Source organism: Flavobacterium magnum (assembly GCF_003055625.1).
Taxonomy (GTDB): Bacteria; Bacteroidota; Bacteroidia; order Flavobacteriales; family Flavobacteriaceae; genus Flavobacterium; species Flavobacterium magnum.
Genome location: NZ_CP028811.1, coordinates 1,038,086 through 1,153,428, shown reverse-complemented (window position 1 = coordinate 1,153,428; position 115,343 = coordinate 1,038,086). Strand labels below are relative to the sequence as shown.

86 protein-coding genes and 1 tRNA gene (2 of these 87 running past the window's edge) are annotated in these 115,343 nt (G+C 47.1%); 39 read left to right on the top strand and 48 right to left on the bottom strand.

From position 1 onward, the window contains the following. From HYN48_RS04720 to serS, 3 genes are all read right to left on the bottom strand, one after another. On the bottom strand, nucleotides 1-129 hold the 5' end (the start) of the coding sequence (locus tag HYN48_RS04720; RefSeq protein ID WP_108370028.1) for a DUF4286 family protein. 195 nt of this gene lie to the left of the window's left edge; the window shows 129 of its 324 coding nt (coding positions 1-129); it begins with the start codon at nucleotides 127-129; the stop codon falls past the left edge of the window. Nucleotides 130-147: 18 nt separating this feature from the next. Continuing rightward, nucleotides 148-1,926 (bottom strand): tetratricopeptide repeat protein, encoded by a 1,779-nt coding sequence (locus tag HYN48_RS04715; protein WP_108370027.1) that lies wholly within the window; start codon nucleotides 1,924-1,926, stop codon nucleotides 148-150. Nucleotides 1,927-2,004: 78 nt separating this feature from the next. Continuing rightward, nucleotides 2,005-3,276 carry a serine--tRNA ligase gene (serS, locus tag HYN48_RS04710; RefSeq protein ID WP_108370026.1) on the bottom strand — a complete coding sequence of 424 codons (1,272 nt, stop codon included), beginning with the start codon at nucleotides 3,274-3,276 and terminating at the stop codon, nucleotides 2,005-2,007. 163 nt (nucleotides 3,277-3,439) lie between these two features. Between serS and HYN48_RS04700 the strand changes: the two genes are divergently transcribed. Beyond that, the gene (locus HYN48_RS04700; protein WP_108370024.1) at nucleotides 3,440-5,353 is read left to right on the top strand and encodes a M1 family metallopeptidase; all 1,914 of its coding nucleotides are present in this window, start codon (nucleotides 3,440-3,442) and stop codon (nucleotides 5,351-5,353) included. A 22-nt stretch (nucleotides 5,354-5,375) separates the two neighbouring features. Here HYN48_RS04700 and HYN48_RS04695 read toward each other — a convergent pair whose 3' ends face one another. Beyond that, nucleotides 5,376-6,422, bottom strand: a complete 1,047-nt coding sequence (locus HYN48_RS04695) for a Gfo/Idh/MocA family oxidoreductase (protein WP_108373374.1) — start codon at nucleotides 6,420-6,422, stop codon at nucleotides 5,376-5,378. A 159-nt stretch (nucleotides 6,423-6,581) separates the two neighbouring features. On the opposite strand from HYN48_RS04695, the gene rseP reads away from it, so the two are divergent. The 7 genes from rseP (at nucleotide 6,582) to HYN48_RS04655 (ending at nucleotide 12,066) form a co-directional block, all read left to right on the top strand. Then, nucleotides 6,582-7,925: an RIP metalloprotease RseP gene (gene rseP, locus HYN48_RS04690; RefSeq protein ID WP_108370023.1), complete on the top strand. Its 1,344-nt coding sequence runs from the start codon at nucleotides 6,582-6,584 to the stop codon at nucleotides 7,923-7,925. A gap of 85 nt (nucleotides 7,926-8,010) precedes the next feature. After that, nucleotides 8,011-8,084: transfer RNA gene (locus HYN48_RS04685), tRNA-Asn, on the top strand. A gap of 687 nt (nucleotides 8,085-8,771) precedes the next feature. Then, nucleotides 8,772-9,191 carry a hypothetical protein gene (locus tag HYN48_RS04680; protein ID WP_219909601.1) on the top strand — a complete coding sequence of 140 codons (420 nt, stop codon included), beginning with the start codon at nucleotides 8,772-8,774 and terminating at the stop codon, nucleotides 9,189-9,191. Between the two features lie 546 nt (nucleotides 9,192-9,737). Continuing rightward, nucleotides 9,738-10,244 (top strand): hypothetical protein, encoded by a 507-nt coding sequence (locus HYN48_RS04670; RefSeq protein ID WP_108370020.1) that lies wholly within the window; start codon nucleotides 9,738-9,740, stop codon nucleotides 10,242-10,244. A 92-nt stretch (nucleotides 10,245-10,336) separates the two neighbouring features. Continuing rightward, nucleotides 10,337-10,768, top strand: a complete 432-nt coding sequence (locus HYN48_RS04665; RefSeq protein WP_108370019.1) for a hypothetical protein — start codon at nucleotides 10,337-10,339, stop codon at nucleotides 10,766-10,768. A 182-nt stretch (nucleotides 10,769-10,950) separates the two neighbouring features. After that, nucleotides 10,951-11,436: a hypothetical protein gene (locus HYN48_RS04660; protein WP_146171721.1), complete on the top strand. Its 486-nt coding sequence runs from the start codon at nucleotides 10,951-10,953 to the stop codon at nucleotides 11,434-11,436. 228 nt (nucleotides 11,437-11,664) lie between these two features. Beyond that, complete coding sequence (locus HYN48_RS04655) at nucleotides 11,665-12,066, top strand: hypothetical protein (RefSeq protein WP_108370017.1); 402 nt, start codon at nucleotides 11,665-11,667, stop codon at nucleotides 12,064-12,066. Nucleotides 12,067-13,251: 1,185 nt separating this feature from the next. Here the strand turns inward: HYN48_RS04655 and HYN48_RS04645 are convergent. The 3 genes from HYN48_RS04645 to HYN48_RS15270 all read right to left on the bottom strand — a co-directional run bounded on the left by HYN48_RS04645 (nucleotide 13,252) and on the right by HYN48_RS15270 (nucleotide 18,248). Then, nucleotides 13,252-16,344, bottom strand: coding sequence for a T9SS sorting signal type C domain-containing protein (locus HYN48_RS04645; RefSeq protein ID WP_146171720.1), 3,093 nt, complete (start codon nucleotides 16,342-16,344; stop codon nucleotides 13,252-13,254). Nucleotides 16,345-16,497: 153 nt separating this feature from the next. After that, complete coding sequence (locus HYN48_RS04640; RefSeq protein ID WP_108370014.1) at nucleotides 16,498-17,118, bottom strand: response regulator; 621 nt, start codon at nucleotides 17,116-17,118, stop codon at nucleotides 16,498-16,500. After that, nucleotides 17,115-18,248 carry a tetratricopeptide repeat-containing sensor histidine kinase gene (locus HYN48_RS15270; RefSeq protein WP_181248529.1) on the bottom strand — a complete coding sequence of 378 codons (1,134 nt, stop codon included), beginning with the start codon at nucleotides 18,246-18,248 and terminating at the stop codon, nucleotides 17,115-17,117. Before HYN48_RS15270 ends, HYN48_RS04640 begins: the two co-directional genes overlap by 4 nt. Nucleotides 18,249-19,607: 1,359 nt before the next feature. On the opposite strand from HYN48_RS15270, the gene HYN48_RS04625 reads away from it, so the two are divergent. The 8 genes from HYN48_RS04625 to HYN48_RS04565 all read left to right on the top strand — a co-directional run bounded on the left by HYN48_RS04625 (nucleotide 19,608) and on the right by HYN48_RS04565 (nucleotide 37,835). Next, nucleotides 19,608-20,609: an EamA family transporter gene (locus HYN48_RS04625; protein ID WP_108370012.1), complete on the top strand. Its 1,002-nt coding sequence runs from the start codon at nucleotides 19,608-19,610 to the stop codon at nucleotides 20,607-20,609. A gap of 2 nt (nucleotides 20,610-20,611) precedes the next feature. Then, nucleotides 20,612-22,057 (top strand): APC family permease, encoded by a 1,446-nt coding sequence (locus HYN48_RS04620; protein WP_108370011.1) that lies wholly within the window; start codon nucleotides 20,612-20,614, stop codon nucleotides 22,055-22,057. A 306-nt stretch (nucleotides 22,058-22,363) separates the two neighbouring features. Next, nucleotides 22,364-23,455 carry an FAD-binding domain-containing protein gene (locus HYN48_RS04615; protein ID WP_108370010.1) on the top strand — a complete coding sequence of 364 codons (1,092 nt, stop codon included), beginning with the start codon at nucleotides 22,364-22,366 and terminating at the stop codon, nucleotides 23,453-23,455. After that, nucleotides 23,448-24,146 (top strand): SDR family NAD(P)-dependent oxidoreductase, encoded by a 699-nt coding sequence (locus HYN48_RS04610; RefSeq protein WP_108370009.1) that lies wholly within the window; start codon nucleotides 23,448-23,450, stop codon nucleotides 24,144-24,146. Before HYN48_RS04615 ends, HYN48_RS04610 begins: the two co-directional genes overlap by 8 nt. Nucleotides 24,147-24,148: 2 nt before the next feature. Beyond that, the gene (locus HYN48_RS04605; RefSeq protein WP_108370008.1) at nucleotides 24,149-25,576 is read left to right on the top strand and encodes an SDR family oxidoreductase; all 1,428 of its coding nucleotides are present in this window, start codon (nucleotides 24,149-24,151) and stop codon (nucleotides 25,574-25,576) included. Between the two features lie 153 nt (nucleotides 25,577-25,729). Continuing rightward, on the top strand, nucleotides 25,730-27,382 hold the full coding sequence (locus HYN48_RS04600) for a helix-turn-helix domain-containing protein (protein WP_108370007.1): 1,653 nt from the start codon (nucleotides 25,730-25,732) through the stop codon (nucleotides 27,380-27,382). Nucleotides 27,383-27,518: 136 nt separating this feature from the next. Further along, nucleotides 27,519-36,947, top strand: a complete 9,429-nt coding sequence (locus HYN48_RS15155) for an Ig-like domain-containing protein (protein WP_146171719.1) — start codon at nucleotides 27,519-27,521, stop codon at nucleotides 36,945-36,947. A 138-nt stretch (nucleotides 36,948-37,085) separates the two neighbouring features. Then, on the top strand, nucleotides 37,086-37,835 hold the full coding sequence (locus tag HYN48_RS04565) for a phosphatase PAP2 family protein (protein WP_108370000.1): 750 nt from the start codon (nucleotides 37,086-37,088) through the stop codon (nucleotides 37,833-37,835). Between the two features lie 50 nt (nucleotides 37,836-37,885). On the opposite strand, the gene HYN48_RS04560 is transcribed toward HYN48_RS04565, so the two are convergent. The 13 genes from HYN48_RS04560 to HYN48_RS04500 all read right to left on the bottom strand — a co-directional run bounded on the left by HYN48_RS04560 (nucleotide 37,886) and on the right by HYN48_RS04500 (nucleotide 52,713). Further along, a complete protein-coding gene (locus tag HYN48_RS04560) occupies nucleotides 37,886-39,067 on the bottom strand; it encodes a DUF3570 domain-containing protein (RefSeq protein WP_108369999.1) in 1,182 nt (393 codons plus the stop codon). 13 nt (nucleotides 39,068-39,080) lie between these two features. Continuing rightward, entirely contained in the window at nucleotides 39,081-39,302 is a 222-nt protein-coding gene (locus HYN48_RS04555; RefSeq protein WP_108369998.1) for a DUF4266 domain-containing protein, read from the bottom strand. Continuing rightward, nucleotides 39,299-40,222, bottom strand: a complete 924-nt coding sequence (locus HYN48_RS04550; RefSeq protein WP_108369997.1) for an FAD:protein FMN transferase — start codon at nucleotides 40,220-40,222, stop codon at nucleotides 39,299-39,301. The genes HYN48_RS04555 and HYN48_RS04550 overlap by 4 nt, the downstream gene beginning before the upstream one ends. Nucleotides 40,223-40,229: 7 nt before the next feature. Beyond that, the gene (locus HYN48_RS04545) at nucleotides 40,230-40,664 is read right to left on the bottom strand and encodes a thioredoxin family protein (protein ID WP_108369996.1); all 435 of its coding nucleotides are present in this window, start codon (nucleotides 40,662-40,664) and stop codon (nucleotides 40,230-40,232) included. A 145-nt stretch (nucleotides 40,665-40,809) separates the two neighbouring features. Next, complete coding sequence (locus tag HYN48_RS04540; protein ID WP_108369995.1) at nucleotides 40,810-41,967, bottom strand: methionine aminotransferase; 1,158 nt, start codon at nucleotides 41,965-41,967, stop codon at nucleotides 40,810-40,812. A 40-nt stretch (nucleotides 41,968-42,007) separates the two neighbouring features. Next, a complete protein-coding gene (locus HYN48_RS04535; protein WP_108369994.1) occupies nucleotides 42,008-43,249 on the bottom strand; it encodes a Zn-dependent hydrolase in 1,242 nt (413 codons plus the stop codon). A gap of 118 nt (nucleotides 43,250-43,367) precedes the next feature. After that, nucleotides 43,368-44,636, bottom strand: a complete 1,269-nt coding sequence (gene preA, locus HYN48_RS04530) for an NAD-dependent dihydropyrimidine dehydrogenase subunit PreA (RefSeq protein WP_108369993.1) — start codon at nucleotides 44,634-44,636, stop codon at nucleotides 43,368-43,370. A gap of 4 nt (nucleotides 44,637-44,640) precedes the next feature. Then, nucleotides 44,641-46,026 (bottom strand): NAD(P)-dependent oxidoreductase, encoded by a 1,386-nt coding sequence (locus tag HYN48_RS04525; RefSeq protein ID WP_108369992.1) that lies wholly within the window; start codon nucleotides 46,024-46,026, stop codon nucleotides 44,641-44,643. A gap of 71 nt (nucleotides 46,027-46,097) precedes the next feature. Beyond that, nucleotides 46,098-46,964 (bottom strand): nitrilase-related carbon-nitrogen hydrolase, encoded by an 867-nt coding sequence (locus HYN48_RS04520; RefSeq protein ID WP_108369991.1) that lies wholly within the window; start codon nucleotides 46,962-46,964, stop codon nucleotides 46,098-46,100. A 25-nt stretch (nucleotides 46,965-46,989) separates the two neighbouring features. Next, nucleotides 46,990-48,372, bottom strand: a complete 1,383-nt coding sequence (hydA, locus tag HYN48_RS04515) for a dihydropyrimidinase (protein ID WP_108369990.1) — start codon at nucleotides 48,370-48,372, stop codon at nucleotides 46,990-46,992. Nucleotides 48,373-48,374: 2 nt separating this feature from the next. Beyond that, on the bottom strand, nucleotides 48,375-49,829 hold the full coding sequence (locus HYN48_RS04510) for an NCS1 family nucleobase:cation symporter-1 (protein ID WP_219909600.1): 1,455 nt from the start codon (nucleotides 49,827-49,829) through the stop codon (nucleotides 48,375-48,377). A 12-nt stretch (nucleotides 49,830-49,841) separates the two neighbouring features. Continuing rightward, complete coding sequence (locus HYN48_RS04505) at nucleotides 49,842-51,194, bottom strand: aminotransferase class III-fold pyridoxal phosphate-dependent enzyme (protein WP_245945985.1); 1,353 nt, start codon at nucleotides 51,192-51,194, stop codon at nucleotides 49,842-49,844. A 61-nt stretch (nucleotides 51,195-51,255) separates the two neighbouring features. After that, nucleotides 51,256-52,713, bottom strand: a complete 1,458-nt coding sequence (locus HYN48_RS04500) for a CoA-acylating methylmalonate-semialdehyde dehydrogenase (RefSeq protein WP_108369987.1) — start codon at nucleotides 52,711-52,713, stop codon at nucleotides 51,256-51,258. Nucleotides 52,714-52,921: 208 nt separating this feature from the next. Between HYN48_RS04500 and HYN48_RS04495 the strand changes: the two genes are divergently transcribed. The 4 genes from HYN48_RS04495 (at nucleotide 52,922) to HYN48_RS04480 (ending at nucleotide 57,422) form a co-directional block, all read left to right on the top strand. After that, on the top strand, nucleotides 52,922-54,049 hold the full coding sequence (locus tag HYN48_RS04495) for a DinB family protein (protein ID WP_108369986.1): 1,128 nt from the start codon (nucleotides 52,922-52,924) through the stop codon (nucleotides 54,047-54,049). Nucleotides 54,050-54,312: 263 nt separating this feature from the next. After that, nucleotides 54,313-54,855, top strand: coding sequence for a peptide-methionine (R)-S-oxide reductase MsrB (gene msrB, locus HYN48_RS04490; protein ID WP_108369985.1), 543 nt, complete (start codon nucleotides 54,313-54,315; stop codon nucleotides 54,853-54,855). Nucleotides 54,856-54,938: 83 nt separating this feature from the next. Then, the gene (locus tag HYN48_RS04485; protein ID WP_108369984.1) at nucleotides 54,939-55,241 is read left to right on the top strand and encodes a hypothetical protein; all 303 of its coding nucleotides are present in this window, start codon (nucleotides 54,939-54,941) and stop codon (nucleotides 55,239-55,241) included. Between the two features lie 147 nt (nucleotides 55,242-55,388). Next, nucleotides 55,389-57,422 (top strand): M13 family metallopeptidase, encoded by a 2,034-nt coding sequence (locus HYN48_RS04480; RefSeq protein WP_108369983.1) that lies wholly within the window; start codon nucleotides 55,389-55,391, stop codon nucleotides 57,420-57,422. 185 nt (nucleotides 57,423-57,607) lie between these two features. Here HYN48_RS04480 and mfd read toward each other — a convergent pair whose 3' ends face one another. Together mfd and HYN48_RS04470 are read right to left on the bottom strand one after the other, a co-directional pair. Next, nucleotides 57,608-60,910, bottom strand: a complete 3,303-nt coding sequence (mfd, locus tag HYN48_RS04475) for a transcription-repair coupling factor (RefSeq protein WP_425433129.1) — start codon at nucleotides 60,908-60,910, stop codon at nucleotides 57,608-57,610. A 59-nt stretch (nucleotides 60,911-60,969) separates the two neighbouring features. Then, the gene (locus HYN48_RS04470; protein WP_108369981.1) at nucleotides 60,970-61,557 is read right to left on the bottom strand and encodes a hypothetical protein; all 588 of its coding nucleotides are present in this window, start codon (nucleotides 61,555-61,557) and stop codon (nucleotides 60,970-60,972) included. Between the two features lie 135 nt (nucleotides 61,558-61,692). On the opposite strand from HYN48_RS04470, the gene HYN48_RS04465 reads away from it, so the two are divergent. Continuing rightward, nucleotides 61,693-62,640, top strand: coding sequence for an L-threonine 3-dehydrogenase (locus HYN48_RS04465; protein ID WP_108369980.1), 948 nt, complete (start codon nucleotides 61,693-61,695; stop codon nucleotides 62,638-62,640). A gap of 51 nt (nucleotides 62,641-62,691) precedes the next feature. On the opposite strand, the gene HYN48_RS04460 is transcribed toward HYN48_RS04465, so the two are convergent. From HYN48_RS04460 to HYN48_RS04430, 7 genes are all read right to left on the bottom strand, one after another. Further along, nucleotides 62,692-63,276, bottom strand: a complete 585-nt coding sequence (locus HYN48_RS04460; protein ID WP_108369979.1) for a globin family protein — start codon at nucleotides 63,274-63,276, stop codon at nucleotides 62,692-62,694. A 17-nt stretch (nucleotides 63,277-63,293) separates the two neighbouring features. After that, the gene (locus HYN48_RS04455; RefSeq protein WP_108373372.1) at nucleotides 63,294-63,731 is read right to left on the bottom strand and encodes a hypothetical protein; all 438 of its coding nucleotides are present in this window, start codon (nucleotides 63,729-63,731) and stop codon (nucleotides 63,294-63,296) included. 173 nt (nucleotides 63,732-63,904) lie between these two features. Beyond that, nucleotides 63,905-64,420, bottom strand: coding sequence for a nuclear transport factor 2 family protein (locus tag HYN48_RS04450; RefSeq protein WP_108369978.1), 516 nt, complete (start codon nucleotides 64,418-64,420; stop codon nucleotides 63,905-63,907). Between the two features lie 72 nt (nucleotides 64,421-64,492). Next, nucleotides 64,493-64,789: a hypothetical protein gene (locus tag HYN48_RS04445; protein WP_146171718.1), complete on the bottom strand. Its 297-nt coding sequence runs from the start codon at nucleotides 64,787-64,789 to the stop codon at nucleotides 64,493-64,495. A 176-nt stretch (nucleotides 64,790-64,965) separates the two neighbouring features. After that, entirely contained in the window at nucleotides 64,966-65,280 is a 315-nt protein-coding gene (locus HYN48_RS04440; RefSeq protein ID WP_108369976.1) for a hypothetical protein, read from the bottom strand. Between the two features lie 69 nt (nucleotides 65,281-65,349). Then, nucleotides 65,350-66,192, bottom strand: coding sequence for a hypothetical protein (locus HYN48_RS04435; protein WP_108369975.1), 843 nt, complete (start codon nucleotides 66,190-66,192; stop codon nucleotides 65,350-65,352). 827 nt (nucleotides 66,193-67,019) lie between these two features. After that, complete coding sequence (locus tag HYN48_RS04430) at nucleotides 67,020-67,454, bottom strand: very short patch repair endonuclease (protein ID WP_108369974.1); 435 nt, start codon at nucleotides 67,452-67,454, stop codon at nucleotides 67,020-67,022. Nucleotides 67,455-67,693: 239 nt separating this feature from the next. On the opposite strand from HYN48_RS04430, the gene HYN48_RS15265 reads away from it, so the two are divergent. Next, entirely contained in the window at nucleotides 67,694-67,978 is a 285-nt protein-coding gene (locus HYN48_RS15265) for a DUF6471 domain-containing protein (protein ID WP_181248528.1), read from the top strand. Continuing rightward, a complete protein-coding gene (gene dcm, locus HYN48_RS04420; RefSeq protein ID WP_219909599.1) occupies nucleotides 67,968-69,335 on the top strand; it encodes a DNA (cytosine-5-)-methyltransferase in 1,368 nt (455 codons plus the stop codon). The genes HYN48_RS15265 and dcm overlap by 11 nt, the downstream gene beginning before the upstream one ends. Here the strand turns inward: dcm and HYN48_RS04415 are convergent. Further along, complete coding sequence (locus HYN48_RS04415; RefSeq protein WP_181248527.1) at nucleotides 69,332-70,225, bottom strand: DpnII family type II restriction endonuclease; 894 nt, start codon at nucleotides 70,223-70,225, stop codon at nucleotides 69,332-69,334. The genes dcm and HYN48_RS04415 overlap by 4 nt on opposite strands. A gap of 187 nt (nucleotides 70,226-70,412) precedes the next feature. Here HYN48_RS04415 and HYN48_RS04410 point away from each other — a divergent pair, with 187 nt between their 5' ends. The 3 genes from HYN48_RS04410 to HYN48_RS04400 all read left to right on the top strand — a co-directional run bounded on the left by HYN48_RS04410 (nucleotide 70,413) and on the right by HYN48_RS04400 (nucleotide 75,105). Continuing rightward, nucleotides 70,413-72,767 carry a DUF5686 and carboxypeptidase-like regulatory domain-containing protein gene (locus HYN48_RS04410; protein WP_108369971.1) on the top strand — a complete coding sequence of 785 codons (2,355 nt, stop codon included), beginning with the start codon at nucleotides 70,413-70,415 and terminating at the stop codon, nucleotides 72,765-72,767. A 161-nt stretch (nucleotides 72,768-72,928) separates the two neighbouring features. After that, on the top strand, nucleotides 72,929-73,948 hold the full coding sequence (locus HYN48_RS04405) for a hypothetical protein (RefSeq protein WP_108369970.1): 1,020 nt from the start codon (nucleotides 72,929-72,931) through the stop codon (nucleotides 73,946-73,948). Nucleotides 73,949-74,100: 152 nt separating this feature from the next. Beyond that, nucleotides 74,101-75,105 carry a lipocalin family protein gene (locus HYN48_RS04400; RefSeq protein ID WP_181248526.1) on the top strand — a complete coding sequence of 335 codons (1,005 nt, stop codon included), beginning with the start codon at nucleotides 74,101-74,103 and terminating at the stop codon, nucleotides 75,103-75,105. Between the two features lie 361 nt (nucleotides 75,106-75,466). Here the strand turns inward: HYN48_RS04400 and HYN48_RS04395 are convergent, their stop codons facing one another. The 4 genes from HYN48_RS04395 to HYN48_RS04380 form a co-directional block, all read right to left on the bottom strand. Continuing rightward, on the bottom strand, nucleotides 75,467-77,299 hold the full coding sequence (locus tag HYN48_RS04395) for a T9SS type A sorting domain-containing protein (RefSeq protein ID WP_108369968.1): 1,833 nt from the start codon (nucleotides 77,297-77,299) through the stop codon (nucleotides 75,467-75,469). A gap of 58 nt (nucleotides 77,300-77,357) precedes the next feature. Then, a complete protein-coding gene (locus HYN48_RS04390; RefSeq protein WP_108369967.1) occupies nucleotides 77,358-78,017 on the bottom strand; it encodes an aspartate kinase in 660 nt (219 codons plus the stop codon). Nucleotides 78,018-78,087: 70 nt separating this feature from the next. Beyond that, nucleotides 78,088-78,447: a YraN family protein gene (locus HYN48_RS04385; RefSeq protein ID WP_108369966.1), complete on the bottom strand. Its 360-nt coding sequence runs from the start codon at nucleotides 78,445-78,447 to the stop codon at nucleotides 78,088-78,090. 26 nt (nucleotides 78,448-78,473) lie between these two features. Beyond that, on the bottom strand, nucleotides 78,474-79,370 hold the full coding sequence (locus HYN48_RS04380) for a S66 peptidase family protein (protein ID WP_108373370.1): 897 nt from the start codon (nucleotides 79,368-79,370) through the stop codon (nucleotides 78,474-78,476). A gap of 291 nt (nucleotides 79,371-79,661) precedes the next feature. On the opposite strand from HYN48_RS04380, the gene metG reads away from it, so the two are divergent. From metG to HYN48_RS04360, 4 genes are read left to right on the top strand one after another with little or no spacing between them, the layout of a single operon-like run. Next, complete coding sequence (gene metG / locus HYN48_RS04375; protein WP_245945984.1) at nucleotides 79,662-81,764, top strand: methionine--tRNA ligase; 2,103 nt, start codon at nucleotides 79,662-79,664, stop codon at nucleotides 81,762-81,764. 2 nt (nucleotides 81,765-81,766) lie between these two features. After that, on the top strand, nucleotides 81,767-82,462 hold the full coding sequence (locus HYN48_RS04370) for an HAD family hydrolase (protein ID WP_425433109.1): 696 nt from the start codon (nucleotides 81,767-81,769) through the stop codon (nucleotides 82,460-82,462). Then, the gene (locus tag HYN48_RS04365; RefSeq protein ID WP_108369964.1) at nucleotides 82,459-83,088 is read left to right on the top strand and encodes a chloramphenicol acetyltransferase; all 630 of its coding nucleotides are present in this window, start codon (nucleotides 82,459-82,461) and stop codon (nucleotides 83,086-83,088) included. Before HYN48_RS04370 ends, HYN48_RS04365 begins: the two co-directional genes overlap by 4 nt. Before the next feature lie 43 nt (nucleotides 83,089-83,131). Next, complete coding sequence (locus HYN48_RS04360; RefSeq protein WP_108369963.1) at nucleotides 83,132-84,550, top strand: hypothetical protein; 1,419 nt, start codon at nucleotides 83,132-83,134, stop codon at nucleotides 84,548-84,550. A gap of 1 nt (nucleotide 84,551) precedes the next feature. Here HYN48_RS04360 and HYN48_RS04355 read toward each other — a convergent pair whose 3' ends face one another. Beyond that, on the bottom strand, nucleotides 84,552-84,884 hold the full coding sequence (locus tag HYN48_RS04355; RefSeq protein WP_108369962.1) for a single-stranded DNA-binding protein: 333 nt from the start codon (nucleotides 84,882-84,884) through the stop codon (nucleotides 84,552-84,554). 333 nt (nucleotides 84,885-85,217) lie between these two features. Between HYN48_RS04355 and HYN48_RS04350 the strand changes: the two genes are divergently transcribed. From HYN48_RS04350 to HYN48_RS04340, 3 genes are read left to right on the top strand one after another with little or no spacing between them, the layout of a single operon-like run. Next, nucleotides 85,218-85,577, top strand: a complete 360-nt coding sequence (locus HYN48_RS04350) for a hypothetical protein (RefSeq protein WP_108373366.1) — start codon at nucleotides 85,218-85,220, stop codon at nucleotides 85,575-85,577. After that, the gene (locus HYN48_RS04345) at nucleotides 85,574-87,934 is read left to right on the top strand and encodes a M28 family peptidase (protein WP_245945983.1); all 2,361 of its coding nucleotides are present in this window, start codon (nucleotides 85,574-85,576) and stop codon (nucleotides 87,932-87,934) included. The genes HYN48_RS04350 and HYN48_RS04345 overlap by 4 nt, the downstream gene beginning before the upstream one ends. Next, nucleotides 87,921-88,727, top strand: a complete 807-nt coding sequence (locus tag HYN48_RS04340) for a Rossmann-fold NAD(P)-binding domain-containing protein (protein ID WP_108369961.1) — start codon at nucleotides 87,921-87,923, stop codon at nucleotides 88,725-88,727. Before HYN48_RS04345 ends, HYN48_RS04340 begins: the two co-directional genes overlap by 14 nt. 48 nt (nucleotides 88,728-88,775) lie before the next feature. On the opposite strand, the gene HYN48_RS04335 is transcribed toward HYN48_RS04340, so the two are convergent. The 3 genes from HYN48_RS04335 to HYN48_RS04325 form a co-directional block, all read right to left on the bottom strand. Further along, complete coding sequence (locus HYN48_RS04335; RefSeq protein WP_108369960.1) at nucleotides 88,776-90,659, bottom strand: OmpA family protein; 1,884 nt, start codon at nucleotides 90,657-90,659, stop codon at nucleotides 88,776-88,778. Nucleotides 90,660-90,678: 19 nt separating this feature from the next. Further along, nucleotides 90,679-91,599 (bottom strand): PorP/SprF family type IX secretion system membrane protein, encoded by a 921-nt coding sequence (locus HYN48_RS04330; RefSeq protein ID WP_108369922.1) that lies wholly within the window; start codon nucleotides 91,597-91,599, stop codon nucleotides 90,679-90,681. Between the two features lie 74 nt (nucleotides 91,600-91,673). After that, nucleotides 91,674-99,746 carry a T9SS type B sorting domain-containing protein gene (locus HYN48_RS04325; protein ID WP_108369959.1) on the bottom strand — a complete coding sequence of 2,691 codons (8,073 nt, stop codon included), beginning with the start codon at nucleotides 99,744-99,746 and terminating at the stop codon, nucleotides 91,674-91,676. A 196-nt stretch (nucleotides 99,747-99,942) separates the two neighbouring features. Between HYN48_RS04325 and hflX the strand changes: the two genes are divergently transcribed. Then, on the top strand, nucleotides 99,943-101,166 hold the full coding sequence (gene hflX, locus HYN48_RS04320; protein WP_108369958.1) for a GTPase HflX: 1,224 nt from the start codon (nucleotides 99,943-99,945) through the stop codon (nucleotides 101,164-101,166). A 168-nt stretch (nucleotides 101,167-101,334) separates the two neighbouring features. Here hflX and HYN48_RS04315 read toward each other — a convergent pair whose 3' ends face one another. The 6 genes from HYN48_RS04315 to HYN48_RS04290 all read right to left on the bottom strand — a co-directional run bounded on the left by HYN48_RS04315 (nucleotide 101,335) and on the right by HYN48_RS04290 (nucleotide 105,236). After that, complete coding sequence (locus HYN48_RS04315; protein ID WP_108369957.1) at nucleotides 101,335-102,216, bottom strand: DUF3078 domain-containing protein; 882 nt, start codon at nucleotides 102,214-102,216, stop codon at nucleotides 101,335-101,337. 66 nt (nucleotides 102,217-102,282) lie between these two features. Beyond that, complete coding sequence (locus HYN48_RS04310) at nucleotides 102,283-102,789, bottom strand: DUF2480 family protein (protein WP_108369956.1); 507 nt, start codon at nucleotides 102,787-102,789, stop codon at nucleotides 102,283-102,285. 31 nt (nucleotides 102,790-102,820) lie between these two features. Beyond that, nucleotides 102,821-103,144 (bottom strand): SUF system Fe-S cluster assembly protein, encoded by a 324-nt coding sequence (locus tag HYN48_RS04305; RefSeq protein WP_108369955.1) that lies wholly within the window; start codon nucleotides 103,142-103,144, stop codon nucleotides 102,821-102,823. 6 nt (nucleotides 103,145-103,150) lie between these two features. Then, nucleotides 103,151-103,576 carry a SufE family protein gene (locus HYN48_RS04300; protein WP_108369954.1) on the bottom strand — a complete coding sequence of 142 codons (426 nt, stop codon included), beginning with the start codon at nucleotides 103,574-103,576 and terminating at the stop codon, nucleotides 103,151-103,153. Between the two features lie 4 nt (nucleotides 103,577-103,580). Then, nucleotides 103,581-104,006 (bottom strand): hypothetical protein, encoded by a 426-nt coding sequence (locus HYN48_RS04295; protein WP_245945982.1) that lies wholly within the window; start codon nucleotides 104,004-104,006, stop codon nucleotides 103,581-103,583. Between the two features lie 9 nt (nucleotides 104,007-104,015). After that, nucleotides 104,016-105,236 carry an aminotransferase class V-fold PLP-dependent enzyme gene (locus HYN48_RS04290; RefSeq protein ID WP_108369953.1) on the bottom strand — a complete coding sequence of 407 codons (1,221 nt, stop codon included), beginning with the start codon at nucleotides 105,234-105,236 and terminating at the stop codon, nucleotides 104,016-104,018. Between the two features lie 110 nt (nucleotides 105,237-105,346). Between HYN48_RS04290 and HYN48_RS04285 the strand changes: the two genes are divergently transcribed. After that, the gene (locus tag HYN48_RS04285; protein ID WP_108369952.1) at nucleotides 105,347-106,699 is read left to right on the top strand and encodes a serine hydrolase domain-containing protein; all 1,353 of its coding nucleotides are present in this window, start codon (nucleotides 105,347-105,349) and stop codon (nucleotides 106,697-106,699) included. Nucleotides 106,700-106,780: 81 nt separating this feature from the next. On the opposite strand, the gene sufD is transcribed toward HYN48_RS04285, so the two are convergent. The 4 genes from sufD to HYN48_RS04265 all read right to left on the bottom strand — a co-directional run bounded on the left by sufD (nucleotide 106,781) and on the right by HYN48_RS04265 (nucleotide 110,743). Continuing rightward, a complete protein-coding gene (gene sufD, locus HYN48_RS04280; protein ID WP_108369951.1) occupies nucleotides 106,781-108,097 on the bottom strand; it encodes a Fe-S cluster assembly protein SufD in 1,317 nt (438 codons plus the stop codon). After that, nucleotides 108,097-108,849, bottom strand: a complete 753-nt coding sequence (sufC, locus tag HYN48_RS04275) for a Fe-S cluster assembly ATPase SufC (protein ID WP_108369950.1) — start codon at nucleotides 108,847-108,849, stop codon at nucleotides 108,097-108,099. The genes sufD and sufC overlap by 1 nt, the downstream gene beginning before the upstream one ends. A gap of 35 nt (nucleotides 108,850-108,884) precedes the next feature. Beyond that, the gene (sufB, locus tag HYN48_RS04270; RefSeq protein WP_108369949.1) at nucleotides 108,885-110,333 is read right to left on the bottom strand and encodes a Fe-S cluster assembly protein SufB; all 1,449 of its coding nucleotides are present in this window, start codon (nucleotides 110,331-110,333) and stop codon (nucleotides 108,885-108,887) included. An 80-nt stretch (nucleotides 110,334-110,413) separates the two neighbouring features. Then, the gene (locus HYN48_RS04265) at nucleotides 110,414-110,743 is read right to left on the bottom strand and encodes a HesB/IscA family protein (protein ID WP_108369948.1); all 330 of its coding nucleotides are present in this window, start codon (nucleotides 110,741-110,743) and stop codon (nucleotides 110,414-110,416) included. A 149-nt stretch (nucleotides 110,744-110,892) separates the two neighbouring features. Here HYN48_RS04265 and HYN48_RS04260 point away from each other — a divergent pair, with 149 nt between their 5' ends. The 4 genes from HYN48_RS04260 to HYN48_RS04245 form a co-directional block, all read left to right on the top strand. After that, the gene (locus tag HYN48_RS04260; RefSeq protein WP_108369947.1) at nucleotides 110,893-111,750 is read left to right on the top strand and encodes an MBL fold metallo-hydrolase; all 858 of its coding nucleotides are present in this window, start codon (nucleotides 110,893-110,895) and stop codon (nucleotides 111,748-111,750) included. Between the two features lie 123 nt (nucleotides 111,751-111,873). Continuing rightward, on the top strand, nucleotides 111,874-112,302 hold the full coding sequence (locus tag HYN48_RS04255) for a MarR family winged helix-turn-helix transcriptional regulator (RefSeq protein ID WP_108369946.1): 429 nt from the start codon (nucleotides 111,874-111,876) through the stop codon (nucleotides 112,300-112,302). 217 nt (nucleotides 112,303-112,519) lie between these two features. Then, entirely contained in the window at nucleotides 112,520-114,112 is a 1,593-nt protein-coding gene (locus HYN48_RS04250) for a S8 family peptidase (protein ID WP_108369945.1), read from the top strand. A gap of 77 nt (nucleotides 114,113-114,189) precedes the next feature. After that, nucleotides 114,190-115,343 carry the 5' portion of a M1 family metallopeptidase gene (locus HYN48_RS04245; protein ID WP_108369944.1) on the top strand. 721 nt of this gene lie beyond the right edge of the window, so 1,154 of the gene's 1,875 nt are visible here — the first part of the coding sequence; the start codon lies at nucleotides 114,190-114,192; its stop codon lies beyond the right edge, outside the window.

The following is a 115,343-nucleotide window of genomic DNA, read 5'->3' as shown; positions in this document are numbered from 1 at the left end:
GCGGATCAGGCGAGCCGAGGTGAACTTGCCTGTCGCCAGGACTTCGGTAATGTGCTTGCCCTGCATCCAGCTCAGCCACTGTTCGTGGATGGACTCATCAAGGTTTAAGGTTACATTGTAAATAATCATGTCAGCGTTTTTTGGGTATCACAAATTGGTATCGCCGCGCAGCTGCCGGAATTTCGCGCGGGCATCAATGAAATAAATACTGTCCTGATGACTGAAGAGTATCTTCTCATACAATGGTTTGGCTTTTTCGGGATCCTTCAGTTGCCTGTTGTAAATTTCAGCTGAAAAGTAAAGCGCCTCATCGATGTAAATACCTTCGGCGAACTTGTCTATGATCACCTGGTATTGCTGCAGGGCGGCGGCGTAATCCCCGTTTTTTTCATAAATCCTGCCAATCCTTAAAAGGGTCACATCCTCTATCTCCTGCGTTTTGTGCTCCTTCAGGATTTCCTGGAATAAGGCCAGGGATTCGGCGGTTTTATGTTGGTACAGCAGGTAATCCGCACGGGCAAACTTCTTCAGGTCAGTTTGTGTGGAGTCCGAAACGGTATTGTCGTTAATAAGCAGGAAATACTCCAGCGCATCGTTGGCAATCAATTGCGAGGACGCCGACTTCAGTTCCTTGAACTGCTTTTGGGCCCATTCGAAATCGGACTTGAAGTAACTCGTTTTGGCGGCTTTCAGGCTCGCTTCGTGACCCACTTCGTCATTTTTCAGATCATCCTCGATTTGTGAGTAGTAAATCAGCGCCTGATTGTATTTTTCCTCATAAAGCAGGATATCTCCCAACTCCATCTTCACATCGGCCTGCTGGTATTTGTTGAGTTGGAGTGCCAGGGCATTTTGCAATATCTTTTTGCCCTGCTCGGGGTTGTTCTGGCTGAAAGTCAGGAAATGCGCCTGCAGCAGTTGCAAAGGCAGCGAGAACGGGATGATGCCGTATTGTTGTAAAAGCGCATCAAATTCGGCGTTTATCGCAGGGTGATCCTTCGACTGACTCCGCTCGGTTTTCATGGTCATCAGGAAGGTATGCGCCTGGATCTGCAATTCGATATCCTGGGTGTTTTCAAGAACGAAAGCGAAAATTTCCGCTGCAGTATCATCTTCATTGTCGTCCATGGCCATCTGGGCGAGATTTACAATGCTTGAAAATGTTTCCGGATTCCTTTTATAAATTGCCTTTTCCTGTACGAATGCCTTGGCATAGTCTTTCTGTTGGAGGTAAAACCAGCTCAGATATTGGTTCCAGAAGACATCCTGACTTTTCTGGGCGCGGAGCAACAGTGCTTTCTTGAGGTCGGCATTGAAAGATTCCTCGGCATCCTCGGTCATGAAACGCGCCAGTTGGTTTTGTATGCCGATATTGTTCTGCGGATTTTTGTACGCTTCTTCCAAAAACCTTTCAATCATCATATCGGTATTGCCCAATTGTCCGTAAATCAAAGCCGTCTGGTAATTGAAAACCAGTTTCGGATCCAGCGATGTAGCGAGTTCGTACGCTTTGAGCGCATAATCGAGCACCACCTTGCGCTCAAACGCCGACGCGATCATGTAGACGTTCGACGGATTTTCCTTTATCTTCTCAAGCGCCTGCTCATAATACTTTCTGGCTTCCGGCTCTTTCTTCTGTAATTGGTAATTGTACCCTTTTTCGACGAGCAGGTTGTACTGCTTGAATTTTTCATAACGTGCTGCCAGCGCCTTATCCGCCTTGTCGTATTGGGCAAGCTGTTGATAGGAATCAATGACTTTCTGGAAATACAGCCCGTTTGAAGGTTGGTTTTTCAGCAATTCCTCGTAGCTGATGGCTGCTTTCTCGAAATCGCCCTTGTCGAAATAATTCTGCGCCAATTGCTCGTTCTGCCCAAAAACGCAGCAGGTTGCAAAGAGTATAAGGAACAGATACAGCTTTTTCATAAAATGTAATGTCGAATGGAACGACTAATATAACAATAACTTTCGCCCGAAAGTATATTTCCGCGGCATAAAGTAATGTTAATCGATGATGTCAAATCCGGTATACGGACGAAGTACTTCCGGTATAACAATGCCTTCGGGCGTCTGGTAATTTTCAAGGATTCCGGCCAGCACGCGCGGCAACGCCAGCGAACTTCCGTTCAAGGTATGTGCCAGATGGTTTTTGCCGTCCTTATCGCGGTAACGCAATTTCAGTCTGTTGGACTGGAACGTTTCAAAATTGGACACTGAACTGATCTCGAGCCAGCGGTCCTGTGCCGTTGAAAACACCTCAAAGTCGTAAGTCATTGCCGACGCAAAACCCATGTCGCCGCCGCAGAGGCGCAGGATACGGTAAGGTAGTTTCAGTTCCTGCAACAGCGTCTTGACATGTTCGACCATGCCTTCCAAAGCTTCGTATGATTTTTCGGGGTGCTCGACACGGACGATTTCCACCTTGTCGAACTGGTGCAGGCGGTTTAGTCCGCGCACGTGCGCACCGTATGACCCGGCTTCCCGTCGGAAACACGGTGTGTAGGCTGTGGCCAAAACCGGCAGCTCGTTTTCGGTTAAGATCACATCACGGAAAAGGTTTGTTACCGGAACTTCCGCTGTTGGGATGAGATACAAATCATCGGTCTTGTCATGGTACATCTGCCCTTCCTTGTCGGGCAACTGGCCTGTACCGTACCCTGACGCTTCGTTTACCAAATGGGGAACCTGGTACTCCTGGTAGCCCGCCGCGGTATTTTTGTCAAGGAAATAAGTAATCAGCGCGCGTTGGAGCCTGGCACCTTTGCCTTTGTAGACGGGAAAACCGGCACCGGTAATTTTATTGCCGAGTTCGAAATCGATGATGTCGTATTTTTTGACGAGCTCCCAGTGCGGCTGTGCGCCTTCGTGCAATACCGGAATATCGCCTTCCTGAAATACATTCAGATTGTCATCAGGGGTTTTCCCTTCAGGAACCAGATCAGCAGGAAGGTTTGGGATCGTATATAATTTTTCGGTGAGCTCCGCAGCGAACGCGTCAAGCTGCTCTGAAAGTTCTTTGCTGCTTTCCTTTAATGACAGGGTTTTTTCCTTCAGGATTGCTGCTTTTGCCTTCTCTCCGCCTTTCATCAGCTCGCCGATATCACGGGATAACTTGTTGGATTCAGCCAAAGTATTGTCGAGCGCGGCCTGTGTGGCGCGGCGCTTTTCGTCCAATGCGATCACATCGGCTACGACCGATGCCATATCAATGTTTCGTTTCGCCAATGCTTTTACGACCTTCTCCTGATTTTCCCTGATAAATGCGATCTGTAACATACCTTTATTTTTATGTGCGCGCAAATTTAATGAAATGTTTTAAATACGCTTCCTTCGTATCGGTAAAAACGGTTTTGCCCGTCAGCCCGTATATGCTTAAAATCACCGCTATGCAAAATCAAATCAGGAATTTGTTTTTATCTTTGGCAGAAAATGGCTTGAAATGAAATATTATTACCCACTCTTCCTATTGTTTGCGATGCAAATTCTGAGCGCACAGAAAGTTGGCGACGGATTAAACGGCATTGCAGAAGCCGAAATGAAGTCGGCGGCCCAAGTGATGAACTTCGTGGTCAACCCCAATACCACCAATTACGACATTACCTACCAGAAGCTCGAATTCACGGTGGATCCGGCAGTTTATTTTATAACCGGGAAAGTGACGACAACCTTCACGGCGCTGTCACCGATGACCACCGTGGTTTTCGACCTGACGAACCAACTTACGGTGAGTTCGGTAAAACGCAACAATATCGCATTGTCATTTACGCAAAACAACAACAATGAGGTGGTGATCACTTTGCCGGGCGGACTCGCAGCGGGAGCTTCAACGACGGTGGAAATCTCTTATTCGGGCGCCCCGGCGCAGGATAATGATGCGTTCACTACAGAAACGCATGACGGCACCCCGGTGCTTTTTACACTGTCCGAGCCTTACGGGGCACAGGACTGGTGGCCCTGCAAGCAGGACCTGAATGACAAGATCAACAACATCGATGTATACATCACCGCGCCTTCGCAGTATGTGAGTGTGTCGAATGGCGTGCAGGTCGGGACCACGACTGCAGGAACCAGCAAAACGACGCATTTTCATCACGGTCATCCCATTCCGGCCTATCTCGTAGCCATTGCAGTGACCAATTACAGTGTGTACACGCAAACGGCGGGCACGGCACCGAATACCTTTCCGATTGTGAATTACGTTTACCCTGAGGACCTTGCTTCAAACATAGATAACCTCGCACAGACCGTGCCGATTATGGATTTGTATGAACAGCTTTTCGAGACCTACCCTTTCGCCGATGAGAAATACGGCCATGCGCAATTTGGATGGGGTGGCGGCATGGAGCATACGACAGTATCCTTTATGGTCAATTTCGGAAGGGGATTGATCGCGCACGAATTGGGCCACCAGTGGTTTGGAGACAAGGTGACCTGCGGCTCATGGAAGGACATTTGGCTTAACGAAGGTTTTGCTACTTATCTGGCCGCTTTGGTGATCAGGGATTTTGACGGCGAGGCGGCCTTTACGATGGAAAAATCAAATATGATCAACAACATCACCTCGCAGCCTGGTGGCGCGGTATACCTGAGCGACACCGACTTATTCAGTGTAAACCGGATTTTCAGCGGCCGGCTGAGTTACAACAAAGGCGCCATGGTCATCAATATGCTTCGTCTTAAAATGGGCGACACGGCTTTCTTTCAGGGCTTAAAAAATTATCTGGCGGACCCAAACCTGGCCTACGCGTACGCCACTACAGCTGATTTACAGGCACACCTTGAAGCCACTTACGGGCAAAGCCTGACTGAATTTTTCAATGATTGGGTGTACAATCAGGGTTATCCTTCTTATTCGATTACGGCACACAACCAAAGTCTTGGTGTGGTTAAATTTACAGTCAGCCAGACGCAGTCGCATGCCTCTGTCGCTTTTTTTGAAATGCCACTTCCTGTGAGGGTGTATGGCGCAGCGGGGCAATACATGGATCTCGTGCTGAATAATACGGCAAACAACCAGGTCTTCCTTGAGAATGTACCGTTTGCAGTGACCGATGTGGCGTTCGACGTCAATAAAGACATTATTTCGGCCGGGAACAATGTCGCATTAGGAATGAAAGATTTTGGCACGGCAGCAGTGCAACTGTATCCAAATCCGGCAGAAAGCCAGCTTAGGCTTGAGATTCCCGAAGGCATGGAGGTGAAGCAAACCATTTTCTATAACGCGGTAGGTCAAACGGTGCAGTCCACCACTTCGCAAACGATTTGGGATGTGTCTTCGTTTGCTGCCGGGGTTTATTTTATTGCGGTAACGACCGATTCAGGAACCAGAACGATCCGGTTTGTAAAACGATAAGCGCCTCTTTGTCAGGCTGAACTTAATTCTCTACAGCCACAACCTTTCGGGATTGACTGCTTTTGATTGCCGCTTCGATGACGGCCATCACATTAATCCCTTCCTGTGCTGTCACCGGCTCCGGTTTGTCTTCAGTCAGCGACCCGTATAAGGCATCAAAAAAATAAAAGTAATTCCCATGCAGTGTGGGCAGGAATTCGCGGATGATTTTCCCGTCGAATTCGGTGTGTAGCAACCCTTCGCGGCTTCGCGGTTCAGTACCCCAGTCCTTTGCGGTGACTTTTTTTCCGAGTTTTAAATCTTCTTCCTGCACGTCGCCGCGGGGTTTCAGGAACGAGCCGTTTTTACCATGTACCACAAATGAGGGCACCATTTCCCTAACAAAAAAACCAGCTTTGAGTCGGACGCGCAGTCGCGGGTAGTACAACGACAGGTCGAACCAGTCGTCAACGACGGATTGTGCACGGGTCACCCTGATGTCAGCAAAAACCGCTTCGGGCATCCCAAAAAGAAACAGCGCCTGGTCGATCAGGTGAGAACCCAGGTCTTTCAGTACGCCGGATCCGGAATTTACAGTTTCCTTGTGCATTTTCGGGCTTAAGGTAGGATTGTATCGGTCGAAATGGAATTCAGCTTCAACGATGTCTCCCAGCATATCCTTGGCAATGACATCTTTCACCGTCATGAAATCGCTATCCCAGCGGCGGTTATGAAACACCGCAAGTTTAAGGCCTTTGTCCCGGGCAATTTTTTGAAGTTCTTTGGCTTCGGCAACCGTTGCGGTAAACGATTTTTCAACCAACACGTGCTTTCCGGCCTGCAGCATCCTTTTTGCATATTCATAATGCGTCGCTACGGGCGTATTGACAACCACGAGGTCGGGATTGTCATCGAGTAGCGCTTCCGGGGAGGCATAGCTTTTTGTTTCGGGATAATCTGAATGGATGTTCCGATGCGACCGTTCCCAGCTGCCAAGAAGTTCAAAACCGGGATGGACACTGAGGAAAGGTGCGTGGAATACCTTGCCCGACATACCGTAGGAAAGCAACGCTGTTCTGATCTTTTGCATGGTTGATTTTTTAAGCATCGTAAATTTAGCCCACAATTGCGGATTATGGGATTGGGTCAGCTATAATTAACAAACATTTAAATGGGCGTTTGGGATTAACATGCGATTGATACGCAGAAAACGTTACTTTTGTGCGGTATTAAAAACGATCACAAAAACATGGAAATACTCATCAAGCTTTCGCAGTTCCTATTAAGCTTATCACTATTGATCATACTTCACGAACTCGGGCATTTCATCCCGGCCAAATTATTTAAGACCCGCGTTGAAAAATTTTACCTGTTTTTCGATATCAAGTTTTCGCTGTTCAAAAAACAAATAGGTGAAACCGTATACGGAATCGGATGGCTGCCATTGGGCGGTTACGTGAAAATTTCGGGCATGATTGACGAAAGCATGGATACCGAACAGATGGCTTTACCACCGCAACCTTGGGAATTCCGCTCAAAGCCGGCCTGGCAAAGGCTGATCATCATGCTGGGCGGCGTGACGGTAAATTTCATCCTGGCGTTCCTGATTTACATCGGGATCACTTTCGCATACGGCGACATGTACATCAGCAATTCAGAAGCCAAAGACGGCGTGTGGGTTACGAATCCCGCATTGGTAAAAGCAGGCCTGCGCACCGGAGACAAGATTATTGCCGTTGACGGCAGGAAAATTGAGCATTTTCACGATTTGAGTGAGGCGCTGATCATGGGTAAAAATGTGGCTGTGGAAAGAAACGGCAACATGCAGACGGTCAGCCTTCCCGATAATTTCATTTCCAGCATCCTCGACCAGGATAAAAAGTCGACGGTGGAACTGCGGATCCCATTTGTGATTTCGGACGTTGCGGCCACGTCGCCCAACAAAGACATGCTGAAAACAAAAGATATCGTTACCTCGTTGGACAACCAGCCGTTGCGTTACGCTGATGAAATGGAAGCACGCCTCAATGCGCTTAAGGGAAAAACAGTGCCTGCGATGGTGAAACGCGACGGCAAGGAAATCGCCATTAGCCTGAAAGTGTCGGACAGCGGCAAACTGGGCATACAGTACCCGAACAGGCTACCTGTAGATAATCTTGAAAAATTAGGCATTTATAAAATCAGCCGCGAAGAATACGGTTTCTTTGAATCGATTCCGGTGGGGCTTGAAAGGGGCGTTGATGAACTGGCGAAATACGGACGCCAGCTTAAGGCAATTTTTACGCCTAAAACCGGCGCGTACAAAGGTGTCGGTGGCTTCAAGGCAATTTTCGATATCTTCCCGGAGTCGTGGAGCTGGGAATTGTTCTGGAATATCACGGCGCTGTTGTCCATCATGCTTGGCGTAATGAACCTGCTGCCGATTCCTGCGCTTGACGGCGGCCATGTGATGTTTCTGCTGTATGAAATGATCAGTGGCCGTAAACCGAGCGACAAATTCCTCGAGCGTGCGCAGATGGTAGGGATTTTCCTTTTGCTGGCGTTACTTTTATTCGCCAACGGGAATGACATCTACAAATGGATTACGAAGTAGATAATTTTTTAAAATTTTCTGCAAAAAGATTTGCGGGAAAAGAATTTCATAGTATATTTGCACCGCTTTAAAAGGCAATACGCCTTCCTCCTTAGCTCAGTTGGTTAGAGCATCTGACTGTTAATCAGAGGGTCCTTGGTTCGAGCCCAAGAGGGGGAGCAGCAAAAGAAAAGACTTCACAGCAATGTGAGGTCTTTTAATTTTATCTGGGTACAACAATTTTCCTTATGCCTAAATTTCTTAGTATTTGTTATTTTTGTTAAATGACAAGTAGCAAGCGAAATCCTCTAGCATATTTTGAGGCTTTGATAGTGTTTCAAGGTTACAAACAACGGCTCGCTCTTTTAACCATCAGCAAAATCAGCAAAAACTAAGTTCATTTTTACAAACGGCCATCGTCTCTATATTTGTTTTTGGAACGTCGTTGATCGGCCTTTCGAAAATTCGAATCCGGCAGACCCTGGTGGGTACACGTTCGATGTCCAAAAAGGGTTGGTTTTCAGGCTAATTTACAAAAAATCAAAGCGTTACCGCCCGAGACTCGGTCAAGAGGGGGAGCTTTGTTAATTTTTCAAAATCGCTGGACATCCATCCGAACGATCCTGAGATCTTATTTTACAGGGGTGAGTCCTACGAATTTATAGGACTGTACGATAAAGCATGTGACGATTACAAAAAAAGCAATGCACTGGTCGTCAATAAATCCTCGACAGAGAGAATCAATAGATTAAAATGCGCACAATAAAAAAAATAGCTGTTTTTTCTGTATTTTCCTGCCTGATGGCTTTTTGGCAGCAAACCGCCGCGCAGCAAAAAAATTTTAAAAACGCCGTCAATTATGAGGTTATGGGACATGCCAGATGCCTATTTTCACTGAATTATGAAAGGCATATCTATGCTTTTAACGATATTTTATCGATGAAATTTCGGACAGGTTTCGGAATCCAGAAGGGTTATATTGCATCAGATGATAATAAATACGGCCAGCGTACCTATTTGCCCACGGTGCTCAATCTTCTTATAGGAAAGCACTCCCATTTTGCCCAGGCCGGAATCGGTTACACCTGCCTGTTTACAAGCGGATTGAAGGATAATACCGAAATACCCGCAAAGGAATATCCGCGATTTAGCGGCGCTTATGCTGCAAGTATAGGTTACAGGTTTGTTGATGACAGGATTATTTTGCAGGCATACCCGACTTTTATCTGGGAACCCGGCAAAGGGATGGAAACAAGTTTCGGGCTCAGCATCGGATATCAATTTTAAATCGGCAGCGCAGGAGATAATCTTTTTTGAGCCTCAAAAAAAATCGAGTTTGTTGCAATATGTCATTTGATTTTAACCGGAAAAACAACCATGCACCCGATTCTATAGCCCGGACTAAAGCCATGAAAATCAATTTTTTTCGTTGTATAAAGTATCTGTTTATCAAATACATTGCCTTTTTCTTTGTATTGGCATTTATAGGCAACAGATTCAGGGATGCTGTAATCAATAACGCAAACTCTTCAATGGAGTTGGTGAAACTTACAATCGGATATGTTTTATATATCCTATTTTACATCCCTTTTCTGATTATTATTTTCTGTATCCCGATTTATTTAATTTTTAAGATAAAAAATAAATTTTTGTACATATTCTGCCTGATCGTGTTTTTTGGTGCCGAATACGAGATTTATACTTATTTATTTTCACCTTCAGATGGTTCGCCCGGAATATATAACCTTGTGATAGGGATAGTCATATATTTCATCTTTTTTTATAAACCGATACCCAATTTTCTAACTAAAGACAAGGAAAACTGCCAATAATATGTTTTGGAACACAAGGAGCAAAACACTTCCCAAAACCGTAAATGTTCAATCTATGGATATAAATGAGTTCATAAATAAAATTGAAGAAAATATTATTGTTGAAAAAAATTTCAGTAAAAAAGATTTAGTGAAATTTTTAATAAATAAATATCAAAATCTGGACAAATCAATTGTCCTATTAAAGCTAGAAGTGATTGATTGTAATCACTTTATAACACTAAAGTTTGAGGATTTTTATTTTGAATTAGATTTTAACGATGATAATATTCACATCATCATTAACAGCTGTGAGATAATCTATTTTTTTGATGATTCTGTATTTTTAAAAAATTACACAAAAATCATAAATTCTCTTTTTCAAGGAGATTACTATATAGTGGAATTTAGTCCTTATTCGGATAGACTTTATTATTTAGACGATGTCAAAAAAATGGAAGAAGATTTAAATAAAACAAAGAAAAGAGATTTGTGTAAATTAATTAAAGGAAAAGAATTGATTATATAAAAACGCCTGAATATTAAATTAAGAAATCTAAAAATTCCATGTAAAAGTTGGAAAGTTAAAGATGCAGGGCACTTTCACATAAGAAGGTAAAGATGAAATATTTTAAATTTTTTGACGCCAACACAAAAAAAATAAGATTTCCAAACAAAAAGAAAATTTCATTTTGGAGTTTTATAGGTAAGTTTTTAGAACTAACTATTCCTAAATCAAAAAAAGATTTTATTGAAAAATTAGATATAGTTTTTGAATGGTATATTGAGTACAATGATGTAGAAGATTATATTGAAAGAGAGATGGGTTTAGATGAAAATCGAAGTGTAATTTTAAAGATGCCCAATGATAAGAATTATGGTTTTTGGATTGATACACATTTGGATTTAGCATATTATTTTAATCATTTTGATGCAAAACTAATTTCGGAGAATGAGTTTTGCATCAAAATGGGGGGAGTTGCCCCACGCTGGCGAAAGCGTCACACTTGTGCATACAAAGTAAACGGCAGATCGTTCTCCCGGAATATATAACCTGGTGATAGGAATAGTCATATATTTCATCTTTTTTTTTATAAATCGATACCCGATTTTCTAACTAAAGACAAAGAAAAAAGACTGTAATATCCTTCTGAAACTTTAATAAGTTACTGCTTTTGAGAATCAAAATAATTATTGATTATTTTATTATGAGTAACATTAAAACAAGCAGTTTGATGAAGATTTCCGCATCAACCATTATGGTGGCTGCAGGAATTGTATGTACAGTCGTCTCAATCAACCATTTCGGACTGGTATATTCAATTAAAGACAGCCTTACAGAGCCGTTAGCCCAAGAGGCGTTTTATCCTGTTTACTGGCTCTTCGGCGGATTATTTATCTTTTTTCTTGGTATTGGATTTATCAGTAATAATAGACATTTGGTTAAAACACCCTTATTTCACAGCCTCTTCGCTTTGTCATTTTGGTTATCTGATTTTTTGATTTTTTCTGTTTATAATGCTTATATGAATTTCTCTATTTCATTTTTGTGGGAAGTAACAGCCTGTTTTACGATGATCGCCTGCTCCATACTGCTAATGCGGGGAAAAGGTCTTAATTGGAAATCACACATGGTATCGTTTTCAGGCAAGGCTTTATTAGTTGGGTTTCTTTTAGGCTTATGTAAATTTATTTTCGAATACCATTTTCATTTAGCGTAGACAGGCCAACGCATAAATCATGGAAAATTGCAAGTTAAATGTCTTATATACAACCTTGTAGTACCGTTAGATGTCCAAAAAGGGTCGATTTTCAGGCTAATTTACGAAAGATCAAAGCGTTACCGCCCGAGACTCGGTCAAGAGGGGGAGCTATGAAAAAACACTAAATTGTGCCATCACCATTATAGCCATGATTTCCATTGACAATAAATACAATGCATTTTTTGTATGAAAAAAGCGATATTATTATTATGTTTTACTGTATTGGCCAGTAGTTGCCATTATAAAAAAGACCAGTTGCTGATCAGGAACAATTCAAACGAACAAATGTGTTATGAGACGATTATTAATGGAAAGGATGGATATTACAGGGTATCGGCCGGCGGAACAGTAGAAGCTCATGCGGAAGATTCTCCGATAAGAAGAAGCCCAATAATAGGACCTTTGGAGGAAAATGCTGCAGGCCACATCCTTTACATAGTATTTTATAAGCCGACACACAAGTTTATTATTGACAATATTAAAGCTGACAATATTGACAATATCGTAAAAAGCGGCAAAGTTACGATCAGCAAGTATACGCTTGACGAGCTGAACAAAATGAAATGGGTGGTTCAATATCCGAAATAAAATGACGGGCCAAAGACTGGTGAACGCCAGGCTAATCGCTTCCTGACTGATATTTCTGTATCAAACCCTGGCTCCCTCTTTTAACCATCACCAAAATCAGCAAAAACTAAGTTCTTTTTAAATCGTTGACATAAAGGATTTTAATTAACATTTAAAAATGTAAGTATTTCTACATCAATGCATTCGAATTTTCGAATACTGGTTTCTAAAAGAAAGATAATTCTAAACAGCCCAACTTGTTTCAAATATTGAACTTAAAAACAGAGGCTTAAAAATAAAAACGTTCATTGATTTATTGCAGAGGCATAAAAGGAATAATAAAAATACGCCTTCGCTGTTTTTCCGCTTTCATCAGGACGACACCTTACAGCAGTAATTGCGGTTCTCTTCCAGCCTTTGTTATTGGAGTTGCTTAGGACGATTTTGATATTGGCCAGTCCACGATTTTGTGGACTTCGTTGGGCGTGTAGATCTTGTGCTTGCAACAAGGCCGCATTTTGTGGTAGTCCTCGATGAAGTATTTCAGTTCTTCATGGATGGTCGACGACAGGATTCCTTTGGAATGTCGTTGATCGGCCTTTCGAAAATTCGAATGCGGCAGACCCTGGACGCTCCTTCGTTCGATGTCCAAAAAGGGTCGATTTTCAGGCTAATTTACGAAAAATCAAAGCGTTACCGCTCGAGATTCGGTCAAGAGGGGGAGCAGAAAAGAGTAACATGAAAATGTTGCTCTTTTTTATTTTGGGATGTTCCTATGCAGTAAGTCTTCAAAAGTGTTGGGTTGGCAAGCGCCAATACAATCATGTCACTTTCAGCAAAAAAAGATCATGCTATTTAATTCAAGCGGCCCATCAGCAAATCATAACCTTTACCTGAGAAGGGTTGGGTATTCCCAGTACGGCTCGAATATTGAATATCTCTAGCTCCACCCAACTTTCAGGAATCACTTTTATTGCTAACGGTATGCGGCAGCCTACCATTCAAACACGCGAAATCTTTCAATTTGATGAAATGAGAACGTTTTACTACGAAATCCGAATGCTTTGGGTTGTAATCGGGGTCAGCGTTGATTCCAAAAATTATGCTTTTTAAATTTGTGGCCTTTAACTTTCTAATGGAAGTGTTACAGCAGCGTACCAATAATAAGTCCTCCAATTGTGGAGGACTTTGTATCTCTTTAACTATTTACCTAACTATTTTTTTAACCACGGTACCCCCCGCGTCCGACTTTATCTGGACCATCAAAATTTGCGATGCCGCCGGGAGGTTTTCAATGGTGGTATTGTCTCCATTTACATTGTCCCGGTAATAAATTAATCGCCCTTGGACATCAAATATTTTTACCTCGTTTATCGTAAAGGCTGCCGACTTTATATGCACGACTCCCCGATCGTTGTATACAACGACGCTTTTTTCATCCTGTGAGGCGGTGGATGTGCCAAGCGTTGTATTCTGGAACACCACTTGAAATCTATCTGCAAAATCGCCTTCACTGGAAACAAATGCATAGGCACTATCTTTGAGGTTATGGAGGGTTCCCGTAAAATCATCTTTTAGAAAAATCTCCGCCCCATCGGCAAAAACCCCATCAAAATGATCGAGCGAAATTGTATAATTTCCGGACTGAGCCGCCTTGAAATTCAATTTTACCGTGTCTGTGTTTTGAAATGGTGTCGGACGGCCCTGAATGGTAAAAGCGGCACCGTCAACAAGGCTTGAAAGGCTGGGGCCTTCCATGTCAATCAACTTACCGTCCATGGATTCGTCAATATTCAGCGTAGCACCATCGAGGTAACCAACTAACATTTGACTGACATTCGCACCATCATTATTCAAGTTGAGCCAGAAGCGGCTTTTATTTTCGGTATTGGTCCTGAAGAACTGCCCATCGTTATTGCCGATACGCATCGTATTATTGAACGTAGCCATTCCCGAAGCGGCTTTCAACAACAGGAAACCTTGCCCCGTCTGGATGGTACCATTCGGCACATCACCTCCGTTAGGCGCTGCCGTTCCAACGGTGTTGTAAGTTGCATAATTGGCGTTACCCGATCCCAAAACGTTATGCGTCCAGAAGTAAAGCGTCCCCGGATTCGCCTGCAAAAATAGGTCTGCACTGATTGGCGAAGGATATGGATTTCCCAATAAATTGAAGCCGCCATTATTTGCTGTAACAGGGATTGAGAAATCACCGTTGTTTGGTGTGCCCGTAAAAGTCCCCTGAAAAAGCTGTTTTGGGGCGGGCGCACCCAAAAAAGTGTTGGGAGCCCTTACCATATAGCCCACTGGTGCCACAAAATTTGTGGTAGCGGGGTCAGCAACCTGAACAAAACTATTTGTGGTTTCATTCAACGTGTAAAAACGGTTGCTCAATGTCAACGGTGAAAATGCCTGTAACTGTTGGCCCGTAACCGGTGCACCCCAGTAAACATACTCAAGCCTTCTCATCATGGCATTTCTTTTGAGCGTGATATTGCCCGAATTTTCCAATGTATTTGTCTGTAACAAATTGGCATTGTTTTGAAAAGTAAGCGAAGCGGTTGCCGCAACGACCACCTTATTTGCGATGTTGAAATCGTGGCCTGAAAGGACCGTCACGTTAGCGGTACCGTTCACCACGAATCCACAGGCTGATAAGTCGCCTGTTGAGGTATAATCGGCGTTGATGATTGCTTTGAGATTTGAATTAGGATAGCCTGCGCTCCAGGCTACGCCGTCCCAGGTTGTGATGCCACCTTCTGTGATGTTGAAACCCTTACTCGTACTGCAGCCATTGGTATCGAAAATGAAACAGGTGTAAGAACCCGGTGCCAGGTTGGTCGCTGTAGCTGCATTGCCGCCAGACGGGAACCACGCATAACTGTAAGTTCCCGAGCCACCCGTCACGGATACGGAAGCAGTCCCGTCATTCTCACTGTTGCAGGTAACATTCGTTTGCAATCCAATGGCAATTATCTGCTCCGGCTGTGTAATTGTGATGGTTTTCGAGACAGTACACCCAATAGCGTCAGTAATAGTGACGGTGTAGGTCCCGGCAGCAAGTCCGGACACTGACGCCGTTCCGTCGCCTGACGGGTTGCCGGGTGTCCAGTCATAACTGTATGATCCGATACCTCCTGTTACATTAACAGTTGCCGATCCGTTGTTGCCGCCAAAACAGCTCACATCTGCCTGTGAACCTGTGGTGGTCATGCTGGACACTGTAAGCGTAGCGGCATTTGTATTTACGGAGCCGTCGGCATTTGTAACGACACATCGAAAAAGATAACCTGACATTGTACCTGTAACTGCAGTTAATACCAACGTATTTGTAGTTACATTGGAGTAAACCCCACCATTACTTAAATTAGTATACCCTGAACCCGAATTGAGTTGCCATTGGTAGCCAATGCCGTTTCCAGCCGCGACGACACTGAACGTCGTTGCACTACCAGCACAAATAGCCCTGTTTGCGGGATGGGTTGTGATACTTGGAGGCATTACAAATGTGACTGTACCCGGCGGTACAACAACGGGCAGACCACTTGTAAGATTGAACGAACGATTCCAGTTTGCTTTGGTCAGGATTGCCGTTCTTGCCGCGGCTACGTTCGCATAAGGCGCGCCGGTACCTTTGAAGGAGGCATTGGTGTAGGTGCCGCCAGTGCCCGGATTGCCCATCCATATTGTTGAGGTACTTGACGATAAGCCAGCAGGTCGGGTAGACGTCGTGGGTCCTGCGGCACATGTCCCAATAGTATCCCAATTGGCGTCACTGGCTACCGAACAAGTGCCCCAATGAAGACCGGCAACAAATGTGGTGCCCGTGGCCGTAGGGTCGCCAGCAACATTCTGGAAAGCAATAAGCTGATCGCCAGCGGTACTTAGGTTAAGGCCTGATATCGCATTACCCCCTAAAACCTGCGTTACCACCCCATTTGCGGTACCATTTACGGTAGCAGTATAAGCTGTTATATACACTTCGGCTCCGACAGTCAAATCAGAACCTGAAACCCATTTAATGGTCCCCTCAGATGTGCCGGATGCCTGCCAGCTTGACGTGAAATAGCCGCGATCCGTAAAGTAAATGACCGTACCGGACGAAATATTCGTTAGCAGCACAAAAGAGAACCGATCGGCTGCGCTTGCATTATTTGTTCCGAGGGTTGAATCATAACCGGTGAATAATAGATCTCCGGCGGCAAGTGTCGTTTGCGCTGTTACTTTGCTGCCCGCAAAGAAAAACAATACCACAATGAAGGGTAAATGCAACCATTTTTTTAAGTCTAATTTTCTCATTTTGATTTTTTGGTGATTAAGATTTACAAGTGATTTCGCGTTGGTATCAGGCAAAGCCCGCCACGTGGTATTGATTGGTTCTTAATCAATACCCTTACAAGTTGCCGGCAGTGTACCTCCTGATTTCCGGAGGTTTTTAAATTCCCTGCCTGATTAATATACTATAAAGCCTGATTTTAGCGCTTGTTTTACCAAGAGTGCTGTGTTATTGGTCTTGAATTTAGCCAACAGATTAGTCCGGTGGCTGTCCACCGTTGTAGGGCTGATGAAAAGTTCTTTGGCAATTTCTGTATTTGACTTACCGCTTGCGATAAGTTGTAAAACTTCCCGTTCCCTTCGGGTCAATACTATTTCTGTTTCCGTTTTGAAGGTGTTCAAAATACTTTTGGCTTCCTCCGAAACATATGTTTTATGTGATAAAACTGTATTCAGCGCCTTTAAAAATTCATTTTTTGTGGTGTTTTTCAGCAAATACCCTTTGGCGCCGCTGTCAAGCATTGCCTGGATATAACTGGGTGTATTAAAGGTGCTTAAACCAATAATGATGATAGATGGGAATTTCAGCAAAATCTCCCTGCACAAGTCAATACCGCTGCAATCCGGTAGGTTGATGTCCATGAATATGATATCGGGTTTTTCAGTTTTAAGAAGTTGATTCGTTTGCTTTCCATTCAACGCAATACCTACAATTTCAAACGAACTATCGCTTTCGATCAAGGCCTTTATGCCTTCGATAACCAAGGGATGATCGTCAACAATTATAATCTTTGTCATATCGGAAGCTCAATATTTACGGTTGTTCCCAGATGGTTCGATGTAATGTGCATGGTTCCTTCCAATACCGACACCCTGTTCCTGACATTTGAAATTCCAATTCCGCTTGTTGCGTTGTTTGTGTCAAAACCTTTACCATCATCCTCGATGGTGATGTATAACGTAGTGCTTTGCACCGCCTGTTGAACAATCAAATTTTTGGCTTCGGCGTGCTTCACTGCGTTGTGGACCAATTCCTGGATGATTCTGTACACCGTTACCGAATGCGTGAAATCTTTGTGGTAGCCCTCCATATTTATCGGGCTAAAAGCGACCTTCAACGCATTTGAATGGCCGATGTAGGAACAATAATCGCGTGTGGCCGTTTCCAAGCCAAACTTTATCAGATTTTCCGGAATCATATTGTGTGCGATGTTTCGCAGATCCCTGATTCCCTGATCTAAGATATCGATGGTGTTTTCGAACGACTGAGCCTCGTTGGCTTCCATTATAAAGCTATTTTTCATACTGTGTAACGACTGTTTGACACCTGACAATAAACCTCCCAAACCGTCGTGAAGGTCTTTGGCGATTCGGGTCCGTTCGTCTTCCTGGGTTTTTATGATTGATTTTGACGCGACGATTTGCTGGATTTGACTCGCTATTTTTTGTTTTTTCTCTCTGTTCTTGTAAACAAACCAGCCCAGGACGACCAAGGCAACGATCCCAAATGACAGGAAAAAGATGGTCATTTCTTTGCGTTGCAACGCGGCTTTCTGCAATTTGAGCTCGGCATTCTTCTTCTCAACCTTAAATTTTGTATTTAAAATATTGATGTTTTGCTGCGTTTCTTCTCCCCTGAAAACGTTATCAATGGAATCATAAACGGTGTAATGGTCTTCGGCTTTGCTGTAGTTCCCCAACCGGGTTTCAAGCTCATACATCAAGTAATGCACCTGCATGACGTTTTCAGGATTGTCCTTTTCTTTTGTGGAATTTTTTAAAGCAATTTCAGCATACGATTTCGCTTTATCAATCTGATTGTTAAACAAGTACGCTCTGCCTAACAAACGGTCGCTTTTTATCCATTCAGAAACAAATTCCGGATTGGCTTTGCTGATTTTATGAAAAATCGTTGCCGTTTCCAGCATTTTAGGATAGTTCCGTTTAATATTCCATAAATCGGTTATATTTTCCAGAACGTATAATTGTTGAATTATGTTTTGATTTTTGTAGGCTAATTCCAGAGCCCGGCTATAGTGATAATCGGCACTATCCAATGCTTTATCATTTGTAAAACCCAAACCCAGATTGATATGTGCTTCCGCCAGAAATCTTTTTTTGGGATGCTTATTGGCATAATACAGTGATTTTTGGCTGTATGCTATCATTTTTTTGTAATCATGAATGGCATAACTGTTAGCACTTAAATTTACATACAAAATGGCGAGCCTATAAGGGTCTGGCTTGAGCTTTTCTTCGATATGTAGTGCTTTTAAAAGAGCAAATCGTGTTGAATCAGGATAGCCTTTCATCGTGTAGGCGTATGCTAAATTGGAATACGATTGGGCTTGTTTATCGAATTTTAACTTCCTGGCATTTTCAACGCCTTTCTTCGCAAAGTAAACACAGCTGTCCGGCTCATTTTGATAGGAGTAAAATTTTGCCATCAACTGATAGTACCTGCCTTCTCCATTGGGATGGTTCAATTTTTTACTTAGAGAAAATGATTTTTGAAGGTATTGCTTGAAATTTTTTGGATCATCAATATACGTTTCCGCTACATCCAAAAGCAAATATACTTTGGTGGTATCCTGTTTTGATTTGGACAATTCCTGCAACAAAACGTTACGATCCTTTTGACCATAAACCGAAATGGAGCATCCAAGACTGATAAATAATATTGTAAAAAATTGCTTCATGATGATGCATCAAAATTAAATGGGCGGTTATTGGTAAACAATGGTGTGATTCCACCATTTTTTGAAAATTATGTGCGAATATAGCGACAAAAAAAATCGGAAAGTACTGCGTTACGTTATTTCTTAAACTGCTTTCGCCCTATACACTTGGGAGATGGTTATTAACTGGTGATTTTATAACAATTTAAAAATATTTCATTAGCATAGTTTAAAAATAAGTTGATACTTTTGTACCCGAAATGAGAAATATAAGCCATAATAAGATGACCACAGTTTGCTGCATGATGTGCTGCATGTCTGATGCGTTGTATGAAATGGCCCCGAGATAAATAATTTTATTTTCACAAGTTTATAAAGCCTTTCATATCCGAAAGGCTTTTTTTGTTTAACCCTAATTTGAATACTATGAAAACACAGGCAAGTAAAAATTTCGCAAAAAAACACCACTCAATGGACTGCTGCCATATGATGATGTGCGTCCATTGTTGCCGGAATGTGTCTTCTTAGTTATACACCAATGTAATTATCAGGTCCTTCCTCAACTCAGAGCAAGGGCCTTTTTTTATTTAAACCTTCAAAAAAAATATCATGTCAATTATAAAAAATAAAACTACGCTGCTAATTGTGCTGGCGTTTGCCGGAATCTATGTCATCTGGGGTTCCACTTTCCTCGCCATATCATATGGCCTCAAAGGGTTTCCACCGTTCATTCTTTCCGGTTTCAGATTCCTGGCCGCCGGAGTACTGCTGTTGCTTTGGCGCAAAAGCAAAAAAGAAAGCACCGGATCGGCGACAGGATGGAAAAAAAATGCCATTACCGGCATCCTGATCCTTACGGGCGGCACGGGACTGGTTGCCTGGGGCGAGCAATACGTGACGTCGACTGAGGCCGCGATTGCCATCGCCACCGGACCGTTCTGGTTTATTGCGCTCGACAGGAAAAACTGGAAAACCTATTTTTCCAATAGATTAATTACACTCGGCCTGATCATTGGCTTTGCCGGTTTATTGCTTTTTCTCCAAGGCAGTGTAAGGCCGGCCCAGGCTGAAAATGACGGCAGCCTGAAAGTGCTTGCATTTATTATTCTGGCATTGAGCTCAGTGTCCTGGGTCATCGGTTCATTGTACTCGAAGAACAATCCGGCAGGAAATTCCACGTTTATGAACATCGCCCAACAACTGATTGTTGCCGGGGTAGCAAGCCTCATTGTCGCGCTGTTCCGCGGCGAGTGGACAGTATTCGAGCTGTCCGAAATCACGACTTCCTCGATACTTGGACTGCTCTTCCTCGTTTTCTTCGGATCCATTACGGCCTATGTTTCTTACATCTGGCTTTTGTCTGTCAAAGATCCCGTCCTGGTCAGCACGCACACGTACATCAACCCTATCGTGGCGGTTATCATCGGCTGGCTTGTTGCCAACGAATGCATTTCCTCAGCACAATTCGCGGGGTTGGGGATCATACTTTCAGGTGTGGCATTAACCAATTTGTCGCGCTACCAATTTGAAAAACGAACCCAGGTAAAAATCAGGAAATTCAATCAGGTCCTAAAAAGGATTGTCAACCCATATAAATACATCACCCAATAACTATGCTGAGAAAATCAATTGAATTATTAAAAAGCGAGGCCGCACAGACAGGCAAAGGGACATTGAAACGAAGTTTAGGTGCCGTAAACCTGGTTGCCATCGGTGTAGGAGTTATCATCGGCGCAGGTCTGTTTTCACTTACCGGGATTGCCGCAGCCAATAATGCAGGACCTGCAGTAACCTTATCATTTATCATAGCGGCGGTGGGCTGTGCGTTTAGTGCGTTGTGTTACGCAGAATTCGCGGCGATGGTTCCTGTTTCCGGCAGCGCCTACGCTTATGCCTATGCCACTTTGGGCGAATTGTTTGCCTGGATCATCGGGTGGGATTTGGTACTGGAATATTCAGTGGGTGCGGCGACTGTTGGCATCAGTTGGTCGCAGTACCTTGTCAAATTCCTTGAAAAGTTTGATATTCACATTCCGCCGCAACTGGTGCAGTCGCCCTTTGAATCTGTGACATTACTGGACGGTTCTGTCGTAAGCGGGATAGTGAATCTTCCTGCGGTACTCATCATCTTCGTGATTACGGCCATCATTATCCGGGGCACCAAATCATCTGCGATATTTAACATCATCGTGGTCACCCTTAAAGTCGGTGTGGTTATTGCGTTCATTGGCCTCGGATGGCATTACATTGACCCCGGAAATTACCAGCCATACATCCCCAACAATACCGGGACATTTGGTGAGTACGGCTGGAGCGGCATCCTGCGGGGCGCCGGGGTTGTATTTTTTGTATTCATCGGATTTGATATTGTGGCAACCATGGCGCAGGAAACCCGGAATCCGCAGCGCAATATGCCTATCGGTATTTTGGGGTCATTGTTGGTATGTACGGTCCTGTTTATCCTTTTCGGGTATGTGATGACCGGACTGGCCAATTACACAGATTTCAAGAACAGCGCTGCCCCGGTAGCCATCGCGATTGCAAACACCCCTTACGAATGGCTCGGTGTCGCGGTAATCCTTGCCATTTTGATCGGTTATACGTCTGTAATTTTGGTGGACTTACTCGGCCAGTCAAGGGTGTTTTATGCCATGAGCAAAGACGGACTCCTGCCCGGAGTGTTCTCAAAACTGCATCCGAAATTCCAGACGCCATCGAGATCGAATCTCGTATTGTGCCTGTTCATCAGCTTGTTCGCAGGATTTGTCCCCATCAGCGTCGTGGGCGAGATGACCAGTATAGGCACCCTTTTGGCGTTCGTTATGGTTTGTTTGGGCATACTGATACTGCGCAGGCAACAACCCCAACTCGAGCGCCCTTTTAAAACGCCATTTGTCCCCCTAGTCCCTATTTTGGGCATTGTAACCTGTCTGGTCATGATGTTTTCATTGCCACTCGATACCTGGATCAGGCTGATTGTATGGTTGCTGATTGGCTTTGCGGTTTACTTTTTTTACGGCAGGAAAAACAGTAAATTAAGGGCGCAGGCGAAACCATAAGACGCAACCGGTTTTGAATCGCTTATCAAAGAAAAGACTTCACCGCGATGTGAGGTCTTTATTGTTTTGGGAAGTTTTTGCTTCCGAGTAATGTATTGTCGAACGCCCAATACCCACCTCTGGAACGGAATCATCGAAATTGGAAAGTCGAGTGTCGAAATAAGCACAGCGAAATGCAGCCACCGGGTGCAGTCATCCCCATCGCTTTAGAAAGGACAGGAAACCAAAATCCCTTGCGGATGAAAACATTTTGTTTAATTTTTAAATAATATTGTTAAACAAAAATATAATGCCTATTTTTATGGTATGAATAGCTTCCCTACCGCCATTGATGAAATTCTCGCTTGCGTTGAAAACTTCGACCCTACCCATTACGCCGCCACGCGAAATTTTAAGGATGGACAGGTGTCACGCCTGTCGCCTTACATTTCCAGGGGTGTGATAACGACCCGGCAGGTGTTCCGGAATCTCAAAGCGAGATATCCGAAAACGGTGCTTGAAAAGTTCATACGCGAGCTCCTGTGGAGGGACTATTTTCAAAGATTGCTGCAGTCGCGTCCGGAATTGTATCACGCATCCATCCGCACCGACAGCGATGCGAAAATTTCGGGTATACCCATTGCCATTTTGAATGGCGTCACGGGCATCCGGGAAATTGACGCTGCCGTGCACGACCTTTACCAAACCGGCTACATGCATAACCACTTCCGACTTTACGTGGCATCAATTTGCTGCAATGTGGCGCGTCTCGGATTTTCAGTACCGGCCGGCTGGATGTATTACCACCTGCTTGATGCCGACGTCGCCAGCAATTTTGCGAGTTGGCAATGGGTCGCCGGAAACCTGACCGGGAAGAAGTACATTGCGAACCAGGAAAACATCAATTTCTACAGCAGATCACAGCAGTCGGCGACCTTCCTGGACTGCACCTATGACGAGCTGCAGGACATGCCGGTGCCCGAAATACTTAAGGACCACACCGTTCCGGTGCTTGATACGTTCCTTACAAAAACAGGGATACCTGACCTGAAAACAGCCACCGCACTTTTGTACGACTTTTACAACCTCAATCCTTTTTGGCACGAGCATGAGCACTACGACCGCATATTGATCCTTGAACCGTCGCATTTCCGAAAATTTCCTGTCAGCGAAAAAGTAATGGCTTTTGTGCTGGCGCTCTCCAGGAACATTCCCAATCTGAAAGTCTATTGCGGTGAGTTTGAAGACCTGCGATCGGCTTATCCCGAAGTCCGGTTCATCGCGCGGGAGCATCCCATCATCAATTACCACGGGGCGCAGGTGGAAAGCCGCGAATGGATCGTGCCCGAAGTCACCGGTTTTTACCCATCTTATTCCAAATATTATACAGCCTGTTTAAAATACCTGAATTATGAATGACCAAAAAAAATACCTTATTGCAGGTGCCAGCAGCGGCATCGGGCGGGAAATCTGCCAAAAACTACTTGACGACGGATGCCATATCATTGCGATAGGCAGAAGTCCCGAAAACCTGCCGCAACACAGCGCTCTGGAATTTATCCGACATGATTTCATGCTGGATGAACCACTTCCGGACATCGATGGTACCCTTGACGGCATGGTTTACACCCCGGGCTCGATCAACCTTAAGCCTTTATCATCAGTAAAGGAAAGTGACATCCTCGACGACTTCAGGATCAATGTGCTTGGCGCTTTCCGGCTGATCAGCAAATACCGCAGGAACCTTTCCGAAACAAGCCATCCCGGCATTGTGTTGTTCAGTTCGGTCGCTGCTGAAATCGGGATGCCTTTCCACACCAGCATCAGCATCAGCAAAGCCGCGGTGCAGGGACTCACGAAATCGCTTGCCGCAGAATTTGCGCCGAAAGTCAGGGTCAACTGCATTGCCCCGTCGCTTACTGATACGCCTTTGGCGAAAATGCTGCTCAATTCAGATGCCAAGCGTCAGTCAGGCATGGACCGCCATCCGCTGAAACGCATCGGCAGTGCGGAAGACATCGCTGATCTGGCGATTTACCTTTTGAATGCCGGTTGGATGACCGGACAGGTTGTCCATATCGATGGCGGACTGGGAACCATAATGAAATAATCATGAGAATCCTGCTTACAGGCGCGTCAGGCTACATCGGACAAAGACTTATACCGGTACTGCTGGACCAGGGCCACGAAGTCGTCTGCGCGGTCAGGGATCGTGCCCGTTTCGACCGGAAAAAATACAACACCGACAGGCTATCCGTCATTGCGCTTGACCTGCTTAACGAAAAGACGCTGGGCAACATCCCATATGCCATAGACGCTGCCTATTACCTCGTGCATTCGATGAACAGCGGCAAAGACTTTGAGCGTATGGAAGCGATTTCGGCAAAAAATTTCGTGCGCCAAATCGAAAAAACGCAGTGCCGGCAGGTCATTTACCTGACCGGGATCGTGAATGACAGCCAACTCTCACCGCACCTTGAATCGAGGAAATCTGTTGAGGCCATCCTGCATGCCTCCACCGTGCCACTGACGGCGCTCAGGGCAGGCATTATCGTAGGCTCAGGCAGTGCCTCATTTGAAATCATCCGCGACCTCGTCGAAAAGTTACCGGTAATGGTCGCACCGCGTTGGCTTCAGACAAAATGCCAGCCCATCGCAATACGGAATGTCATCGAATTTCTCGAGGGCGTCCTGCTTCGCGAAGACTGCTACGGGCAGCAATTCGACATTTATGGCCCCGACATCCTGACCTATCGCGAGATGTTGTTACAATTTGCACAACAGCGTGGACTCCGCCGAAGGATTTTTACCCTGCCAGTGATGACGCCGAAACTGTCTTCGTACTGGCTGTATTTTATTACATCAACCTCCTACCACCTGGCGCGCAACCTGGTGGACAGCATGAAAGTGGAAGTCGTCGCAAAGGAAAACGACCTGGTCGACCGTCTCGGCATCAGGCTGCTCACCTATCGGGAAGCGATTGCGATCGCGTTTGATAAGATTGAGCAAAACCTCGTGCTGTCGACCTGGAAAGATGCCCAGACCAGTGAGGCGCTCGCGTCAGGCATGGAGCGCCTCATTGCGGTGCCCGAATATGGATGCTTCCGCGATATGAAAACCCGGAAGCTTTCAAATCCCGCATTGGCACTGGATAAGATTTTTGCTTTAGGCGGTGATACGGGCTGGTATTATGGCAATTGGCTGTGGAAACTGCGTGGCTTCATTGACAAACTTTTCGGCGGTGTGGGCCTCAAACGCGGACGAAAGCACCGGGCAGTGATTTACGCAGGAGAATCACTCGATTTCTGGCGCGTGCTCTATTCGAGCCGAAGCGAAAAACGATTGCTCTTGTATGCTGAGATGAAACTTCCCGGCGAGGCCTGGCTTGAATTCCGGATTTCAGATGATAATACGCTGTACCAGACGGCGACGTTCAGGCCGCTTGGATTAGGCGGCCGACTCTATTGGTACGCCGTCCTGCCGTTCCACTATTTCATATTTAATGGTATGATTGATGAGATAGCGAAAGCCGAAATGTGACCGTTTTGTGATTTTTCCATGCAAATTCCGCTAAATATGTTAAAAGATTTTGCGCCCGGCTCAAGATTCAATGTTTTTTAACTATTGGTTGTTAATGCCCGTTGGATTTGACTTTTTTTTATTTTCTTTATAAAAAAAATCACCCGCAAATTAATGAGCCGTCTTTTCGCACTTTGTACTTTCCTGCTTATGGCTTCCTGTGCAAAGAACAATGAGGATTTAAGCGCTTCTTTTCAGCATTACGATTCCGTCCTGGATAAAACCGAAAAGATTATCTACCACGACACCCTGCTTACGCGAACGATACTGAACGAAAAGATATTGGACAGCGACAAAGATGCCGTGGCGAAATTATTGGCCAAATGCCAGATTTTATGTTATCAGGGGAACTCGGCACAATGCGATTCAATTGCCAAGATTGCGATCAGGACCGCAAAGAAAAACAATGATGCGGTGGGTGGCTATTTTGGCAACACCTTCAGGTATACGGCAAATTATTATTCGAAATCCGATAATGAGGCGCAAAAGGTGTACTATGAATTTTACGAAAAGACGAAGCAAGACAATCCGGAATTCCATGAGAATGTAGTAAATAACCTGATTTACTCGCTGCTGGATATGGACAATGACGTTAAATATTCGGAGTATCTCAAGGAGCAGTATACTTTGGCAAAAAAACTCAACGACTCGCTGGTTTGGTGCAATTACTATTCAAATAAGGCCTACTCATATTATCGTAAATATGGCAATGACAGCCTCGGGCCGGTCCTGATGAATATGGACAAGGCGCTGCAATTTTGCCACAAAAGCAATTACCAGGCTTATTACGCGGCACTTTTTAACCGTGAAAATTTCAAGGACAATCCGAATCCTGAAGTACTCAAACAATGCATTACTGAATCGGCGGCGCATCACTTTTTCGACCCGAATTATTATGTCAACCTGCTCTACTATTACACATCGCGGCAAGATATTGGCAACAGTGCCTATTACTACACACTAAGCCAGAAACGGCTGTTGGAAAATAAGGACTATTACAGCCTGTACGTCAATAATGAGAACATGTATACCATGTACAAGACGCTTGGGAATGCCGATAAAGCGCTGTATTTTAAGGACCTTTCCTACAAATACGAGAGGTTGTATAATGCAAAAGACACGAAAGACAAAATCAATGAACTTGAATGGTTTTATAAATCGAAGGAGGTTCGGAAGGCGTTACAAAAGAAACGCATTGAAAATAGTATTCTGACAACCATCGCCGCGATATTGCTGGTATCATTCATCGGATATTGGGCCATTACACTGGGAAGGAAGAAACGGCAGCACCAGAAATACCTCGAACTTGTCGATAAGCTGAATCAAAAAAACACGCTGCCGTCCAATGAAAATATTGAGGCCACGCCAGAGCAAACCGCCGATAAGGAGGCCATTAAGGTAATCGTGGAAGAGGACGTTATCGAAAAGATTGCCAAAGGCCTGGCGAAAATGGAGCGCAAGCACGATTTCCTGAAGCCCGATTTTAAGCTCGGCTATGTGGCGAAGAAGATCAATACGAACACATCGTACCTTTCAAATTATTTCAACAATCACAAAAAACAGACCTTTTCAGAATATACACAGGAGCTCAGGATGAATTATGTGCTGAAAAAGATTAAGGAGGATGCCATTTTCCGGAAGTACACGCTGCAGGCGATTGCGGAAGAAATAGGCTATAAGGAAGCGGCCACTTTTGTAAGGATTTTCAAAAAACACACCGGGATTTCACCCTCGTTTTTTATTGAAGAGACTGAAAAGGAAAACTGACGGTAAAACATTTACCAACAAACGTTTGCGTCACAAAAAGCACGTGCTTTTTTATAAAAAAGCATATGTGTTTCTTTATATATAAGGAGTTAAAAGTTAAGTTTGCTTTGCTATAAAAATTTTTTAAGGATTACATATGAAATCAAAAATTACTTTATTTAGTTTATTGGCTGTATTGTTTTTCATTCCCGAGGTATTCGGGCAGTGTACTTCCGGAGGTCTTTACCCTACGACCAGTTTTACGCCGCTGTGTTCAGGCAACCAGGAAACCATCAACACCGATTGCTGGGCGGGAGAATATGCCGAAGTCAATGTGGTGGCCAACAAACAGTACACGTTCGCAAGTTCTGTAACCACTGATTACATTACCATAACAGATGCCGCAGGCACGCTTACCTATGCCAACGGCACTTCCCCGGTGACCTGGTTGTCGGGATCAACGTCAGGAGTCATCCGTTATTTTATCCATAAAAATTCAGGCTGTACTACAGAGAATATCGGAAGGATCCGTTATATCACCTGTGCCACACCACCGGCTTCCTGCGCGTCACCAACCGGATTGTTTGTCAGCAACATCACATCCAATTCGGTCAGGATCAATTGGACCGCGCCGGCATCAATACCAACGACCGGTTATGACTATTTTGTCAACACGACCGGTGTGCCTCCTTTGGCATCTTCAAACCCAACGGGTACGGTAGGCAATGCCTCTGTCGCGACAACGCTGGTAGGAAATGCGGGCACCACGTACTTCTACTGGATAAGGTCAAACTGCACTTCAACTAAGGGAAACTGGGTTTCAGGCGGAAGTTTTACGACAATCGCTTTCCAAAACTGCAATGCCGCTACTTACGGCCTGTATCCTGAAGCCACTTATACCCCACTAAATACAGGTGCTTTAGAACAAATCGTAACCGACACCTGGGCCGGCGAATATTCTAATGTCAATATTTCGGCCAACAAGCAATACACTTTTACAAGTTCCGTCGCCACAGATTATATCACAATAACCAATAACGCAGGTACTTCTGTTTATGCAACCGGAACGACCCCTTTATCCTGGAATTCGGGCGCCAACACAGGCGTATTCCGTTATTACATCCACGCCAATTCCACTTGTGCTGACGATACTACGGGACGCATCAGGTACATCACTTCAGTGGATTCTTCCTGTCCGCTGCCTTATAACATTTATACAAATGGCCTGTCCAGCAGCAGTGTGACTTTAAACTGGCTGACAACCACTACCCCAGGCAATGGCTATGACTATATTGTGACCACTTCCAATGCCACACCGTCAAATGCAGCAGTTCCGACAGGCAGCGTTGTTAACAATATTGTTACAGTAAATTCCGGGATTGTACCCAACACCCTGTATTATGTGTGGGTAAGGTCGAATTGTGGCACTACAAAAAGTGCCTGGGGCGGACCCTTCAATTTCACCAGCCTGCCCACCACATTAGGAAATGGGTGTACCAGCGGCGTATTGTATCCGACGACAACCTTTTCGCCTTCATGTTCAGGCAATCCGGAACTCGTTACGAACATTGCGTATGCAGGCGAATACACGAATGTATCGGTTGCCAATGGAAGAAAACTCACATTCTCCTCGTCTAATACATCAGATTTCATCACGATTACCAATACTGCCGGCACGCAGATCCTTGCATATGGCCTCACGCCTGTGGTATACATCGTAGACAGCGGGACGACGACTTTGCGTTATTACATTCATTCAGGCAGTGACTGCGGCACCGAAAACGTAAACAGGAGCCGCTATGTAACGTGTCAGACATCAGTATGTCCTTCACCAACCTCTCCCGTAAGCTCGGCAGTAACGTCAGTTGGCGCTACACTGAGCTGGACACCTACTACGTCACCGGGTCTCGGATATGAATATTATATAAGTACCTCGAATGTATTGAGTCCGCAATATGACACCGCGGCAACGGGTACTTCAGCAACGACTTCAAAAGTAATAACCAATCTGAACTCAGCGACGACTTACTATTTTTGGGTAAGGGCTGCCTGTAGTGCCGCGTCTAAAAGCAACTGGGTTTACGGCGGAAGCTTTACTACGCTGAATTCAGTCACTTGTGCGGCGCCTTCCAACCTGTCTGCAAGCTACATTACGTCCAATTCAGCATACCTGAATTTTACACCAGCGAGTCCAACCCCATCAAACAGTTACCAATATTACGTAAGTGTGGTGAACACTGCTCCGACAGCAGGTACGACGCCAACGGGCACGGTAAGCCCATCACAAAGCAACATCACCGGCCTGAACGCGAGCCAGACTTATTTCTTTTGGATCAGGTCAAACTGCGGCAGCAGCCAAAGCAACTGGATTGCGGGCGGCAGTTTTACCACGGTGGCAGCATTGAGCTGTAACGGGACCGGCGGTAATTTCGGAATATTTCCAACTTCAACCTTCACGCCGACCTGTAGCGGAAGCAACGAACTCATCTTAAATGGTTCATGGGCAGGAGAATTCTGCAACGTAAATGTTACCGCAGGCAATACTTACACCTTTACGAGTTCGATTGCTACAGACTACATTACGGTTACCAATGCGGCAGGAAACGTCGTTTACGCGAGCGGCACAACGCCGGTAAGGTGGTACTCAGGCAGCACTGCCGGCATTGTGAGGTATTTTATACATACCGATGCTTCCTGTGGTACGCAACAAACAGACAGGTCGCGTTACATCAGTTGTACGCCGACTGTCGTGAGCCTGTTGGGTGAAGGTGCCTCTGGTTGGGATACCGACATTTTTATGTCCAGTACCGATGGTATTAACTTCACCCTGAACAATTACACATTGTCTACCGGCGGTGTGAAGTTCCGACTGAACAGCGACTGGATTGTCAATTGGGGCAACAACACTTTCCCAACGGGAACGGGCGTCCAGGACGGTCCTAACATTCCGGCGGTGGCCTGTACCTACAACATCAGCCTGAACGTTGTTACCGGCGCCTATAGTTTTATAAGCACTTCAACACAGCCGACAAGTCCGACGGGCGCAGCTTCCCAGGCGTTTTGTAATTCGGCAACCATAGCAAACCTCGCTGCAACCGGCACAAACATCAAGTGGTACGACGCTCCGAGCGGCGGAAATCTGTTGGCATCAACAACTCCGATTGTGAGCGGCACAACGTACTATGCCTCGAGGTCAAACAGTACTTGCGAATCTATTGCAAGGTTAGCCGTTACAGCAACCGTGAACGTAACACCTGCACCTACGGCACCGGCTAATCAAACTTTTTGTCTTGGGTCCGTTGTGGGCGACCTGGTGTCGACTGGCTTTCCAAGACGCTATTACAATGTGCCTGTAAACGGATCATCGCTTCCGCCTGCAACACTCCTTACGACTGGAACTTATTATATTACCCAGGTAATTAATAACTGTGAAAGCGCAAGAACACCGGTTTCAGTTACAGTGAATTCGACGACACCGACATTCACAGTTGTAGCTCCAATTTGTTCAGGAGCGACGCTGGCTGCACTCCCCACCACTTCAAATAATGGGATTACAGGAACCTGGTCGCCGGCATTGAACAATACTGCTACGACAACTTACACATTCACTCCGACAGCAGGCCAGTGCGCCACGTCAGCGATGATGACTATTACAGTTAATCAAAAGGTGACACCAACATTCACTGCGGTGGCTCCGATTTGTTCCGGAAGCACATTAGCGGCATTGCCAACGACATCTAATAATGGCTTTACTGGAACGTGGTCGCCGGCTTTGAACAATACTGCTACGACGACCTATACTTTTACACCGTCAGTTGGCCAATGCGCCAACACCGCGATGATGACCATCACCGTGAACCAGAAGGTGACACCTACATTCACTGCGGTGGCTCCGATTTGTTCCGGAAGCACATTAGCGGCATTGCCAACGACATCTAATAATGGCTTTACCGGAACCTGGTCGCCGGCTTTGAACAATACTGCTACGACGACCTATACTTTTACACCGTCAGTTGGCCAATGCGCCAACACCGCGACGATGACTATTACAGTTAATCAAAAGGTGACACCAACATTCACTGCGGTGGCTCCGATTTGTACGGGCAGCACGTTGGCGGCATTGCCAACGACATCTAATAACGGCTTTACCGGAACCTGGTCACCGGCTTTGAACAATACTGCTACGACGACCTATACTTTTACACCGTCAGTTGGCCAATGCGCCAACACCGCGACGATGACTATTACAGTTAATCAAAAGGTGACACCAACATTCACCGCGGTGGCTCCGATTTGTTCGGGCAGCACGTTAGCAGCATTGCCAACGACATCTAATAATGGCTTTACCGGAACCTGGTCGCCGGCTTTGAACAATACTGCTACGACGACCTATACTTTTACACCGTCAGTTGGCCAATGCGCCAACACCGCGACGATGACTATTACAGTTAATCAAAAGGTGACACCTACATTCACTGCGGTGGCTCCGATTTGTTCCGGAAGCACATTAGCGGCATTGCCAACGACATCTAATAATGGCTTTACCGGAACCTGGTCGCCGGCTTTGAACAATACTGCTACGACGACCTATACTTTTACACCATCGACCGGGCAATGTGCCAATACGGCAACGATGACGATCACAGTCAACCAGCCGATAACACCTGCATTTACTCAGGTAGCAGCAATTTGTTCAGGAAGCACATTAGCCGCGCTGCCGACAAACTCAAACAACGGCGTTACCGGAACCTGGTCACCGGCATTGAACAATACCGCTACGACAACCTATACTTTTACGCCGTCCGCCGGGCAATGTGCCAATACGGCAACGATGACGATCACAGTTAACCAGCCGATAACTCCTGCATTTACTCAGGTAGCAGCAATCTGTTCAGGAACTACTTTGGCAGCGCTGCCTACAACATCCAACAATGGCGTTACCGGAACCTGGTCACCGGCATTAAACAATACCGCTACGACCACGTACACGTTCACACCATCAGTCGGGCAATGCGCCAATACGGCGACGATGACTATTACAGTTAACCAACCGACGACACCTGCATTTACTCAAGTGGCAGCAATTTGTTCAGGAGCTACTTTGGCCGCGCTGCCGACAACGTCCAACAATGGCGTTACCGGAACCTGGTCACCGGCTTTGAACAACACCGCTACGACAACGTACACCTTTACACCGTCAACCGGGCAATGCGCCAATACGGCGACGATGACTATTACAGTTAATCAGCCGACAACACCTGCATTTACTCCGGTAGCAGCAAGTTGTTCAGGAGCTACTTTGGCTGCGCTGCCGACAACGTCCAACAACGGTGTTACCGGAACCTGGTCGCCCGCTTTGGATAACACAGCTACGACGACTTACACGTTCACACCATCTGTCGGGCAATGTGCCAATACGGCGACGATGACTATTACGGTTAACCAAGCGACAACACCTGCATTCACTCAGGTAGCAGCAATTTGTTCAGGAAGCACATTAGCCGCGCTGCCGACAACGTCCAACAACGGTGTTACCGGAGCCTGGTCACCGGCATTAAACAATACCGCTACGACAACTTATACTTTTACTCCGTCAGCCGGGCAATGTGCCAATACGGCGACGATGACTATTACAGTTAACCAGCCGACAACACCTGCATTTACTCAGGTGGCAGCAATTTGTTCAGGAGCTACTTTGGCTGCGCTGCCGACAACGTCCAACAACGGTGTTATCGGAACCTGGTCACCAGCTTTGAACAACACCGCTACGACGACGTACACGTTCACACCGGATGCGGGACAATGCGCTCTGGCTGCAACAATGACCATCACGGTAAACCCGAACATCACACCTGATTTTACACAGGTAATGCCGATTTGTTCCGGAGCTGCATTGGCTGCCCTGCCAACGGTATCCGATAATGGCATCACTGGAAGCTGGTCGCCCGCTTTGGATAACACAGCTACGACCACCTACACCTTCACACCGGATGCGGGACAATGCGCTTTGGCTGCAACAATGACCATCACCGTAAACCCGAACATCACACCTGTTTTTACACCGGTAATGCCAATTTGTTCCGGAGCTGCGCTGGCTGCCCTGCCAACGGTTTCGAATAATGGTATCACGGGAAGCTGGTCGCCTGCTTTGGATAATACTGCTACGACTACTTACACCTTCACCCCGGATGCGGGACAATGCGCTTTGGCTGCAACAATGACCATCACGGTAAACCCGAACATCACACCTGATTTTACACCGGTAATGCCGATTTGTTCCGGAGCTGCGCTGGCTGCCCTGCCAACGGTTTCGAATAATGGTATCTCGGGAAGTTGGTCGCCTGCGTTGGATAATACTGCTACGACTACTTACACCTTCACGCCGGATGCGGGACAATGTGCTTTGGCTGCAACAATGACCATCACGGTAAACCCGAACATCACACCTGATTTTACACAGGTAATGCCGATTTGTTCCGGAGCTGCATTGGCGGCCCTGCCAACGGCATCCAATAATGGCATCACCGGAAGCTGGTCGCCTGCTTTGGATAACACGGCCACGACCACCTACACCTTCACACCGGATGCGGGACAATGCGCTCTGGCTGCAACAATGACCATCACCGTAAACCCGAACATCACTCCTGATTTTACACCCGTAATGCCAATTTGTTCCGGAGCTGCGCTGGCTGCCTTGCCAACGGTTTCGAATAATGGTATCACGGGAAGTTGGTCCCCTGCGTTGGATAATACTGCTACGACTACTTACACCTTCACGCCGGATGCGGGACAATGCGCTTTGGCTGCCACGATGACCATCACGGTAAACCCGAACATCACACCTGATTTTACACCGGTAATGCCAATTTGTTCCGGAGCTGCGCTGGCTGCCCTGCCAACGGTTTCGAATAATGGTATCACCGGAAGTTGGTCCCCTGCGTTGGATAATACTGCTACGACTACTTACACCTTCACGCCGGATGCTGGACAATGCGCTCTGGATGCAACAATGACTATCACGGTAAACCCGAACATCACACCTGATTTTACACCCGTAATGTCGATTTGTTCCGGAGCTGCGCTTGCTGCCCTGCCAACGGTATCCGATAATGGTATCACGGGAGGTTGGTCGCCTGCGTTGGATAATACTGCTACGACTACTTACACCTTCACCCCGGATGCGGGACAATGCGCTTTGGCCGCAACAATGACCATCACCGTAAACCCGAACATCACACCTGATTTTACACAGGTAATGCCGATTTGTTTCGGAGCTGCGCTGGCTGCCCTGCCAACGGTTTCGAATAATGGTATCACGGGAAGTTGGTCGCCTTCTTTGGATAACACAGCTACGACCACCTACACCTTCACGCCGGATGCGGGACAATGCGCTTTGGCTGCAACAATGACCATCACCGTAAACCCGAATCCTACACTAGATGAAAAAACCGATATTACGGCGTGCGTAAGTTATACTTTGCCCGTATTGACAAACGGCAATTACTTTACCGAACCTAATGGCTCAGGAACGATGCTTGCTGGCGGAGACGCAATTACCTCGACACAAACGATATATGTTTATGCAGACAATGGGATGTGTACCGCTGAAGAAAGTTTCACAGTGACCATTTCGCCTGTTGCTGTGATCGACGAACTGAACGATGTCATTGCCTGTGGAAGTTACATCCTCCCAGTGCTGACCACAAACGCAGACTATTACACCGAACCCGGAGGAGCCGGAACCTTGCTTCACGCCGGAGATGTAGTCTCCACCTCGCAAACTATATATGTGTACGTTTTGGGCGCAATATCAAGTTGTACTGCCGAAAGTGACTTTATCGTAACCATCAATCCTATCCCGGCAGTCGATACTCTTGCCGATGTAACAGCTTGCGACAGCTACACGCTTCCGGTATTGACCAACGGAAATTATTTCACCGAAACCGCAGGCGCAGGAACCATGCTCAACACAGGAGATACCATCACGTCCTCACAGACGGTTTACATCTACGCATCAAATGGGGATTGCAGCGCCGAAACGGATTTTGCCGTAACGATCACTTCTACACCGATAGTCGATGACCTCGCCGATGTAACAGCTTGCGACAGCTACACGCTTCCGGTGTTGACCAACGGAAATTATTTCACCGAAACTGCAGGCGCAGGAACCATGCTTAACGCAGGAGATGTCATTAACTCATCACAGACAGTTTACATCCACGCATCAAACGGCGATTGCAGTACCGAAACGGATTTTGCCGTAACGATTACCGCAACCCCAACAGTCGATGACCTGGCCGATGTGACCGCTTGCGACAGCTACACGCTTCCGGCATTGACCAACGGAAATTATTTCACCGAAACCGCAGGTGCAGGAACCATGCTTAATGCAGGCGATGTCATTACCACATCACAGACGGTTTACGTCTACGCATCAAACGGGGATTGCAGTGTCGAAACGGATTTTGCCGTAACGATCACTTCTACACCAACAGTCGATGACCTTGCCGATGTGACTGCCTGCGACAGCTACACGCTTCCGGTATTGACCAACGGGAATTATTTTACCGAAACCGCAGGCGAAGGAACCATGCTCAACGCAGGAGATGTTCTTACGTCATCACAGACGGTTTACATCTACGCATCAAACGGCGATTGCAGTGCCGAAACGGATTTTGCCGTAACGATCACTTCTACACCAATAATCGATGACCTGGCCGATGTAACAGCCTGCGACAGCTACACGCTTCCGGTACTGACCAACGGGAATTATTTCACCGAAACCGCAGGCGCAGGAACCATGCTCAACGCAGGAGATGTCATCACGTCGTCACAGACAGTTTACATCTACGCATCAAACGGGGATTGCAGTGCCGAAACGGATTTTGCCGTAACGATCACTTCTACACCAATAGTCGATGACTTCGCCGATGTAACAGCTTGCGACAGCTACACACTTCCGGCTTTGACCAACGGGAATTATTTCACCGAAACCGCAGGCGCAGGAACCATGCTCAACGCAGGCGATGTCATTACCACATCACAGACGGTTTACATCTACGCATCAAACGGGGATTGCAGTGCCGAAAGCAGTTTCAATGTAGCAATCAATGCTTTGGATAATACCACAACTTTGAATCTGGAAACCATCACGGCAAACCAAAGCGGGGCGTCTTACCAATGGATTTCGTGTGACCAGACTCCGGGAATTATCGACGGAGAGACCAATCAAAGCTTTACCGCAACAGAAAACGGTCAATACGCCGTCATCATTACCCTTGGCGATTGTACAGTAACCAGTGAGTGTGTGACTATCGACTCTTTAGGTACCGGAACACTTCCATTGGACAACCTGATTACCATGTATCCGAACCCAAGCCGTGGTACGTTCACTGTTGATACAGGCAGCCTTATCGCCGATCACATTTTTGTCATTGACAACCTTGGAAGGCAAATTGCGCAACACAAACCGACCTCACAGAAATCGTTTATGGATGTAAGCGGTTACGCTGACGGTGTTTACTACATCAGGATCAGCTATCAGAATAAGGAAACCGTGAAAAAATTAGTACTGAGTAAGAATTAATTACGATTAACAAAATGAGATAACAAAATCCCGGCAGCCATGTCGGGATTTTTATTTACCGCAATATCCGCATCGAACACCGATTTTCGATTTCAGGATTGAGGAAAATAAATTTACTTTGCCCACAAATACATCCCGATGACAAAAAGACTCATGGCAATCGCCATCCTGCTGTCCTTCAGGCTCTCGACAGCCCAGGGACAGACACTGGATACCTTACCCGCGCAAAACAATTACCATTTCAATTACAAAGCCCTGATCATTCCGACCGTTTTACTTGGTTACGGTATTATCGGACTTGAAAGCCCAACACTAAGAGGGATTAATTCAAGTACGAATAATGAATTGAAAGAACACATTGACGAGAAAATCTCAGTAGACGATTTCTCACAATACAGTCCGTTCCTTTCGGTGTATGCCCTCAATGCCTTCGGGATCCAGGGCCGGCATAACTTCAAAGACCGCACCATCATATTAGGCACGGCTTACCTGATTATGGCAACTTCGGTCAATATCATCAAAAATACCGGTACGGTATGGAGACCTGATGGCACTTCGAACAATTCTTTCCCGTCAGGCCATACGGCGACCGCGTTTATGGGTGCCGAATTTTTGTATCAGGAATACAAAAACGTGTCTCCGTGGTACGGCATTACCGGATACGCTGTGGCCGCCGGAACGGGCTTCTTCAGGATGTATAACCACCGCCATTGGCTTACGGATGTCGCCGCGGGAGCAGGCATCGGAATACTAAGTACAAAAATTGCTTACTGGATCCATCCCTTTGTAAAGAAAACCTTTTTCAGCAAAAGCACAAAGGCGACCGGCATGCTGATGCCATCCTATAACCAGGGCAAAGCCGGACTCGGATTTTACATGGAATTCTAAACCGGAAAAGGCCGCCCGATGGACAGCCTTTTAATGGAATATTCCGATTCTTATTTGTATTTGATGTTGATGCTGATGATGTTCGACACCATGTTGGTCGTCTTGGTATAGTGCCCATAGCGGATTTCAATGGTATTGAAATGCTTGAGACCAAAAACGCCTTTAAGCGGCGTGAATTTCATCCCCATGCCGAAGAAACTGCTGTCGAATTTCGATAAATCGTAATTGCTGGTGTAGAATTCCTCAGTACCGTCATGCTGCTGAAATCCTTTAAAGTACTTGACAGCTGTTTGGGTATAAAACCTGTAAAAAGGGCTTAACGAAAATACCGGAGAGAGTTTTACCGGCACTTCGAGATCGGCAGTATGCGACTTTAAACCCCAGTCATCAGTATAATAGCGGTAGTACGCGCGCAGGATGATGTTATCACCCAGGAAGTAACTGCCGCGCACCGCAAGCGGAATTTTCAGGCGTGTGTCCGGAAGATTCTCCTGGTGCACTGAGCCATCATCAAAATACACCCTGTGAAAGGGCAGCCCGAGGTAGCCGCTTTGCGTAATCACATCGGCGAGGAACATTACCTGGAAATTCCGGTTGACGACCTGCGCATAGCTTAACGAGCCCGCAAACGTATTTCTCGACGCCGTCCCGTAATTTTCCCCGCCTGTCCTCAGTTCGACCGGTTCGACCAATTTCACCTGGTCGAGATATGCCTGGAATTTGGCGGTGAATTCCCCATTGCGGTCTTTGGTTTTTTTGGCATAAACGATATTCCCGCCAAATGACTGGTAGTCAAATTCGGTTGACGAAGACACCCCTGCGCCGAAAGATTGGCCTTTGTCCTCATTCTCCATGAGGTAACTGACCGACGGATAAAAGCGGATGTCGCCTGATGAAGCCGATGAATTGGCGCTGAGATCAATCATATCAGAGGAAGCGGACGTATAATGGTCCACGCCGACTTCAACATCCCAGGTGTGCTTGTTGCCTGTCTTGCCGTATTTGACCAGCTTCAAATCAATCGCGTTGGAAATATCGGTCAGCTCCTCGGTCCCGATGCCGCCGGTGACTGCCGAATTGTTTCCATTTTGTTTATAATAACTCGACACCAGGTTTACCTCCTCGATCTTGAGCTTGGTGCTTTTATACCCTGTTGAATCTGAAGGCTGCGTTTGCGCCTGCATGCGGAATAACCCCAATAGGGCAAATCCTGTGATCACTATCCTCTTCATTTGCCTTTATGGATTAATTGCAACCGCAACCGCCGCCGCTTTTGCCCGAATTGGCTCCGGAAGCGCCTTCTCGGTAAGATTGGAAACTCAGTTCTGTTTTCTCGATCTTACGGTTGGAGAGTACCATTTCCGAATCGTTGATTTTGGATTTCTGGTATTCTTTCACCGATTCACACGACACCGTTACAGTGCCGATGGCCACGGCCATAATCAATGCTTTTCTTGTTTTGTTCATGTTAAATGGATGTTTTCAGAGGTATAAACTTTGTTGTAATCGTCAATAATAATGCAATGCAGGCCGGGAATCTGATTAACCAGGAACAGGCCCGCCTTGATGCCCATTACGGCAATCGGGGTGGCCATGGCATCGGCAAATTCAGCATTGTCGCAAATGACCGTAACGCTTTTGATGCCCGTAATCGGGAGGCCGGTTTTTGGATCGATAGTATGCGAATACTTCCTGCCGCCGATGGTGATGTATTTTTCATAATTTCCCGAAGTGGCCACGGCTTTCTCAGATATTTCGATATACGAGAAAACCGACGCAGGCTGTTCGGGATCGGCTATCCCTATGGTCCAGGGCTTCCCTCCGGGTTGCAATCCCCAGGCCGCCAGGTCACCGCTGGCATTTATAATGCCGCTTTTTACACCATTGCCTAATAATTTCTGTTTGGCCATTTCCGCTGCATAGCCCTTACCAATACCGCCAAACCCGATGCGCATGCCTTTTTCTTTGAGGAACACGGTACATTTTTCAGCATCCAGGATGATATTGCGGTAATCGATCAGGTACACCATTTTTGCGGCTGTTTCTGCGGTGGGCAGCGTGGTCATATTTCGGTCAAAATTCCAAAGGCTCTTATCGATACTCCCATAACTGATGTCGAACGCACCCTGCGTAATCTTCGAAATCGCCAGGCTTCTTTCAATCAGGTTAAAAACTTCAGCGTCAACGGTCACGGGTTGTATTCCCGCATTGTCATTGATGGCGTTGGTCTGGCTATCCGGCTTAAATGTGGTCAAAAGCTGCTCAATCCTGCTGATTTCGGAAATGGCGGCTTCTATATTTTCCGATGCAAAATCCTTGTCTTCAGCCACAACAGTTATCGTAAAATTGTTGCCCATCAGTTTCAGGGATTTTGAATGCTTTTCCATCTACGGATTATTTATGCGCGTCGCAAATGGCTTTGACCTCGGCGGTAAACTGCTCCGGAGAGACTCCTGGCTTACCACTCCAGGTTTTGATTACCTTGCCGTCAGCGTCAAGCAACAAGGTAAAGGGAAACATGCCCTGCTTGTTGTATTGGTCAGCGAGTGCTTCGTTGCGTTTCACGACATCCGCCGATGGGATGTTTTTCTTCTTCCTCGGGAAATCAGCATTGACCATCACCAGATGGCTTTTCGCCATAGCTGAAAAAACATCACTGTCAAAATAATCTTTTCTCGTCACCATGCACGGCCCACACCAGTCTGAACCTGAAAAGTTCAGCAATATGAGTTGGTGGTTTTCCCTGGCCAATTTCTTGGCATTCTCAAAATCCGGTTCCCATTGCGTTGGGAGCACTAACAGTAAAAAATAAACGGCTAATAATTTCATGTGACAAATTTAAGGAATTAACGGGCAGGGATTTTGATTATTATTGTGGCAGAATTAAGTTTTGCTTAAGATTCCCGGCTTACCGTATATTGAGCCTGGAATTTCCCCCTCCTGACGTGCGGAGTATAATGTTTGCCTATGTCAATCAAACCCGGCACAACAGTCCGGCCGCAGCCACAAGCGTTTCATCGGTCTTGGCAAAGCAAAGCCTGATCAAACGATTGTCCTTAAAATTGCTGTGCAGGCGCGACACCGGGATGGCTGCCACACCGTATTCACGGGCCAGCCTGACGCAAAAATCATAGTCGCTTTCCTGCGATATCGCTGCATAATCCATCAATTGGAAATAAGAACCGTGGCAGGGCAACAATCTAAAGCGCGATGGCTGCATGGCAGCAGCAAACAGGTCCCTTTTTTGCTGGTAGAAAACAGGCAATGACAGGTAATCGTCCGATTCATCCATGTACCGTGTCAGAGCCTGCTGCAACGGATGGCTGGCACTGAAAACCGAGTTTTGGTGAATTTTCCTGATTTCCGAAGTCAGCGCCGGCGCCGCAATGCAGTAACCGATCCGCCAACCCGTGATGTGATATGTCTTTCCAAATGAAAATACCGAAACCGTCCTGTCCCGAAGTCCGTCATATTTCAACGGGGTTTCATGTACCCTGCCGTTATAGACCATGTGTTCATATACCTCGTCGCTCATCACGATGACATCGGTATCGCGTACGAGTTCCGACAGCATGGCCATGTCGGCCGGCTCAAATACCGTCCCGGTTGGGTTGTTTGGGGTGCAGATGCAAATCATTCGGGTCTTTGGCGTGAATAATGTCGCGAGTACCTTCCAGTCGATTTTAAAATCCGGGGCTTGCATCTCATAAATTACCGGAATCCCTCCCGCCATGTCAACCGCGGGCCTGTAGGAATCATAGCACGGCTCCATCAGGATGACTTCATCGCCCGGCCAGACAAAAGCGGCAATCGTGTTGTATATGGCTGCAGTGGCGCCGACCGTGATGGTGATTTCTGACTCCCAGTCCACCGCAATGCCATACGACTGATTCATCTTCTTAGCGACGCTTTGGCGCAGTGAAGGCAATCCTGCCATGGGCGCGTACTGGTTGGCTAAGGGTAAACTCTTGTCGGCCAGACTCGCGGCAACCAAATCCTGCAAGGTCGGCGAGGGCTCAAAATTCGGAAAACCCTGCGACAGATTGATCGCGTTGTGCCGGGCGGCCAACGCAGACATTTCCGAAAAAATGTGGTTGGTAACGTAGGGCAATTTGGATTTTATGTTTTTCATCCTGTTAAAGCTTGTAATCAAAGGTCTGAAAAACTTCCGGTTAATTATCCTTATTTAAAATTTCCGAAACCGTTCCCAGCAAAACCTGCGTTCCCAAAGCCAAATCCTCATACGAAGCATATTCCAGCGGATTGTGGCTGATGCCGTCCTTGCAGCGCACGAAAATCATGCCGTAATCACAGGCATAAGACATCGCCAGTGCATCGTGGAACGGGCCGCTCATCAATTCGGGCGCATCGAGGTTCAGGTTCTCGCATTGTTTGCGGATGATTTCCTTGATCCAGTCGGCACAATACCGCGGATCGCTTTTGGTATCTTCTGAAATTTCGCAAGTCAGGCCGTGCTTTCGGGTGATGGCTTCGATACGGTCGCGCAATTGCTTTTCGTAACGGTTCCTGCGGTCAAGGTCAATATCGCGGAGGTCGACCGTGAAGGTCACCTCTTCAGGAATGATGTTCCTTGACGCCGGAAAAACCTGGATGGTCCCAACCGTCCCGACCGTTGGTGCACCGGGAATCTGGGTGGCGATGTCATTGACGGCAACAATAATTTCCGCTGCGCCCATTAAAGCGTCCTTTCGGATTGGCATTGGGACTGAACCCGTGTGCCCCGCCATGCCTTTCAATTTTACTGTCCACCAAAGCGGCCCCGAAATTCCGGATACGACACCAATAGGCTTTTGCGCCAGATCGAGTATCGGGCCTTGTTCTATATGAAGTTCGAGGAAGCAGAAAATACTTCCGGATTGATATTCCGATTCGTGGAATTTCGTCACGTCGCAACCGAAATCTCTCAGCGCCTGCTCGCGTGTAATGCCATCCTTGTCGGTGCGCTGTAGTTCACCATCCTCGATTTTTCCAAGGATTCCCCTCGAACCGAAAAGCCCTTTATTGAAACGCCAGCCTTCTTCATCAGCGAAAGAAATCACTTCAATCGGGCGTTCTGGGATGATATTGTTTTCGTGCAACATCATGACAACCTCGATCGCACACAATACGCCGGCCACGCCATCAAACCGTCCGCCATAAGGTTGGGAATCGAGATGCGAACCCATCATCAAAACCGGAAGTTCAGGGTTTTTGCCTTCGAGCCTGCCGATGAGATTTCCGAAGTGGTCAATTCTGGTTGTCATTCCGGCCTCGTGCATCCAGGATGCGGCAAGTTCAAAACCTTGTTTTTCTAATGCAGTGTGCGCCGGGCGGCAGGTTCCGGTGTCGCCAATTTTACCGATGAGGCTCATGGCTTCGAAATGTTGTTGTAAGCGGGATGCGTTTATTTTCATGCTGATTCGTTCATGTTATGCGGGTTTGCGTTAGGGATTGCAGCGGCATCCTTTTGTGGAGTGCAGCGGAACAAAAGATACAGCGGAAAGCCCGGCCGAAGGCAACGCCCATAAAAAATTAATGATCATTAAGAGGCAAACCTAAACGCTGCCAGTCTTTCCAGTTCACATATTCCGGTGCGGCGCGGTGCACTTCCATCGTGATGCAGTTGTCGACGGGGCACACGAGCTTGCAGAGGTTGCAGCCGACGCATTCCTCCTCCTTGACCGTGTAATGGTTGTACGGATTGCCGCGGTCGACGTTGATGGACTGGTGCGACGTGTCCTCGCAGGCGATGTAGCACAGGCCGCAGTGGATGCATTTATCCTGGTCGATCTTGGCGATGTGGTGGTAATTGATATCGAGGTCTTCCCAATGCGTGATTTTTTCGACGGATTTACCGATGAAATCGGTGGTTTTAGCAAAGCCTTTTTCGTCCATCCAGTTGCTGAGGCCCTCGCACATGTCTTCGACGATGCGGAAACCGTGGTTCATTGCCGCGGTGCAAACCTGAACGGAAGTCGCTCCCAAGAGCATAAACTCGACAGCATCTTTCCACGTACTCACGCCACCGATCCCGGAAATCGGGACGCGTGACGCCAGCGGATCCTGTGCGACAGTCGTCAGCATTTTCAGCGCAATCGGTTTGACTGCGGGGCCGCAATAACCTCCGAAAACACTTTTCCCCGCGACGTAAGGATTCGGGACTAAAGTATCTAAGTCGACACCGGTGACGCTTTGGATGGTGTTGATCAGGCTCAGGGCATTTGTACCCCCTTCGACGGCAGCACGGGCGGTGGGCACGACAGAATGCACATTGGGTGTCAGTTTGGTAATGACGGGAATCGTGGCTTTTTCCATGACCCATTCGACGACCATTTTGGCGATTTCGGGATCCTGCCCTACTGCCGCACCCATGCCGCGTTCGGTCATGCCGTGCGGACAGCCGAAATTGAGTTCAAAGCCCATCGCTCCGGCGTCCTCACATTTCATGATGAGTTCGTGCCATGACTGGCGGTCGTTGTCGGCCATGAGTGATACGATCATGGCGCGATCGGGGAACATCTTGACGACTTCGGTAATTTCCTTAAGGTTGATATCCAATGGCCGGTCGCTGATGAGTTCGATGTTATTGAAACCCATCATGCGCTTGCCGGCGTAATTTACCGAGGAATATCTCGAGGAAACATTCTTGACCTGCGAGCCAAGCGTTTTCCATACGACGCCACCCCAGCCGGCTTCGAAAGCACGGACCACATTGATTTTTTTATCTGTAGGCGGAGCGCTGGCGAGCCAGAAAGGGTTTGGGGATTTTATGCCGAGAAAATTGGTTGATATATCTGCCATAATCTTAATTGTTGAAGGTTGGTTTTAATTCCGATTCGATGATGTAGTCCGGGCTGATGATGGCTTTGAGTATGGCGGCAGCACCGTCTTTTCCGGCCTGAACGGCATCGACGACTTCGCGCCCACCGTTGACGCAATCGCCGCCCGCGAAAACATTGTTTAAGCTGGTTTTGGATTTGCCTTGTACGGACACTTTTCCGTTGCTGTTTTGAAGATTTTCATTGTTTACCACTTCTGAAAACGGCATTTGTCCCGCCGCCTTGATCACCATATCGACATCGAGGGTAAAGGTTTCCCCGGTCTCGATCGGGCTTCTGCGGCCACTGGCATCAGGTGCGCCGAGTTTCATGACGTCGCAAACCAATTGTGATACGTTTTCACCATCGCCGATGATTTCTTTCGGGGCGGCAAGCCAGATGATATTACAGCCGTCGAGTTTGGCGATGTTGAGTTCTTTTTCGGTGCAGGGCATTTCTTCCTGTGTCCTTCTGTATACCAGATGCACTTCGGAAGCGCCGAGTCTTTTGGCCTGTGTCGCGGCATCAATGGCGGTCATCCCCATTCCGATCACCGCCACTTTATCGCCGACGGCTATTTTTGAATACTCATTGTTTCGTAAATCGTAAATAAATTTAATAGCATCAGTAACTCCGAATAAATTTTCTCCCGGAATGTCCAATTGGCGGGCCATGCCGACACCAAATGCCAAGTATACCGCATCGTAATTCCGCTGTAATTCCTCCAGGGAAATATTCCGTCCCAATTCGTGGTTGTATTTGATGGAGATGCCGCCGATTGAAGTGATGTAATTGACTTCATCTTCGCAGAATTCCGGCGTGACTTTGTAAGCGGCAATTCCGTAAGTCATCAGTCCGCCACCTTTGGATTCCTTTTCATAAATCGTGACTTCGACACCTTCCCTTGAAAGCGTATGCGCACAGCTTAGTCCGGCTGGTCCCGCACCGATAATAGCGACACGTTTCCCGGTGGATGGTTTCCTGTCGAATAATTGCCATTGGTTTTTCATGGCTTTTTCTGTCGAATAACGTTGTAGTTTGGCAATGTGGATGGGTGTTTCGTGCATCAGATTATACACACAGGCCCCTTCGCATAATTTTTCAACCGGGCAGACTTTACTACAGCCCGCTCCCATAATATTGGCCGAGAAAATCGTATGGGCCGAGCCTTTCGGATTTTCGGTCGCAATCTGCTTGATGAATTTGGGGACGTTGATTGATGTCGGACACGCCTTCATACACGGCGGATCGTAACAGAATAGACAGCGGTTTGCTTCCGTCAGTGCCGCATCATGGGTTTCGAACGGCGGATGGATGTCGGCGAAATTCGCTTCGTATTCTGCGTTTGTCAGACGGTTATTTTGTATACTCATAACATTTGTTTTGTTGTTTGGATTTTGCCACCAAAGACATTGAAAACCTATGTTTCTATGTGGCTTTGAATCTATAATTCGGTAATTTCTTTATACGTTTCCGGTCTTCTGTCACGATAAAACTGCCACTTTCCACGAACCTCATCGATTAAATCAAGGTCGAATTCAGCGATGAGCAATTCATCCTTGTCTTCAGAAGCACAGGCGAGGATTTCCCCCCGCGGATTCACGAAATAGGACGTGCCGTAAAATTTACCGAGATTCCATGGTTTTTCCGTTCCGACGCGGTTGATGCATCCCATGAAATAGCCATTCGCCACGGCATGCGCCGGTTGTTCGAGTTTCCATAAATATTGCGATTGCCCGACGGTGGTCGCCGATGGATTGAAGACGATTTCGGCGCCATTCAGTCCCAAACAACGCGCGCCATCCGGAAAATGACGGTCGTAGCAGATGTACACGCCGACTTTCGCATACTTTGTCTGGAACACCGGATAGCCTAAATTTCCGGGTTTGAAGAAATACTTTTCCCAGAAACCACCGGTCTGCGGAATATGGTTTTTACGGTATTTTCCCAAATAGGTCCCATCGGCGTCGATGACCGCAGCAGTGTTGTAATACACTCCGGATTGTTCTTTTTCGTAAATCGGGACGACGATAACCATGTTGTATTTTTTGGCATATCCCTGCATCAGCGCTGTCGTTGGTCCGGGAACCGTTTCTGCGGAAGCGTACCACTTCGCATCCTGACCCGGACAAAAATACGGGGTGTTGAAGATTTCCTGGAAACACAGGATCTGGACGCCTTGCCTTCCGGCTTCATCAATATATGGAATGTGCTTTTGCAGCATGGCCTCCATGATTTCGGGGATGGTGCCTTCGCCCTCGGTTTTGGCGAGGCTGAGTTGGATTAAACCTGATTTTACTATTCTGGCCATGATTTAAATTACGAATGAGAAATTGCTATATTTTTCCTGTGACTTTATTCCTTTTTACAAACTGCCCGTAGCCTTTTTCTACTTTGCATTCGTTGTTGTCGATGACCACTTTTCCGCGTAACAAGACTGTTTTGACTTTTCCGGTCAACTCCCGGCCTTCGTAAGCGCTATAATCCACATTCATGTGGTGGGTTTTCGCAGACAAAGTGTGTGTTTCATTGGGATCGAGGATAACGATATCGGCGTCACTTCCGATTGCGATTGTGCCTTTTTTCGGGAACATGCCGAAAATTTTTGCTGCGTTCGTGCTGGCGACTTCAACATATTTATTCAGGGTGATCTTCCCTTTGGAAACACCTTCACTGAAGAGCAGTTCCATGCGGTTTTCGATGGCGGGATGCCCATTCGGGATTTTTGAGAAATCGTCTTTTCCCATCAGTTTCTGCTCCCACATAAACGGACAATGGTCGGTTGCAACCACATTGACCAAACCCTGATTCAATCCGGCCCAAAGCGTCTCCTGATCTTTCTTTTCGCGAAGCGGTGGCGACATCACCCACTTGGCCCCTTCAAAATCGTTTTCATATAGGGATGCGTCGAGAATGAGGTATTGAATGCAGGTTTCGACAAAAACATGTTGGTTCCTGCGTGTGGCAAAACGCACGGCATTCAACGCACCTTCACATGTTAAATGCACAATATATCCCGGACAGCCCGTGTAATCGGCCATATCTGCGAAACGGCTGCTGGCTTCGGCTTCAGTGACTTCGGGTTGGGATAAATAATGGTAAAGCGGTGATAATTTGCCTTCCGATTTGTGTTTGGCGATTAAAAAATCAATCATATCACCATTGGTTGCATGTACGTTAATCAGGCCGCCGTGCTTTTTCACCTCCTGCATCAAACCAACCATCTGCCGGTCATCAATCATCAGTGCACCTTTGTAAGCCATGAATGTTTTGAAAGACGTGATGCCTTCATTTTCTATGAAATGCCGGATTTCCTTTTTGGTTTCTTCGTTGAAATCGGTCACTGCCATGTGGAAACTGTAGTCACCGACGGCATTGTTATCACTGCGGCCTTTCCATTCGTTAAGCGCCGATTGCAGGCTTTTGCCCTGTGTCTGTAATATGAAATCGATGACGGTGGTGGTTCCACCAAAAAGTGCTGCGCGTGTGCCTGTTTCGTAGTTGTCGCTGCTGTAGGTTCCCATGAAGGGCATATCGAGGTGCACGTGCGGATCAATTCCGCCCGGCATGACGAGTTTCCCGGAGGCATCGATGGTTTCATCAGCAGTAACAGTCAGGTTTTTGCCAATGGTCCTGATGGTCTCGCCTTCGATAAATATATCGGCGGTGTAATCATCAGCCGCCGTTATAATTCTTCCGTTCTTGATTAAGATGCTCATATTTAATCTTGCTGTTTTCTCATTAAAATCCAATAAACCAACCCGCTAATACCGAATCCGACAAACCACGCATAGTGGTACAAATCTGACACCCATAATGGGAAAACATCACTGCCTACTGCTTTTATGGTGGTCAGAAATCCAGGGACATTCGGCAAGATTCCGATTATTAAAGCGGCAATCGCATTCATGTTAAAGCCGTCCGAAAAGCGGTACATCCCATAACTATTGTATAAATCTTCGAGTTCAAGTCGTTGCTTGCGAATGAAATAATAATCGACAATCATGATGCCGCCGACGGGTCCGAGCAGACTTGAATAGCCGACAAGCCATGTGAAAATATAACCCGACGGATCGGCAATCAGCTTCCATGGGAAAATGAGGATGCCGATGATTCCGGTGATGTATCCTCCTTTCCTGAAATCGATTTTAGATGGTGAAAGGTTCGCAAAATCATTGGCCGGACTGACAATATTTGCGGCGATATTGGTTGCCAATGTCGAAATAGCAACGGCAATCATGGCAATAGAAACCAACAATTTACTATCAAATTTTCCTGCCAAAACCACCGGATCCCAGATGGTTGTCCCAAAAACGATTGTTGTTGCCGAAGTGACCACCACGCCTACAAAAGCAAACAATGTCATTGAGGGCGGCAGACCAATGATCTGTCCTTTGATTTGTGCGTTCTGGGATTTGGCGTAACGCGTAAAATCGGGGATATTCAGCGACAGTGTCGCCCAAAAACCGACCATACCGGTTAATGCCGGGAAGAAAAAATGAAAGAAATCGGTTGTGGTTGTAAATTTTGATGGCGTGTCTAAAATTGGTCCAAGACCTTTTGCTGCTGAAATTGCCCAAAGCAATAAAGCCAATGCGGCAACCGGCAAAAAGATCGCCTTGAAAACCAGCAATCTCCTGATGCTTTCTACGCCCAGATATACGACATACATATTCAGCAGCCAGAAAAGGAAAAAACAAATTGCGGGACCCGTCTGTAATCCCCAGGATTCCGGGAAAATGGGTGGCAATGTATCCAATGCCGGGATCCACAGACGAAACATCTGGAACAGCGCAAATCCGCCAATCCAGGTTTGGATCCCGAACCAGCCGCAGGCCACAATCGCACGCAATAATGCCGGAATATTAGCGCCTTTGGTCCCGAAGCTCGCACGGGCAAAAACCGGAAAAGGAATGCCGTATTTGGCGCCCGCATGACCGTTTAAAATCATCGGGATCAGCACAATCGTATTGCCCAGAAATATCGTCAGGATCGCCTGCCACCAATTCATACCACCTTCAATCAATGAACTTGACAGCATATAAGTTGGGATGCAAAGGCTCATGCTGATCCATAAGGCCGCATAGTTCCAGGTATTCCAACTGCGTTTGTCCGCCGATACCGGGGCAAGGTCTTCGCTGTATAAGGAGGAACTGGTGATTGCTGTTTTGTTCATATTTTGGGCCATTTAAACAAGTGCGGCATCGGAAATCCTGAGTGCTTCACCGATGATGGCAAGCCCTTCATCAATCTGGTCTTTTGTCACACATAAGGGCGGCGCGATAAAAATGTAACCCCAGCGTACAAAGGTGTACAAACCGAGTTCACGTACTTTGGCGGCAATTTGGTTCGTGACCTTCAAATCATCTGCGGCAGCGTTGTACGGCGCAATCAATTCGCCTGTAGTTTTGTTTTTCAGGATGTCAAGACAGCCTAACAGTCCGGTATTTCGGAAAGTGCCCATACTCGGATGCTGACTTCTCATCTCTTCAATACGCGATTCAAGATACGCCCCCATTTCGCGTGTATTCTCAATCAGCCTGTCGCTTTCGTAAATGTTGATTACGGCCAAAGCTGCTGCAAGGGCTACCGGATGGCCGTTATACGTCAGCCCGATCATCATCGGCGTATTTTCGAATTTTTCCGCGATTTTGTCGGACACCATCAGGCAGCCCAACGGAAGATAGGAGGCCGTCAAACCCTTCGCCATGCAAACCATATCGGGAACGATGCCGTGGTTTTCAAAACCGAACCATTTTCCGGTACGCCCGAATCCGCTCATGACTTCGTCGGCAACGAACAGGATTCCGTATTTTTCGCATAAGGCCTTCACCCCTTTCAGATAGCCTTTCGGATATTTCAGGCAGCCTGACGAGCCGCTTTCGCCTTCAAAAATAAACGCAGCGATATTGGTTTTGCCTTCTAAATGGATGACCCTTTCTACATATTCCAAACTCAGGCTTAGTTTTGTCGCCTCATCCAGATTTTTCATTCCGAAGAAATAATACGGGTCGTCGAGATGCACGGCGTTTGGCATTTGCTGGGAATCGTTTGCGAGTTTACGCGGATCGCCGCCCACGGTCATCCCGCCAATCGAGCCGCCATGGAACGCGCGGTATCTTCCGATAATCTTATGTCTTCCCGTATACAGTCTCGCCAGCTTAATGGCGTTGTCAATTGAAGAGGTCCCACACAATGTGTAAAAGGCCTTGTTAAGGTCGCCGGGACAGATTTCAGCGAGTTTACGGGACAATCTCGCTCGGATTTCAGTCGTACAGCTTGGTGTCACAAAACTCACTTTCTGCATTTGTTCAACAACGGCATCGGTGACGCGCTGGTCGCCGTGCCCTATGTTTACAGACATCAACCCCGACGAAAAGTCGATGATGCGTTTGCCACCATATTCGTATAGATAAACCCCTTCTGCCCTTTCAATAGCAATCGGATTTACACTGGCCTGTGCCGACCACGAAAACAGGCTGAATTCTTTACTGTCAGCTATGATTTGTTCTTTGCTTAAAATATCTTCTTTGGTCATCATTTCATTATTCTTAGATTGTTCGACACGCTGCTGCAGACTTTAGGTTCTTACTTTTCCGGCATTAACTCATCCAATTGACGCCCGCTTCGGGATTCCATTTGATCGTTGACTTCTTGAGCTTGGTCCAGAATTCAATCGAGCTTTTCCCGGTGATGTCACCGACGCCGAATTTGCTTTCGTTCCAGCCGCCGAAACTGAACGGCTCCCGCGGTACCGGAACGCCCACATTCACACCAATCATTCCCGCGCTTGCTTTGTCAATAATATAGCGTGCCATACCGCCATTTTGGGTAAAGACGCTCGCGGCATTTCCGTATGGATTGGCATTTTCAATCGTCAGGGCTTCGTCTACGGTTTTGGCCCGCATGATAGAAATTACGGGGCCGAAGATTTCTTCACGCGCCACGCTCATTTCCGGTGTTACGTAATCGATGACGGTGGGCCCGACGTAGGTTCCGTTTTCTTTGCCGTCGACTTTGGCATTGCGTCCATCGACCAATATCTTCGCTCCATTACTTTCGGCTTCGGAAATATATCTTTCAATTCTTTGCTGGGATTCCTTGTTGATGACGGCACCGAGATTTTCTCCGGGAATAATCTTCCTGGCCTCATCGCAGATTTTCTCAATAATCGCATCAACGTTACCCACGCCAATCATTGCAGACGCCGCCATACAACGCTGCCCCGCACAACCGGACATGGAAGCGGCCACATTCTGTGCCGTCATTTCCGGAATCGCGTCGGGCAATACCATCAGGTGGTTTTTGGCGCCACCTAATGCGAGGCACCTTTTATAATTTGAAGTCGCTCTTTGATACACGATTTTCGCTACTTTGGTGGAACCGACAAAAGAAACCGCTTCGATATCGGGATGGTCGCAAATCGCATTAACGATATCGACATCACCATGAACGATGTTGAAAACGCCGTCGGGTAATCCGGCTTCTTTTAATAATTCGGCCAATCGTCCACAGCTCAGCGGCACTTTTTCAGAAGGTTTGATGATCATGCAGTTTCCTAAAGCGATGGCGTTTGGGATGGTCCAATTGGGCACCATCGATGGGAAATTAAATGGCACGATCGAAGCCACAACACCCAGCGGCACGTGCTCTGTACGGCATTCAACACCTTTACTGACTTCCAGCAGTTCACCCGTTATCAATTGCGGTAAGGACGTGGCAAATTCCGTGAGCTCGATACATTTCTCAATTTCGGCAACGGATTCGCCATAGGTCTTTCCGTTTTCTTCACTGCAAAGCCGGGCCAGTTCCTCAAGGTTTTTTTCGAGTAAATATTTGTATCGGAAAAATACCTGGACACGTTCTTTGATCGGGGTTTTGCTCCAGGCAGGAAACGCAGACTGTGCGGCTTTTACGGCACGGTCCAAATCGGTAGCGGAAGACATCGGGACGATAGAAAGATAGTTTCCGTCCAATGGGGAAATAACGTCCATGGTTTTTGACGTGGAGGCACTTACGAACCTCCCGTCAATATAATTCTGAATTGCGGGATACTTCATTTTCGGTAAATTACTTTTTAAATAATTTAATAAAAATAGAAACAATTTCGAAACAAACAACGCCGTGCGTTAAATTATCGTTAAATATAGAATCAATCTACTTTGATATTCCTATTTACAAAACTTCTGTCACCAGTGTGGCACGAATAAAAGATAAACTTATATTTGTGTGAGGCAACTGCAACGCCTCGCCTAAACCGACACCATTATGAAAAAAATTCTTCCACTCCTGCTGCTGGCCACAGTGCCGCTGCACGCCCAACAGCCAAAAGTTGTTTCATCAGACTGGGCGGCCTTTACACAAAGCATTTCCATCGAATCCAGGACGAAGAAAAAATTCCGGCTTGAGGCCTCTGTAAAAGTGGTTTCACAGGATACGCACGCCTCCGCAGGCTTGTGGGCAAGGGTTGATAACAAAAACGATGAGCAGGGATTCTTCGACAATATGGGTGACCGCCCGATTACTGCGGGCGATTGGAAATCCTATACCGTGGAAGGGACAATCGATGCCAATTCGAGTGTGTTGAATTTCGGCGGACTCTGTGAATACAACGGCTCATTCTATTTCGATGATTTCAAACTGTCAATCGAAAATGACAAAGGAGGTTTCGATCCGGTTTCAATCCGCAACGGCAGTTTCGAGCAAAGGGTCAAAAACAATACCATCCCCGAGTGGACCATGGGCATTTCAAAAGACAAGGCGCTGAAGATAAAGGAATACGATGTCGCCTCCGCAGATGACAAGACCGCGGGCAAGTCGTCGTTGGTACTCGAAGGCAAGGGCATCGTGTATAAGGAATGGGGTAAAATCGGAAATGTCGAAGGCGCTTCGCCGCAAATCGGTTCGATGATCTCAATGCTCGAAGACCTGAAAAACCGCGTGGAAAACAAAGTGAAGAATATGAGCCAATACGAGCTGGATTACCTTCACGACGACAAGGCAAACCGGATCGGCTCGCTGATAATGCACCTCGCCGCCGCGGAAGCCTACTATCAGGTGCTGACGTTTGAGAACCGTACGTTTAACGATGAGGAAAAGAAAAAATGGGAAGTGGCCCTCGATCTCGACCAAGGCGGCCGCGATGAATTTAAAGGCCATGATGTGCAGTATTATCTTGACATCTATAACGAAGTACGTGCCAAAACCATCGCAGAATTAAAAAAGCGCGACGACGCCTGGTTTGAGCAAACGCCGAATGGCACAAGCATGACCAACCATTACTGCTGGTTTCATGTAATGGAACACCAGTCGAGCCATTTGGGCCAGATTTTGTTTTTAGCCAAAAGGATTCCGCCGGAACAGGAAGTGAAACTGGACCAGCCCATTAAAAACTAGTTCACAATCGGAAAACACAACAGCCATCGGTAACAGATGGCTTTTTTATTTCATCCCCATTTTGTAAAAAAGTATTACGTGGCTGTCGCCTTTGGCGCGAATTGTATTTCAAGATGTAACTGCCCATTTTTTCGAAAGTGATGAACGCATGAAGCAGCGCAGTCCCATATTAAAATCATAAATTACCGTTAATTCAGGATTTTTGTCGGGCATCTGACATACCCATGCCAACCAAATGCGTAATTTTAGCGTAAATGCCTATTATGAAAACGAAATATGCTTATCTCGCCCTGATGTCGCTGCTGTTCCTCACGGCCTGCGGACAAAAGAAAAACCAGACTGTCAAGGCTGCCAATGCCGCCAATGTAATTTCCAAACCCGAAAATCCGTACTACTCCAATACCGACACGACCAAGTTGAACCTTTCGGACGCAGAATGGAAAAAAATCCTTCCCGAAGACGTCTACGAAGTGTCGCGCCACGCCGATACCGAACGGCCTTTCACCGGTAAATATTGGAACACGAATGACAAAGGCACATACTATTGTGCTGCCTGCGGCAACAAGTTGTTCCGCTCTACAGCCAAGTTCTCCAGTGAATGCGGCTGGCCGAGCTTTTTTGAGCAGGACAACAAAAACAGCGTGGTCTATAAAAACGACAATTCGCTCGGGATGGAGCGCATCGAGGCGTTGTGTGGGCGGTGCGGCGGGCATTTGGGCCACCTTTTCGACGACGGACCCGAGCCTACCGGCAAAAGGTATTGCATGAATTCGGTCGTGTTGGATTTTATCCCGGATTCTAAATAAAGTATCTCAGGAACCATACGTTAAATAAAGGGACTGCGTGTTGACATTAATTCCGTATATTTAAGTTTACAAACAACACAACCATGAAAGACGAATTTAAGGCGGTTTTTGACGCATTGGTAAGAGAGGGTTTCCACCAGTTGCCTGACCGGAGTCCTGATAGCGGAAAACCGTTCGAATTTAAGATCACGCCGTATTCGCTGAATACCAAATTGAGCTTCAAGTTTGAGAATCTGGCCCATTTTATTGAATTCCTGAAACTGTCAGCGATACAGGGCGATGAAAAAATCCTGTTACTAAACAACACTTTCATTGAACTGGGCCTGGACCCGAATGATTTTTTTTACGTGAATTTTTACGAAAAAGGAAAGGATGCGGAGCTGTAAAGCATCTCCGAAGGCTTGCCTGAACCCGTCTACTCTTGCCGCAGCTTAGCGGCTTTTTGCATAAATTTCATTTATTTGTAACAATTCGGCAGGAAAACCCACTAACCGCTGTACTATTTTATTGACAAATCAATTAAAACCACTGTGATGATAAAAACAAAGAAGTTCCCATTGCTTATGGCCGCGGGATTAATTGCACTGACTTCGTGCAAATCCGACAAAGAAGAGGCCAAAGGATCAGGCATACTGGTCAAAAACATGGACAAATCGGTAAAGCCGGGTGATAATTTCGATGCCTATGTAAATGGCGCCTGGGTTAAAGCCAACAAAATTCCGGCAGATAAGTCCTCGTATGGCGTTTTCGACATTCTGAATGACAAGGCGCAGGAAGATGTGAAGGCCATCATTGAAGAATCGGCCAAAGGCAATTTTGCCGATGGTTCCAATGAGCAGAAAGTAGGCGATCTCTACGATTCTTACACTGACATGAAAACGCGTGATGCCAAAGGAATCAAGCCATTGCTTCCTGAACTGGCCAAAATCGACGCTATTAAAACCTACGACGACCTGGCAGCCTATTTCGGCCAGGCAAACCGCACGGGCGGAGGATCTCCCGTAGCCGTAGGGGTCACGGAGGACTTTAAGGACCCGACGAAATATACACTGTACGCATGGCAAAGCGGCATCAGCCTGCCGGAAAGGGAATATTACCTTTTGCAGGACGCCAAATCAAAATCAATACGCGACAAATTCAAGTTGCATGTAGCGAAAATGTTTGCTTTGGCAGGCATCGCCGACGGTGAAAAGAATGCAGACATCATCCTGGGCCTCGAAACCCAGATTGCGATGCAGCATGTCAAAAAGGAATTGACGCGTGATATGTCGTTGATGTACAACAAAACCGAGATCACCGACTTTAAAAAATACATGCCTGCTTTCAACATGCCATTGATGCTTCAGAATGCGGGTATTAAAAACGAAAAAAACATCCTCGCCTGCCAGCCCGCGTTTCTCAAAGGACTGGATAAAATCATCACCGGCACGCCCATCGACGCCTGGAAAATCTACCTGAAATGGAATGCCATTGATGGTGCCGCCGGCGTACTGACTTCAGCATTTGACAAGCAGAATTTCGAGTTTTACGGCAAAGTACTTTCGGGTACAGAAGCCCAACTGCCGCTATGGCGCCGCGGCGTAGAAGTGGTGAACGGCAGCCTCGGCGAAGTCATCGGGGCGATTTATGTGAAGAAGCGTTTCTCCCCTGAAGCCAAGGAAAGGATGTCGGAAATGGTCAAGAACCTGCTTGCCGCATACAAGGAAAGCATCACCAATCTGGACTGGATGACGCCGGAAACCAAAAAAGAAGCTTTGGACAAACTGTCGAAATTCACCCCAAAAATCGGATACCCTGACCAATGGCGCGATTACTCCTCGCTCAAAATCGTGAAAGGGGACCTGTATGGCAATGTCGAACGGGCCACCGCTTTTGAATACAACCGCCAGCTCAACAAACTCGGCAAGCCCGTAGACCGCAAGGAGTGGGGCATGACGCCGCAAACCATCAACGCGTATTACAATCCAAGCATGAACGAAATTGTATTTCCGGCCGCCATCCTGCAGCCGCCATTCTTCGACATGACCAAGGATGATGCGGTGAATTATGGCAGTATCGGGGCCGTAATCGGGCACGAGATAGGACACGGATTTGACGACCAGGGCAGCACCTTCGACGGCACCGGCACCATGAGGAACTGGTGGACCGAAAAAGACCAGGCTGCTTTTAAGGCCAGGACGGGCGCGCTCGTCTCGCAGTACAACGAGTTTAAGGTGTTCCCTGACCTCAACGTAAACGGTGCCTTTACGCTGGGCGAAAACATCGGCGACCTGGGCGGCATCACGATAGCCCTGAAAGCCTACAAGAAAAGCCTGAACGGTAAGGAAGCTCCCGTGCTGGACGGATTTACCGGAGTGCAGCGTTTCTTCATCGGGTACGCGCAGTCGTGGCTGGAAAAATCGAGGGAAGAGGCCCTGAGGAACCTTGTCGCCTCCAATCCGCATTCGCCGCCGCATTTCCGTGTTAACGGAATCGTGCGAAACATACCCGAATTTTATGAAGCCTTTAATGTAAAACCGACGGACTCTTTGTACCTAGCTCCTGAAAAACGGGTGAAAATCTGGTAAACATACAGGCAACTTTTTTATAAAAAGAAACCGGCTCTAGGGCCGGTTTTTTATTTTTTTTATATGGCGCGCCCTGCGGGCCGGGCTCTGCGCGGTGCATGGCACCCTGCTGCGATCCCTCGCGCGGCGCCGTACACGCATGATGTAACTTTTTCAAATCTTATTTCTTTACCGCGGCAGCGCGCCTACACCATCTCCAGCAACTGCAGGGCTTTCCCAATCGATTTTACATTTTCGAATGTCAGCAGCAGACGCAGCCCGTTCGGTGTTTGCTTTTCCTTCATGCGGCAGAGCGTCGGCTGCTTCTGCACAAATTGAAGCACCTTCTGGAATTGCGCAGACACATAATAATCTGATTGCTGGTCTGAGACAAAATAACAGATCATCTTGCCCTGCTTCATAACAAGCTTTTCAATACCGAGTTTCGTGGCGACCCACTTCAGCCTGATGCTGTTCAACAGCGATTTGGCCGGTTTGGGCAATGCCCCGAAGCGGTCGGTGAGCTTTTGCTCGTAGGCAAGCAGCGACGCTTCGTCTTTTATCAGGCTGAGCTCATTGTAGAGATTCAGCCTTTCAGAGATGTTATTGATGTAATCGTCAGGGAACAGCAATTCAAAATCCGTGTCAATCTGCAAATCCTTGACGTATTCCTTCTCGTGTCCCTCATCGGCGTCGGCATATAAATCCTTAAACTCATTTTCCTTGAGTTCCTCGATGGCCTCATTCATGATTTTCTGGTACGTCTCAAACCCGATCTCATTGATGAAACCGCTTTGCTCCCCGCCCAGCAAATCCCCGGCACCGCGTATCTCCAGATCCTTCATCGCAATACTGAATCCGCTGCCCAGTTCGCTGAACTGCTCAAGCGCCTGGATCCTTTTCCTGGCATCATCGGTCATGGCCGAATACGGCGGGCAGATGAAATAACAGAACGCTTTCTTATTGCTGCGGCCAACGCGACCGCGCATCTGATGCAGGTCGGATAAGCCAAAATTGTTGGCATTGTTAATGAAGATCGTATTGGCATTCGGGACATCAAGACCGCTTTCAATAATGGTCGTTGCGACCAGCACATCGAATTCCCCATTCATGAATGCGAGCATCAGTTCCTCGAGCTTTTTCCCTTCCATCTGCCCGTGTCCGATTCCGACGCGCGCGTTGGGCACCAGCCTCTGGATCATCCCGGCGACTTCGCGGATGTTCTCTATGCGGTTGTTGATAAAGAATACCTGCCCGTTTCGTTGTATTTCATACGATATCGCATCGCGGATCAGCTCTTCATTAAAGCCGACGACATTCGTCTCAATCGGGTAACGGTTCGGCGGCGGCGTGGTGATAACCGACAAATCACGCGCCGCCATCAGTGAAAACTGCAATGTCCTCGGGATTGGCGTGGCGGTGAGTGTCAGCGTATCCACATTCGCTGAGATGGTCTTGAGCTTGTCCTTGACATTTACGCCAAACTTTTGCTCTTCGTCAATGACTAATAAGCCCAGATCCTTAAACTTCACATTCTTATTGACCAATTGGTGCGTCCCGATGACAATGTCCAGCCTGCCCTCTGAAAGGTCTTTCAGCGTTTCGGCCTTTTGCTTTGCGGTACGGAAGCGGTTCAGGTAACCGATGGTGACCGGCATGTCTTTCAACCTTTCAGAAAAAGTCCGGAAATGCTGGTACGCGAGGATTGTCGTTGGCACCAGCACCGCGACCTGCTTCCCATTGTCGACGGCCTTGAATGCGGCGCGTATCGCCACTTCCGTCTTTCCAAAACCGACATCGCCACACACGAGGCGGTCCATCGGGCGGTCGCTTTCCATATCTGCCTTGACCTCCTGTGTGGCCTTGACCTGGTCCGGCGTGTCTTCATAAATGAACGAACTTTCGAGTTCGAGTTGCAAATAACTGTCCGGATGGTACTGAAAGCCTTTTTCCAGCCTGCGCTTGGCATACAGCTGGATCAAGTTAAAGGCGATGTGCTTGACGCGCGCCTTGGTTTTCTGCTTCAGTATCTTCCAGGCGTTCGAGCCCAGTTTGTAAATCTTCGGAGGCGCACCATCCTTGCCATTGTATTTGGCAATCTTATACAGCGAATGGATGCTGACGTACACAATGTCATTGTCGGCGTAGACCAATTTTATGGCTTCCTGGGTCTTGCCTTCTACCTGGATCTTCTGCAATCCGCCGAATTTCCCGATTCCGTGGTCGATATGCGTCACGTAATCCCCGACTGAAAGCGTATTGAGTTCCTTCAGCGTAATGGTTTGTTTTTTTGAATAGCCGTTCTTGATGCTGAATTTATGGTAACGCTCAAATATCTGGTGGTCGGTATAGCACGCGACTTGATTTTCCTCATCTACAAATCCCTGGTACAGAGGCATTACTACGGTCTCGTACTGCTTGCGCAGGTCTTCCGTGTTCGTTTCGTCAAGGCTCTCAAAAATATCGTGGAAACGTCTCGCCTGCTGTTCGTTAGAGCAGAACAAATAATTTTTTATTCCGTTAAAATGGTTGTCGCTCAAATTGTTCAGCAGCAAATCAAACTGCTTGTTGAACGACGGCTGGGGTTTGCTGACGAACTCGAAAACCATATCGGATTTAAAAACCGCTTTGGATCCCGTTTCGGCAATAGTAAAATCCAGGGCCTTCCTGGTAAAGGTTTCGCGGTTCACGAAAAGCTGCTCCGGTTTGGCATGCTTGATTTCCTTATTGAGCTTTTCGAAAGCGTCCCCGGCTTTTTCGTATAATTTGTCCAGTTTATGCAGCAATCCTTCGGTATCGCTGATGAACAGGATTGATTTCGGGTTGATATAGTCCAGGAAACTTTCACGATGCTCCTGGAAAAATTTATTTTCGACGTTCGGGATGATTGCGATTTTCTTCTGCCGCTCGATTGAAAGCTGGGTTTCAACATCAAAGCTGCGGATGCTTTCCACCTCATTCCCAAAAAACTCGATCCGGTACGGGTGGTCATTCGAAAAGGAAAACACGTCGATGATGCCGCCACGCACAGAGAATTCCCCCGGTTCGGAAATAAAATCGACACGCCGGAACTCATATTCGAACAGCACTTCATTGATGAAGTCGATGGAAATCTTATCACCCAAGGCAATTTTCAATGTATTCTTCTCGAGCTCCTTCTTGGTCACTACCTTCTCGAAAAGCGCTTCCGGATAGGTAACAATCACGCTGGGCTTCTTCCTCGAATTGATCCGGTTCAATACCTCGGCACGCAACAGGATATTCGCGTTGTCAGTATCCTCTATCTGGTACGGATTGCGGTAGGAGCCGGGATAGAAAAGTACATCCTCGGTGTTAATCATCTGCTCGAGGTCATTCAGGAAATAGGCCGCCTGCTCCTTGTCGTCGAGTACCAGCAGGAACGGGTTGTCCGATTTTTCAAACAATGCTTTGATGACAAAGGAATACAATGAACCCGTGAGCCCTTTCAGATGGAGCTTCTGCTCCCTTTTCTGGAGCTGCTCCGCAATCCGGCTTGTCCTGACATCATGGTCGTACTTATTGAATAAGGCCTGTTTGCTCAAGGGCTTTATTTTAATTTGATTGGATTATTGGGGATGGCGCGCGTGGTATCAAGCATCCGGATCATATCGGATTCGCCGCGCTCGAGCGGGACGTTGTCGCGGGAAACGACTTCCTCCATTTGCAATTTGAGTGAGAACAGCGTCGCGTTGATGTCAGAAATGCACATCACTACTTTTTGCTCCGGAATGTCATCAAGGTTGATGTAGAGGTCGAGGGACCGTATCTTGGTCGTCAATGCTACGATGCGGCTGCGGATTTCAGGCTGCGCGAATTTCATCGGGAGGTTGTTATTGAGCTCCAGTACACGCTTTGACAATTCCTGTGCTTTTTTCTTAAACGCGCCGATCGAACTTTTAGGCTTCTGGCGCAACGCCGTCAGGAACAGACGCCATTCCTGCCAGTTGCCGACGACATCCTGCGTCTGCGTATTGACGGGCTGGTCATTGAAATTCCACGACCGTTCAATCACGTTGAAAACCGCTTCCTTTTTCCTGAGGTCTTTTTGTATTTCCGCGGTGCGTTTCGCCTGGTCGTCCTGGCAGGAAAACAGCAGCAGCGAGAACAGGCACGCGAGCAGTGGATGTACTTTCATTCTTTCTGATTGAGGCGCAAAGTTACGCAAAAGTTCGGAAGTTCGGAAGGCCGAAAACCCCTGCGCCATCATAAACCAGCGTTCTTTTGAACTTCCGATCTAACGGACTATATTTGTAAAATAAACAACACGCTAATGCCAAAAATACTTATCATCGGGGCCTGTGGACAAATAGGCACCGAACTCACGCAGAAACTCCGCAGCATTTACGGAACGGACAATGTCATCGCTTCGGACATCCGCAAGCTCAATACGGATGTTGTGAATTCCGGACCCTTCGAAGTCGTCAATGCGCTGGACTTCAACCAAATCGAACACCTCGTCGAAAAACACCATATCGAAGAGGTCTACCTTATGGCCGCGCTGCTGTCCGCTACTGCAGAAAAAAACCCGGCATTTGCGTGGGACCTGAATATGAATTCGCTATTCCATGTGCTCAATTTAGGCAAAGCCAAAAAGATCAGGAAAATATTCTGGCCCTCCAGCATCGCCGTATTCGGACCTACGACACCGAAAGAAAACACGCCTCAGTATACGATCATGGAACCGTCAACGGTTTATGGCGTCAGCAAACAGGCGGGCGAACGGTGGTGCGAGTACTACCACAATATTTACGGTGTGGATGTGCGCAGCATCCGCTATCCCGGGCTGATCAGCTGGTCGACACCTCCGGGCGGCGGCACGACTGATTACGCCGTCGACATTTACCACAAAGCGCTGTCCGACAAAAAATATGAGTGCTTCCTGAAAGAAGGGACGCGCATGCCGATGATGTATATGGATGACGCGATCAACGCCACCGTGAGTATCATGAAAGCGCCTGCGGAACAGATTAAGATCCATTCGTCCTACAACCTGGCGGCAATGAGTTTTGCGCCGGAGGAAGTGGCCGATGAGATCAGGAAACACGTTCCCGGTTTTGAGATCACTTATGCGCCTGATTTCAGGCAGAAGATTGCCGACAGCTGGCCCGCAAGCATCGATGACAGCCGCGCACGGGAAGACTGGGGCTGGAGCCATCAATTCGACCTGGCATCAATGACAAAAGACATGCTGGAACATCTTGCAGCAGACTTAAAATAAAAAATCGTCCCGGTGTTATCGGGACGATTTTTCGTTATAACCAATTCAAATTTATTGCTGTACGATAGGCGAACGCAATGACTCCAGTACGGCAACCACATCACTGTAAAGTTGGGTATTTGCCGCCACGCCGTTAGCCTGTGCCGCTGCACCTACATAACCTTCGAACTTGTCGTAGTTGGCATTGGTCGCTTTAACACCCATCCTTGGATTTACCGCAGGGTTGTGTGCTGAGGCCATATCCAGACCATTGTACGTGTTCACCGCATTGGTTCCTCCGGTGTTGAACGAGAAGAAATCAGTAAGGTTGTCTGTAAGGATAGCCAGGTTAGTTGTATTTCCGGCCCCTACCTCTGCAAGCAGCGGTGCGAAGTGCGCGGAAAGGTTACCCTCGGCACCTGCCTGTACATCGGCTACGATAAGGCCTACGGTAGAGTTGACTACTTTCCTGTAGCTCAAACGTCCTTTCTCAATCATTTGTCCCGCGTTATCCGGATCGGCCACCATAGTGGTTCCGCCGAGCCTGGCGTAGATAGAGGTTGTGTCTTCTTTTTCATCGGAATCGCTGCACGAAACCAATGTTGCGCCTGCGATGAAAAACATCGACAATAAGGCGCCTTTGGCAAACTTTGTCATAAGAATTTATATTAAGGTTAATTAAATACGCTTTGTACGGCCAGGGCAAACTTGTATTTGAAGCTACCCGGATCCATGGCAGGACATACCGGTTTCGATGCGAGTTCACGGGGTACCGTAAACATTTTGGCATTATAATGTCCTTTGGAAATCAATTGGTCGAAAACTTTTTGGGAATTCGTGTATCGGTTGTCGTGGAAATAGACGACCACATTGTTCTTTACGATAATACTGTCACTGGTGATGCCTTTGATGGTGCGCAGGTTGCTGCAAACCTCCTTTTTCTTTGCCTCGTCGAGCGGCTCGCTGAAGTCAATGCGGCTAACCTGTATGTTAGGCACATCAAGTTTCAGTGGTCTGGCCGTCGCGATATGGGCGACGAGCACAATAAACAAAAGCAGCAACGTCCCTAACAATGACAAGGCTGCTATCTTGATTTTCCTTCGTGTAGTCATAATCTGGTTATTTTGGTCTTTACTAATGTACGCAGTAAAAAAGAGGTTGGATTTTTCAATATCCAAAATCATGTTAATTTATATCGGTTATAAATAAACAACAATAAAAAACCCGGTGCTGAAACAGCAACGGGTGATAAGAAATCGCCTAATGTTGTCATCCCATCCAGCGGTCAGTTTTTTTCCTGCGGCTTTCCGATTTCTTTCAATTTTTCGATATACCGTTCCTCATAGGCGGCTTTTGCCTTGATTACCTCGTTGGTATTGTCATTAGGGACGGTCATCGAAAGCACGTAATGCGCGATTTTCCACTCTCCGTTTTGTTTCCTGAGTACGCCCGAACCGCGGCAAATCTTCATCCAGGTATCAAGCAGCTCGTCGAACCAGGCGATATTGCCATCGTCGCTGAGGTAGATGTGGCGCTCCAAGGGTTTGAAGTCCCATGCTTTACCTTTATCGAAGAACGGTTTCGCAAAGCTGATGAACGCGTCTTTCGTCCAGTTTTCGCCGGGATCGGTCCCGATAAACATGGCATCTTTTGACAATGCCGAAAAATAATTGTCGAAGTTGGCTGCCGCGGCATCCTGATGCCATTGGTCCAGCACTCTACTGATTTCAGCCGTTTTATCGGCCTGGGCATTAACCGCTGTTGTAATCAGCAATGCCAGTAAGGGAAGAATTTTTCTCATCGTATAAGTTTCAGTTAAAAGTACAAATTATTGGTCATTGACCCAAGTTGACCCTACAAACCGAAATTACCGCTACGCTAAGCGCAGGTTGCGGAATCTTGAAATCAGCGTGATGAATACCTGCCTGTCCTCCTGGCTGACCGGGACAACGGTTTTCGACCCATCCGTGGTAATGATGTGCAATTTGTACCTGGGCGTCAGGTAGCGGTGCAGGAATTTTCCAAAAACCCCCGAGGCGGGAAGTTTGTTGCGCCTCACCAGGAACATCTGCGAGATCTGGGATAAATAAAAGGTATGCATGGTACCCTTGTCAAAAAGGTTCAATATATCGTCTTCAATGCGGAACGGCGCTGCAAATTGTAGGATCATGTTATGCATATTATGGTCTTTTGATTGAATGCAAAGGACGCGCACGACGCGCCCTCGCGCATTACGCAATTCAAAGACAAGTTTACAGGATTTCGCTTTCGTCCCTGCCAGGTTTTCAAAAAGAAAACCGCCCATGCGGACGGTTTTCGGGGTGTATATATAGAGATGTGGATGTGCTAAGACGCCTGTGCCGGCCGGTTGCTGTCGCGTACATAACGTACCGCCGCAGTAAAATGCCAGCAATCCTGCGGACGCAACCTAATGCGGATGCGCTGCCCGTCGGTGGTATTGATGCGTAGTTTGTAAGTGCGGTCCTCGGCATACATCATGATTCCCATAAAGGTGGGAAAATGTGACGGTTTGCGCTTGCGTATGTCCATTTTACTGATGGATGCCAGGGGCAGGAACAGTGATTTTTGCTGCAGCCCAATGTGCAGCATGCCATCAGTGATGGTCATGTAAGGCGAGCGGTGATCTGGCTGTGTTCTCATAATCTTGCAATTTGTTTTACAAAGAAAACACAATCCGCAAGGCTTGTCTTTCAGTATTTTGAGGTTTTTTTATAATTTAATACACTGCGGCATCGGTATTTGCATTCGACATGTCCCATAAGAGTTGGAACTGTTGCGCGTAAAAACGCAATTCGTAAACGCCCCGCCGGGCACCGACGAACCGTAATTCTCTATCGCGATGGCGGCTGCGAATCCTATATCATCGGCAAAATTACGGTCGAAGGTACAGTTCAGGGCATCGATTGTCGACGTTATCCCGTATATCGCGCCGCCCAATACGACGCATGTGTTCGTTGTAAACCGGATGTTTCTTAAGTTGACCGTACTGCTGCGGGCGTAGAGACCCCCACCGTTCGTGCCGTAGATTGCGTAGCCTGAGACGGATATCCCGCCATCACTTATGGCATATCCCCGGGCAATGGTGAATCCGTCCATCCCGGCCTGTGTCAGCCCCGCAGCCACCACGACGTGGAATGCATTGCCCGTGACGTTGAAGCCGTTCGTGAATGGCGTATCGTCATGGTCCAGGTCCCCGTCGAGCACAGTTTCATTGGCGGGATTGTAAGGATCGCGCTCGGCGAGGGTCGTTTCGGTACCGTTGAAGCCGCCATACAGCGTCACATTGTTGCGCAAAACAAACGCATCGTGCCGGTTGCCGGGCAGGTAGGCGCCGGTTTCCGCATTGCGTGTCGGTACGTAATTGCCTGCCTTCACCCAGACTTCGCCGCCGGACGGCAGTGTGTCCATCATCAACTGCAGATCGTTACCCGCGTTACTCCAAGAGGAGCCGTCCATTGTACCGCTGCCGGTAGGGGTGACGTAGCGGATGTTTTGGGCATAGGCCTGTGACAGGAAAAAGAAACAGCATAAAAAACGTAATGTATTTGCCATGAGATTTTCGTTTGGTTGATCGTACCCAAAACTAGTCATCGCGTATACGATACCATAAAAATCATGGTCATCAAAATGGTCATCAATGGGATATCGTTTTGATTTACAGCAGGTAATTGCCGCTGTGTTTTGCGTGCCGACCTGAGTGGTGCTGGTACGCCAGCACAGATTAAGATGGTTATAGTGGAGTTGCTATGGCACAGTCATCAGGCGGTTCACTACAGGAATCGGTTTTGACCAGACTACGTTAAACAGTTGACGAGGCGGTATTTCGGGCGGTCATGCCGGTTGGAATCTATACCAGGTTATTTCAGTATCAATGCTGTTTTAATCAGCATAGGTGCTGGATAAATCAGTGTCAATGCTGATTAAATAAGCTTCTATACTGATTAGATGAGCATCAATACGCAATATATAAGCTTCTATGCTGAATAAATGAGTATCTATACTGATTAAATTAGCATCTATACTGATTAAATTAGCATCAATGCTGAATTATTCAGCATTGATGCTAATTTATTTGGTATCAGTGCTGGGTTTACAGTTGTATATTGTGCTGTAAGATATACTATTTCCTGTGATGGAGATTTTACCGGCTAAAAAATGCGTTTCAGGGGAAACATAATGTGGGTTGGATACCACATAAAGCGGGTTGGATGCCGCATTATGCGGTATACATGCGGGTATATCCGGTTCAAACAGTATGCAATAAGCTAATGCGATGCGAAAATCGGGTTAGGTTGGGATTTTCGATTGGAGGTGGTGTTCGATGGTGGTGATGACGGTGGGGAGGTCTTTGCGGATTTGGGTGGTGCAGAAGTGGGGCGTCACTCAAAATAAATCCTATCGTGGATTTCTGCAATGTGCTTTTCAATCGTTCGGACGGTGGTATAAAGATTTTTCCTGATATCGTCACTCCAAAAACGGAGGACGGTCCAGCCGGATTGGATTAGGAATACATTGACTTCATCGTCGCGCTGCATGTTCCGCTCAATCTTTTTCTGCCAAAATTCCGCATTGGCCTTTGGGCGCTTTTCAACGATATCCCAATGTTTCCCATGGAAGAATTCACTGTCTACAAATATGGCAATCTTGTATTTCTTAAAAGAAAGGTCGGGTGTTCCGAAAATGGATTTGTTGTGTTTGCGATAGCGGTGGCCGCGCTTCCATAGGGCTTTTGCAAGTAACACTTCGGATTTGGTGTCCTTGCTTTTGATGGCGCGCATGATCTTGCTTCTTTTATCCTTTGAAGACTTATCCATAAAACACAGTTTAAAAGCATATTTGATGATTTAAGTTACGCAAAATAATATCCAATGGGCTACATTGAAGGCTGAAATTTTTATAATTAGTTTACCTTTTGTTTAGCCTTACACTAATTATATTTAAGTTCATTTGAAATTGCAAATGTCGTCTTGATAACACGTGTTTTCATTTTCATACATTTATTTGCATATATGATAATTATTGTATAAAATTGCAATAAATATTTTGTAGCAAAATGATTAATTGGGGAGACAAAGCGAAACGTTTACTCAAATCAGAGTTGATTAAAAGGGGTATATCCAATGCTGATTTAGCATTAATGCTAAAAGAGATTGGGGTAGATGAGACCAAAGCGGGAATCGATAGTAAAATCAGCCGTGGAAGTTTTAGCGCATCCTTTTTTTTGCAATGCCTCTTCGTTATAAGATGTAACAAAATCGAAATTGAGCAATACGAGAATAACTCATTGAGTGTTGCCGAGCCAAATGTTGAATATAAAAGAATACGTGATGGAAAATAGAAAGAAAATACGGTTTATCGATCTGTTCGCTGGACTTGGAGGGATTCGGCTGGGCTTTGAGGCCGCTTTTAACAAAATTGGGTTTGAAACAGAATGTGTAATGACCTCTGAAATAAAGCCTCACGCGGTTAAAACTCTTAATAAAAACTTTAGGCACGATTTCTTTGTGGGTGATATTTTCAAAATTAGAGATGAGTTCATACCCGATTTTGACTTCCTCTTAGGAGGATTCCCTTGCCAGCCTTTCAGCTCCGGAGGGAAGCGGAGAGGATTTATGGACACTAGAGGGACTTTATTTTTTGAAATCGAAAGGATTTTAAGTGAGAAAAAACCATATGGGTTTATATTAGAGAACGTGGAAGGTCTCGTAAAACATGATTTAGAGAATAAGACAGATGACATAGGCCGAACTTTATCAACGATACTTTTTAAGCTAGAAAACGATTTGGGATATCATGTTTCTTGGAGCGTTTTTGATTCTTTAGAATTTGGATTAGCACAATCAAGAAAGAGAATTTTTATAGTTGGGACAAAATCGGGTAAAGTTGATTTGAAAGGGAATGAACCTAAATTTTCAGTGCTTAAGGATATTTTAGAGAAAGGACTCAAGACCATAGAATCAGATTTTGTAACAAAAATTTTAGCGCACTTTGAAATAAAGGATTTATATGGAAAGTCAATAAAGGACAAAAGAGGTGGTGACAATAATATCCATAGTTGGGATATAGGTTTAAAGGGTGAGGTTTCCGAAAAGCAGTCGTTCTTGCTTGACAAATTATTCAAAGAGCGAAGAAAGAAACAATGGGCAGAACAAATAGGGATTGATTGGATGGACGGAATGACACTAACATTGCAGCAGATAAAAACGTTTTTTGAATGTCCCGAAAGTGAATTACATGAAATGCTTGAAGATTTGACACGAAAGGGTTATTTAAAGTTTGAACACCCGAAAAAATTAGTTAAGGAACAAACCGACAATGGTATCAAAACATATAGAGAATACGATACTAGTAAGCCCAAAGGATATAATATAGTAACGGGAAAGCTAAGTTTTGAAATAAATAAAATACTTAATCCTGATGATATTGCTCCAACATTGGTAGCAACCGATGTGTCAAGGCTAGCTGTGCCTGATGGAAATGGGCTACGAAGATTAACAATTAGAGAAGGATTAAGATTATTCGGCTATCCTGAATGGTATGAAATTCCAACTAAAGAAAATGAGGCGTTTGATCTATTAGGAAATACTGTAGCAGTTCCTGTTGTAGAGTTTGTTGCTTCTAAAATGGCGGATAATTTTGCAGCCAATTTCGATGAAGGTGTCGGGACGCTTTCAAAACACGAAATACTAAATTAGATATAAGCGTCTAAAATTCCATCTAATAAATCGAGCGTTTTCTGATTTATTACATAATCACTTGCACCATATATTCGATGTAGGTCATTTTGTCTTCCTACCCATCCAAATCCATCGCAGTAATTAACCATTATAATTTGGTTTTGCCTATGATTTGCATTATGTTTCATCAATGCTGAATATATATCGACTAATTGATCAGCCCTTTTTGATTGACCGCTTCCCGTAGTTATATTATATGATGCTTCAATTAAAATTTTTGGTTCATTGAGTGATGGGATCAAAAAATCTATATTTTTGTTTAATAGAGGAAATTCTTTCATCACTTCATAGGAAACATTTCTACCAGTTACTGAATTATAACTGTCTATCTTATTTTTAATTAGCGTTTCAATATGTGTACCAACTCTATTTGAATATTTATCTTGAATTTCTCCATCATTTAGTATCCGTTCAACATAATTAAAATTACTAAGATCATTAATGAAATCAATGCTAAGTAATTTAAAATTTTGTAGATAATATAGCGGGATCTCCTCACCTACTATTGAATTTCGCCCGTTTATAAAAAAATCTACCAAAAGATTTCGAAACATATCATCTTTGATAATTAAATTAGATATCTGCTTTGTGCTCCATTCTGTGTTAAACTCCTGATTAAGAAACTTTACTCTTATCAAAGAAACTACTCTTTTGAGCCTTTCTTCCGACAGACCAATTAACGAAATCAGACACCTTAACCTTGTTAATGGAACGACTCCTTCAAGATTTTGAGTCAAGAAATTAGACAATAAATTATGTTCTGAGAATTGACTGCAATTATTGTTAATGAACGTTGTTAGATTTTCTATACTCTTTAAAAAATTATTATCAAATTCATCGTCAATCATAAAAGACATCGAATTTTTCCACTCATTAAATGATATTTTGTGCATGATGTTTTTTCGTAAATGTATAAATTTAAAATGAAAGTAGTTAAACCCTACTTGTACTGACTGCAGAGTTAATACCTCGCATCATTTTTAACACCTCCTTCACAACCATTTCCCCTATTTTTACCCCACCAAAACCCAAAACATGAAATACGTTCTCCTCTGCATCTTCCTGTGCAGTAAGCTTTTCGCGCAGCATACCATCTCCGGGACCGTTATCGACGCCACCACCCAATCCCCACTTGCCTTCGCGAGCATCAAAGCCGACAACGGCAGCACCACGGGCTCAGACCTCAACGGGCAGTTTACGCTGGAATCGGCGAACGAAATCACGCACATCACCGTGAGTTATATCGGGTACAAGTCCAAAAAAGTGGCCGTATCGCGCGACCCTAAGCTTGCGCTGAAAATATCGCTCGAGCCGGCCGAGAATGCGCTTGAGGAGGTCACCGTGAATTATGTGAACCCCGCACACGCGATCATCAGGAAGGTCATCGCGAATAAGAAAAAGAACAACCCCAACAGCCTCGGGTCGTTTACGTACAACTGCTACAATAAGATGATGCTCAATGTGCGCCATACCGACTCGGCGCACACGAAGGTCGATATGTCGAAACACGCCTTTATGATGGAATCGATCACCAAACGGAAGTTCCTCAAACCCGACCTCAGCGAGGAGACCGTAACGGCTACACGGGTATCGGGTTTCCAGAATCCGGCGTTTGCGGCCGTGATGACCGATTTCCAGCCGTTCTCATTTTATGAGGATGACATCAGGATGCTCGACAAGCACTACCTGAACCCGATTGCCAACGGCAGCCTCGACAAGTACCAGTTCCGTCTTGAAGAAACGCGCGCGTCGCTTAGGGACACCGTTTACGTGATATCGTTTGCCCCGCGAAAGGGTAAGAATTTTGATGCGCTGAAAGGGCAGCTTTTCATCAACAGCAACGGCTATGCGGTACAGAATGTCGTGGCCTCCCCGGCGGAAAAGAAAAAAGTCGAGCTGCGCATCCGCCAGCAGTATCAGTTTACGGGCGGACAATGGTTCCCCGAGAAAATGAATTTCGCACTCGTCTTTAACGACTATCCTGCGAAGCAGATGTACATGGTCATGGACGGCAAAAGCTACATCGACAGCGTACAGATCAATCCGGCATTGCGCCGGAGGGATTTCGGGATCGAATCCGTGCGGATCGCTGCCGACGCGACACGTAAGGATTCGTTGTTCTGGGACCAGTTCCGGAAGGAGAAAATCAACAGCGTCGACCTGAAGACCTACCGCCTGCTCGACAGCGTAGGCAGGGAGCACAACATGGACCGCATCGTGGCCGGTATCGCACGCTTCATTGAAGGCAGGCTGCCCATCGGTCCGATTGATATCGACCTGAACAGGACCTTTACATATAATAAGTATGAGGGACTGCGGCTGGGCACCGGCATATACACAAATGACAAGCTGTTCCGGAACTTTACCGTAGGCGCATTTTATGGCTACGGGCTGAACGATGAGGAATCTAAATACGGGGGTGAGTTCATTTATACGCTGTCCCGGAATCATGAGTTCCGGATTGGGGCGCAATATTACCATGATCTTGCGGAAACGGGTATTTTCGGCGCCGACCTGTCGCGGAAGTCCCTGTTTGGCTATCGCAAATACATCGCATCGCGCTTTGACATGAAAGACGGTGAGAATTTCTGGGTGGAATTCCGCAGTTTCCGCTGGTTCAAATGGAAGTTTTCCATGGCGACCGAGGCCGTGACCCTGAAATATCCTTATGCCTTCTTCCCGACCCCACTGGTTCCGGTAACGGATTACCACAATACCAGCCTGAACGTCAACATGCGGTTTGCATTCAGGGAAAGGCTGTCGACAATGTTCGGTCAGCGTACGAGCAGCGGCACCGATTTCCCGGTATTGAATGTGTCCTATACCCGGGGACTGAAGCAAGTGCTCGATGGCGAGTTGTCATACAACCGGTTTGAGGCGCAGGTCGACCAGTCTTTTTATACCAAAAATTTCGGAACGACATCTTATACCCTCCAGGGCGGCTATGTAGACACACCGCTGCCGTATGGCCTGATGTTTACCGGCGAGGGCAGTTATGACCGCGAGGTGCCGGTGATCATGAAGAACACGTTCCAGACCATGCGCCCGTATGAGTTCCTTTCCGACCGCTATGTGAATATATTCCTGTCACACCATTTCTCAGGCCTGCTTTTTAAGGCCGGACAATTCCAGCCCGGAATTTCGCTGCACACCAATGCGGGGTGGGGCGATATATCGCGCCCTTATGTGCACAACACCGACTACCGGATCAAAAGAAATTGGTTTTTCGAATCGGGCCTGCAGCTCGACAGTCTGCTGAAAGCTGATTATTTCGGGATTGCCAACGCCGGTTTCGGTATTGGCGCCTATTACCGTTACGGGGCGTATTCACTTCCTGATTTTAAGGACAATATCGCATTGAAAGCCACTTTTACATTTACGCTGAAGTAAGTCGGTTGCCAGCTGGCAGGTGTTAATTTTTATACAATCCCCATGTTTTTGTTACAGGATTTTCACGCTTAAATCCCGTAAACATTAATGAGAATCCTGTAAGCCGGCAAGGAACGTGCGCAATAATTTTGGCATATAAACTTTTATAAAAAATTATTGCCATGAAAAATTTTAAACTTTACATGTTAGCCGCAGCAGGATGCTTTGCGATAACATCATGCTCATCAGATGATGATAACGGTTCCAACAACAACAATGTAAGCGACGATCTTACGGGAACTTATGAGCTTACTGCGGCCAATACGTCGCAGGCACAGGATTACGATGGGGATGGGGATACGTCTACCAACCTGGTGACTGAAGGCAGCTGCTACAATGACAGCTGGATCAGTTTCCATAACGACGGAACGTACGACGAAAGCTATTCTTACAGCACTAAGGCTGAAGGCGGGTTGAAACTCGAATGCCACACTGAATTGTCTTCAGGTACTTTCACAAGAAACGGAAACAACATCACCACAACACGCACGTCAGGATCAGGAAGCCTGAACGCTTCTTACACTTTTAATGCCAGCAGCCATACGCTGGTGCGCAATGCAAGCAATGCTACCCAGTCACGATTTGACGAAGCCACTGCTTTATGGGTTGACATGACCAGCAGCCTGCAACTGACTTTCGAAAAATACACTGACAACGATGAGGATAACGGAAACACTGATGACGATGACGACAACGTCAGCACCAGCGGTATGGCTGAAATCATGGGTAACTTCGGCTTGTCATCCTTGCTGACTTCAAATTCACAGGATCTTGACAATGACGGCGACAGTTCATCAAACCTGTTGAATGAAACAAGCTGCTACAGCGATTCAAAAATCAAATTCAATAACAACGGTACTTATGAGGAAACAAGGTCTTTCAGCACTTTAGGAAACCTTGGTCTTTCATTGACCTGTGATTCTGAAACCAGGACAGGTACATGGACCCGCGTGGGTGACAGGGTGTTTACCAGATCATCAGGAAATGGTTCCGTGCGTACTGCCTTCGACCTGGATGCCACAACGAACATCCTCAGCCGTTCTGAAAATAATGGGGATTATCCTTCATTCAACAGCCTGACCAATGTTTTTGCGATGCTGTCAGGAAACCTGGATTACGAGTACGAAAAATCGAGCAATTAATCCGCCTGCATAGTTTATAATTAATAACAGTTAGAACCCGTCAGTCACCTGGCGGGTTTTTTCATTTTATAATGTTATCCCGAAATCCTGTAACGCAGCCGCAGGGCAACAAAGGTACTTTTGCACGTATAATCTTAAATATAAATATTGCCATGAAAAATTTCAAACTTTACTTACTTGCCGCAGCAGGATGCTTAGCGATGACGTCGTGCTCTTCAGACGATGATGAAGACAACAACAGCGGAAACGCAAGCCTTGTGGGCACTTACGAACTGACTTCTGCCGTAACCCCGTTAGCGCAGGATTTTGACGGTGACGGAGACGCTTCGACCAATCTGGTTACCGAAGGAGCCTGTTATAACGACAGCTGGATTGCATTCCATGCCGATGGAACCTACGACGAAAGTTATTCGTACAGCACGATCAGCAATGGTGGTGTAGGGCTTACCTGCCAGACCGATGTGTCTTCAGGGACGTATACGCTGAGCGGCAGCACTGTGACAACGACACGGACGTCGGGCACTGGTGCCGAGACAGCGACTTACAGCTTCAATGTAAACAACCACAAATTGTTGCGTATGATCACCAATGCACCGACGTCAGTATTTAATACAACGATGGCACTTTGGGCGACAGGCCACGACAACCTGGAACTGACCTTCGAAAGGTATACTGAAAATGATGAGGACGCCGGCGCGACAGACGACGATGCCAACAACACGAACACTGCAGGGGCCGCAGAGGTAACCGGAAGATTCGAATTGACTTCGCTGATTACTGGCAGCACGCAGGACCTTGATGACGATGGCGACAGTTCTACCGACCTGACCAATGAGGTGATGTGTTACGGAGACTCGAACATCCTTTTCCATACCAACGGTACTTATGAGGAAACAAGAACGTGGACTACTGTTGGTAACGTTGGGCAAACGCTCGATTGCAACACGGAAAGCCATACCGGTACTTATACACGCACCGGTGGCAATGTATATACCCGCAGCGCAGACGGCATTAACACCGCGTACACTTACAACACCACAACACATTACCTGAAACGTACAGAAACTGCCGGTTCAATCCCAACGTACAACAGCACGACAAACCTGTATGGCATGACAACGGGCAACCTTGACTACGAATATTCAAAAGCCAACTAACAGGCCAGCTGTCTTAGTTATATAATAGAAAAAGCCGCTTCATCAAGGAAGCGGCTTTTTTGTTGTTGTATCAGCGGGTTTTTCCGGTGTTGCCCGATCCTGCGAAGGATGGAGTTTTTATTGAAGGGCTCACCACAGAAGTAACAACCGGGCACAGACGAAAGGGACAATCGATCAATGCGGGCACTGATCCCACGAAGCGCAACCTGTCACGGACTGATCTCCCAGAAGTTTAATCGGCCCTTTAATACATCTGCATTTTTACCATCAATGCGTCTACCTTAATTTTTTCAAGATGCACATGACGCAATAAATAAAAAGCCGCCTTGAAGGGCGGCTTTTTATTTATTGCAGGGTCAAATTACATTTTCAGTATCTTGAAGTGTGCTTCTTTATCTTCAGACCTAAGCTTGAAGAAGTACGTTCCTGTTGCAAAACCGGAAATATCAATCGTGGTATCGGCTGACTTCACCGACTTCCTCAATAACAGCCTGCCCTCGATATTGTAAACAAGGACCTCGTCAATATTGGACTTAGCGCTGATATTTACGATGTCTTTGGTAGGGTTTGGATAGAATGCAAAATCGATGTTGTTGTTGTCCTCAACGTTAAGATTCGCACTCATCGTGAAGAAGAATTCTATAAACGACGTCGTAACAAATCCTGAGCAGATTGGCCTGATTTTCACCTTGTATTGTGTACCCACGTTAAGGCTGTTGGCAGTATAAGTCATGGCAGTTACCGTATCCGAGAATTCAAATGAACTCGACGCTTCGCTTACGGAGATTTCCCATTCGTCGGTGCCTGAAGTATCAGCCCAGGTAACCTGTACCGACGTAGAGGATAGCGAACTCACGTTAATATTAGACACCCTGTTCACACAAGCTCCGGTACAACCGCTGCTCAGACAGGAAGATGCGTTAACGAAATTGACTACGGCTGCAGAGGGCTGCGGTCCGAATCCGTTGCTGAACGCAATACCGACACCCGAAACGAGGTGACAATAGCTCATCATCGTTCCTTTTACATTCGATGCTGGAATTGGACCCATGGCGCATCCACCTTCCACATAGCCTGCACAACTGTCTATAGACGTGTTGTTGCCATTCCAAACACAGGCATGGGTATGCCTGGATCCGAGTACGTGGCCGTTTTCATGCGTTACCACATTCACTGTCCAGGAGTAGGTTGGAACATCCTGATACCCAGGATCAACGTCCGAATAACTGTAATTGAGATCGCTGCAGATGCCTCCGATAGACGCTGCCACACCACCCAGTCCGCCCGGATCGATCCCGATCAATGAGCCTACATCACCGTCAAAGTTGGGGCGAAGGCTGCCGAACTGGTCTTTGTAGTCAGAAGAATCAGAACCTGTGTAAGGGTCCGGGGTCGTCCACATATAAAGGGCCTTAAAGGCGATATTTACGGTCTCATTGGCATACAGTGTCTGAACATTGTTAAACAATCCCATCATCCAGTTCGCATTGGCAAACGCATTGCTTCCATTGCTCTGGTAAAGGTTGTAGTCCATTTCAAAGTACATCGATACACATTTTACGGTCTGCGGACTCGCAGTATCATTTCCGTCACGGTGTGCATCCACGCCGCTGCTGATATTCTTATCGTCGGTATGGCAATCGAAATTCTGGCTTACCTGCATGTTCTGGTCTTCGTAAATGATGTAATCATTCACGTTGCCGGCCTTTATCAGTTTGCCGATCACGAGGTTGCTGATTTCGGGATTGGACACGATACCCATCATCTGCCCGTCATAAAAGCTTAGTGACGCTATTGAATTCTCGTCGCCTTTGATCATTCCGCGGTAGTATACACCCGGCGTGAAAGGTATTGACGATTCCCTGTCGGTATCAATATGGAAGCCATCGGCAAACAGGTTTACGCTGTAAAGCTGCACCGTAATCTGCTTTTGGTGGTAGGGTATCTCGATTTCAATCGTAGGGTATTTTTGCGCAACGATGGCATTGATGACATCCACGTTGGCCTTGGCATAGGCCGCATCCGTGACAATGGCGTCACGATTCTTATCAACTGCATTCGCGGGTGTAAAAACCTCAAAGGTCTTGAACACTGCTTTCTTCGCAATCAATTTTTCCACATCCTTTACCACGGCTTTCTGTGCCTGAAAGGTCACAGAAAACAGGAGTGCTGTTAAGAGGAGAATTTTTTTCATAGTGTTTTTATAAATTAAGGAGGTCAAATATAAGGGATTAATTTGTTAATTTTTTGATTTATAAAGATTTCAGGTCCTTTATCACCTTAAATGCCACATCCACATCGTCTTCACTTACCAGCACGGTAAATTCATACGAAGTCGAAATCACTTCATTGATAATGATGCCTTCCCATGCCAGCCTCTGGAATATGAAATAATAAACGCCGGGCGTCGACACGTTATCTTTGGGGAGTTTTATGGTAATTGACGCCAGATTGTCGAACTTATGCAACAGCCTTTCGCCCGAAAAATGCTTGTCGACGAGATGGCTGACGCTGTCACTCACCACAATATTGGTTTCACTCACGCCGCGCGAGGAAGTGTAAAAGATATCGGAATAGGAGTTGATTTCTGAAATCAATTCGGCCTGCTTGTTTAAAATGGTGTCCGAAACCGCAAATGTAAAATCAGACAGCGATGAGCGCACGGTGATCTCGCCGAGGTTTTTGAGAACTTTCACGATTTTGTGGTTCAGCCGGAAATCGAGGTCTTCCGAAAGCCTTTTGAGTGCCATGACAATCGCGCCCTGTTTGACATCCTTGCCCAGTTCTGCCTGGAGTTCGGGCAGCATATTGCGGGAAAGTGATGTCAGGTTGATGATGCCCTGCGACAGCGCACTTAAAAGAAATGGCTTGGTCTTGATGTAGTTTTCGACTACAGCAGAAATTGTTTTCATGGTTTTTAGTGTAGTGTTGTCTGTTTTGCAAACATACATCTAAAAAACAATTTGTTACAAATATAACAGGCTAAAAGTGATAGAATGCGTCTTCGAGATGGTCAATAACGAATTGATTTTTAACCGCGTGGATGGCTACGATGTCAAAGCGCACTAAAACATCCAGATCGTTTTCCTCAACATACTGATTGACTGCCTTCACGAGAAGTTTGATTTTTTTTGAATTCACAGCATCCTGCGGCAACCCGAAATCCAGCGAAGAGCGGGTCTTGACTTCCACGATGGCGAGTGTATTCTCTTTACGGGCGATTACGTCGATCTCAGCTTTTTGGAATGCCCAGTTGGTTTCCAGGATGTCATACCCTTCTTTTTGCAGGAACGCTACAGCCAGTTCTTCTCCGAGTTTTCCTAATTCGTTGTGTGATGCCATTTGCAGTGTTCCGTTGACAATAGACGTTATTCAAAACGGACTGTCGCTCCGTTTTGGGTGACCTCAATCGAAACCGTTTTACCTAAAATCATGGCGCGGTTGTCCTTAATATGCCCGGCGGGAAAGTTATAGACGACGGGGATTTGATAATCTTTGAGGATGTCCTGTATGATTTGCAGCGCGTCCTTGCCCCACGGGATGTCGTTGTCCTTCATTTCTGTCATACCGCCTACTACAACGGCTTTGATCCCGTCGAAATAACCGTTGCGCTTCAGGTTCATCATCATGCGGTCGATGTGGTACAGGTACTCGTCCAGGTCCTCTATGAAAAGGATTTTGCCTTTGTAATCGACCTCTGATCGGGAGCCCAGTATGCTGTACAGCACCGAAAGGTTCCCACCGACGACTTCCCCGGAGGCCTTTCCCATCCTGTTATACGGATGTGCCGGCAGAGTATAGACAAGTGATTCCCCGAAAAGGGACTTCCGCAGGGACTCAATGGCGTCCGGGGTCGCGGTCTTTACATTCATTGCCATCAGCGCGTGCAGCGTTTCAATACCCATGTTGTTAATGTGGCTGTGCAGTACGGTCATATCACTGAATCCGATAATCCATTTAGGGTTCTTGCGGAATTTGGTAAAATCTAATCGGTCCACGATCCGGACAGTGCCGTACCCACCTTTTCCTGCCCAGATGGCCTTAATGGACGGATTGTCCATCATCTCCTGGAAGTCGGTCGCCCTAAGCCAGTCGGCTCCTGCGAGCTGGTGGTCCTCCTTCCCGATGGTTTTCCCGATCACCACATGGAGGCCCCAGCTTTCGAGCAATTTAATTCCCGGCTGCAAGGTCGCCAGCTCTATTTTCCTGGCGGTGGCCAATATGCCTACGGTATCGCCTTTCTTCAAAAATTCAGGTGTGATCATTTTTCGTTGTGCTTGACTGTTTTGGAACATAAAAAATCCGCAGAGGATTATCGCAAAGAGGGCCTTTGGGTTTTTCATATCATGATTTGTGACGTACAAAAATACCGAATAATTTACATTCCGACAGGGTATTTTAGCCCCGATGGCAGCGGCATCCTTTTTTAAATCCCGAAGGGTTTAAAAAAGATATAGCGGACAGCGGGAAATAGCTCCTGATAACATCCCAAAAAAACTTATTTTTGCAGACGCCCGGGGAATGGTCCCGCAGCGGCGAAGCAATCAGACTGCATTATGTTACAAAATCAAATCCCAGGCCAGGGCAAAATGGGCGGCGCCAAACGATATACGGTTACGGCCGCATTGCCTTACACCAACGGCCCGATACACATCGGCCATCTTGCCGGCGTGTATGTGCCATCCGATATTTATTCGCGTTACCTTCGCCTGCAGGGCAGGGACGTCGCATTCATCTGCGGCAGCGACGAGCACGGCGTAGCGATCTCGATGAAGGCCAAAAAAGAGGGCATCACGCCGCAGCAGGTTATCGACAAATACGATGGGCTGATCCGGAAATCGTTTGCCGACTTCGGGATTTCTTTCGACAATTATTCGCGGACTTCATCGAAAATACACCATGAGACCGCGTCGGCATTTTTCAGGAAACTTTACGATAACGGGCAGTTCATTGAAGAAGTGACCGAACAGCTGTATGACGCTAAAGCCGAGCAGTTCCTGGCCGACCGTTTCGTGACGGGAACTTGTCCGAGATGCGGCAACGAGGAAGCTTATGGCGATCAATGTGAGCGTTGCGGCTCCACGTTAAATGCCACCGACCTGATCAACCCAAAATCGACCATCACCGGCGAAACGCCGATATTGAAAGAGACAAAGCATTGGTTCCTGCCGTTGGACCAATACGACGCCTTCCTCAAAGAATGGATCCTCAAAGACCACGCCAAGGACTGGAAAACCAATGTGCTGGGCCAGGTGAAAAGCTGGCTGGACGACGGACTGAAACCCCGTGCCGTCACCCGCGACCTTGACTGGGGCATACCCGTCCCTGTGGAAGGTGCTGAAGGGAAGGTACTGTACGTCTGGTTTGACGCGCCGATCGGTTACATTTCTTCGACCAAGGAATGGGCGGCGCGCGAAGGCAAAGACTGGGAACCCTACTGGAAAAGCAGCGATACCAAGCTCGTGCATTTTATCGGAAAGGACAATATCGTATTCCATTGCGTCATTTTTCCGGCGATGCTCCGGGCGGAAGGATCGTTTATTTTACCCGACAATGTACCGGCAAACGAATTCCTGAACCTCGAAGGCAATAAATTGTCCACCTCTAAAAACTGGGCGGTTTGGCTGCACGAGTACCTTGAGGATTTTCCCGGGAAGCAGGATGTTTTGCGGTACGCGCTGACGTCAAATGCACCCGAAACCAAAGACAATGATTTTACCTGGAAGGATTTCCAGGCCCGAAATAACAACGAGCTTGTGGCTATACTTGGGAATTTTATTAACCGTGTGGTGGTGTTGTCGCACAAGTATTACGACGGGATCGTTCCGGAGCCGAATGATTTTACGGAAGCTGACGAGCAGACATTGACTGAAATGCGCGCCTACCCGGCGGTGATTTCGAGCTCGATTGAACGTTACCGTTTCAGGGAAGCCCTGGGCGAAATGATGAACGTGGCGCGTTTGGGGAATAAATACCTCGCCGATGAAGAGCCCTGGAAAATGGTGAAAGAAAATCCCGAGCGTGTCAAGACACAAATGTTTGTCGCGTTGCAGGTCGCTACCGCGCTCGCTGTGCTTGCGGAACCCTTCCTGCCCTTCACGTCTGAAAAACTGAAACGCATGCTGGGGATGCACTCGAGCGGTAATGGCGTTAACGACTGGGAGGAAGTCGCCAAACCACAGACGATACTTTCTCCGGGAACACACTTGGGACAGGCCGAACTGCTTTTTTCCAAAATCGAAGACGAAGAGATCCAAAAGCAGATTGATAAACTGGAAGCGACTAAAACCGCCAATAAAGCAGAAAACAAGCTCATGGAACCACAAAAAGACCTGATCCAGTACGAGGATTTCGCGAAGATGGACCTGCGCGTAGGCACCATTCTTGAAGCCGAAAAGATGCCGAAGGCAAATAAACTCCTGATCTTGAAAATCGATACCGGGCTCGACGTGCGCACTATCGTGTCAGGTATTGCCGAAAGTTTTTCTCCGGAAGACATTATTGGCAAACGGGTCACCGTTTTGGTGAACCTCGCTCCGAGAAATCTCCGCGGCACTGAAAGCCAGGGCATGATTTTAATGACAAACAGTCCGGACGGGAAACTGGTTTTCGTAAATCCTGATGCCGAGGGCGTAAACAACGGTGAAACTATAAATTGAAAATGGCCATGAACATCAAAGTAATCGCATTTGATGCTGACGACACCCTTTGGGTAAACGAGCCTTATTTCCAGGAGACGGAAGAGAAATTCTGTGAACTGCTCGCACCTTATTTGTCAAGACATTCACTTTCCCAGGAACTTTTTAAGACCGAGATTGCCAATTTACGTCTGTATGGTTACGGCATCAAAGGATATATCCTTTCCATGATTGAGGCTGCACTGGACATTTCCAACCATACAATCAGCAATGAGGTCGTTGCCAAAATCATCCAGTATGGAAAAGAGTTGCTTGAAAAACCGATCGAGTTGCTTGACGGCGTCGAGGAAGTACTCGAAATCCTCAATCCCAGGTACAAGATTGTGGTAGCAACCAAGGGCGATTTACTCGACCAGAGGCGCAAACTCCACAATTCGGGGCTTGGAAAATACTTCCACCACATCGAAGTGATGTCAGACAAACAGGAAGTCGACTATTCGGATCTGGTGAACCGACTTGACATTCATCCGTCCGAATTCCTGATGATTGGCAATTCGCTGAAATCAGACGTACTGCCTGTACTCGGAATCGGCGGCCACGCTATTCACATCCCATTCCACACCACCTGGGCCCATGAGAAAATCGATCACCAGGTAGTACACGACAATTTCAGGGATTTCGAGAAAATCAGGGACGTACTTTCGATTTTTGATTTATGAGTCGGTACCTGGAATTGGATTCGTGGCCGCGCAAGGAACATTTCGAGTTCTTTCGCCGATTTGACGAGCCTTTTTTCGGGGTCGTTGTAGAAGTAGATTGCACGCAAGCGTACACAATAAGCAAAGAACGTGGATACTCGTTTTTCCAGTATTACCTTCACAAAACACTGTGTGCGGTGAACGCAGTGGAAAATTTTCGATACAGGATTGACAGCGATCGCGTAATTGTACACGAAACCATCCAAGCCTCTGCCACCATTTCGCGTGCTGACGGTTCGTTTGGCTTTTCACTGATCGAATTTCACCCCGCCTTTGAGGTGTTTTCAAACCATGCCTCAATCGAGATTGAACGGGTCAGGAATACCCCGGGACTGTTTACCCGATCTTTCGACAGAGACGACCTGATCCACTTTTCGTCGTTGCCGTGGGTGCCATTCACGTCGTTGTCGCATGCGCGGAGTTTTTCGTTTGCTGACAGCTGCCCCAAGATTTCATTCGGCAAAATGAAAACCGAAGCGCTTGGGATCAAAACCATGCCGATGTCAGTTCATGTGCATCATGGCTTGATGGACGGGCTTCATGTTGGCCGGTTTATCGATTTTTTTCAGGATGCCCTGAACACATAATGCTTAATTTTACGTTAAGTATGAATACTTTAAACTGATGCTTATGTTTCGGCCAATACTATTCTTTTTATTATTCACAAATATCCTGCTTTCACAAACGCTTTTGGTTTCCACTCCGCTGGAATTGAAAAAAAACAGTGATTTTCATCAGGCTCTCAATGCAGTTAATGAAAAAACGAAGGACGTGTATGCATTCGTTGCCGATAAGGAAACGATTCATGTACTTCGCTACAACAATGCACTGTTCCTTCGCGACAGCATGGTGGTCAGTTTTCCTGACCGGAAATATCCGTCGATGTTGGGGTATGCTTTCGAAGGCAATTCGCCCGTATTGTTTCTCGCGGGAGATGATCTTAAAAAATTGGCCCAGGTTGATTTTGACCTGGCCGCCAAATCCATTTCCGTTAAAACATTCGACTTCATCGGCGCAGACGAAAACTTCGTTTGCAGCTTTACACAGGATAACGTTTTTTATGCTGTTACGGCACCTGAAAAAACACAACTTTTAAAATTGTATGTTTTCGGCGACGGCTCCTTTTCGCAACATACACTCGACTTTTCAGCGTATGGATTCAGCGACGGTCGGGGAAAATCGTTGTCATTCTCAGAGCTGCTGTCGAAATTTCCGATTGAGAAAATGCAAACCGAATCGGTAAACGCGCTGGCCTCAGGAGTACAAAAAACCAAGATGTTCATAACGCCCCGAAAGATAGTGCTCACCGTCGACAGCAATCCGGAGATGACGACTTTGTTCCGGATTGACCTTCACGATTATTCCGTCAGCAAAGCCGACTTTATGCAACCTGCCGGCCGCGCACAAAATCCGGATCTTTCAGCATTTTCAAATTCCTATTATCATCAGGGCCGACTGTACCAATTAAAGGGTAACGGTGAAAAATTAACGCTTACCGGAACAGATGTTGAGACCTCTGTAGTCCTGCAAACCTATGAAGCATCGATACGGGATACCATCAACTACCGGAATTCCCCACTGTGGAGCCGAACCGGAAACGGCAGGCCTTCAGAACTGAGTGTCAAAAAGTTTTTCCGCAAACTCGCCGCTTCCGATGCGGGGATGACCGTTTATACCACTTCGGGCAACAACTTGCTGTTTACTGTGGGCGGACTTCGGGAAACCACCACCACAGGAAATATTTTGTTGGGCGTCGCGCTGGGCGCCGGTTCCATTGCGGCAGGCGGCGGGGGTGATGTAGGCTATTTGTTTGACAATGAAACCGGCCAATCCGTATATTTCGAATCGGTTTTTGATGCGGATTTCAAACACCTCGAGTCCGTTCCGGAAATCATCGCGGATGACTACATCGCAGAATTCCTGGAGAGTAACGAATCAGCGGCCATTCCAAGTGTTTTTCGGTATAAGGATTTTTACATCCTGGCGTATTATGATTCCCGTGGCAGGCAATATACCCTTCGTAAATTCGCGGACGGAGGTGTCGAATAAACTATTTGCCCAGCAACAGCACGTCGTTGGCGACCACTTCGGTCACGTATTTCTTCTCGCCGTTGGTGTCTGAGTAGCTCCTGTAAGTCAGTTTGCCTTCTATAGCGATTTCCTTTCCTTTTGGAACGTATTTTTCAATCAGCTCTGCTGTTTTTCCCCAGGCTATGACTCGATGCCACTGGGTTTCTTCCACCTTCTCCCCTTTGTCGTTCCGGTAAACCTCATTGGTAGCGAGCGTGAGCGTCGCCCTTTTTTTACCTTCACCAAACTCTTTAACTTCCGGATCGGCACCGGTGTGGCCGATCAATTGTACTTTGTTTCTTAATGCATTCATGGCTTTTCAAATTTTGTGGTTGTCTTTTTTTATGCGAAACCCTGCAGTTGGTTCCGGTTTGACAAAGGTTTGCAGCGGGTTTGTATTTATTCGGTTAACAAGCGTTTAAATTCGTTTGCATTCGTTTGTAAGCGTTTGCAAGTAAATTTTTATTATTATATTTGATTGACCTTAACAATATTACACGCCACAACGGGCACGGATTTCCCTCTTAGCCCCGATGGAAGCGGCATCCTTTTCCTTTTTTCTTTAAAAAGGGAAAGATACAGCGGACAGCGGGCACATCAACGACGAGAAGACGGGACGTCCTGCTCCAAAAACAAAAAAACTACGATGAAAAACTGCCTTGAATGCCATGAGAAAGTCGTGGGCCGGGAGGACAAGAAATTCTGCAGCGACGGGTGCCGCAACGCCTACAACAACAAAATCAATAAAGATGTGACTAATTTTATGCGGAACGTGAACAATACCCTGAGACGAAATTACCGCATCTTATCGGAGCTTAACACGCAGGGCACTTCTAAAACCGATCGCGACCGGCTCCTGCACAAAGGCTTCAATTTTGATTTCTTCACGAATATCCTGACTACAAAAACCGGAAATACTTACCGTTTTGTGTACGATCAAGGCTATCTTGCCCTTGAAAACGGACGGTATGTGCTTGTACGGAAAGAACGTAACGCGTGCCCATGAAAAAGAAATTCGGTTCCCTCCCCACAGTATTTTTCCTGGCGGCCCTGGTCGGCTTCATCTTTTATTCGATGATGCCGCAGTCTGCGTCGGAAAAGAACCTTCCGCTGTCCGAATTCTCCGCGCCTCGGGCTTTGAGAATTGTGTCGGAAATATCGGAAAAACCGCATTACACCGGTTCGGCAAATCACGAAGCGGTGGCACAATACCTTGTACAGGAGCTTAAGAATCTTGGGCTGGATACCGAACTGCAGGAAGGATACAGCCTTACTGAATGGGGCAGTCTCACCAAATCCAAAAACATCATCGCGACGATAAAAGGCACCGGCACGGGAAAATCGCTGTTGCTGCTTTCACATTATGACAGTGCGCCGCATACAAAATCGCATGGCGCTGCCGACGATGCCAGCGGTGTAGCCACCATCCTGGAAGGGGTCCGCGCGTTCCTGTATACCAGAACACCGCACGCGAACGACATCATCATCTTGTTTACCGATGCCGAAGAACTGGGCCTGAATGGCGCGGCGTTGTTTGTGCAAAAGCACCCGCTCGCAAAAAAGGTAGGCGTGGTCATCAATTTCGAAGCACGCGGTACCTCGGGACCCGCGTATATGTTAATGGAAGTCAACCAGGGAAATGCAGAAATGTTACGCCATTTTTCAGAATCCCAAGTGGATTTTCCTGCCTGTAATTCGCTGATGTACAGCATTTACAAGATGCTTCCTAATGACACGGACCTGACGGTTTTCAGGGAAAATGCAGGCATCCAGGGTTTTAATTTTGCGTTTATCGATGATCATTTCAATTACCACACACAGCAGGACGACCTGGCGCACCTCAATGCGGCGTCACTGGCACATCAGGGAAGTTACCTGTTGCCGTTAATGAAACATTTATCGAATGCCGATCTCACTTCGCTCGACACTACTGAGGATTCGGTGTATTTCAACGTGCCTTATGGTTTCATCCACTACCCTTTTTCATGGAATTTCCCGTTGTTCATCATCGCTTCGCTGCTTTTTTGCGGGTTGGTGTTTGTCGGGTTCGGGAAAAGAATCCTGAACGGAAAGGACATGGTGCGCGGTTTTTTGGTTTTCCTGATTGCAATACTCGTTGCCGGGGCTGTCGCTTTTTTGGGGTGGCAGGGCGTAATAGCCGCGTACCCGGGCTACACTGACATTCAACAGGGATTTACGTACAACGGGCACGATTATATTGCGGCATTCCTGCTGGCCGGGCTCGCAATTGCCCTGTTTTGCTACCGTCGCAGCGTGCCGGAGATGCAGATGATGAATTATGCCGTGACGCCTATTGCGATATGGATACTCATTAGCGGATTGGTTGCCTGGTTTTTACCGGGTGCCGGGTTCTTTATTATCCCCACACTTGCGGCCTTGTTCGGATTTACTTACTTTATCATCACGCAACGGACGTCACTATTGCTGAATCTCTTACTGACAATCCCGGCATTGGTGCTGATTGTGCCTTTTTTAGTGGCGTTGCCTGTTGGGCTCGGTTTAAAAATGTTATACGGCGTGGTGGTGCTGTCCGTCCTCCTCTTTGGCTTAATGCTGCCTGTTTTGGGGACACTCGCAGGAAAAAGCAGATGGGCTATTGTGATGCTTCTGGCTGCGGCGGGGTTTTTAGTTCATGCACACCTGCAATCCGGATTTGGGCCGGGCAGGGCAAGACCCAACAGCTTGTTATATTACTATGACGCGGAGCAGCAAAAAGCGTACTGGACGACCTACGACAAGACGCCGGATGAGTGGACCAAACGCTACTTAGGCGCAAGCCCGAAAAAGGCAGCAAGCCTAAACCGGAATACGTTGTTCAGCAAATACGCTTCGGACTTCAGCTGGTCGGCCGAGGCGCCCCGTAAGGACCTAATATTACCCCGAATTGATTTCGTCAGGGATACTGCCATCGGAAATTTCAGGTATTTCGATATCCGGATTGCTCCGGGACGGAATGTGAACCGCTACGACATCTTCGCAGGCGAGAAAATGAAATTCTACAATCTGAAAGCCAATGGCATCAGTCATCTCAACCAAAAAGGGTCGCTTTACCGGCGCAATGGAAAGAGGATTTTATCTTATTATGTTGTAGACAACGCGCCTCTGGAATTGCAATTTGCAATTAACCGGAATGATATTTTCGATATGAGCTTGCTCGAGTCATCTTTTGATTTGCTCGACAATCCGTTATTTAGTATTGCGAAACGACCCGCTTCTACGATGCCCGCGCCATTCGTCCTGAACGATGCGGTCGCCGTCAGCATGAAAATCAAGGCCTCCCCTAAAAGGCCGCTGATTGTGTCACCACCACCCGAAAATATGAGGAGCCATGCGCGAAATTAGTATTCTAGGCTGCGGATGGCTCGGCCTGCCCCTGGGCCAGGCGTTTTTAGAAAAGGGATATGTGGTACGTGGATCGACGACCTCCGTTGAAAAAATTCCGCTGTTGCAAGAACTTGGAATCAGTCCCTTTTTAATAACGGTAAACCCTGATGGCGTTGCGGGGGATGTATTATCATTCCTGAGTCGCTCCGACACTTTGATAATAGATATACCGCCGAAACTCAGAGGCAATGCTTCCGAAAATTTCGTATCCAAAATACGGGGATTGATTCCGTTTATTGAGGATAGCAAAGTTGTCAATGTGGTTTTTATAAGCTCAATTTCTGTTTATGGGGAAAATCAGGGATTGGTAACGGCATCGACCCATCCTGAGCCGGTGACTGAATCAGGGAAACAGCTGCTGGAATCCGAGCAGTTGTTACTGGACAACGCCAAGTTTTCCACTACCATTGTGCGTTTTGGCGGACTCACAGGCAACAACCGGCATCCTGTCAGGCAACTTGCCGGACGACAGGATTTGGACAATCCGGACGCGCCAATTAACCTGATCGATATTTCGGATTGCATCGGAATTGTGCTTTCGATTGTCGAACAGCGAATCAGTGATGCAGTCTTTAACGCCGTCGCACCGTATCACCCTACCAGAAGAGAATACTACACCCAAAAAGCCGCATTTGCCGGATTGGCTGCGCCACACTTTAACGAACAACAAACCGAAAGCGGAAAAATAATCAGCAGCGAGCACCTCCGCGAGACTTTGAATTACAATTTTTTAGTTACGGATAGGATATAAAAAAACCCGATCGGATGACCGGGTTTTTGCTTTATTACGTCTGAGTGATTATTTCTTCACAATCAGGAATTCACTTCGACGGTTTAACGCGTGCTGCTCTTCGGTGCAATTTTCCTTGCAATCGACTTTAGGCTCGCTTTCACCATAACCTTTCCCTGAGATCCTTGACGAGTCGATTCCCTTGGAAATTACATATTGTACGGTCGCTTTAGCACGGCGGTCAGAGAGATCCATGTTGTACGCGTCTTTACCGCGGTTATCGGTGTGTGATTTCACGAAGATGACCATATCTGGGCTGCTCTTCATTACCTGAACCAATTTGTCCAGCTCGAACGCACCTTGTTGCGTGATATTGGCCATATTGTATTCAAAATTCACATCCTGCAGAATGACTTCTTTCTCAGTCACGATTACGTCAATCGGGTTCAATGGTGCATCCACTTTCACTTTTCCGCCTTTGCTTTTTGCGATTGGGAATACGGCACTGTCATAACCATCTTTCGATGCCTGGATGCTATACTCCTTATTACATTCCACCATATACATTACTTCACCGTTAGCCGTTGTGCTGCGGGTTTCAATGATGTTCTTTTTCGCATCGAGGATCGCTACACGCGCCCCTTCGATTGCCCGGCCGGTCTTCGCATCAGTAACGACAGAGGTAACCTCCACGCTGCAAACCGGATCAGCAACAAAAATATCGTCAGTGCCACTGCGGTTGCTCGAGAAGAATCCGATATTTTTTGCGGTGCTGAAAGTGAAAGCGAAATCATCTTTTTCGCTGTTCACGGGCTTTCCGATGTTTTTTGCCTCACCATCCTGGCCGGTTTTGTTCAGATCTATTGAGAACACGTCCAATCCACCAAGTCCCTGTCTTCCGCTTGATGAAAAGTACAGCACATTGTCATCGGCAATAAAAGGGAATTGTTCGTTTCCTTCGGTGTTAATTTTCTTGCCTAAATTTTCCGGAGTTCCATAGGTATCGTCGCCATTCACTGCTACTTTCCAAATGTCTGACTGCCCTAGGCTACCCGGCATATCTGATGAGAAATACAGCGTCTTTCCATCTTTACTGATTGAAGGCCCGCTCGTTGAGTACGTTTTACTATTAAACGGCAGCGATTTAAGGTTGCCCCATTTGCCATCTTGTTTTGTAGCTTTGTAGATGTTGACCACACCGAATTTGGTCTTTAACTTTTTATCGTTTACAAAATTCTTGTCCGCCTGGCTGTCCCTTGCGAAATACATAGTGTTGCCGTCAGCGGTAATGGCAACAGGGCCCTCGTGCCATTTCGTGTTTAACTCTGTTAGTTCTTCCACCTTTCCGAAAGTCCCGTCAGCAGCATTATAAGACACGTAGTAAATGTCCAGGTAAGGCTCGTCGTTCCAGCCGTCAGTCCTTCTCGACTTGTTCCGGGTACTTGTAAAATACACATTGTTGTCATTTGCCAATACCGCACCGAAATCAGATTTCTCTGAGTTGATGGCAGTGGATTTTACGTTAAAGGCTTTTTGTCTGTCCAGGAGTTTTGGAAGATAATCAGGATTTTCCATGAACGCTTTGGCCCTTTGGTCATTTGGCATTTTGGAAGCAAATACCTTCATCTGCTTATTCGATTCTTCATACTTGCCGTTTGCCTTGAGCATTTGGGCGTACTTGTAATAGGTTTCAGCGTCCTGCGGTTCAGTCACGACCTTCGCGTACCATTTGGCGGCTTCGGCAGTATTAAACATATTATAATAAGAGTCTGCAAGTTGCTTGTAAACATAATTATCGGCTTTTCCCTTATTGACAAGGTCCAGATATTCCTTCACCGCATCCACATACTCTAATTGGGCAAAAAGCTTGTCTGCCTTCTGCGTATCCTTATTTTGCGCCTTTATCGTATGGGCAGCAAAAACTAAAATCAATACTATATATAATTTTTTCATTATCGGATTGGCTTTTATGTTAGAAATATCTTGGTGAACGTGATACCTTTTTCGGGAAATTCAGGTCGAAGAGCAGGATGATCTCGTGTGAGGACGTGGTCACTGTCTTCAAATCCGAAATGATGTGGTCGTAAGCATACCCGATCCTAAGGTTCGGCGTGATCGCATAGTTCACCATACCCCCGAAGCTGTCATCCACACGGTAGGTCGCCCCGATCTCAAACTTCTCGCTGAAAAGCGCATTGAGCGACACGTCAAGCGAGCTCGGCGAGTTGAAAGCCGACTTAAGCATCGCGAACGGCTTGAGCTTCAGGTCAGGGTTGATCTGGAACACGTAACCTCCCGTCAGGAAGTAGTGCTGTGTCTCGGTACCGTACTTGATCCCGTTGTAGTCCAGGTGGTTTGCCTTGAGCATGTTCGGGACCGAAAACGCCACGTAGTAACGGTCGGTGTAGTAAAAGAATCCGGCCCCCACGTTCAGGTACACATTGTTGGTGTCCTCGCGGAAAGCGTCGTCGTCAAGGTCCGGAAGGCTCGGCGCAATCTCGCTGTTAAGACCGATCCGCTGGAATGTCGCCCCGGCCTTAAGACCAAGTGCCAGGCGGTGCTCACCGCCAAGGTTCAGCGTATAGGAGAAGTCGCCGTATGCGTTCTGCTCCTTCACCGGACCGATCTCATCGGAGATCAGCGAGAGACCCACGCCCACGTTCTTGCCCACAGGAGTAGATCCTGAAAATGAAAACGTGGAAGGTGCCCCGTCGACATTGACCCACTGCTTGCGGTAGAGCAAACCAAAGGACAGGTTTTCCTTGGATCCGGCATAAGCGGGGTTCATCACGTTCATGTTATACATGTACTGCGTATAGTGGGGATCCTGCTGCGCACTCGCATCAATCAGGGCAAGCAGGAATAATAAGGCGGCTAATTGTATTTTCTTCATCTCTTTGATTTGTTATTTCATTTGGTTGTGAAAGCTGCCCCGAAGGGCAGCATATCCTTTGTTCCTGTTCGCGGTTACCTGTTGATGTAAACCCATCCGGTCTTCTGCTCGCCGTCGGCCTTGTCGATCACATAGAAATACGTGCCGTCAGGAAGCTCATCGCCCGAGTTGTCCTGGCCTACCCATTGGTTGGTGTAGTTGGTAAACTCATAGACGACCGTACCGTAGCGGTTGAAGATTGAAAGGTGCTTCACGTTCAGCGTGGTCAGGTCGAACGAATCGTTCTTCGTATCGTTGTTCGGGGAGATTCCTCGCTGTATGATACAGGAAATATCGTCGATATCAATCGATGCGAATGTCGAACAACCATCAGCAACAACTTCTACGGTGTAAGTGGCCGGTGCCGCTTTTGCGATGATTGAACCGGTAGCGGTACCACTGACAAACGTGCCGCCGGTCCAGTTATAAGTTACCAAAGCAGGATTGAAAGACCCGTTAACCGGAAGCGCAGTGATCACAAAATCATTACCGCTACATTCTGCAGTAAACTCAATATTCGATTCAGGCACAATCGTAACTGCTGCCTGTGTCGTGTAAATACCGCAGCCGTCAATGTCAAGGGTATAGGTCACCACGTAATCGTTGGCCTGGCTCGCTGAAGGATTGATTGTACCATCAGCACCGATACTCAGTCCCGGAATGTCTACACTGTATGTTCCGGCGTCTGAAACCGGCGTAACCAGATTCTGAACCGCAACTGACGTAACGTCTTTACAGAAAGGCCCTCCGTTATAAGCGATAGTTCCGGTTGCAGCCTCAACGATTGTGATCGTTGCCGTCGCTTCATCTCCTGAACATGTCGGACCATTATCAACAACGTTTTTGATCGTATAGTCACCCGCATCACTGGTAGCCAACGTAATCTGACCTGTGTTTGGATCAATTGAAAGGTTGCCGTCTCCATCTACCACGGTGAAAGTACCGGCTTGCGAGAAGTTCCCTGTGAACTGCGGAGAAACGGTACCGCCATCCTTACAATATAAAGTACCTGCAGTGCCGTAGTTGAACCCAGCTGTATGCCTGCGCACAATGGTGATATCCGCAGTTTTTGTATCGCTGCAAGCACCGGCAGTAGTATTCGTAATAGTGTACAATCCTTCTTCACTTCCGGTAAGCGTAATGGTACCATCTGCCGCAATGTTAAGGCCACCCGTAGCTGTAAACGTGCCAGGGGTTACCACCGTCAACGGACTGATCGTTCCGGCATCGCTGCAATACTGTGCTTCATAAGTAATCGTAGCATCGTCAATCGATGTTACTACCAGATTCACCGGTATAACCTCATAACAAGTCGGCAGGGAAATCCTTTCAACCCTAACATAAATCGTCTGCGTTGGGGACAAGAAATCAGTGGAAAGATCGATTCCCGGCTCATCATTCGCGGCAGCATCAGCTGTGAGGTGGTATGAAACCGAGTAATCTGTTGGCACTAAACCAACTAAAACCTGACTTGTTACATCCAGCAAGTTAAACGGAGCCTGTCCGTCAGCGTCATCGCCGTCACACAATACATAGTCAGCAGGCGTTGTAGCCCCGATGGCAGGAAGCAAGGTCACCGTGATGTAATCCACATCCTGATTCAGTCCGCAAATTCCGACAACTTTGTAAATTCCGGATTGGGTAGCATCATATGTAGAACTTTCCGCTCCTGGAATTAATGTTTCGTTTAGGTACCATTGGTAGCTCGATGGAGAACTGGTAGAGTCAGCAAGCGCGTCAAGTGTAATTGATGCACCGCAAGCTGTAATATCGTCTCCGGCTGCTACATCACAACATAAGTTCGTACTTACACCAGTACCCGGCTCACCGAAGTTAGACTGGAATAATTTAATGTATCCAGGGGCCTGGTTGAAGTTTGTAATCATCAGCAGGTAGTATTCACCCGCCACTGCGTTAGGGATGTGCAGCGTTTCTACCGGTGCACCGTCGTAACTACAATCCAGGATATTACCCTGAGGATAAACTGCTCCTGGCGTCGTGTTGTTTTGGCAGCTCGGACAATCCTCAAACGCTACCTGATCACAGCTCGACGGGCTCGTGAAGGGACCCCAAGCTACATAGTCCACGTCGATTCCGGGCGCACCAGTTGTTGGGAAGTTATTCGGATCTGTACTTTGTCGGATTTCAAATTCAAGTGCTCCGGTCTGGCCTACCTGCAGGTAGTAGAATGTTGGGTTTGGCGAAGAACCCAGACAGGCAATCGGCCCCAATCCAGGTGTAACGCCTGTTGTATTGGTAAACAACAGCGACTGTTCTGCTTGAGATCCACAGAATGGGGTCGCAGTTTCACAAGTCGACACTGATTTAACACAAAGGTCAAAGATCACAATCTGGCTTGTAGGCGCATTAGACCAAACCCTGATGTAATAGGTCTCACCGACAACGAATTCGTCGGAAGTACTGTTCAATGAGTTGGCATCGCTGCAATACAAACGGGTAAGCGAGTTGCAGTTTCCTGAGTACACCGCATGATTCAGATTGGATGTGGTACCTTCAACATTAAGAAGGTTGATAAAATGTTGGTTTGACGTAGCTACGAAGCTAAACCAAACGTCATCATTGGCATTTCCTGTACACGCCGGGCTGTTCGGAGTTCCTGTAGAAGGACCCGCCTCAATAAGGTTACCCGGGGTGGTATACAAGCAATCATTATTTAAGTTCACTGTTACCGCGGTAGCTGAGGAACAGTCCTCATTCTCTGCCGGCGGTGGTGGGGTTTTGACACACAGGCTGAAAGTACTCCAGTCTCCCACTGCAGTTCCGGCAGTATAGACACGCACATAGTAAACCTGTCCGACGGTGAGACCTGTAGCCACACTATTGGCAGCAGTACTACAGTACATCGTTGTCAATGCGTCACAGGTTCCTGAGAACAATGTATGGTGCAGTGAAACGCTTCCTGAAGAAGCAAATAGCTGGTCTACGTTTATAAAGTGTACCGCATTGGTCGCTGTAAATTTGAACCACACATCATCGTTGGTACCAATACATCCTGTGCCGGTAATGGTTGGCGTGGATTGGGTTGCTCCCAGGGTATTTCCGTAAGCCTTATCCGTACATATTGATGTAGGATTTACAGGCGCTTCGATGGCGTTGGCACAATCGTCATTGACCGGCGGAGAGGTGATGCACAAATCAAACTTGATCGATTGATCGACGCTGGTACTCGTAGAATATACCCTGATGTAATAGGTCTGGCCAACGGTCAAACCTGTTGCATTCGAACTGTTCGTCGTACTACAATACAATTTTGTCAGGTTGTCGCATGTTCCTGAGAAAACTCCATAATTCAGGTTGGCAGTAGAATTTGAAGGCGATCTTACGATGTTACTTAAAGTTATCGCGTGTGAAGTGGAACTAGCCGTGAAGCTGTACCAAATGTCACTGTTGGCCTGCAAACAACCGGCGCCGGTCAGCGGCGGTGTCAGCACAGGCAGCGAAGCCGTAGCGCCATATGTATAGCCTGAGACGGTATTTACCGGAGCACAATCCTGTCCGGTATTCGGAGTTACGGAAATGGCATTGGCGCATTCATTGTTTGATGGTGGTGAAGTAATGCAAAGATCAAAGGTTGCAGAAGTATCCACTGCGGTCGTGGCAGTATACACCCTTATATAATACACTTCGCCAGGAACCAGTCCCGTAGCCATACTGATGTAATTGGTACTACAGTACTTTTTGACCAGCACGCCACAGCTTCCTGAAAATACGCTGTAGTTCAACCTTACATTGGTTGCAGTGGCCGGCGTAGGCACGACATTGCTTATGCTGATCATGTGGGTTGTGGACGTGGCGGTGAAGCTGTACCACAAATCGTTGTTTGGAACGCCACAACCAGGTCCTGTCAATACAGGGTCAAGTACCGGGTTTGAAGGCGTAGCGCCCAGGGTATTGCCCGATGTCACTGCATCGCAATATTGACTTGCATTTACCGGTACGGTAACTGCTGCGGTACATTCGTCATTAGCCGGAGGCGACGTGATGCATAAATCAAAAGTAGCTGATTGCTCAGAGTTTGACGGAGCAATGTAAGCACGTATGTAATAAATGTTTCCTACGGTAAGCCCGGTTGCGATACTTGCCGTTGCGGTACTGCAATACAAATTCGTCAACGCGCCGCAACTTCCGGAAAATACGCTGTAATTTATTTTCAGGTTTGCAACATTGGCGGGAGTTGATACCACGTTGCTGATGTTAATAATCTGAGTCGGTGCAACCGCAACAAAACTAAACCAAATATCATTGCTAGTCGGTCCGCAGCCGGTTCCGGCCAACGGCGGCGTAAGCGATGGATTAGACGCAGTAGATCCGAAGGTATTTGCGGAGACCGTATTTGCAGGAGCGCAAGTCTGTCCTGTATTGACAGTAACCGGCGTGGCATTGATACATTCGTCATTGGTCGGTGGCGTCAAGACACAAAGGTGGAATGTCGCTGATTGCGTCGCTGGGACTGATGGCGCATTGTAAACTCTGATGTAGTATGTGTTACCTGGAATGAAACCGGTTCCACCATTCGTATTGGTTGTACTGCAGAACATTCTTGTCAGACCTGTACAGCTTCCTGAGAACACACTGTAATTCAGTTTAAAGTTGCCTGGTGTCGCAGGTTTAGGGACAATGTCGCTTAGCACAATTGTCTGCGAAGTCGATGTCGCAACAAAACTGTACCATACATCCTTCGCCGTAGGCTCACAGCCTGCACCGGTCATGTCATTGCTGACAACCGGATTGGATGCATTGGCCCCGTAAGTGTTTCCTGTCGCCATATTGGCGGCGTCACATGCAATACCTGTATTTACGGTTACCGGTGTGGCAAACGCACATTCATTATTTTCAGGAGTCGTAATAAAGGTGACTGGTGTCAGGATGGTCCAGGTACTGACTTGTGAACCAGGACATACGGCCCTGATATAAAAAGTATAGGAAGTGGAGGCCGATAAAGGCACTCCGTTGATATTGGTCAAAGTATAAGATGTTCCTGTAATACCGGTGACGTTCGCCGGTGTAGGAGGGTCATTGGTTGGCGCCGGATCCCCTGTATTTACTACGTACAATTCGTAGCCATCAGAAGGCGGGTTTGAATTATCCGTCCATGTAATCACAGCGCTATGCGGTAAAATGGTTGCGGTCGCTACCGTAATGTCGGTTGGTTTGGAACATGGCGCAGGGCTGCATTCTACAACAGAACTGTAAAGGACCGTTGAAGGGGTACCTGTTCCGGGTGCTTTCGTAAACAGCACGTCAAGGAATGGGTTCTGGATTGAAACCCCGATTTGCTCTGGGTTTTGTCCTGCGATGCTCCAGAATAAGTCGAATGGTACGCCGTCGCACAAAGGTACCTGGACAGTGGCATTTCCACCGCTGGGCAGGTTTAGTTCCTGGATCAGGATGCCATTTTGCCTTACCTGCATCCTTGAGTTACCCCATCCGTTTCCGTTGCCATTGCCCCCACCGATGTCAGTAAGAACAAATTTGTAAACACACTTGTCTACAGGTTCACAGGTAACGGAATTAAATACGTTAAACGGTACCCATACACTCGCGTCGGTCGGCGAACATACGGCCCTTACATAGCCATAATAAATGGTTGCCGGTGTCAGGTCTGTCGCGGTAAAAGTGTACGGACCTCCAACAGGCACAGTGATAATCGGGTAGGTTGCCGGTGTAACGTTGTCCGGTGCGGGAGATGGAGGGTTTGGGCCGGGTATCAGCAGGATTTCAAAATCTGTCTGAGCAGGCAAAGCCGGAGTCCATGTGAATGTAGCTGCAGTAGTACTCAATACCGTAACCTGTGGGTTAACCGGTTTCTGACAGGTTGGCAATGTACAAAAATCCGAATCGGCAGTCAACGCTGACCATGCAGATGGGTTTGGTGAACAGTTCACCCTAACGTACACCTCGTAACAGTGATCCGGTTGTAATGGGTCTGTCGTGGTAAACGAGGTGGTTGCACCAGTGATGTTATCATAAGTCGGTACGGTATCTGCATCAGGAGCAGGGCTTCCCACGGGAGCAATATAAATGTCCCACGAAGTGGTCGCCACTGCCGTCCAGTTGATTGTCGCACCCGTTGTCGTGATGCTGGCGGTAGGTATTGTGACATTTGTAGGCGTAAGATCGCAACGTGGGGTATCACACTCTGCAATCACGTCACTATATACAATGCTGTTTAACACACCCGCAACGGCCGGTCTTGTAAAAATAGTCTGCCCGTGGTTGTTGATGATGGTCAACTGACGTTGCTGCGTAGTGGAACCTAATTTACTCCAGAATACATCAAAAGGCACGCCTTCGCATATAGGTACAATAACGTCTACAGGTCCTGCTCCAGTAGCAAGCTGTGAGCCCAATGTTGCAATGACTATACCATTTTGCCTGATCTGCATCCGGCTTCCGACAGTATCGTTACCCCAGCCGTTTGGACCGTTATTGCCAATCCTGAAAGTGTAGTTGCACTTGTGCTCAGGTTCGCAGATGTCGGAATTGAAAGGAAAAGGACCTGCCCATGGCGTCCAGATATCAGTGCCCGGTGCGCATTCCGCACGTACCCAGTATTGGTATTGCGTGGCCGCAACGACAGGTGCATCGTATTCATTCGTAGCTACCGCAACCCCATCACCTGATGGAACTTCAGTACCCAAAGGCTGTACTGCCACCTGCCATGAAGAATAACTTTGTGCATCCCATGTTAAATGGGCATTGGTGGTAGTGACCGGACTGGCAGCTAAATTAGCAGGCATCGGCGTACATTTCACTTCCTGTACCAAAAGCCCGTAAGCAATCGGCTGCGTTGTGCTGGAAGACACAATTATAGTGTAAGTATGTCCTGACACCGCATTGAACACAAAATTCCTTACGTTCAATGTGTTATTCGCTACACCACCCAAACAGGTACCGCCATTACCAATACAGCCTTCGTAAACGAATACGGAGGAATTTGGCGAATTACCAAGAGGCGTCATTACCACATTAATAGGCACATCGGACGTAGCCGTAACGCTGTAAAAAACCTCATTACCCTGCAGGTAATTGGCGTTCGCAGGGGTTACAGTTCCGCAATTTGCGGCCTGGGCCGTATCCACTTCATCTCCGTAGAGCGCGGTATTGTCGTTAAGTTCCTGGTAAGGAAGCGCTGGTATTACGAGCGGGTCGATACATACCGAGCCGAGCGGCAGGGTTGTGAAGATAAACGGACCTGCCCATTCGCTGTATGTAGTATCGGATCCGGTACCACAAACCCTTCGAACATAAACCTTAAAAGTTGAATCTGGTGTCAGCGGCGCACCGCTGTAAGCGTAGGTCGCAGGATTGGTCGCGGCAACAGTTACCGGAGTTCCAACGAAATTAAAATCATCGGCTGCCGGAACAACACCCAGTTCAAAACTGGTCGAAAGTTGCGGGTTGGCCCAGGTGAAAGTTACATGGGTGGAGGCGATCGAGGCCGGAATAAAATCCAAACCGGTCACGTCAGCACATTTTTCGACGATATTGACATCGTCAATAAGCCAACGGTCTCCACCAATCTGGCCTGTCTCCTGAGTAAATTTCCTGACAAATGCTATGTATACGTTTTGTCCCTGCAGTGCCACAGGGAAATCTACCTTTACCTGTTGGTAATCCCCAATTGGAAGCGTCGGGTCAATGATTTCGTCTTCGCCCCACGTTTTCAGTACGGTATACGCCGCCTGGTTGGTTTGCGAAGCATTGGTCGACACACGAATTTCATATATCGTTCCCTGATCAGCGATCTGGGTAAGACGTGTCCAGAATTGCAACTGCCCGTTGGCAGGAATCTGTCGCTGATTCATGATCAGCCAGTCTTCTTCAGTGTTGCCCGCACCAATCTGCTCCCTGTTCACATAGGCAGCATTTAATGTCGGTGGCGTGGTATCGTTATGCGCAGCATAAGGAGACCTGTTAACCGGAAACGGCGTGGTGTTCAGTATCCAGGGTTGCGCGGCACCTACACCATTGGTGCCGTTCATTACGGCCCATGTTGATGGGATCCCCCCTTCAAACGTTTCCAACTGGCTGAAACCTAGCATGGAACACAGTAAGAAGGTGAATAATAAAATAATTTTTTTCATTGACTGAAAAGTTTAAGAGGGTTTTAGTATAGTATTTTCCGTAATTTAGAATCCCAAATTTAAAAAATTTTAAGAATATCCTAACTAAAATTTAATATTTAACGAAATACTTTCATCCCGAGTCTTAGTTGGCACAAGGTTTAGCCATACTTCTCCTGCTAAAATTCCATACCTTTGTAGTTAGAAAAAATACCCCATGCTCGAGAAAGAAAAAATTAATTTTGAAAAGACGGTCATCGTCGGAATTATTACCCAAACCCAAAGCGAGGAAAAGCTCACCGAATACCTCGACGAGCTCGAATTCCTGACCTTCACCGCAGGCGGCGAGGTGGTGCGGCGTTTTTCACAGAAGATGGAACGCCCGAACCCCAAAACTTTTGTAGGCACCGGAAAGATGGAAGAAATCCACTCCTATATTATAGAACATGGCGTGGCCACCGTAATCTTCGACGACGAGCTGTCTCCGTCACAACAGAAGAACATAACAAAAATCCTGAATTGCAAGGTCCTTGACCGCACAAACCTGATCCTCGACATTTTTGCCCAAAGGGCAGAAACCTCCTACGCGCGCACCCAGGTAGAACTCGCACAATGCCAGTACCTGTTGCCGCGCCTCTCCGGGATGTGGACGCACCTCGAGCGACAGAAAGGTGGTATCGGGATGCGTGGCCCAGGAGAAACAGAGATTGAAACCGACCGCCGTATCGTGCGGGACCGGATTTCGCTGCTCAAGGATAAGATCAAGGTCATCGACAAACAAATGTCAGTGCAGCGCAGCAACCGCGGCGCGATGGTTCGCGTGGCACTGGTGGGTTATACCAATGTAGGCAAATCGACGCTGATGAATGTCATCAGCAAAAGCGAGGTTTTTGTAGAAAACAAGCTGTTTGCCACGCTCGACACCACGGTACGGAAAGTCGTCATCAAAAACCTGCCGTTCCTGTTATCGGACACGGTAGGGTTTATACGCAAGCTGCCTACACAACTTGTTGATTCCTTCAAGAGCACGCTTGATGAAGTGCGTGAAGCCGACCTGTTGCTGCATGTTGTAGACATTTCGCACCCGGATTTTGAAGACCACATCGAATCCGTGAACCAGATCCTTGCCGATATCAAAAGCGACGGGAAACCCACCATTATGGTGTTCAATAAAATCGATGCCTACAAGCACCTCACCATCGATGAAGACGATCTGATGACCGAAAAAACCACGAAGCACTACACGCTCGAGGAGTGGAAACAAACCTGGATGAGCCAGCTTGGGGCGAAGAATGCCTTGTTCATCTCAGCGGTTAATAAAGAAAATTTCGAGGAGTTCCGCGAGCGGGTGTATGAAGCCGTGAGGGAAATTCATATCACGCGGTTTCCGTACAACAAATTCCTGTATCCTGACTATAAGGATGCGGTCGATAAGGAATAACCGGTTCCCATATAAAAAATTCCGGATTCCCATTCTGACAACAGGAATCCGGAATTTTCGATGGTGGCAGGGACGCTAGCCCCGATGGCAGCGGCATCCTTTTGTTTTTTTCTTTAAAAAACAAAAGATAAAGCGGACAGCGGGATCATGCTCCTGATCCATCAAAAGTTAAAATCCATACGTCGCCCCGACCCCGAAGACCTGGCGCAACTGCACGCCCGGGAAGGCATTGTCATCGTAAATCGCCTGGAATGAGATATTGGTCGATATGTAGCGGTTGACCTTCAGTACGATATTCAGCTGGTAGTCGACATCCACGTTTTGCGGATCCTCAAGGTAATTGGAATACAGGTTCAGGATGTTTTCAAACGAGACGTTCGCGATCACGCCCACTTTATAATATGCCGATGCGTTGAAACCCAATTCGTACCGCAGGCTTTCTCCTTCTTTGACCCCGAAATACGCTTCTTCGGGCAGCGTACGGTTCTTGTCTACAAAAGTAAACTTGGACGTGGCCGGAGACAGGTTGAATTTCAGGTTGTCGTTCTTTTTCCAAAGCATGCCCGGCCCGAAATACAGGTAACCCGGTGACATGAATGCGGTGTATTTTGTACGGATCTCGACACCATTGGCGTCTTTATCGTAAATATAACCCTCGGTAAATTGGGTCTTGAAGTTCAGGAATGCCGAATAATACCAATTGCCGCCGGCTTTTTTGCCCAAAAGTGAATTGAGCTCAAGGCGGTCATCGGTTTTCTTGGCAAACGAGCTGGTCTTGGTTTTGACGAGGCCGTAAGACGCGATGATCTTGTTGTCCCACGTCCAGTCGGCCTTCTTGTAGTTAAAATCGTAGTTGATGCCGATGTTGCCCGAAATGTTGTTCTCTCCTCCGGCAAGCCAGTTGTCAAAAGTGGACTGATTGAACAACACGGTGGCGGTCCCTTTCGTGGTCCAGGCCCGTGTGGTATCTGCGGCCGTGGGAGGGGCCTGCTGCGCTGCCGCGTTCATTGCGTAGACCGCGATCAAAACTCCCGAAAAAATCTTCTTCATAGCTGTATTTTTATGGTTACCGCAAATATAAAGAATGTGTACGGAATACGTTTTGCAATCCGCAAATTACTGCTTGCGCTTGTACAATGGCACCGCCGAACAGGCTTCGCCGTACATGATGCTTTTCGCGAACGGCTGCAGTTTTTGCGCCGCAAGTACATAGGCGCTCATCGGGACGGGCTTCCTCGAACAACCTTTGATGATCAGCGGCTTGTCTTTATAAACTGAGTAATCCAGGTTTTCGAGGATTTCCTGATAGATCGCCGTATCAATGGCTTCTAAATTCCCCTCGATTACTTTTTTGGCAAAAGGCGCCAGCTGGATCGTGACCAGGACGGCCGCCCAAGCGGGTACGATCGCGTCATTACTGCAATATACTGCTACATAGGCATCCCGGTATTGGGTCCAGTCGTGGTTTTTGAGGCTTTCACGGAAATCTTTTTCCCTCAATATTATACCTTCGTAAAGCCATTGCGCGATATCAACGCGTAGGCGATCGCCCTTCGGATAATAGTCCTCCAGGTCAAAAACTTCCAATGCGGAATTGGCGACTTTATTTACGATTTCTTCCATGCCGAAAAACGTTTTGATTATGGCCTTGCTTTTAAAGCATGCCGAGTTCCAGTTTCGCTTCCTCGCTCATCAGGTCCTTGCTCCACGGCGGATCGAATGTGATTTCGACTTCAACGTCTTTCACGTTGTCGATGGCCTTGATTTTGTCTTCCACTTCCCTGGGCAGGGTTTCGGCCACCGGGCAGTTCGGTGAGGTGAGCGTCATCAGGATTTTTACCTCATAATCCGTGTTGACCATCACGTCATATATCAGTCCCAGTTCGTAAATGTCGACCGGGATCTCCGGATCATAAATCGTTTTGAGTTTCTTTACGATATCCTCACCCAGTTGGGTCGTGTCTATTTCCTGTTCCATAAATTTTTAATTTTTTGACTGGAATGCCAGTGCATACAATTTAATTTGTTTAATCATCGAAACCAGTCCATTGGCCCGTGTCGGCGACAGGTGTTCCTTCAGCCCGATGTCATCGATGAAACGGGTATCGGCCTCCAGGATATCGGATGGCTTCTGGTTTGAGAATGTCCGGATCAGGATTGCAATGATGCCTTTGGTTAAAATCGCATCGCTGTCGGCCGTGAAAACAATCCTTCCATCCGCTTCGTCCGCGTGCAGCCATACTTTAGACTGGCAGCCCCTGATCAGGTTGTCATCCGTCTTGTATTGTGGATCGATCAGCGGCAGCGTTTTGCCCAGGTCGATCAGGTATTGGTACCGCTCATCCCAGTTTTCCTCATCAAAAAGGCTGAATTCATCGGCAATATCCTGTTGTATTTCCTTAATCGTCATTGTGTTATGGTGTTGCAAATGAGACTATTTTGTTTACGAAGGCTTCAATTTCCTTTGGCGGAAAACCGTGGTCGAAACTCGTGGTCTCATAGGTTTTCCCGTCATAAATGATGCGCAGGCTCGCTATGGCGGCGCCGTCGTAAAACCGCTTCTGCGTCGGATCTTTGTACGTTGGCAATTCTTCAGGCTTTATGGTCTTGTAAAGATCCGCCAGTGCTTTCCAATCCGCATTCGTAAGGATGTACTCGCGTGGGGTGCCATCGCGCTTGTCAACTATGGACAGCTTGTCATCATGCACGTTGATGTTCAGGTAAAATCCCCTCGACATCGCACTGTATTCCACAGTCGTATTTTTCATTTCCTCCTGCTGCTGTTTGTCACAACTTTTGGCCATGAGCAGTGTGAGGCAGATCATCGTAAGTATTTTCATAGATTAGTTTTAAGATAGCATCATTTTGGCCTTGTTAATCCCCGCAACGAGCAAATCGACTTCTTCGCGCGTATTATAAAACGAAAACGATACCCGAACGGTCCCAGGAATGCAGAAAAAGCTCATGATTGGCTGGGCGCAATGGTGCCCCGTCCTCACGGCAATGCCCATTTTGTCCAGGATGGCCCCGATATCGTACGGATGGATGCCATCGATATTAAACGAAATTACCGACGTTTTGCGGTTTACATCTTCAGGCCCGAAAATTTTGAGGCCCTCAATCTCCAGCAATTTTTCGGTGGCATAGGCCAACAGATCGCGTTCCTGCTTCTGGATATTCTCGAACCCAACCGAATTCAGGTAATCTATGGCAGTACCCAGCACAATCCCGCCCGCTATGTTGGGGGTTCCGGCTTCAAACTTGTGGGGCAGGTCGGCATAAGTGGTTTTTTCGAAAGACACTTCCCTGATCATTTCACCGCCGCCCTGATAAGGCGGAAGTCTATTGAGCCAGGCTTCCTTGCCGTATAAGATCCCGGTTCCCGTCGGGCCGCAGATCTTGTGCCCTGAAAAGACATAAAAATCGCAATCCAGTTCCTGCACGTCAGGCCTTATATGCGGTACAGCCTGCGCACCGTCAATCAACACGGCTGCCCCTTTTTCATGGGCCTTCTCAATCAGGAACCGGATCGGGTTGATCGTACCCAATGCGTTCGAGATGTGGTTTACCGCGACAATTTTAGTCTTGTCCGACAGCAGTTCTTCATACGCTGTAAGTACCAGTTCGCCGCGCTCATCGATCGGGATCACTTTTAACACGGCTCCTGTGCGCTCGCAAAGCAATTGCCAGGGCACGATGTTGCTGTGGTGTTCCAGCGCAGAAACGAGGATTTCGTCACCGGGCTTGACGATCGACGCGAATCCGTTCGCGACCAGATTGACCCCGAAGGTCGTCCCTGAAGTAAACAGCACCTCGTGAGCAAATTCTGCATTGAGGTGCGCACGGATTTTTTCGCGTGACGCTTCATACGCATCGGTGGCCAGCTGGCTTAAGGTGTGCACCCCGCGATGGATGTTCGCATTGATTTCATTGTAATATTCGGCGATGTCATCAATGACGGCTTTGGGCTTCTGTGACGTCGCGCCATTGTCCAAATAAACAAGCGGCCTGCCATGAACCTGTCGGGAAAGTATCGGGAAATCAGCGCGGATTTTCTGGATGTCGAACATAATTATTTAGAAAAAATCTAAATACAAAAGTAGTAAAAATTTATGGGTAAATTTTTATCGGCGAGCTGTTAATAATTGCCTTATTTTTATGTCACTGTAATTTAATTCCTATGAAAAAATTTGTTCGGCTGCTGCTGCTGGCCGGGGTGGCGTTACTCATTTATGGCTTTGTCGCCAATTACCCGAAACTCGACCTGATCTCAGGCTTTGCTGCCAAAAGTATTGCGTCGGCACATTTCCTGGACCGGCGCCCACAGACGGTCATCGAGGCAGGTGACAACGATATCGCACTGGTGCGTCTCGCAACAAACGAAATCAATGCGGACGGAAAATTTGCCACTTCGACCTTTTACGGGTTGAAGAAAAGAAAGGCCATCTACAGGGAAGGGCTGGGCGCCACATTGGTCAACGATGATTTTGACGAAAGCCAGCCTTATGACATTCCAAAACGGAAACTGGCTCCCATTAAACTGCCGTTTCCTTACGGAAACCTCGAGCCCAGGGACACAATCTTCAGCAACGTCAATTACGCCCGGCTGAATCAGGCAGTGGCAGCCGCATTTGATCAGGACGGCGCAAAATCGAGACGGTCACGATCGGTGCTGGTGGTGTATAAAGACCATATCGTTGCAGAAAAATACGCGCCCGGATTTTCAAAAAACTCGCGCATCCTCGGCTGGTCAATGACCAAAAGCATCACCGCAACGATGTTCGGCGTATTGCAGAAAATGGGCAAAATCGACATCAACAAACCGGCACCTGTTGCCGAGTGGCGACGGGATCGGCGCGCGAGGATCACAATTAATGATTTACTGCACATGAACAGCGGCCTGGAATGGGTGGAGAACTATGAAACGATCTGCGATGCCACTAAAATGCTTTTCGAAGCCGAAGACATGGGCAAGGTGCAGCTTGAAAAACCCGCAGCCTTCGCACCGGATGCGCATTGGAATTATTCCTCGGGCACGACAAACTTACTGTCAAGGATATTGAGAGGCCAATTCAGCACACACCAGGAATATCTTGACTTTTGGTACTCGGCCTTTATTGACAAGATCGGTATGCACTCGATGGTGGTGGAAAGCGATATGGCCGGGAATTTCGTCGGATCCTCCTATGGCTGGGCCACGACACGCGATTGGGCCAAATTCGGACTGTTGTACCTGCATCAGGGCAATTGGAACGGTGAACAGCTTTTCGATAAAAGTTGGGCAACCTATGTGGCCACGCCTACCAACGGCTCGAACGGCCGATACGGCGCGCATTTCTGGCTCAATGCCGGCGGGAAATATCCGGATGCCCCGAAAGACCTGTATTCCTGCAATGGGTTCCAGGGGCAGATGATTTTTATCATACCCTCGATGGATCTCGTGATTGTCCGGATGGGCCTGACCGATGACAGCCAGTTTGACTTCAACAGTTTCCTGAAGGGAATTTTAGCGGGATTTCACGCCGGTCGCTAGCCCCGATGGTAGCGGCATCCTTTTCACTGCTGGCCACAGCAGGGAAAAGATATAGCGGACAGCGGGATCAGCTTCTAAAAACTACAGATCAAATCCGAGATTCACACCAAGCCTTTGCGCGATAATCTTATTGATGCGTTGCTTGAGTTCGGGAATCCGCACGCTGTCCAGGACTTCGTTGGAAAACGCATACATCAGTAGCGCTTTGGCCTCTTTCCTGGGGATGCCGCGCGCCTGCATGTAGAACATCGCATTCTCGTCGAGTTGCCCGATGGTGCAGCCGTGTGAGCATTTCACATCATCGGCAAAAATCTCGAGTTGCGGCTTGGCGTTGATCGTGGCCTTGTCGCTGAGCAGGATGTTGTTGTTTTGCTGAAAAGCGTCTGTTTTCTGGGCTTCTTTTTCGACGAAAATCTTGCCGTTGAAAACACCGGTGGCGCTGTCATTGAGGATGCATTTGTAATTCTGGTGGCTTTCGCAATGCGGCGTGGCGTGATTCACCAAAGTATAATGGTCAACGAGTTGCTTGCCGCCGATAATCGTGATGCCTTTCAAAGTGCTGTCGATGCCTTCGCCGAAATGGTAGAAATTCAGGTTGTTCCTGGTGATGTTGCCTCCGAATGAAAAGGTATGCACGGAGACTTTGGTAGACCTTTGCTGCGAAATATAGGTGTTGTCGACCAGATTTGCGGACAGCAGATCGTTTTGGATTTTATAATAGTCGACGTTCGCATTCGGCTCTGCAAAGATTTCAGTAACCGAATTGGTCAACACCGGATTCTCATTGAGGCTCTGGTGGCGCTCGATGATCTGCACCTGCGCATTTTCGCCTACTACGACGAGGTTACGCGGCTGCACCATCAGGGCATTTTCTTTTCCTGTTGAAAAATAAATGATCTCAATAGGTTTGTCGACGAGCTTGCCTTTCGGGATGTTTACATACGCCCCTTCAGAGGCGAATGCCGTGTTAAGCGACGTAAGCGATTCGTCTTTATTGGCAATTTTATTAAAATATTTTTCAATCACTTCCTTGTACTTCGGCTTGTTCAGGGCTGACGACATCAGGCAGACATCGAGTCCGTCGTGGGTTGTCGAAGACAAAAATGAACTGAACGCGCCGTCGACGAAAATCACTTTGTATGTGTCGATCTCATGCAGGAAATATTTCTTTACTTCGCTGAATTCAATCGTATTCTCACTTTTCGGAAACACGGTGAAATCGTTCTTGAGCACCGCATTGAGCGAGGTGTATCTCCAGGCTTCCTCCTTTTTACTGGGAAAACCCTTATTTTCAAAATTCCTGATTGCCGAAGTACGGATGTCATGCAGTTCGGAATGCACGTCAATCTTTTCCTCAAATGCCATGAAGGAAGAAATCAATTTTTCTTTTAAATCCATTACGCTTCGATTTCCTGTTTGATCCAATCGTATCCTTTTTCCTCGAGTTCGAGTGCCAGCGACGCATCGCCGGACTTCACAATCTTTCCATCCATTAACACGTGTACGAAATCCGGGATAATGTAATCCAGAAGACGCTGGTAATGCGTAATGACGAGAACGGCATTGTGCTCGCTCTTGAGCCTGTTGACACCGTTGGCCACAATCCGTAGCGCATCGATGTCCAGACCAGAATCGGTTTCGTCAAGAATGGCGAGTTTGGGCTCGAGCATCGCCATCTGGAAGATTTCATTCCGTTTTTTCTCACCTCCGGAGAAGCCTTCGTTAAGCGAGCGGGACAAAAACTTGCGGTCGATTTCGAGCAGTTCTGATTTTTCGCGAATCATCTTGAGCATCTCATTGGCGGGCATTTCATCCCTGCCCTGCGCTTTACGTGTTTCGTTAATGGCGGTCTTCATGAAATTGGTCACCGAAACGCCGGGGATTTCCACCGGATACTGAAAGGAAAGGAATATTCCTTTGTGTGCGCGTTCTTCTGGGGAAAGTTCTGAAATGTTTTCGCGCTCGAGCAGGATTTCGCCCTCGGTGACTTCGTAATCCTCACGCCCGGCAATGATGGCGGACAGTGTACTTTTACCCGCACCGTTCGGGCCCATGATGGCATGTACCTCACCGGCGTTGACCGTGAGATTGATTCCTTTTAATATGTCTTTATCTTCGATTGAAGCATGAAGGTTTTTGATCTGTAGCATTGAATTAGAAAATGAGATGATTAGAAATAAAACGATTAGCCGACGGAACCCTCAAGTGAGATTTCAAGCAATTTCTGTGCTTCCACAGCAAATTCCATAGGCAATTTGTTCAACACGTCTTTGCTGAAGCCGTTCACGATCAATGCGATGGCTTTCTCGGTGGGGATTCCGCGCTGGTTGCAATAGAACACCTGGTCTTCGCCGATCTTGCTGGTTGTAGCTTCATGCTCGATTTTCGCCGTGGTGTTTTTGCTCTCAATGTACGGGAAGGTATGCGCGCCGCAGTTGTTCCCCATCAGCAGTGAGTCGCATTGCGAAAAATTCCTTGCGTTTTCAGCCCGTGCGCCAATCTGCACCAATCCGCGGTAGCTGTTTTGCGATTTGCCGGCGGAGATTCCCTTGGAGATGATGGTTGATTTTGTGTTCCTGCCCAAATGGATCATTTTGGTCCCCGTATCGGCCTGCTGGAAATTGTTAGTCACCGCGATCGAATAAAATTCGCCTACCGAATTGTCGCCTTTCAGCACACAGGAAGGATATTTCCATGTCACGGCTGAACCGGTTTCGACCTGCGTCCAGGAGATTTTGGCATTTTTCTCGCACAAACCCCTTTTGGTCACAAAATTGAATACGCCGCCCTTGCCCTCCTTGTTCCCGGGATACCAGTTCTGCACGGTCGAATACTTGATTTCGGCATCGTCAAGCGCTATGAGTTCGACCACTGCGGCGTGCAGTTGGTTTTCATCACGGCTCGGCGCGGTACAACCTTCGAGGTAGGAGACATAGCTGCCGGCATCGGCAATGACGAGTGTGCGTTCAAATTGGCCGGTTCCGGCCTGGTTGATGCGGAAATACGTGGACAATTCCATCGGGCAACGCACCCCTTTCGGTATATAACAAAAAGAACCGTCGGAAAAAACCGCCGAGTTCAATGCGGCGTAGAAATTGTCTTTTTGCGGCACTACGGTGCCCAGGTATTTTTGGACCAATTCCGGATGCTCTTTAATCGCTTCGGAAATCGGGCAGAAAATGATTCCTTTTTCGGCCAGGGTTTTCTTGAAGGTCGTGGCTACAGAAACCGAATCAACGACAATATCCATTGCAACGTTGTTCATTTTTTTCTGCTCGTCGATCGAGATGCCCAGCTTTTTGTACATCGCCAACAACTCCGGATCAACGTCATCGAGGGTTTTGTTCGGGTCGACCTGCTTGGGCGCAGAATAATATGAAATGGCCTGGAAGTCCGGCTTCTCATAATGCACGTTAGCCCAGGTGGGTTCGGTCATTTCCTGCCAGGCCCGGAAGGCGTCGATGCGCCAGTCGGTCATCCATTGCGGCTCATCCTTCTTCGTGGAGATGGCGCGAACGATGTCCTCGTTCAGACCGATGGGAAACGTATCGGACTCTATATCGGTATAAAAACCGTATTCGTACTCTTTATTTTCGAGTTCAATTTTTAAATCGTCCTCAGTGTATTTTGACATTTTTTTTGTTTTTTTAAACCAATTAAGAGGTTGGGAACTTTAACTTCCGGCGATTTAAATCTTAATGATCCAAATGGTATTTAAAGTGAAAACGATTCTCCGCAACCGCAGGTCCTCGTTGCGTTGGGGTTGTTGAACACAAAGCCTTTTCCGTTCAATCCGCCGGAGAACTCCAAAACCGTACCGGCTAAATACAGGAACGATTTTTTCTCAACAGCAATGCGTACAGCGTTGTCCTCGAACACCTTATCGGTTTCACCCAGGGCTTTGTCAAACTTCAGTTCGTATGATAATCCGCTGCAGCCTCCGCTTTTCACACCCACGCGCACATAATCTCTGGCAGCATCAAAACCGTCTTCTTTCATCATCTCCACGATTTTCCTGCTGGCTGAATCTGATACTTTTATCATGGCAAATTATATTTTGTCTAAATTAATATGCAAAGATATTACAATTAAAGCGTTTTGCCAATCGGCAGACATTTTTATAACGATGATCGGATAGAATTTGGTTATGCTTTCTTAAATTGCGGGTTTTAAGCCCGAATAACCCTGAAACCATGAAGCTATACCCTATCGAAGCCGGAAATTTCAAACTCGACGGCGGCGCCATGTTTGGCGTAGTGCCCAAAACCATCTGGAACAAGACCAACCCCGCGGACGGAAATAACCTGATTGACCTTGCAGCGCGTTGTCTCCTGATAGAGGATGGCAAGCGCCTGATCCTGATTGACACAGGAATGGGCGACAAACAGTCTGAGAAATTCTTTGGTTATTATTCGCTATGGGGCTCCCATTCTATAGACAACTCGTTAGCCAGGCACGGTTTCCACCGCGACGACATCACTGATGTGTTTATGACTCACCTTCACTTCGACCATTGCGGCGGCAGCGTACGGTGGAACAAAGACCGAACCGGTTATGAGCCTGCTTTTAAAAATGCAACATTCTGGAGCAATGAAGACCATTGGCAATGGGCGGTCCATCCGAATCCGCGCGAAAAAGCGTCATTCCTGCCGGAGAACATCCTGCCAATGCAGGAATCCGGACAATTGCAATTCGTAAACAAGCCACAAAATGATTTCGTGTCCGGATCGGAACTGGGTTTCGGGATTTTTTTCGCCGATGGGCATACCGATAAGATGATGCTTCCACAAATACATTTCAAAGGCATGGTCATCTGCTTTATGGCTGATTTGCTGCCCACTGCCGGCCATTTACCGCTGCCCTACGTGATGGGTTATGACACACGGCCGTTGCTTACCCTGCCGGAGAAAGAAAAATTCCTGCAGGCCGCCGCCGAGCATCACTATTACCTTTTTCTTGAGCACGATGCGCACAATGAGATCATAACAGTCGAAAATACTGAAAAGGGGGTCCGACTCCGCGACGTTTATCGTTGTGCGGACATACTGTAACATTTTCCCGGCCGGCGCTACTAAACAAAAAGACATCGACAACAGCGGAAAAATTTTTAGTTAAATTTTATTTGATATATCAAATATTGATAAATCATTTTTAAATTTGCTAGAAAAATCCGGATGGAGAAATTAAAGGACATTACCTTTTACAACATGGATAAAGCAATCCGGAGTTATCGGGTATTTGCGCAGAAACGACTTCGTGAACACGGTTACAAAATCACGATCGACCAATGGCTGATCATCAAGTCGATATTGGAAAATCCGGGCATTTCGCAGCAGGATCTCGGCGGATTGGTTTTTAAGGACAACGCATCGGTTACGCGGATTATTGATTTGCTTGTGAAGTCAGGCTATCTCGAACGGGAAGTCAACCAGAACGACCGCCGCAGATCGGTGTTAAAGGTCACTGAGACGGGCCGGACAATCATTGACAATGTACAGGCATTGGTCCTGCAGAACCGTCAGGCAGCCCTCGGAGGCGTTTCTGCGGAAGCGCTGCAAACATTAAATCAGACGTTGAACCAAATTATACAAAACTGCAATTAATCATCATCAATCATCAATCAAAAAAACGGGCAATTAACCGCTAATCTGTTTATACCCTGGCCTCGCCGGAATTTTCGGTGTACTTTTCATGGGTTTCGGGCCAGGGTTCCTAACAGTTGCTGTGAAAGCATTCGTTTTTACGCTAAAAGAACGTTAATTTTGACACCGCTGTAACATTCTTGATTACTTTTGACCAATTTCAAAAATTTCCATTTTTATGAAAATGACAAAATCGTCCTGGCTCCTCGCAGCCTCCTTTGCGCTTTCGTTTGGTGCCTCTGCGCAAACCCCTGTAAAATATATCGGTAAGAAAGGCACGCTTCCTGAAGCGGAACTGCAACGCTGGAGCCACCTCGACCTGGTGAAGGATAGCGTTCCGGGCATGAGCGTCGACAAGGCATACTCCGAATTCCTCAAAGGCAAAAAAGGCAAAACCGTTATCGTGGGTGTGGTCGATTCAGGCGTCGATATCGAACACGACGACCTTAAGAACGTCATCTGGACAAACCCAAAAGAAATTGCCGGAAACGGCATCGATGATGACAAGAATGGTTATGTTGATGACATACATGGCTGGAATTTCCTCGGCGATGCGGTAAACGAAAGCCTGGAAATGACCCGCATCGTGAAAAAAGGCGACGACGGATCACAAACATACAAGGATGCCAAAGCTGAGCTCGACAAAAAGCTCAAGGATGCCAAAGCGCAAAAGCCAACCGTTGACATGCTTGACGGCGCCTACAATACCGTAAAAGAATACCTGAAGAAAGATAATTTTACCGTCGCCGACCTCAAAGAAATTCAGACCACCGACCCCAAACTCAACAAGAGCCTGCGCATCATGTTAAGCATGGCGGCCCAGGCCGGACCGGATTTTGTCAGCCAGGTTACGGAATACCACGATTATATTTATGGCCAGCTGGACTATAACCTGAACACGGAGTTTGACGGCCGGAAAGTAGTTGGCGACAATCCCGATGACATCAACGATACGTCTTATGGCAATAACATCGTTTACGGCCCGGACAAAAAAGAGGCGCTTCACGGTACCCACGTAGCGGGAATTATTGCACAGCAAAGAGGCAATGGTATCGGCGGTGACGGAATTGCCGATAACGTACAGATTATGGCGGTTAGAGCGGTGCCAAATGGGGACGAATACGACAAAGACATTGCGCTTGCCATTCGTTACGCAGTCGACAACGGCGCGAAGGTCATTAACGGCAGTTTCGGAAAAAGTTTTTCGCCACACAGCCAATGGGTTTATGACGCTATCAAATATGCAGAGAAAAAAGACGTACTGATCGTACATGCAGCCGGCAACGATGCGGAAGATATTGATGTCGAGCCTAATTTTCCGAATGATTCCAAAGACGGCAAAAAGGAATTTGCAGACAATGTGCTGACGATTGGTGCTTTGGACGTGCATTACGGCGACAAACTGGTCGCGGATTTCTCGAACTACGGAAAAGAAAATGTAGACGTATTCGCTCCCGGTGTACAAATTTATGCCACTGTCCCGAATAATGGTTTCAAATATGAGCAGGGCACCTCAATGGCATCCCCTAATGCTGCCGGTGTGGCTGCACTGATCCGTTCTTATTATCCAAACCTGACTGCAAAACAGGTGAAACATATCATTATGGATTCGGGGACAGTTATTGATGAGAAAGTCAATGTGGGCGGCAACGAGTCCGATAAAAAACCGTTTTCCGCGCTTTCAAAATCGGGCCACATCGTCAATGCCTACAACGCCCTGATGATGGCTGAAAAAATGTCAAAAGGGAAAACAAAAAAGCTGAATGGCTAACCGACACTGAGTGTAACCATGAGGAGGCCTGCGAATATTTTTATATATTGGCAGGCTTATTCATTTATAATCTGTTTATGAAAAGACTTTTTACCTTTTGCCTGCTTTGTCTGGCATTTGCCAAAGCGCCGGCCCAGAAAAATCCCGGTTATTGGCAACAACACGTCGATTATAAGATGGATGTGTTTATGGACGTATCCAACTACCAATATAGGGGGAGCCAGAAACTCGTGTACCAGAACAATTCACCGGACACCTTGAAGCGTGTTTTCTTTCATCTTTATCCGAACGCTTTCCAGCCAGGAAGCGAAATGGACGCGCGCCTGCAAACCATCAAGGATCCTGACGGTCGTATGGTGACCAAAACTAAAGTTGATGGTAACGACGTCAAAGTAAGCCGTATCAAAAACCTGAAGCCGGACGAAATCGGGTTTCTGAATATCACCCACTTTAAGCAGGACGGGAAATCTGCCCAAACCAAGACGGTCGGCACAATCCTCGAGGTGACTTTGGCAAAACCGATTTTACCCCATAAAAAAACCACATTCACACTCGACTTTAACGGACAGGTACCGATACAGATCCGGCGTTCGGGCCGCAATAATTCAGAGGGCGTCGAACTGTCGATGTCGCAATGGTACCCGAAAATTGCTGAGTTTGATTTTGAGGGCTGGCATGCCGACCCGTACATCGCACGCGAATTTCACGGCGTTTGGGGCGACTTTGACGTGAAAATCACTATTGATAAAAATTACATTCTGGGCGGAACAGGTTACCTCCAGAACCCGAACCAGATCGGTTATGGTTATGAAGAAAAGGGCAAGGCGGTAAAACGCCCGGACACGCCCACATTGACCTGGCATTTTAAAGCACCGATGGTACATGATTTTACCTGGGCTGCCGATAGGCAATACCTGCATGATATCGCAGTGGTTCCGGGCGGTGCGACCCTGCATTTCCTTTACAAAAACAACCCGAAAATCATTGAAAACTGGAAAAAGCTGCAACCGGAGACGGTGAAGATCATGCAGTTTTACAATCAGTTTGTCGGGCCGTACCCGTACAAACAATATTCGGTCATCCAGGGGGGCGACGGCGGCATGGAGTATGCAATGTGCACGCTGATCCTCGGCGAAGGCAAATTTGACGGACTCCTTGGCGTGACCACACACGAGATGGGGCACTCTTGGTTTCAGCACATCCTGGCATCAAACGAAAGCAAACACGGATG

Bases quoted from the DNA above. Each gene is read 5' to 3' on its own strand.
- HYN48_RS04645 (WP_146171720.1), bottom strand. From the start codon at position 16,344: ATGAGAAAATTAGACTTAAAAAAATGGTTGCATTTACCCTTCATTGTG.
- sufD (WP_108369951.1), bottom strand. From the start codon at position 108,097: ATGGATTTAAAAGAAAAATTGATTTCTTCCTTCATGGCATTTGAGGAA.
- HYN48_RS04430 (WP_108369974.1), bottom strand. From the start codon at position 67,454: ATGGATAAGTCTTCAAAGGATAAAAGAAGCAAGATCATGCGCGCCATC.
- sufC (WP_108369950.1), bottom strand. From the start codon at position 108,849: ATGCTACAGATCAAAAACCTTCATGCTTCAATCGAAGATAAAGACATA.
- HYN48_RS04345 (WP_245945983.1), top strand. From the start codon at position 85,574: ATGAAAAAGAAATTCGGTTCCCTCCCCACAGTATTTTTCCTGGCGGCC.
- HYN48_RS04565 (WP_108370000.1), top strand. From the start codon at position 37,086: ATGACAAAAAGACTCATGGCAATCGCCATCCTGCTGTCCTTCAGGCTC.
- HYN48_RS04715 (WP_108370027.1), bottom strand. From the start codon at position 1,926: ATGAAAAAGCTGTATCTGTTCCTTATACTCTTTGCAACCTGCTGCGTT.
- HYN48_RS04250 (WP_108369945.1), top strand. From the start codon at position 112,520: ATGAAAATGACAAAATCGTCCTGGCTCCTCGCAGCCTCCTTTGCGCTT.
- HYN48_RS04620 (WP_108370011.1), top strand. From the start codon at position 20,612: ATGCTGAGAAAATCAATTGAATTATTAAAAAGCGAGGCCGCACAGACA.
- HYN48_RS04525 (WP_108369992.1), bottom strand. From the start codon at position 46,026: ATGAGTATACAAAATAACCGTCTGACAAACGCAGAATACGAAGCGAAT.
- HYN48_RS04535 (WP_108369994.1), bottom strand. From the start codon at position 43,249: ATGAAAATAAACGCATCCCGCTTACAACAACATTTCGAAGCCATGAGC.
- HYN48_RS04340 (WP_108369961.1), top strand. From the start codon at position 87,921: ATGCGCGAAATTAGTATTCTAGGCTGCGGATGGCTCGGCCTGCCCCTG.
- HYN48_RS04505 (WP_245945985.1), bottom strand. From the start codon at position 51,194: ATGATGACCAAAGAAGATATTTTAAGCAAAGAACAAATCATAGCTGAC.
- HYN48_RS04385 (WP_108369966.1), bottom strand. From the start codon at position 78,447: ATGGCATCACACAACGAATTAGGAAAACTCGGAGAAGAACTGGCTGTA.
- preA (WP_108369993.1), bottom strand. From the start codon at position 44,636: ATGGCAGATATATCAACCAATTTTCTCGGCATAAAATCCCCAAACCCT.
- HYN48_RS04365 (WP_108369964.1), top strand. From the start codon at position 82,459: ATGAGTCGGTACCTGGAATTGGATTCGTGGCCGCGCAAGGAACATTTC.
- HYN48_RS04445 (WP_146171718.1), bottom strand. From the start codon at position 64,789: ATGATCCTACAATTTGCAGCGCCGTTCCGCATTGAAGACGATATATTG.
- HYN48_RS04670 (WP_108370020.1), top strand. From the start codon at position 9,738: ATGTTTTGGAACACAAGGAGCAAAACACTTCCCAAAACCGTAAATGTT.
- HYN48_RS04285 (WP_108369952.1), top strand. From the start codon at position 105,347: ATGAAAAAATTTGTTCGGCTGCTGCTGCTGGCCGGGGTGGCGTTACTC.
- HYN48_RS04415 (WP_181248527.1), bottom strand. From the start codon at position 70,225: ATGATTGACGATGAATTTGATAATAATTTTTTAAAGAGTATAGAAAAT.
- HYN48_RS04600 (WP_108370007.1), top strand. From the start codon at position 25,730: ATGAGCCGTCTTTTCGCACTTTGTACTTTCCTGCTTATGGCTTCCTGT.
- HYN48_RS04400 (WP_181248526.1), top strand. From the start codon at position 74,101: ATGAAAAATTTCAAACTTTACTTACTTGCCGCAGCAGGATGCTTAGCG.
- HYN48_RS15265 (WP_181248528.1), top strand. From the start codon at position 67,694: ATGATTAATTGGGGAGACAAAGCGAAACGTTTACTCAAATCAGAGTTG.
- HYN48_RS04435 (WP_108369975.1), bottom strand. From the start codon at position 66,192: ATGGCAAATACATTACGTTTTTTATGCTGTTTCTTTTTCCTGTCACAG.
- HYN48_RS04310 (WP_108369956.1), bottom strand. From the start codon at position 102,789: ATGGAAGAAATCGTAAATAAAGTCGCCAATTCCGCATTGGAAGTTTTT.
- HYN48_RS04560 (WP_108369999.1), bottom strand. From the start codon at position 39,067: ATGAAGAGGATAGTGATCACAGGATTTGCCCTATTGGGGTTATTCCGC.
- hydA (WP_108369990.1), bottom strand. From the start codon at position 48,372: ATGAGCATCTTAATCAAGAACGGAAGAATTATAACGGCGGCTGATGAT.
- HYN48_RS04410 (WP_108369971.1), top strand. From the start codon at position 70,413: ATGAAATACGTTCTCCTCTGCATCTTCCTGTGCAGTAAGCTTTTCGCG.
- HYN48_RS04625 (WP_108370012.1), top strand. From the start codon at position 19,608: ATGTCAATTATAAAAAATAAAACTACGCTGCTAATTGTGCTGGCGTTT.
- msrB (WP_108369985.1), top strand. From the start codon at position 54,313: ATGAAAACGAAATATGCTTATCTCGCCCTGATGTCGCTGCTGTTCCTC.
- HYN48_RS04455 (WP_108373372.1), bottom strand. From the start codon at position 63,731: ATGACTACACGAAGGAAAATCAAGATAGCAGCCTTGTCATTGTTAGGG.
- HYN48_RS15270 (WP_181248529.1), bottom strand. From the start codon at position 18,248: ATGCTGGAAACGGCAACGATTTTTCATAAAATCAGCAAAGCCAATCCG.
- HYN48_RS04360 (WP_108369963.1), top strand. From the start codon at position 83,132: ATGTTTCGGCCAATACTATTCTTTTTATTATTCACAAATATCCTGCTT.
- HYN48_RS04460 (WP_108369979.1), bottom strand. From the start codon at position 63,276: ATGACAAAGTTTGCCAAAGGCGCCTTATTGTCGATGTTTTTCATCGCA.
- HYN48_RS15155 (WP_146171719.1), top strand. From the start codon at position 27,519: ATGAAATCAAAAATTACTTTATTTAGTTTATTGGCTGTATTGTTTTTC.
- HYN48_RS04555 (WP_108369998.1), bottom strand. From the start codon at position 39,302: ATGAACAAAACAAGAAAAGCATTGATTATGGCCGTGGCCATCGGCACT.
- HYN48_RS04465 (WP_108369980.1), top strand. From the start codon at position 61,693: ATGCCAAAAATACTTATCATCGGGGCCTGTGGACAAATAGGCACCGAA.
- HYN48_RS04355 (WP_108369962.1), bottom strand. From the start codon at position 84,884: ATGAATGCATTAAGAAACAAAGTACAATTGATCGGCCACACCGGTGCC.
- HYN48_RS04615 (WP_108370010.1), top strand. From the start codon at position 22,364: ATGAATAGCTTCCCTACCGCCATTGATGAAATTCTCGCTTGCGTTGAA.
- dcm (WP_219909599.1), top strand. From the start codon at position 67,968: ATGGAAAATAGAAAGAAAATACGGTTTATCGATCTGTTCGCTGGACTT.
- HYN48_RS04540 (WP_108369995.1), bottom strand. From the start codon at position 41,967: ATGAAAAACATAAAATCCAAATTGCCCTACGTTACCAACCACATTTTT.
- HYN48_RS04665 (WP_108370019.1), top strand. From the start codon at position 10,337: ATGAAATATTTTAAATTTTTTGACGCCAACACAAAAAAAATAAGATTT.
- HYN48_RS04680 (WP_219909601.1), top strand. From the start codon at position 8,772: ATGGGACATGCCAGATGCCTATTTTCACTGAATTATGAAAGGCATATC.
- HYN48_RS04305 (WP_108369955.1), bottom strand. From the start codon at position 103,144: ATGGAACAGGAAATAGACACGACCCAACTGGGTGAGGATATCGTAAAG.
- rseP (WP_108370023.1), top strand. From the start codon at position 6,582: ATGGAAATACTCATCAAGCTTTCGCAGTTCCTATTAAGCTTATCACTA.
- HYN48_RS04550 (WP_108369997.1), bottom strand. From the start codon at position 40,222: ATGGAAAAGCATTCAAAATCCCTGAAACTGATGGGCAACAATTTTACG.
- HYN48_RS04330 (WP_108369922.1), bottom strand. From the start codon at position 91,599: ATGAAGAAAATACAATTAGCCGCCTTATTATTCCTGCTTGCCCTGATT.
- HYN48_RS04605 (WP_108370008.1), top strand. From the start codon at position 24,149: ATGAGAATCCTGCTTACAGGCGCGTCAGGCTACATCGGACAAAGACTT.
- HYN48_RS04640 (WP_108370014.1), bottom strand. From the start codon at position 17,118: ATGACAAAGATTATAATTGTTGACGATCATCCCTTGGTTATCGAAGGC.
- HYN48_RS04315 (WP_108369957.1), bottom strand. From the start codon at position 102,216: ATGAAGAAGATTTTTTCGGGAGTTTTGATCGCGGTCTACGCAATGAAC.
- HYN48_RS04480 (WP_108369983.1), top strand. From the start codon at position 55,389: ATGATAAAAACAAAGAAGTTCCCATTGCTTATGGCCGCGGGATTAATT.
- HYN48_RS04470 (WP_108369981.1), bottom strand. From the start codon at position 61,557: ATGAAAGTACATCCACTGCTCGCGTGCCTGTTCTCGCTGCTGCTGTTT.
- HYN48_RS04380 (WP_108373370.1), bottom strand. From the start codon at position 79,370: ATGATCACACCTGAATTTTTGAAGAAAGGCGATACCGTAGGCATATTG.
- HYN48_RS04500 (WP_108369987.1), bottom strand. From the start codon at position 52,713: ATGAAGTATCCCGCAATTCAGAATTATATTGACGGGAGGTTCGTAAGT.
- HYN48_RS04440 (WP_108369976.1), bottom strand. From the start codon at position 65,280: ATGAGAACACAGCCAGATCACCGCTCGCCTTACATGACCATCACTGAT.
- HYN48_RS04350 (WP_108373366.1), top strand. From the start codon at position 85,218: ATGAAAAACTGCCTTGAATGCCATGAGAAAGTCGTGGGCCGGGAGGAC.
- HYN48_RS04695 (WP_108373374.1), bottom strand. From the start codon at position 6,422: ATGCAAAAGATCAGAACAGCGTTGCTTTCCTACGGTATGTCGGGCAAG.
- HYN48_RS04335 (WP_108369960.1), bottom strand. From the start codon at position 90,659: ATGAAAAAATTATATATAGTATTGATTTTAGTTTTTGCTGCCCATACG.
- HYN48_RS04295 (WP_245945982.1), bottom strand. From the start codon at position 104,006: ATGAAAATACTTACGATGATCTGCCTCACACTGCTCATGGCCAAAAGT.
- HYN48_RS04255 (WP_108369946.1), top strand. From the start codon at position 111,874: ATGGAGAAATTAAAGGACATTACCTTTTACAACATGGATAAAGCAATC.
- HYN48_RS04700 (WP_108370024.1), top strand. From the start codon at position 3,440: ATGAAATATTATTACCCACTCTTCCTATTGTTTGCGATGCAAATTCTG.
- HYN48_RS04405 (WP_108369970.1), top strand. From the start codon at position 72,929: ATGAAAAATTTTAAACTTTACATGTTAGCCGCAGCAGGATGCTTTGCG.
- HYN48_RS04300 (WP_108369954.1), bottom strand. From the start codon at position 103,576: ATGACGATTAAGGAAATACAACAGGATATTGCCGATGAATTCAGCCTT.
- hflX (WP_108369958.1), top strand. From the start codon at position 99,943: ATGCTCGAGAAAGAAAAAATTAATTTTGAAAAGACGGTCATCGTCGGA.
- HYN48_RS04510 (WP_219909600.1), bottom strand. From the start codon at position 49,829: ATGAACAAAACAGCAATCACCAGTTCCTCCTTATACAGCGAAGACCTT.
- HYN48_RS04370 (WP_425433109.1), top strand. From the start codon at position 81,767: ATGGCCATGAACATCAAAGTAATCGCATTTGATGCTGACGACACCCTT.
- HYN48_RS04655 (WP_108370017.1), top strand. From the start codon at position 11,665: ATGAAAAAAGCGATATTATTATTATGTTTTACTGTATTGGCCAGTAGT.
- sufB (WP_108369949.1), bottom strand. From the start codon at position 110,333: ATGTCAAAATACACTGAGGACGATTTAAAAATTGAACTCGAAAATAAA.
- serS (WP_108370026.1), bottom strand. From the start codon at position 3,276: ATGTTACAGATCGCATTTATCAGGGAAAATCAGGAGAAGGTCGTAAAA.
- HYN48_RS04610 (WP_108370009.1), top strand. From the start codon at position 23,448: ATGAATGACCAAAAAAAATACCTTATTGCAGGTGCCAGCAGCGGCATC.
- HYN48_RS04325 (WP_108369959.1), bottom strand. From the start codon at position 99,746: ATGAAAAAAATTATTTTATTATTCACCTTCTTACTGTGTTCCATGCTA.
- HYN48_RS04450 (WP_108369978.1), bottom strand. From the start codon at position 64,420: ATGAGAAAAATTCTTCCCTTACTGGCATTGCTGATTACAACAGCGGTT.
- HYN48_RS04545 (WP_108369996.1), bottom strand. From the start codon at position 40,664: ATGAAATTATTAGCCGTTTATTTTTTACTGTTAGTGCTCCCAACGCAA.
- HYN48_RS04390 (WP_108369967.1), bottom strand. From the start codon at position 78,017: ATGAAAACAATTTCTGCTGTAGTCGAAAACTACATCAAGACCAAGCCA.
- metG (WP_245945984.1), top strand. From the start codon at position 79,662: ATGTTACAAAATCAAATCCCAGGCCAGGGCAAAATGGGCGGCGCCAAA.
- HYN48_RS04495 (WP_108369986.1), top strand. From the start codon at position 52,922: ATGAAAAAAATTCTTCCACTCCTGCTGCTGGCCACAGTGCCGCTGCAC.
- HYN48_RS04265 (WP_108369948.1), bottom strand. From the start codon at position 110,743: ATGATAAAAGTATCAGATTCAGCCAGCAGGAAAATCGTGGAGATGATG.
- HYN48_RS04290 (WP_108369953.1), bottom strand. From the start codon at position 105,236: ATGTTCGACATCCAGAAAATCCGCGCTGATTTCCCGATACTTTCCCGA.
- HYN48_RS04660 (WP_146171721.1), top strand. From the start codon at position 10,951: ATGAAGATTTCCGCATCAACCATTATGGTGGCTGCAGGAATTGTATGT.
- HYN48_RS04395 (WP_108369968.1), bottom strand. From the start codon at position 77,299: ATGAAAAAAATTCTCCTCTTAACAGCACTCCTGTTTTCTGTGACCTTT.
- HYN48_RS04260 (WP_108369947.1), top strand. From the start codon at position 110,893: ATGAAGCTATACCCTATCGAAGCCGGAAATTTCAAACTCGACGGCGGC.
- HYN48_RS04485 (WP_108369984.1), top strand. From the start codon at position 54,939: ATGAAAGACGAATTTAAGGCGGTTTTTGACGCATTGGTAAGAGAGGGT.
- HYN48_RS04520 (WP_108369991.1), bottom strand. From the start codon at position 46,964: ATGGCCAGAATAGTAAAATCAGGTTTAATCCAACTCAGCCTCGCCAAA.